Source organism: Rhodococcus sp. X156 (assembly GCF_004006015.1).
Lineage (GTDB): Bacteria > Actinomycetota > Actinomycetes > Mycobacteriales > Mycobacteriaceae > X156.
Map to the genome: position 1 here is coordinate 3270855 of NZ_CP034766.1, position 113199 is coordinate 3384053.

109 protein-coding genes and 2 pseudogenes (2 of these 111 running past the window's edge) are annotated in these 113199 nt (G+C 72.5%); 54 read left to right on the plus strand and 57 right to left on the minus strand.

From position 1 onward, the window contains the following. From ELX43_RS15415 to ELX43_RS15425, 3 genes are all read left to right on the plus strand, one after another. Positions 1–501 carry the 3' portion of a sulfurtransferase gene (locus ELX43_RS15415; RefSeq protein WP_127784179.1) on the plus strand. 336 nt of this gene lie to the left of the window's left edge, so 501 of the gene's 837 nt are visible here — the last part of the coding sequence; its start codon lies beyond the left edge, outside the window; the stop codon is at positions 499–501. Next, the gene (locus tag ELX43_RS15420) at positions 501–800 is read left to right on the plus strand and encodes a DUF1416 domain-containing protein (protein WP_127784180.1); all 300 of its coding nucleotides are present in this window, start codon (positions 501–503) and stop codon (positions 798–800) included. Before ELX43_RS15415 ends, ELX43_RS15420 begins: the two co-directional genes overlap by 1 nt. A gap of 195 nt (positions 801–995) precedes the next feature. Next, entirely contained in the window at positions 996–1661 is a 666-nt protein-coding gene (locus tag ELX43_RS15425) for an FABP family protein (protein WP_241249196.1), read from the plus strand. 377 nt (positions 1662–2038) lie between these two features. Here ELX43_RS15425 and ELX43_RS15430 read toward each other — a convergent pair whose 3' ends face one another. Continuing rightward, positions 2039–2890: an aminodeoxychorismate lyase gene (locus ELX43_RS15430; RefSeq protein WP_127784182.1), complete on the minus strand. Its 852-nt coding sequence runs from the start codon at positions 2888–2890 to the stop codon at positions 2039–2041. A 180-nt stretch (positions 2891–3070) separates the two neighbouring features. On the opposite strand from ELX43_RS15430, the gene ELX43_RS15435 reads away from it, so the two are divergent. The 3 genes from ELX43_RS15435 (at position 3071) to ELX43_RS15445 (ending at position 4935) form a co-directional block, all read left to right on the plus strand. Then, on the plus strand, positions 3071–3511 hold the full coding sequence (locus ELX43_RS15435; protein WP_241249198.1) for a transcriptional repressor: 441 nt from the start codon (positions 3071–3073) through the stop codon (positions 3509–3511). Continuing rightward, the gene (locus ELX43_RS15440) at positions 3508–4584 is read left to right on the plus strand and encodes a folate-binding protein YgfZ (RefSeq protein WP_127784184.1); all 1077 of its coding nucleotides are present in this window, start codon (positions 3508–3510) and stop codon (positions 4582–4584) included. Before ELX43_RS15435 ends, ELX43_RS15440 begins: the two co-directional genes overlap by 4 nt. Before the next feature lie 153 nt (positions 4585–4737). After that, on the plus strand, positions 4738–4935 hold the full coding sequence (locus ELX43_RS15445) for a DUF3073 domain-containing protein (RefSeq protein ID WP_127784185.1): 198 nt from the start codon (positions 4738–4740) through the stop codon (positions 4933–4935). Between the two features lie 202 nt (positions 4936–5137). Here ELX43_RS15445 and purM read toward each other — a convergent pair whose 3' ends face one another. The 3 genes from purM to ELX43_RS15460 form a co-directional block, all read right to left on the minus strand. Then, positions 5138–6229, minus strand: coding sequence for a phosphoribosylformylglycinamidine cyclo-ligase (gene purM / locus ELX43_RS15450; protein WP_127784186.1), 1092 nt, complete (start codon positions 6227–6229; stop codon positions 5138–5140). A gap of 144 nt (positions 6230–6373) precedes the next feature. Then, positions 6374–7549: an acyl-CoA dehydrogenase family protein gene (locus ELX43_RS15455; RefSeq protein ID WP_127784187.1), complete on the minus strand. Its 1176-nt coding sequence runs from the start codon at positions 7547–7549 to the stop codon at positions 6374–6376. A 178-nt stretch (positions 7550–7727) separates the two neighbouring features. Next, positions 7728–8876: an acyl-CoA dehydrogenase family protein gene (locus tag ELX43_RS15460; protein ID WP_127784188.1), complete on the minus strand. Its 1149-nt coding sequence runs from the start codon at positions 8874–8876 to the stop codon at positions 7728–7730. A gap of 84 nt (positions 8877–8960) precedes the next feature. Here ELX43_RS15460 and ELX43_RS15465 point away from each other — a divergent pair, with 84 nt between their 5' ends. Then, complete coding sequence (locus tag ELX43_RS15465) at positions 8961–9575, plus strand: TetR family transcriptional regulator (protein ID WP_241249200.1); 615 nt, start codon at positions 8961–8963, stop codon at positions 9573–9575. On the opposite strand, the gene purF is transcribed toward ELX43_RS15465, so the two are convergent. Beyond that, a complete protein-coding gene (gene purF / locus ELX43_RS15470; RefSeq protein ID WP_127784189.1) occupies positions 9572–11110 on the minus strand; it encodes an amidophosphoribosyltransferase in 1539 nt (512 codons plus the stop codon). The genes ELX43_RS15465 and purF overlap by 4 nt on opposite strands. A gap of 118 nt (positions 11111–11228) precedes the next feature. Next, positions 11229–12014: a hypothetical protein gene (locus ELX43_RS15475; protein WP_127784190.1), complete on the minus strand. Its 786-nt coding sequence runs from the start codon at positions 12012–12014 to the stop codon at positions 11229–11231. A gap of 54 nt (positions 12015–12068) precedes the next feature. Here ELX43_RS15475 and ELX43_RS15480 point away from each other — a divergent pair, with 54 nt between their 5' ends. Beyond that, the gene (locus ELX43_RS15480; protein ID WP_127784191.1) at positions 12069–12380 is read left to right on the plus strand and encodes a hypothetical protein; all 312 of its coding nucleotides are present in this window, start codon (positions 12069–12071) and stop codon (positions 12378–12380) included. Then, the gene (locus ELX43_RS15485) at positions 12377–14263 is read left to right on the plus strand and encodes an alpha/beta hydrolase (RefSeq protein ID WP_127784192.1); all 1887 of its coding nucleotides are present in this window, start codon (positions 12377–12379) and stop codon (positions 14261–14263) included. The genes ELX43_RS15480 and ELX43_RS15485 overlap by 4 nt, the downstream gene beginning before the upstream one ends. Positions 14264–14274: 11 nt before the next feature. Here ELX43_RS15485 and ELX43_RS15490 read toward each other — a convergent pair whose 3' ends face one another. Continuing rightward, on the minus strand, positions 14275–14661 hold the full coding sequence (locus tag ELX43_RS15490; RefSeq protein WP_127784193.1) for a sterol carrier family protein: 387 nt from the start codon (positions 14659–14661) through the stop codon (positions 14275–14277). 64 nt (positions 14662–14725) lie between these two features. Here ELX43_RS15490 and ELX43_RS15495 point away from each other — a divergent pair, with 64 nt between their 5' ends. Beyond that, positions 14726–15334: an SGNH/GDSL hydrolase family protein gene (locus ELX43_RS15495; RefSeq protein ID WP_127784194.1), complete on the plus strand. Its 609-nt coding sequence runs from the start codon at positions 14726–14728 to the stop codon at positions 15332–15334. Here ELX43_RS15495 and purL read toward each other — a convergent pair. Beyond that, on the minus strand, positions 15331–17634 hold the full coding sequence (purL, locus tag ELX43_RS15500) for a phosphoribosylformylglycinamidine synthase subunit PurL (protein ID WP_206518037.1): 2304 nt from the start codon (positions 17632–17634) through the stop codon (positions 15331–15333). The two genes, ELX43_RS15495 and purL, sit on opposite strands and share 4 nt — an antisense overlap. 128 nt (positions 17635–17762) lie before the next feature. On the opposite strand from purL, the gene ELX43_RS15505 reads away from it, so the two are divergent. Beyond that, positions 17763–19148, plus strand: coding sequence for an APC family permease (locus tag ELX43_RS15505; RefSeq protein WP_127784195.1), 1386 nt, complete (start codon positions 17763–17765; stop codon positions 19146–19148). Here the strand turns inward: ELX43_RS15505 and ligD are convergent. From ligD to purS, 5 genes are read right to left on the minus strand one after another with little or no spacing between them, the layout of a single operon-like run. Further along, positions 19145–20197, minus strand: a complete 1053-nt coding sequence (ligD, locus tag ELX43_RS15510) for a non-homologous end-joining DNA ligase (protein ID WP_127784196.1) — start codon at positions 20195–20197, stop codon at positions 19145–19147. The genes ELX43_RS15505 and ligD overlap by 4 nt on opposite strands. Next, the gene (locus ELX43_RS15515) at positions 20197–21243 is read right to left on the minus strand and encodes an ATP-dependent DNA ligase (protein ID WP_127784197.1); all 1047 of its coding nucleotides are present in this window, start codon (positions 21241–21243) and stop codon (positions 20197–20199) included. The genes ligD and ELX43_RS15515 overlap by 1 nt, the downstream gene beginning before the upstream one ends. Before the next feature lie 48 nt (positions 21244–21291). Further along, positions 21292–22650 carry a dipeptidase gene (locus ELX43_RS15520; protein ID WP_127784198.1) on the minus strand — a complete coding sequence of 453 codons (1359 nt, stop codon included), beginning with the start codon at positions 22648–22650 and terminating at the stop codon, positions 21292–21294. A 45-nt stretch (positions 22651–22695) separates the two neighbouring features. Next, entirely contained in the window at positions 22696–23376 is a 681-nt protein-coding gene (purQ, locus tag ELX43_RS15525; RefSeq protein WP_127784199.1) for a phosphoribosylformylglycinamidine synthase subunit PurQ, read from the minus strand. After that, entirely contained in the window at positions 23373–23612 is a 240-nt protein-coding gene (gene purS, locus ELX43_RS15530) for a phosphoribosylformylglycinamidine synthase subunit PurS (RefSeq protein WP_127784200.1), read from the minus strand. The genes purQ and purS overlap by 4 nt, the downstream gene beginning before the upstream one ends. Before the next feature lie 338 nt (positions 23613–23950). Here purS and ELX43_RS15535 point away from each other — a divergent pair, with 338 nt between their 5' ends. Together ELX43_RS15535 and ELX43_RS15540 are read left to right on the plus strand one after the other, a co-directional pair. Continuing rightward, a complete protein-coding gene (locus ELX43_RS15535) occupies positions 23951–25174 on the plus strand; it encodes an alpha/beta fold hydrolase (RefSeq protein WP_241249219.1) in 1224 nt (407 codons plus the stop codon). Further along, positions 25175–25813, plus strand: coding sequence for an MBL fold metallo-hydrolase (locus ELX43_RS15540; RefSeq protein WP_127784202.1), 639 nt, complete (start codon positions 25175–25177; stop codon positions 25811–25813). On the opposite strand, the gene ELX43_RS15545 is transcribed toward ELX43_RS15540, so the two are convergent. The 3 genes from ELX43_RS15545 to ELX43_RS15555 form a co-directional block, all read right to left on the minus strand. Continuing rightward, a complete protein-coding gene (locus ELX43_RS15545) occupies positions 25810–26514 on the minus strand; it encodes a DUF2334 domain-containing protein (RefSeq protein ID WP_241249221.1) in 705 nt (234 codons plus the stop codon). The genes ELX43_RS15540 and ELX43_RS15545 overlap by 4 nt on opposite strands. 66 nt (positions 26515–26580) lie before the next feature. Continuing rightward, positions 26581–27468, minus strand: a complete 888-nt coding sequence (locus ELX43_RS15550; RefSeq protein ID WP_127784203.1) for a phosphoribosylaminoimidazolesuccinocarboxamide synthase — start codon at positions 27466–27468, stop codon at positions 26581–26583. 11 nt (positions 27469–27479) lie between these two features. Continuing rightward, positions 27480–29342 (minus strand): ABC transporter ATP-binding protein, encoded by a 1863-nt coding sequence (locus tag ELX43_RS15555; protein ID WP_127784204.1) that lies wholly within the window; start codon positions 29340–29342, stop codon positions 27480–27482. An 88-nt stretch (positions 29343–29430) separates the two neighbouring features. Here ELX43_RS15555 and ELX43_RS15560 point away from each other — a divergent pair, with 88 nt between their 5' ends. After that, positions 29431–29859, plus strand: coding sequence for a MarR family transcriptional regulator (locus ELX43_RS15560; protein WP_127784205.1), 429 nt, complete (start codon positions 29431–29433; stop codon positions 29857–29859). Positions 29860–29875: 16 nt separating this feature from the next. Here ELX43_RS15560 and purB read toward each other — a convergent pair whose 3' ends face one another. Next, positions 29876–31300: an adenylosuccinate lyase gene (gene purB / locus ELX43_RS15565; RefSeq protein WP_127784206.1), complete on the minus strand. Its 1425-nt coding sequence runs from the start codon at positions 31298–31300 to the stop codon at positions 29876–29878. A 69-nt stretch (positions 31301–31369) separates the two neighbouring features. Here purB and ELX43_RS15570 point away from each other — a divergent pair, with 69 nt between their 5' ends. After that, positions 31370–32398 carry a GntG family PLP-dependent aldolase gene (locus tag ELX43_RS15570; RefSeq protein ID WP_127784207.1) on the plus strand — a complete coding sequence of 343 codons (1029 nt, stop codon included), beginning with the start codon at positions 31370–31372 and terminating at the stop codon, positions 32396–32398. A gap of 10 nt (positions 32399–32408) precedes the next feature. Here the strand turns inward: ELX43_RS15570 and ELX43_RS15575 are convergent, their stop codons facing one another. Then, positions 32409–33191, minus strand: coding sequence for a DUF6226 family protein (locus tag ELX43_RS15575; RefSeq protein ID WP_206518038.1), 783 nt, complete (start codon positions 33189–33191; stop codon positions 32409–32411). Then, positions 33188–34063: an aldo/keto reductase family oxidoreductase gene (locus tag ELX43_RS15580; protein ID WP_127784208.1), complete on the minus strand. Its 876-nt coding sequence runs from the start codon at positions 34061–34063 to the stop codon at positions 33188–33190. Before ELX43_RS15580 ends, ELX43_RS15575 begins: the two co-directional genes overlap by 4 nt. 129 nt (positions 34064–34192) lie before the next feature. Between ELX43_RS15580 and ELX43_RS15585 the strand changes: the two genes are divergently transcribed. Beyond that, positions 34193–34642: a helix-turn-helix domain-containing protein gene (locus tag ELX43_RS15585; protein ID WP_127784209.1), complete on the plus strand. Its 450-nt coding sequence runs from the start codon at positions 34193–34195 to the stop codon at positions 34640–34642. On the opposite strand, the gene ELX43_RS15590 is transcribed toward ELX43_RS15585, so the two are convergent. From ELX43_RS15590 to ELX43_RS15630, 9 genes are all read right to left on the minus strand, one after another. Further along, a complete protein-coding gene (locus tag ELX43_RS15590; protein ID WP_127784210.1) occupies positions 34639–36177 on the minus strand; it encodes an FAD-dependent oxidoreductase in 1539 nt (512 codons plus the stop codon). The genes ELX43_RS15585 and ELX43_RS15590 overlap by 4 nt on opposite strands. A gap of 22 nt (positions 36178–36199) precedes the next feature. Continuing rightward, a complete protein-coding gene (locus ELX43_RS15595) occupies positions 36200–37315 on the minus strand; it encodes a pyridoxal phosphate-dependent aminotransferase (protein WP_127784967.1) in 1116 nt (371 codons plus the stop codon). Between the two features lie 118 nt (positions 37316–37433). After that, positions 37434–37844, minus strand: a complete 411-nt coding sequence (locus ELX43_RS15600) for an EthD domain-containing protein (protein ID WP_127784211.1) — start codon at positions 37842–37844, stop codon at positions 37434–37436. A gap of 91 nt (positions 37845–37935) precedes the next feature. Next, positions 37936–39201, minus strand: a complete 1266-nt coding sequence (gene purD / locus ELX43_RS15605) for a phosphoribosylamine--glycine ligase (protein WP_127784212.1) — start codon at positions 39199–39201, stop codon at positions 37936–37938. Positions 39202–39254: 53 nt separating this feature from the next. Next, positions 39255–39854, minus strand: coding sequence for a class I SAM-dependent methyltransferase (locus ELX43_RS15610; protein WP_127784213.1), 600 nt, complete (start codon positions 39852–39854; stop codon positions 39255–39257). 97 nt (positions 39855–39951) lie between these two features. Continuing rightward, entirely contained in the window at positions 39952–40347 is a 396-nt protein-coding gene (locus ELX43_RS15615) for an ectoine synthase (RefSeq protein WP_127784214.1), read from the minus strand. A gap of 51 nt (positions 40348–40398) precedes the next feature. Continuing rightward, entirely contained in the window at positions 40399–41655 is a 1257-nt protein-coding gene (gene ectB / locus ELX43_RS15620; RefSeq protein WP_241249232.1) for a diaminobutyrate--2-oxoglutarate transaminase, read from the minus strand. A gap of 2 nt (positions 41656–41657) precedes the next feature. Continuing rightward, positions 41658–42098 (minus strand): diaminobutyrate acetyltransferase, encoded by a 441-nt coding sequence (gene ectA / locus ELX43_RS15625; RefSeq protein WP_241249244.1) that lies wholly within the window; start codon positions 42096–42098, stop codon positions 41658–41660. 357 nt (positions 42099–42455) lie between these two features. Further along, a complete protein-coding gene (locus tag ELX43_RS15630; protein ID WP_127784217.1) occupies positions 42456–43748 on the minus strand; it encodes an adenylosuccinate synthase in 1293 nt (430 codons plus the stop codon). A gap of 141 nt (positions 43749–43889) precedes the next feature. Here ELX43_RS15630 and ELX43_RS15635 point away from each other — a divergent pair, with 141 nt between their 5' ends. Next, positions 43890–44474 carry a hypothetical protein gene (locus ELX43_RS15635; RefSeq protein WP_241249246.1) on the plus strand — a complete coding sequence of 195 codons (585 nt, stop codon included), beginning with the start codon at positions 43890–43892 and terminating at the stop codon, positions 44472–44474. 12 nt (positions 44475–44486) lie between these two features. Here the strand turns inward: ELX43_RS15635 and ELX43_RS15640 are convergent, their stop codons facing one another. The 3 genes from ELX43_RS15640 to fbaA form a co-directional block, all read right to left on the minus strand. Continuing rightward, positions 44487–45632 carry an FUSC family protein gene (locus ELX43_RS15640; protein WP_241249248.1) on the minus strand — a complete coding sequence of 382 codons (1146 nt, stop codon included), beginning with the start codon at positions 45630–45632 and terminating at the stop codon, positions 44487–44489. Between the two features lie 14 nt (positions 45633–45646). Continuing rightward, positions 45647–46060, minus strand: coding sequence for a DUF3151 domain-containing protein (locus ELX43_RS15645; RefSeq protein WP_127784219.1), 414 nt, complete (start codon positions 46058–46060; stop codon positions 45647–45649). A gap of 130 nt (positions 46061–46190) precedes the next feature. Beyond that, entirely contained in the window at positions 46191–47225 is a 1035-nt protein-coding gene (gene fbaA, locus ELX43_RS15650) for a class II fructose-bisphosphate aldolase (RefSeq protein ID WP_127784220.1), read from the minus strand. A 136-nt stretch (positions 47226–47361) separates the two neighbouring features. Here fbaA and ELX43_RS15655 point away from each other — a divergent pair, with 136 nt between their 5' ends. Continuing rightward, entirely contained in the window at positions 47362–48144 is a 783-nt protein-coding gene (locus ELX43_RS15655; RefSeq protein ID WP_241249258.1) for a VTT domain-containing protein, read from the plus strand. A 1-nt stretch (position 48145) separates the two neighbouring features. Further along, a complete protein-coding gene (locus ELX43_RS15660) occupies positions 48146–48832 on the plus strand; it encodes a DedA family protein (RefSeq protein WP_241249260.1) in 687 nt (228 codons plus the stop codon). 6 nt (positions 48833–48838) lie between these two features. On the opposite strand, the gene ELX43_RS15665 is transcribed toward ELX43_RS15660, so the two are convergent. From ELX43_RS15665 to clpB, 6 genes are all read right to left on the minus strand, one after another. Beyond that, positions 48839–49888: a glycoside hydrolase family 76 protein gene (locus ELX43_RS15665; RefSeq protein WP_127784223.1), complete on the minus strand. Its 1050-nt coding sequence runs from the start codon at positions 49886–49888 to the stop codon at positions 48839–48841. Continuing rightward, the gene (locus ELX43_RS15670) at positions 49882–50565 is read right to left on the minus strand and encodes a TrmH family RNA methyltransferase (protein WP_241249262.1); all 684 of its coding nucleotides are present in this window, start codon (positions 50563–50565) and stop codon (positions 49882–49884) included. Before ELX43_RS15670 ends, ELX43_RS15665 begins: the two co-directional genes overlap by 7 nt. A 22-nt stretch (positions 50566–50587) precedes the next feature. Beyond that, a complete protein-coding gene (gene pyrE / locus ELX43_RS15675; RefSeq protein WP_127784224.1) occupies positions 50588–51136 on the minus strand; it encodes an orotate phosphoribosyltransferase in 549 nt (182 codons plus the stop codon). Positions 51137–51199: 63 nt separating this feature from the next. Beyond that, positions 51200–51976: an SDR family oxidoreductase gene (locus ELX43_RS15680; RefSeq protein ID WP_127784225.1), complete on the minus strand. Its 777-nt coding sequence runs from the start codon at positions 51974–51976 to the stop codon at positions 51200–51202. Between the two features lie 28 nt (positions 51977–52004). Then, entirely contained in the window at positions 52005–52643 is a 639-nt protein-coding gene (locus ELX43_RS15685; protein WP_127784226.1) for a hypothetical protein, read from the minus strand. A 65-nt stretch (positions 52644–52708) separates the two neighbouring features. Then, entirely contained in the window at positions 52709–55273 is a 2565-nt protein-coding gene (gene clpB, locus ELX43_RS15690; protein ID WP_127784227.1) for an ATP-dependent chaperone ClpB, read from the minus strand. Positions 55274–55445: 172 nt separating this feature from the next. Here clpB and ELX43_RS15695 point away from each other — a divergent pair, with 172 nt between their 5' ends. From ELX43_RS15695 to ELX43_RS15705, 3 genes are all read left to right on the plus strand, one after another. Continuing rightward, the gene (locus ELX43_RS15695; protein ID WP_127784228.1) at positions 55446–56165 is read left to right on the plus strand and encodes an EthD domain-containing protein; all 720 of its coding nucleotides are present in this window, start codon (positions 55446–55448) and stop codon (positions 56163–56165) included. An 11-nt stretch (positions 56166–56176) separates the two neighbouring features. Continuing rightward, a complete protein-coding gene (locus tag ELX43_RS15700; protein ID WP_127784229.1) occupies positions 56177–56959 on the plus strand; it encodes an SDR family oxidoreductase in 783 nt (260 codons plus the stop codon). Positions 56960–57110: 151 nt separating this feature from the next. Beyond that, positions 57111–58493 (plus strand): wax ester/triacylglycerol synthase family O-acyltransferase, encoded by a 1383-nt coding sequence (locus ELX43_RS15705; RefSeq protein ID WP_127784230.1) that lies wholly within the window; start codon positions 57111–57113, stop codon positions 58491–58493. Positions 58494–58526: 33 nt separating this feature from the next. Here ELX43_RS15705 and ELX43_RS15710 read toward each other — a convergent pair whose 3' ends face one another. Genes ELX43_RS15710 through dnaK form a run of 4 tightly spaced genes read right to left on the minus strand, consistent with a single transcriptional unit; the run spans position 58527 to position 62719 of the window. Beyond that, positions 58527–58964, minus strand: coding sequence for a helix-turn-helix transcriptional regulator (locus ELX43_RS15710; RefSeq protein ID WP_127784231.1), 438 nt, complete (start codon positions 58962–58964; stop codon positions 58527–58529). After that, positions 58964–60148: a molecular chaperone DnaJ gene (gene dnaJ / locus ELX43_RS15715; RefSeq protein WP_127784232.1), complete on the minus strand. Its 1185-nt coding sequence runs from the start codon at positions 60146–60148 to the stop codon at positions 58964–58966. Before dnaJ ends, ELX43_RS15710 begins: the two co-directional genes overlap by 1 nt. 16 nt (positions 60149–60164) lie before the next feature. Continuing rightward, entirely contained in the window at positions 60165–60869 is a 705-nt protein-coding gene (gene grpE / locus ELX43_RS15720) for a nucleotide exchange factor GrpE (protein WP_241249287.1), read from the minus strand. Beyond that, entirely contained in the window at positions 60866–62719 is a 1854-nt protein-coding gene (gene dnaK, locus ELX43_RS15725) for a molecular chaperone DnaK (RefSeq protein ID WP_127784233.1), read from the minus strand. Before dnaK ends, grpE begins: the two co-directional genes overlap by 4 nt. Positions 62720–62980: 261 nt before the next feature. Between dnaK and ELX43_RS15730 the strand changes: the two are divergent. The 3 genes and pseudogenes from ELX43_RS15730 to ELX43_RS15740 form a co-directional block, all read left to right on the plus strand. Beyond that, positions 62981–65161 (plus strand): annotated as a pseudogene (locus ELX43_RS15730) ((Fe-S)-binding protein); the annotation flags it as partial. Positions 65162–65841: 680 nt separating this feature from the next. Continuing rightward, positions 65842–67095, plus strand: a complete 1254-nt coding sequence (locus ELX43_RS15735; protein WP_127784971.1) for a pyridoxal phosphate-dependent aminotransferase — start codon at positions 65842–65844, stop codon at positions 67093–67095. A gap of 62 nt (positions 67096–67157) precedes the next feature. Next, the gene (locus tag ELX43_RS15740; protein WP_127784235.1) at positions 67158–67544 is read left to right on the plus strand and encodes a phage holin family protein; all 387 of its coding nucleotides are present in this window, start codon (positions 67158–67160) and stop codon (positions 67542–67544) included. 90 nt (positions 67545–67634) lie between these two features. On the opposite strand, the gene ELX43_RS15745 is transcribed toward ELX43_RS15740, so the two are convergent. Then, entirely contained in the window at positions 67635–68777 is a 1143-nt protein-coding gene (locus ELX43_RS15745) for an acyl-CoA dehydrogenase family protein (protein ID WP_127784236.1), read from the minus strand. Positions 68778–68854: 77 nt separating this feature from the next. Between ELX43_RS15745 and ELX43_RS15750 the strand changes: the two genes are divergently transcribed. From ELX43_RS15750 to ELX43_RS15840, 19 genes and pseudogenes are all read left to right on the plus strand, one after another. Beyond that, positions 68855–69445 carry a TetR/AcrR family transcriptional regulator gene (locus tag ELX43_RS15750; protein ID WP_127784237.1) on the plus strand — a complete coding sequence of 197 codons (591 nt, stop codon included), beginning with the start codon at positions 68855–68857 and terminating at the stop codon, positions 69443–69445. Then, on the plus strand, positions 69442–71007 hold the full coding sequence (locus tag ELX43_RS15755) for an NAD(P)/FAD-dependent oxidoreductase (RefSeq protein ID WP_277601705.1): 1566 nt from the start codon (positions 69442–69444) through the stop codon (positions 71005–71007). The genes ELX43_RS15750 and ELX43_RS15755 overlap by 4 nt, the downstream gene beginning before the upstream one ends. Continuing rightward, positions 71004–71705: a lysoplasmalogenase gene (locus ELX43_RS15760; RefSeq protein WP_127784238.1), complete on the plus strand. Its 702-nt coding sequence runs from the start codon at positions 71004–71006 to the stop codon at positions 71703–71705. Before ELX43_RS15755 ends, ELX43_RS15760 begins: the two co-directional genes overlap by 4 nt. Positions 71706–71774: 69 nt before the next feature. After that, complete coding sequence (locus tag ELX43_RS15765) at positions 71775–72062, plus strand: hypothetical protein (protein WP_127784239.1); 288 nt, start codon at positions 71775–71777, stop codon at positions 72060–72062. Continuing rightward, entirely contained in the window at positions 72059–72880 is an 822-nt protein-coding gene (locus ELX43_RS15770) for a hypothetical protein (RefSeq protein WP_127784240.1), read from the plus strand. The genes ELX43_RS15765 and ELX43_RS15770 overlap by 4 nt, the downstream gene beginning before the upstream one ends. Then, positions 72880–74778, plus strand: a complete 1899-nt coding sequence (locus ELX43_RS15775; protein ID WP_127784241.1) for a fumarate reductase/succinate dehydrogenase flavoprotein subunit — start codon at positions 72880–72882, stop codon at positions 74776–74778. Before ELX43_RS15770 ends, ELX43_RS15775 begins: the two co-directional genes overlap by 1 nt. A gap of 43 nt (positions 74779–74821) precedes the next feature. Beyond that, on the plus strand, positions 74822–75577 hold the full coding sequence (locus tag ELX43_RS15780; RefSeq protein WP_127784242.1) for a succinate dehydrogenase/fumarate reductase iron-sulfur subunit: 756 nt from the start codon (positions 74822–74824) through the stop codon (positions 75575–75577). A 116-nt stretch (positions 75578–75693) separates the two neighbouring features. Further along, positions 75694–76818, plus strand: coding sequence for an NDMA-dependent alcohol dehydrogenase (locus ELX43_RS15785; protein WP_127784243.1), 1125 nt, complete (start codon positions 75694–75696; stop codon positions 76816–76818). A 186-nt stretch (positions 76819–77004) separates the two neighbouring features. After that, complete coding sequence (locus ELX43_RS15790; protein ID WP_127784244.1) at positions 77005–77958, plus strand: siderophore ABC transporter substrate-binding protein; 954 nt, start codon at positions 77005–77007, stop codon at positions 77956–77958. After that, a complete protein-coding gene (locus tag ELX43_RS15795) occupies positions 77955–78983 on the plus strand; it encodes an ABC transporter permease (protein ID WP_241249289.1) in 1029 nt (342 codons plus the stop codon). Before ELX43_RS15790 ends, ELX43_RS15795 begins: the two co-directional genes overlap by 4 nt. Beyond that, the gene (locus tag ELX43_RS15800; protein ID WP_127784245.1) at positions 78970–79983 is read left to right on the plus strand and encodes an iron chelate uptake ABC transporter family permease subunit; all 1014 of its coding nucleotides are present in this window, start codon (positions 78970–78972) and stop codon (positions 79981–79983) included. The genes ELX43_RS15795 and ELX43_RS15800 overlap by 14 nt, the downstream gene beginning before the upstream one ends. Beyond that, a complete protein-coding gene (locus ELX43_RS15805; protein WP_127784246.1) occupies positions 79980–80762 on the plus strand; it encodes an ABC transporter ATP-binding protein in 783 nt (260 codons plus the stop codon). The genes ELX43_RS15800 and ELX43_RS15805 overlap by 4 nt, the downstream gene beginning before the upstream one ends. A 160-nt stretch (positions 80763–80922) precedes the next feature. After that, positions 80923–81614 (plus strand): annotated as a pseudogene (locus ELX43_RS15810) (energy-coupling factor ABC transporter permease). Beyond that, positions 81611–81949 carry a PDGLE domain-containing protein gene (locus tag ELX43_RS15815; protein WP_127784247.1) on the plus strand — a complete coding sequence of 113 codons (339 nt, stop codon included), beginning with the start codon at positions 81611–81613 and terminating at the stop codon, positions 81947–81949. The pseudogene ELX43_RS15810 and the gene ELX43_RS15815 overlap by 4 nt, the downstream one beginning before the upstream one ends. Then, the gene (gene cbiQ / locus ELX43_RS15820; protein WP_127784248.1) at positions 81949–82626 is read left to right on the plus strand and encodes a cobalt ECF transporter T component CbiQ; all 678 of its coding nucleotides are present in this window, start codon (positions 81949–81951) and stop codon (positions 82624–82626) included. Before ELX43_RS15815 ends, cbiQ begins: the two co-directional genes overlap by 1 nt. Then, positions 82623–83441, plus strand: coding sequence for an ABC transporter ATP-binding protein (locus ELX43_RS15825; protein WP_127784249.1), 819 nt, complete (start codon positions 82623–82625; stop codon positions 83439–83441). Before cbiQ ends, ELX43_RS15825 begins: the two co-directional genes overlap by 4 nt. A gap of 174 nt (positions 83442–83615) precedes the next feature. Then, entirely contained in the window at positions 83616–83858 is a 243-nt protein-coding gene (locus ELX43_RS15830) for a DUF6458 family protein (protein WP_127784250.1), read from the plus strand. 20 nt (positions 83859–83878) lie between these two features. Then, complete coding sequence (locus tag ELX43_RS15835) at positions 83879–84220, plus strand: cupin domain-containing protein (protein ID WP_127784251.1); 342 nt, start codon at positions 83879–83881, stop codon at positions 84218–84220. Between the two features lie 63 nt (positions 84221–84283). Next, complete coding sequence (locus ELX43_RS15840) at positions 84284–85132, plus strand: SDR family oxidoreductase (RefSeq protein ID WP_127784252.1); 849 nt, start codon at positions 84284–84286, stop codon at positions 85130–85132. On the opposite strand, the gene ELX43_RS15845 is transcribed toward ELX43_RS15840, so the two are convergent. Beyond that, positions 85129–85842, minus strand: coding sequence for a hypothetical protein (locus tag ELX43_RS15845; RefSeq protein ID WP_127784253.1), 714 nt, complete (start codon positions 85840–85842; stop codon positions 85129–85131). The genes ELX43_RS15840 and ELX43_RS15845 overlap by 4 nt on opposite strands. A 188-nt stretch (positions 85843–86030) precedes the next feature. Between ELX43_RS15845 and ELX43_RS15850 the strand changes: the two genes are divergently transcribed. Next, the gene (locus ELX43_RS15850; RefSeq protein WP_206518039.1) at positions 86031–87041 is read left to right on the plus strand and encodes a sigma-70 family RNA polymerase sigma factor; all 1011 of its coding nucleotides are present in this window, start codon (positions 86031–86033) and stop codon (positions 87039–87041) included. Between the two features lie 54 nt (positions 87042–87095). On the opposite strand, the gene ELX43_RS15855 is transcribed toward ELX43_RS15850, so the two are convergent. Continuing rightward, positions 87096–87314 (minus strand): CDGSH iron-sulfur domain-containing protein, encoded by a 219-nt coding sequence (locus ELX43_RS15855; RefSeq protein WP_241249961.1) that lies wholly within the window; start codon positions 87312–87314, stop codon positions 87096–87098. A 103-nt stretch (positions 87315–87417) separates the two neighbouring features. On the opposite strand from ELX43_RS15855, the gene ELX43_RS15860 reads away from it, so the two are divergent. Continuing rightward, positions 87418–88503, plus strand: coding sequence for an iron-containing redox enzyme family protein (locus ELX43_RS15860; protein ID WP_241249309.1), 1086 nt, complete (start codon positions 87418–87420; stop codon positions 88501–88503). Here the strand turns inward: ELX43_RS15860 and ELX43_RS15865 are convergent. Continuing rightward, positions 88487–89143 (minus strand): HemK2/MTQ2 family protein methyltransferase, encoded by a 657-nt coding sequence (locus tag ELX43_RS15865; protein ID WP_127784976.1) that lies wholly within the window; start codon positions 89141–89143, stop codon positions 88487–88489. The genes ELX43_RS15860 and ELX43_RS15865 overlap by 17 nt on opposite strands. A gap of 342 nt (positions 89144–89485) precedes the next feature. Between ELX43_RS15865 and ELX43_RS15870 the strand changes: the two genes are divergently transcribed. Continuing rightward, positions 89486–90022 (plus strand): ANTAR domain-containing protein, encoded by a 537-nt coding sequence (locus ELX43_RS15870; protein WP_127784255.1) that lies wholly within the window; start codon positions 89486–89488, stop codon positions 90020–90022. Here ELX43_RS15870 and ELX43_RS15875 read toward each other — a convergent pair. Continuing rightward, a complete protein-coding gene (locus ELX43_RS15875; protein ID WP_127784256.1) occupies positions 90019–90324 on the minus strand; it encodes a rhodanese-like domain-containing protein in 306 nt (101 codons plus the stop codon). The two genes, ELX43_RS15870 and ELX43_RS15875, sit on opposite strands and share 4 nt — an antisense overlap. A 271-nt stretch (positions 90325–90595) precedes the next feature. Here ELX43_RS15875 and ELX43_RS15880 point away from each other — a divergent pair, with 271 nt between their 5' ends. The 6 genes from ELX43_RS15880 to ELX43_RS15905 all read left to right on the plus strand — a co-directional run bounded on the left by ELX43_RS15880 (position 90596) and on the right by ELX43_RS15905 (position 98265). Beyond that, on the plus strand, positions 90596–92053 hold the full coding sequence (locus ELX43_RS15880) for a sugar transferase (protein WP_127784257.1): 1458 nt from the start codon (positions 90596–90598) through the stop codon (positions 92051–92053). Further along, complete coding sequence (locus ELX43_RS18100) at positions 92046–93467, plus strand: O-antigen ligase family protein (protein ID WP_127784258.1); 1422 nt, start codon at positions 92046–92048, stop codon at positions 93465–93467. The genes ELX43_RS15880 and ELX43_RS18100 overlap by 8 nt, the downstream gene beginning before the upstream one ends. Before the next feature lie 35 nt (positions 93468–93502). Further along, positions 93503–94435 (plus strand): glycosyltransferase family 1 protein, encoded by a 933-nt coding sequence (locus tag ELX43_RS15890; protein WP_241249965.1) that lies wholly within the window; start codon positions 93503–93505, stop codon positions 94433–94435. Then, a complete protein-coding gene (locus ELX43_RS15895; protein ID WP_127784260.1) occupies positions 94432–95517 on the plus strand; it encodes a glycosyltransferase family 4 protein in 1086 nt (361 codons plus the stop codon). The genes ELX43_RS15890 and ELX43_RS15895 overlap by 4 nt, the downstream gene beginning before the upstream one ends. Positions 95518–95662: 145 nt before the next feature. Next, complete coding sequence (locus tag ELX43_RS15900; protein ID WP_127784261.1) at positions 95663–96829, plus strand: beta-galactosidase; 1167 nt, start codon at positions 95663–95665, stop codon at positions 96827–96829. A 197-nt stretch (positions 96830–97026) separates the two neighbouring features. Beyond that, the gene (locus ELX43_RS15905; protein WP_241249312.1) at positions 97027–98265 is read left to right on the plus strand and encodes a cellulase family glycosylhydrolase; all 1239 of its coding nucleotides are present in this window, start codon (positions 97027–97029) and stop codon (positions 98263–98265) included. A 144-nt stretch (positions 98266–98409) separates the two neighbouring features. Here ELX43_RS15905 and ELX43_RS15915 read toward each other — a convergent pair whose 3' ends face one another. The 11 genes from ELX43_RS15915 to ELX43_RS15965 form a co-directional block, all read right to left on the minus strand. Continuing rightward, the gene (locus tag ELX43_RS15915; RefSeq protein ID WP_127784263.1) at positions 98410–99870 is read right to left on the minus strand and encodes an oligosaccharide flippase family protein; all 1461 of its coding nucleotides are present in this window, start codon (positions 99868–99870) and stop codon (positions 98410–98412) included. Continuing rightward, complete coding sequence (locus ELX43_RS15920; RefSeq protein ID WP_127784264.1) at positions 99867–101006, minus strand: glycosyltransferase family 4 protein; 1140 nt, start codon at positions 101004–101006, stop codon at positions 99867–99869. Before ELX43_RS15920 ends, ELX43_RS15915 begins: the two co-directional genes overlap by 4 nt. After that, positions 101003–102112 carry a glycosyltransferase gene (locus ELX43_RS15925; RefSeq protein WP_127784265.1) on the minus strand — a complete coding sequence of 370 codons (1110 nt, stop codon included), beginning with the start codon at positions 102110–102112 and terminating at the stop codon, positions 101003–101005. Before ELX43_RS15925 ends, ELX43_RS15920 begins: the two co-directional genes overlap by 4 nt. After that, positions 102109–103608 (minus strand): hypothetical protein, encoded by a 1500-nt coding sequence (locus ELX43_RS15930; RefSeq protein WP_127784266.1) that lies wholly within the window; start codon positions 103606–103608, stop codon positions 102109–102111. The genes ELX43_RS15925 and ELX43_RS15930 overlap by 4 nt, the downstream gene beginning before the upstream one ends. Positions 103609–103731: 123 nt before the next feature. Then, on the minus strand, positions 103732–105441 hold the full coding sequence (locus ELX43_RS15935) for an alpha/beta hydrolase (RefSeq protein ID WP_127784267.1): 1710 nt from the start codon (positions 105439–105441) through the stop codon (positions 103732–103734). Next, positions 105438–107915 carry a glycosyl hydrolase gene (locus ELX43_RS15940; protein ID WP_127784268.1) on the minus strand — a complete coding sequence of 826 codons (2478 nt, stop codon included), beginning with the start codon at positions 107913–107915 and terminating at the stop codon, positions 105438–105440. The genes ELX43_RS15935 and ELX43_RS15940 overlap by 4 nt, the downstream gene beginning before the upstream one ends. Beyond that, the gene (locus ELX43_RS15945) at positions 107912–108889 is read right to left on the minus strand and encodes a DUF1839 family protein (protein WP_127784269.1); all 978 of its coding nucleotides are present in this window, start codon (positions 108887–108889) and stop codon (positions 107912–107914) included. The genes ELX43_RS15940 and ELX43_RS15945 overlap by 4 nt, the downstream gene beginning before the upstream one ends. Before the next feature lie 5 nt (positions 108890–108894). Then, the gene (locus tag ELX43_RS15950; protein WP_127784270.1) at positions 108895–109851 is read right to left on the minus strand and encodes an amino acid--[acyl-carrier-protein] ligase; all 957 of its coding nucleotides are present in this window, start codon (positions 109849–109851) and stop codon (positions 108895–108897) included. Beyond that, complete coding sequence (locus tag ELX43_RS15955) at positions 109848–110996, minus strand: acyl-CoA dehydrogenase family protein (protein WP_127784271.1); 1149 nt, start codon at positions 110994–110996, stop codon at positions 109848–109850. Before ELX43_RS15955 ends, ELX43_RS15950 begins: the two co-directional genes overlap by 4 nt. Position 110997: 1 nt before the next feature. Continuing rightward, entirely contained in the window at positions 110998–111264 is a 267-nt protein-coding gene (locus ELX43_RS15960; protein WP_241249314.1) for an acyl carrier protein, read from the minus strand. Further along, positions 111261–111710: a holo-ACP synthase gene (locus tag ELX43_RS15965; RefSeq protein WP_346773857.1), complete on the minus strand. Its 450-nt coding sequence runs from the start codon at positions 111708–111710 to the stop codon at positions 111261–111263. Before ELX43_RS15965 ends, ELX43_RS15960 begins: the two co-directional genes overlap by 4 nt. Before the next feature lie 187 nt (positions 111711–111897). Here ELX43_RS15965 and ELX43_RS15970 point away from each other — a divergent pair, with 187 nt between their 5' ends. Continuing rightward, positions 111898–113199, plus strand: partial view of an EAL domain-containing protein gene (locus ELX43_RS15970; protein WP_127784273.1) — the 5' end (the start) only. Its footprint extends 1824 nt past the window's final position; only the first 1302 of its 3126 coding nucleotides appear in the window; it begins with the start codon at positions 111898–111900; the stop codon falls past the right edge of the window.

The window sequence follows — 113199 nt, forward strand, 5'->3', positions numbered from 1 at the left end:
CGCAAGAAGTGGGAGCTGGACGGCCGCGAGCTCACTGCGGACAAGGTAGAGCGCCCGGCCACCAGCTACAACGCCCAGGAGCCCGACCTCTCGCTGCGCGCCTTCCGGGACGAGGTCATCGCCTCCATCGGCAAGAAGAACCTGGTGGACGTCCGCTCCCCCGACGAGTTCTCCGGCAAGATCGCCGCCCCCGCGCACCTCCCGCAGGAGCAGGCCCAGGGCCGCGGCCACGTCCCCGGCGCCATCAACGTGCCGTGGAGCAAGGCCGCCAACGAGGACGGCACCTTCCGCTCCGACGAGGAGCTCGCCACCCTCTACGGCGAGGCCGGCCTGGACGGGGAGAAGGAGACCATCGCCTACTGCCGCATCGGCGAGCGCTCCAGCCACACCTGGTTCGTGCTCAAGGAGATCCTGGGCCACCAGAACGTCAAGAACTACGACGGCAGCTGGGTCGAGTACGGCTCCCTCGTGGGCGCCCCCATCTCCAAGGAGGTGCGCTGATGTGCGGCGCTCCTGAGCAGACCCCCGACCTGCCCGCCGGCACGGACCTCGACAAGGAGACCGTCATCGTCGGCAAGGTGCTCTCCGGCGGCGAGCCGGTGGGTGGAGCCTTCGTCCGCCTGCTCGACGGCACCGGCGAGTTCACCGCCGAGGTGGTCGCCTCGGCCACCGGCGACTTCCGCTTCTACGCCGCTCCCGGCACCTGGACGCTGCGCGCCCTGAGCCGGGTGGGCACCGGCAGCACCGACATCACCGCCGACTCCACCGGCCTGCACTCCGCCGAGGTCGCTGTCGCCTGACCGAACACCCTGAGCACGACAGACCGCCCTCGCCCGCACCAGAACCGGTGCGCGCGGGGGCGATCTGCGTCGAGGGGCCGCACCTGGCTAGAGTGGTGCCGTGGAAATCTTTTACACGACCCTCCTGGTGCTGGACGCCGTGCTCATCACGTGGTTCGCGGTGTACGTGATCAACCGAGCGGTCACCAACGACTCGTGACCGGCTCCGGCCCTGGTCCCGACGGTCACCCTGCCCCGCGTGCCGGTTCCGGCGACGCGGCGCTGCGTGATGCCGAGGAACGGGCTGCCCGCACGCGTGCGGTGAACGTTCCCCAGCTGCCCGGGTTGCCGGTGCCCGACGACACCGCCAACCTGCGCGAGGGGGCGGACCTCAACGCCGCCCTGCTCGCCGTGCTGCCGCTGGTGGGCGTGTGGCGGGGCGAGGGGCTGGTCAGCTACCCCACGATCGACACTTACCGCTTCGGCCAGCAGCTGGTGATCGCCCACGACGGGCGCCCCTTCCTCACCTGGGAGTCGCGGTCGTGGATCCTCGACGCCGACGGTGCCTACGTCCGGCCAGCCGCCCGCGAGTCCGGCTTCCTGCGGGTGAACGCCCGGGACGACGGCGAGGACACCCTCGAGCTGCTGCTCACCCACAACACCGGCATCGTCGAGCTCTACTACGGGGCTCCGCTCAACCAGTCGTCCTGGGAGCTGGCCACCGACGTGGTCCTGCGCAGCGAGACGGCCAAGCCCGTGACCGCGGCCAAGCGGCTCTACGGGATCATCGACGGCGACCTCGGCTACGTGGACGAGCGCGCCATGATGGGTGAACCGCTGCAGCCGCACCTGTCGGCCCGGCTCGTCCGCCACGCCGGCTGAACACCCCTCACCTCTCCGCACCTTCTGCTGCGCCGGTGTCCCTGCGCGACGCAGCGCCACCGTCCCCCAGACGTGGAGCGACCCCCGAGCCATACCGCGGCTCGCGCGACCTGTGGTCGCTGCGTCGCGGTCCCGGTCGGACTCTCCGGGGGCTCGGGGGTCGGGTAGCTGCCTGGGATTCGCCGGCCGCTGTCGCAGGGGCAAACCCGTGGGCACTAGCGGCTAGCTGACAGCCACCTCACGCGTCCAAGAATTCATCAACTTCGGACCACCTCCTCTCTCGTGTACCCAGAAACTACGCCCGGCCGCGCGGGTCCGGCAACGGGTTTTGCCCACGGCGAACCAGTGGTCTGCGTCACACTTGACGGAGGTGCGCGTCATGCCTGGTCGAGCAGGTCCTGCAGCTGGCCGGTCAGCTCCTGGGCGCGCTCCGCGTGCGGCAGCGGCACTCCGTCGAGCGTGTGCACCCGCGCCAGCAGGCGCACGCTGGAGGCCAGCCAGACTCCGTCCGCGGCCAGCAGCTCCGGCGTGGGCACCGGGCGCACCTCGCAGGTCCACCCAGCCAGCTCCGCCTGCCGGAACAGCGCCGCCTGGGTGGTGCCCGGCAGGATGCCCGCATCCACCGGCGGCGTGCAGAGCGTCCGCCCGGTCGCCAGCACCACCGACGAGGTCGGCCCCTCGAGCACGAAGCCGTCGGTGCTGGTGTAGATCACGTCGTCAGCGCCCTGCTCCTGCGCGTGGCGCTGGGCGGCCATGTTCGTCGCGTAGGACAGCGACTTGGCCCCCAGCAGCAGCCAGGGGGCCTGCTGCGCAGCGTCCCTGGCCACGCCACGGGTGAGGGTGAGGGCAGAGACTCCGGCGACCCGCTGCTCCAGGGCAGTGGCGCTGACCGGTGAGGCCGTGGCGTAGCCCGTGCAGGGTCCGCCGTTCTCCCGGCCCCGGGTGAGGATGAGCCGCAGGGCGAAGTCCTCGTCGCCCCGCCACAGCTCGATCACCGTCCGCACGCAGCGCCGCCACTGGTCCAGGTCCGGCTCGGGTAGGTGCAGCATCGCGGCAGAGCGGGCCAGCCTGGCCAGGTGACGCTCCTGCTCGCGGGCAACCCCGCGGCGCACCAGCAAGGTCTCGAACACCCCGTCGCCACGCACCGCGCCGAGGTCGTCCGCCCGCAGCAGCGGCTCGTCGGGATCAAGCACCTTCTCGTCCAGCGTCACCACTACCTGCACGGCCATCTCTGCACCCTACTGTCGGCAGACCGCCGCGCCACCGGATCGCCAGGGGCGGGTGTCTGGTGCCCCTGGCGTTGCCTAGGCACCCGGACGGGCGACCCGGAGCCTAGGATGAGCAGCGTGGGCAAGGCAGGCACGGAGCTGAGAGGAACAGGTCTCCGAGGGACGCTGCACCAGCGCGGCATGCGCATGACGCCGCAGCGGCAGATGGTCCTCGACGCCGTTCGCACGCTCGGCCACGCCACCCCGGAAGCCATCTGCGCCGAGGTGCAGCAGCAGTCGCCGGCGGTGAACATCAGCACCGTGTACCGCACGCTCGACCTGCTCGAGCAGATCGGGCTGGTCCGCCACACCCACCTCGGCCACGGGGCCCCCACCTACTCCTGCGACCCGCACGAGCACGTCCACCTGGTCTGCCACTCCTGCCAGCAGGTGATCGAGGTGGAGCCGGAGCTGCTCGAGCCGCTGGCTGCCACGCTCGCCGCCACCCGCGGCTTCACCCTCGATCCCGCTCACCTCGCCCTGTCCGGGCAGTGCGCCAACTGCGCCAGCCAACCCGCGCCTGCCGACCAGCCCGTGCCCGGCCAGGGCCACACCACCCGCAACCCTGAGGAGCCGGTGTGACCTCGCCGCTGCTGTCCACGCCCGGAGCCACCCCCGCCGCAGAGGACTCCCCCGACGTGGGGGTCGCCTGGCACTACGGCGACCCGTTCGGTGAGCAGCGGGCCGCCACCACCCGCGCCGTGGTGGTCGACCGCAGCAACCGCGGGGTGATCGCCGTGCCCGGCGGTGAGCGGCGGTCGTGGCTGCACTCGCTGACCAGCCAGCACGTTCTCGGCCTCGCCGACGGGCAGGGCACCGAGGCGCTGATCCTGGACGTCAACGGCCGGGTGGAGCACCACCTGGTGCTCGCCGACCTCGACGGCACCACCTGGATCGACACCGAGCCGACCAGCACGCAGAGCCTGCTCGCCTACCTGCAGAAGATGGTGTTCTGGGCCGACGTCGCCCCCCGTGACGCCAGCGACGAGCTGGCCGTCCTGACCGTCCTCGGACCCACGGCGGACCAGCTGCTGGAGCTGCCCGCCGAGGTGCACGGAGTGCGTGCCCTGCCGGGCGGCGGCTTCGTGCGGCGGATGCCCGCGCCTGCGGGCTCGCACGCCGCCGACGTCGTGGTCCCCCGCGCCGCGCTCGCCACCTGGTGGCAGCGCCTCACCGAGGCCGGTGCGCGACCTGCCGGCTCCTGGGCCCACGAGGCGCTGCGGGTGGAGCAGGGCAGGCCCCGCGCCGGCGTGGACACCGACGAGCGCACCATCCCGCACGAGGCCGGCTGGATCCACCGCGCCGTGCACCTGGACAAGGGGTGCTACCGGGGGCAGGAGACCGTGGCGCGAGTGCACAACCTGGGCAAGCCACCACGGCGGCTGGTCCTGCTGCACCTGGACGGCTCTGCAGATGCCCGCCCGCAGACCGGCGACGACGTGACTGCCGCCGGCCGGGTCGTCGGCCGGGTCGGCACCGTGGCCGAGCACCACGAGCTGGGACCGATCGCGTTGGCGCTGGTCAAGCGGACCGTGCCGGCGGACACCGAGCTCGTGGCCGGGCCCTCGGCGGCGGCGATCGACCCGGACTCGGTGACCGAGGACACCGAGGTGCAGGCCGGGCGGGCCGCGCTCAGCCGGCTGCGGGGACGCTGACGCAGCAGCCCCTGCTCACCCGAGTGAGGTGCCGCGCTTCGTGTCGTCAGCAGCGGCCGGGGCACGGTATGGTGTGTCGTAGGAAGAAACACACAATCGAACGGGGCCGCCGAATCCCCTGGCCGCCCCGTCCTTGCGCGAGGGGGTCGAGCCATGGGCCGCGGCCGGGCTAAGGCGAAGCAGACCAAGGTTGCGCGAGAGCTCAAGTACAGCTCTCCGAACACTGACTTCGAGACACTTCAACGAGAGCTCTCTGGGCACGGACCGGACTCGCTCCGGGTGCACCCCAGGCGCACCGAGGCCGATGATGTCCGGCCCCCCTGGGAGGAAGAGGACGACTGGAAGCCTTGAGCTTCCCGCTGAGCACCGGCCCAGTCTTCGCGCTTTCGATCCTGCAGGACTAAACCTCTGACTCATAGCAACCACACCCGCCATCCCCCATCCGGTGGTATGGCGGGTGTGGTGCTTCTTGGCGTCCGGGTGCAGCAGGCGCCTGGCGATGACGCTACGGGGCGGCACCCCGCCTGGCGGGGACCGCTGAGCACCGAGACCGCTAGAAGCGGGGGTGCTCGCCCACCAGGGAGGCCCGGGCGGAGTCGGTGGCCTTCTGCACCGAGCCCAGCACCCAGGAGGGCACGTGGCGGGCGGTGAGCACGGCCAGCGCCCGGTCAGCGTCCTCGGGACCGACGATGGCAACCATGCCGATGCCCATGTTGAAGGTCTTCTCCATCTCGGCACGCTCCACGCGGCCGCGGTGGGCGATCACGCCGAACACCGGCGCAGGGCTCCAGGTGCCTCGGTCGAGCTCGGCCACCAGACCCTTCGGCACCACGCGCTCGAGGTTGGCGACCAGGCCACCACCGGTGACGTGGCAGAAGGTGCGCACCTGGGTCTCGGCGATGAGCGCCAGGCAGTCCTTGGCGTAGATGCGGGTCGGCTCGAGCATCTCCTCGCCCACCGTGCGGCCGAACTCCTCCACGTGTCCGTGCAGGGGCATCGCGGCGATGTCCAGCAGGACCTTGCGGGCCAGCGAGTAGCCGTTGGAGTGCAGGCCGGAGGAACCCATGGCGATCACCACGTCGCCGGGACGCACGCGGTCGGGACCGAGGATCGAGTCCGCCTCCACGACCCCCACGCCGGTGGCGGAGATGTCGTAGGCGTCGTCGGGCATCAGTCCGGGGTGCTCGGCGGTCTCTCCGCCCAGCAGGGCACAGCCGGCCAGCACGCAGCCCTCGGCGATGCCGGCGACGATCTCGGCCACCCGCTCGGGCACGACCTTGCCCACCGCGATGTAGTCCTGCAGGAACAGCGGCTCGGCACCGGAGACCACGAGGTCGTCCACCACCATGGCCACCAGGTCCAGGCCCACCGTGTCGTGCTTGTCCATGGCCTGCGCCACGGCGATCTTGGTGCCCACCCCGTCGGTGGAGGCAGCCAGGACCGGCTCGCGGTAGTGACCGGGCTTCAGGGCGAACAGCCCGGCGAAGCCACCGAGACCACCCAGCACCTCCGGACGGCTGGCGCGCCGAGCAGACGGGGCGAACAGCTCCACCGCCCGGTCCCCAGCCGCGATGTCCACGCCGGCCGCGGCGTAGGAGGCGCCCGCCGAGGAGGACTCAGCAGGATCGTGCGGGTGGTCGCTCATGGCAGGGAAGCTCCGGATCATTCGTTGCGGGATGCGCCGCAACGGTACCGGAGTACCCGCTGGCGACCCTATTCTCCGTCCCGAAACCGGACCCACGCCAGGTCAGCCCCGCGCCGCTGCGCCACGCGAGCCCGCTCCGCTGCGCTACGCGAGCTGGCCGCCGACCTTGGTGTATCCCCGCAGCAAGTCCCGGCTGATGATCAGCCTCTGCATCTCGTCGGTGCCCTCGAAGATCCGCCACAGCCGCACGTCGCGGTACCACTGCTCGATGGGCATCTCCCGGGTGTAGCCCATGCCGCCGTGGATCTGCATGACTCGGTCCACCACGCGGTTGATCATGTTCGTCCCGTAGAGCTTGGCGATGGCGCTGTCGTGCCGGGAGTCCAGGCCCTGGTCGACGTTCCACGCCGCCTTGAGCACCAGCCAGCGCGCGGCCTCCAGCTCCACGTCGGAGTCGGCGATCATCCACGCGACTGCCTGGTTGGCGCCGATCGGCTTGCCGAAGGTGGTGCGGTCGTTGGCCTGCTGCAGCGCCAGCGACAGCAGCCGCTCGGCGCCGCCCACCGCGCGGGAGGGGATGAGGTAGCGGCCCTTACCGATCCACGCCATCGCCAGCTCCCAGCCCTGACCCACCTCGCCCAGGACGTTGCTGCCCGGCACCCGCACGTTGTCCAGCACGATGGTGGCCGGCCGCGCCGAGCCCATCGTCTCGATGGGCGAGGTGGTGTAGCCCATCTCGCGGTCCACCAGGAACGCCGTGAATCCCCCCTTGGTGCCCTTGTCCGAGTCGGTGACCGCGATGCAGATGATGAAGTCGGAGTCGTTGCCGCCGGTGATGAAGACCTTCTCGCCGTTGATGATCCAGTCGTCGCCGTCCCGCTTGGCGGAGGTCCGGATGTTCGCGGCGTCGGAGCCGGCACCCGGCTCGGTGATGGCGAAGCAGGACTTGCGCTCCCCGGAGATCGCCGGCTTGAGGTAGCTCTCGGCCTGCTCGGGGTTGCAGTAGAAGAGGATGTTGTCGGTCTCGCCGCCCGGGCGGAACCAGATGAAGCTGCGCCCGAACTCCATCTCCACCAGCGATCGGGTGACCGCCGGCAGGGCCAGGCCGCCGTACTCCTCCGGGGTGCTCAGCCCCCACAGGTCGAACGTCTTGGCCTTGGCCTGCAGCTCGGCCATCTCGTCGGAGGTGACGGCGTTGGGGCCGCCCTCCCGGCCGCGACGCATGATCTCGCTCTCCAGCGGGATCAGCTCACGCTCCACGAAGGTGCGCACGGTGGAGCGCATCGCGCGCTCCTCGTCAGAGATCGAGAAGTCGACCATCAGAGTTCCTTTGCGTCAGAGGGAGCGAGCAGACTGGGTGGGCTAGAACGCTGGGTGGGCTAGAAGGCTGGGTGGGCTAGAAGGCTGGGTGGGCTAGAAGGCTGGGTGGGCTAGAAGGCTGGGTGGGCTAGAAGGCTGGGTGGGCTAGAAGGCTGGGTGGGCTAGAAGGCTGGGTGGGCTAGAAGGCGCTGACGCCGGTGAGTGCGCGGCCCAGCAGCAGGGTCTGCACCTGGGTGGTGCCCTCGTAGAGGGTGAGCACGCGCGCGTCGCGCAGGTACTTGGCCAGCGGGTACTCCTCCACGAAGCCGTAGCCACCGAACACCTGCAGGCAGCGGTTGGCCGCCCGCACCGCGGACTCGGCGGCGTAGTACTTGGCGGCGGAGGCCTCCGCCCGGAAGGGCTGACCGCGGTCGCAGAGGTCGGCGGCACGCCACACCAGCAGCCGGGCGGCGTCGCGCTCCACCTGTGTCTCCACCAGCAGCTGCTGCACCAGCTGGTGCCCGGCGATGGTGCGGCCGAACTGCTCACGGCTGGCGGCGTAGTCCAGCGCAGCGTCCAGGCACGCGGTGGACAGACCCACGGCCGAGGCGGCGATGGAGGTGCGACCGCGGTCCAGCGCGGTCATCGCCACGGTGAACCCGCGGCCCTCCTCGCCGAGCATGGCCGAGGCGGGCACCCGCACGGCGTCCAGGTGCAGCGCCGCGGTGTCCTGCCCGCGCAGGCCCAGCTTGTCGGTGATCTTGGTGGTGGAGAAGCCGGCGGAGTCGGTGGGCACGAGGAAGGCGCTCACCCCGCGGCCGCCCTCGCCGCCGGTGCGGGCCATCACCAGCGCGACGTCGGCCCAGTTGCCGTTGGTGATGAACTGCTTGGAGCCGGTGATCAGGTAATCGCCGCCGTCGCGGACCGCCTTGGTGGTGAGGTTGCCGGCGTCGGAGCCCACCCCGGGCTCGGTGAGGCCGAAGCAGCCCACCATCTCCCCCGAGCAGATGCCGGGCAGCCAGCGCTCCTGCTGCTCCGGGGTGCCGAAGCGGGCGATGCTCTTGCCCACCAGGCCCAGGGAGACGCTGACGATGCCGCGGATGGCCTGGTCGCCCCGGCCCAGCTCCTCGATGGCCAGGCAGTAGGCGAACATGTCGCCACCGGACCCGCCCAGCTCCTCGGGCACCCCCAGGCCCAGCAGCCCGGCTCGGCCCAGCTTGCCCACGATGGCGCGGTCGACCTGCTCGGCGCGGTCCCACTCCGCGGCGAAGGGCACCACTTCCTTGTCGACGAACGCTGCCGCCGACTCCTTCAGGGCCTGGTGCTCCTCGGACAACGTGAGGTCCACGCGGGTCTCCCTCCGCCGATCTCCAGCCGTGCCTAACACCGTTAGGTTACGCTGGGGCCCGTGCGTGACGTCAACCCCCAAAGAGTGCGCGAGGCCGCCCTCGAGCTGATCGACACCGAGGGCCTGGCTGCGCTGAGCATGCGTCGGCTGGCCACGGAGCTGGGCGTGCAGGCCCCCTCGCTGTACCACCACGTGGCGGGCAAGACGGAGCTGCTGGACTCCCTGGTGGAGCAGGTGGGGGCCGGCGCGGACGCGTCCTGGTTCGGCGAGCACGCCTGGGACGAGGCGCTGCTGCGGTGGGGCCGCACGTACCACGCCGCACTGGCCGCGCACCCCGCGCTCGCCCCGCTCTTCGTCAGCTCTCCGGGCAGCTCGGACGCGGCGCTGCGCCGCATCGACCGCGTGCACGGCGGGCTGGTGGCTGCGGGATGGACGCCGCGCGAGGCCACCGAGATCGCGGCCGCGGTGAAGTTCCTGGTGATGGGCGCGGCGTCGGGGTCGATCGCGGCGGGGTTTCCGGCCGACCCGGAGCTGTACGCGGGCCGCTACCCCAACCTGGGCAACGCCCACCGCCTGGCCAGCCACCGCAGCCGGGTGGACGCCGACGCGGTGGAGCTGGCGCTGGTGGCCCTGGTGGACGGCCTGCGCCTGCGGCTGGACCAGCGGCGGGCAGCCGGCTCGAGCCAGCAGCCCGGCTAGCGGATGGCGGCGTCGACCGAGCGGACCAGGTCCTCCGCGGCGCTGTCCAGCATGTCGCCCAGCACGTTCTCGTCGATCTTCGTCTCGCGAGCCAGCGGGATCGGGTAGTGCCCGTCGAAGCAGGCCGAGCACAACCGGTCGCGGGGCTGCTCGGTGGCCTCCACCATCCCGTCGATAGACACGTAGCCCAGGGAGTCGGCGCCGATGGCCCGGCGCACACCCTCGAAGATTCCGTCGGCGGTGTCCAGGCCGTTGGCGATGAGCTCGGCCGGGCTGGCGAAGTCGATGCCGTAGAAGCAGGGCCAGCGCACCGGCGGGGAGGCGATGCGCACGTGCACCTCGAGGGCACCGGCCTCGCGCAGCATCCGCACCAGGGCCCGCTGGGTGTTGCCGCGGACGATGGAGTCGTCCACCACCACGAGCTTCTTGCCGCGGATGATCTCCTTGAGCGGGTTGAGCTTGAGCCTGATGCCGAGCTGGCGGATGGTCTGCGAGGGCTGGATGAAGGTGCGCCCGACGTAGGAGTTCTTGACCAGGCCCTGCCCGTAGGGGATGCCCGACTCCTGGGCGTAGCCGATCGCGGCGGGGGTGCCCGACTCCGGCACCGGGATGACCAGGTCGCCCTCGGCGGGGTGCTCGCGCGCCAGCAGCCGGCCGATCTCCACCCGGGTGGAGTGCACGGAGCGCCCGGCGATGGTGGTGTCCGGGCGGGCGAGGTAGACGTACTCGAACACGCACCCCTTGGGCTCGGCCTGGGCGAAGCGGGTGGAGCGCAGGCCGTCGGCGTCGATGGCCAGCAGCTCACCGGGCTCGATCTCGCGGACGAAGGAGGCGCCGACGATGTCGAGGGCCGCGGTCTCGCTGGCCACCACCCAGCCTCGCTCCAGCCGGCCCAGGCACAGCGGATGCACGCCCTGCGGGTCACGGGCGGCGTAGAGGGTGTTCTCGTCCATGAAGGCCAGGCAGAAGGCGCCGCGCAGGGTGGGCAGCAGCGCCATGGCGGCCTGCTCCACGGTGGAGTCGGCCGCGGCGTGCGCCAGCAGTCCCGCGACCACGTCGGAGTCGGTGGTGGAGTTCATGCCGCCGCGCGGAGGCAGCAGGCCCAGCTCACGGGTGCGCTGGGAGAGCTCGGCGGTGTTCACCAGGTTGCCGTTGTGGCCCAGGGCGATTCCGGTTCCGGCGGCGGTGGTGCGGAAGGTGGGCTGGGCGTTGTCCCAGCTGGTGACGCCGGTGGTGGAGTACCGGGTGTGCCCGACGGCGACGTGCCCGCGCAGCGCGCTCAGGGTCTGCTCGTCGAACACCTGGCTGACCAGCCCGAGGTCCTTGAACACCAGCACCTGCGTGCCGTCGGCCACGGCGATGCCGGCGGCCTCCTGGCCGCGGTGCTGCAGGGCGTAGAGCCCGTAGTAGGTGAGCTTGGCGACGTCCTCACCGGGCGCCCAGACACCGAAGACGCCGCACTCCTCCCGAGGGCTGTCGTCCTCCAGCGCAGCGGGGCTGTCCTGCGCGGCTGGCGAGTGTTCAGCTTTGACCACCGGGTGGCGCTCCCTCACAGATAGGACCTGGGGCACAACCGAGTCTACGGCCTGACACGCTGCGCGCCGACCGGGCTCCAGTGATGCCCACCACCAGCGGCGACGGCGCCGCAGGAGGTCACCGCACCCGCAGTCCCGCCAGCAGCTCGGGCGAGCCCGTGCCCCGGGGCAGCACCACCATGCCGGCCAGCCCGAGCCGGAGCGTGGCCGCGTCTGCCGCCAGCACCGCCTCCGACGCCGCGCCACTGGCCGCACCCCGGCGCGAGACCGACTCCGGCGCCACGTGCCCGGCCGGGTCGACGAGGCCGGTGGGCACGCCGAGGGGCAGCGGGACCGCGCCGGGATCGAGCCGGAGGGTCCAGCTCGCCGGCACGTCGGTGCAGCGCACCGCCACCGTGCCCGCCGCCTCGGCGGTGGCGGACCCGGGCTCGGCGGCCGCGGTGGCCAGCAGCACCGTGAGGTGCTCGTCGATGCCGTCCAGCAGCAGCCACGGGGGCAGCGCGGCGGGCACCTCCATCGCCACCTGCACCTGCCACGCGCGAACGCTCAGCGCGTGCGCGCTGCGCCGCAGCCAGAACCCGGCCTGCGGCGCCACGGCCGGCGACGGCGACCAGCACGGCCGGCGGCTCGGGGAGCGCGACAGCGCACCCAGCAGCTTCTCCCCGGCCACGTCCAGCGGCTTGGCCTGCTCGGGGGCGCGCCGAGGCACCAGCGCCGTGGAGGACAGCTGCTCGGTCACCCCGGTGGCAAACACGGCGGCCCAGCTCATCACCTCCGCCACGTCGGTGCCGGGCCCGAGCACCACCGGGCGGGCGGGATCGGCCGCAGTGAGGACCTGCAGCGCGGCCCCGATCGTGGAGAGGTAGGCCTCCCGGGTGGGCGGTCCGGGAGCGGCAGCAGTCATGGCTGCAATGCTGCCAGCCCGGAACCGTCCGTGGGAGCGTTCCGTCCCACGGGCATGACAACCGGGGTGGGCATCGACGTTGCGGGACTACAGGGGCTGGCCCCGCTGGGCGGGTCGGCCAGGTCAGGGGCGGAGGGTCTCGGTCAGCTGCAGCTGACCCCGGGTGACGCCGGCACCCCGGACGGGGAGGCGCTGGTCCTGGCGGTGCAGCGCTTCGCCGACCGGGTCTCGGCCGCGGTGCGCACCACCAGCGTCGACCTGCAGCGCTTCTCCCAGCTGGTGGGCGCGGCCGGCGCGACGTACGCCGGCGTCGACCAGGGGCTGGCGGACCAGCTGGGGCGGATGCGCGGGATGACCCAGCGATGAGCGACCCGCGCACCGTCTACGCCGAGCTGACCAGCGGAAACCTCGGTGCAGGCCCAGCCACCACCGTGGCCGGGGGCCGCAGCGCCCTGGCCGCCGAGCTGCGCACGGTGGCCGACACCCGCGGACAGCTGGTGACCCTGTGGTTCGCCGGGCTGGGCTCCGCGAGTGCGCTGCGCAGCCTGGACCAGCGCAGCACCGACCTCGGCCGCGCCGACGACGACCTCAGCGCGGCCGCCCGGCTGCTGGGCGAGCTGGCCACCGAGCAGCAGCGCGTGCACCAGGTGGCCGGTGTGCTCATGCAGGAGTGGCAGCGGGCCTCCCAGGTGCTGCTGCCGGCAAACCCTCCCCTGTTCGAGCTGGTCACCGAGAACGTCCACAGCCGGCTCAAGGAGGTGCAGTCCATCCACCGCGGCGAGCTGGACCGCATCGCCCGCGCCTTCGACGGGCTGGCGGTGCAGCCCGCGGTGGGCGCCTCGGCCAGCACTCCCGGCGACGCCGCGCTGCCCGCGCCGGGAACGCAGCCCGCTGCCGTCGCCGCGTGGTGGAAGAGCCTGACCACCGAGCAGCAGGCCAGCCTGCGCTCCCAGCACCCCGACGCGCTGAGCGAGCTGGACGGGCTGCCGCCGGCCGTCCTGGACGAGGTGAACCGCGCCCGGCTGCGTCGCGACCACGACTCCGCCCAGCAGCAGCTGGACGACGCCGATCGGCGGCTGCGCGAGCTCGGGCTGTCCGGCACGCCCGACGCGATGCTGCTGGGCAGCTTCCCACCCGAGGTGCGCGCAGCCGCGCTGGACCGGGCCACCGCGGAGCAGCTGCTGCAGCGCACCCAGCAGGTGGACGACGCTGTTCGCAGCGCGCAGGCCATGGCGGCACAGTCTCCGGGGACCGGGCCGGTGCAGCTGCTCAGCTACCGCTCCACCGGCCCCGGCGGGCTGGCCATCTCCTTCGGCGACCCCTCGCTGGCCAAGCACGTCGCCGTTGCCGTCCCGGGGACCTCGTCGGGTCCGGGCAGCCCCGGCCTCGACCAGGCCGCGGCCCTGCGCCGGGCCATGGACGAGCGCGACCCCGGCGGCTCGCACGCGACCGTGCAGTGGGTGGACTACGACGCCCCGGACAGCATTGGTGACGTGCAGGCGGTGGCCCAGACGGGCAACGCCGAGAAGGGCGCGCCCACGCTGGTCGGCGACGTGGCGGGGTGGCGGGCCGCGGCTGGGGCGGCGCAGGTCGGCCCGCCGCAGCACGTCACCGTGGTGGGTCACTCCTACGGCAGCACCGTGGTGGGCTTCGCCGCGCAGCACGGGCTGGCGGCCGACGACGTGGCCCTGGTCGGGTCACCCGGCGTCGGTGCGACCTCGGCGGACCAGCTCTCCCCCGGCCGGGGCCACGTGTGGGCAGGCTCGGCCGAGCACGACCCGGTGGTCCAGCTCACCCGGGGCAGCGGCCTCACCAGCCTGCCCTCGGGCGTCGGCCCCTACGACCCTGGGTTCGGCAGCCGGCAGTTCGAGGCCACCAGCACGGACATCCTCGAGAACGCCCACGGCGGCTACTACCACGAGGGCACGCCGTCGCTGCGCAACCTGGCGGCCATCTCCACCGGCGACTACGACGACGTCACCGCGGCCAAGCCGTGGGACACCGCAGCCCCGAAGGCGCTGGCCTTGGCGGGGCTCGAGGCTGCCGGAGACGTCGCCCACGGCACCGCGCGCACCGTGGGAGAGCTGCTGCAGGGCGATCTCGACGACGCGAGGCGAAGCGTGGCCGCCACCGGCAAGGAGATGGTGGGCGACGCCGCCGACGCCGCGGCATCCATCGTCGGCGACCGTGCGGAGGTGCTCACTGCCCCCGTGAAGGCGGTGAAGGGCGTGCTGGGGCTGCTCGGCTAAGGGCTGCTGGCCTAAGGACGCAGCAGCGGCAGCCAGTGAGCGATCTCCTCGGCCCGGGTCCCGGACGACTGCAGCAGCGCCTGCGCTCGGGCCGCGTCAAAGGTGGTCCGTCCCGTCACCAGCAGCAGCCAGGTGCGCGGATCGAGCTCCACCACGTTGGGCGGGGTGCCGCGGGTGTGCCGCGGCCCGGCGATGCACTGCACCGCCACGAACGGCGGCACCCGCACCTCCACGCTGTTGCCCGGCGCGGCCTGGGCCAGCGTGCGAGCCGACAGCCGCACCGCCGCCGCCAGCGAGCTCCGGTCGGGCTCGGGCACCCGTGGGTCGTCCAGCCAGGGCAGCACCGCCAGCACCGCCGCACGCATCTGGGCCTGGTCGACGGGTCCACGGGTAGCCACGGCCGTGAAGCCTAGGACTGCGCACCCCGCCGGCTCACCGGTGCCCGCGCCGTAGGGTTGGCGCGTGCTGAGCATCGACGACCTGGCGACGTACTGGGGCAGGCGGGCCGAGCAGCCCGGCGACATCCACTACCTGGCGCTGGGCGACTCGCTCACCCAGGGCTACGGCGCGGGGTCACCGGCACAGAGCTTCGTGAGCACCCTCGCCGGCCTGCTCACCGACGCCACCGGCGCCTCGGTGGCCGTCACCAACCTCGCGGTGTGCGGGGCCCGGCTGGAGGACCTGGTGATCGACCAGCTGCCGGCGCTGGCGCGGCTGCGCCCCGACGTCGTGACCGTCTGCATCGGCACCAACGACGCCACCCACACCGACCCCGACCGCTTCCGCGACGTCTTCACCCGGTTGTGCGACACCCTGCCGAACGGCACCTTCGTCGCCGACGTGCCCGACTTCCAGGGCGGCCACGGCGACGACGAGGCCCGCGAGCTGTCCGCGATCATCCGCGAGGTGGTGGCCGCCCGCCCCGCACTGGTGCCGGTGGCGGTGCAGGCCGCGACCGCGGGCATGACCGTCACCGAGTTCGGCACCGGCTTCGCCCACCCCGACGACGTCGGCTACCAGCGCTACACCCGGGCCTTCTGGGAGGCGATGGAGCCGGCGCTGCTCCGCTAGGACGTCACCGCCACGTCCTGGCCGAACAGGGCCGGCAGGGTCGCCTCGAAGGTCTCCCGCAGCTCGGCCAGCGACACGGTGAACTGGCCCTGCACCTCGATGTCGTCGGAGCCCTCGTCCACCACGCCGATGCGCGTCCACGGCAGACCGCGGTTGGTGCACATGCTGGTGAAGCGCGGCTCCTCGCTGCGCGGCACCGCCACCAGGATGCGGCCGGAGGACTCGCTGAACAGCTGCACGAACGGGTCGGAACCCTCGGGCAGCAGGATGCGGCAGCCGGTGTCGCCGTTGAGCGCGGCCTCCACCACGGCCTGGGCCAGCCCGCCCTCGGAGAGGTCGTGGGCGGCGGAGATCAGTCCGTCGCGGGAGCCGGCCAGCAGGATCTCGGCCAGCAGCTGCTCCCGGGCCAGGTCCACCTTGGGCGGGGTGCCGCCGAGGTGGTCGTGCACGACCTGGCTCCAGATCGAGCCACCGAGCTCCTCGTGGGTCTCGCCCAGCAGGATCAGCGTCTCGCCGGGGGTGTTGCCGAAGCCGGTGAGGATGCGGCGGTCCACCTCGTCGATCACGCCGAGCACCCCCACCACCGGCGTCGGCAGGATGGCGGTGGTGCCGGTCTGGTTGTAGAAGCTGACGTTGCCGCCGGTCACCGGGATACCCAGCTGCACGCAGCCGTCGGCCAGGCCGCGCACGGCCTCGCTGAACTGCCACATCACGCCCGGGTCCTCGGGGGAGCCGAAGTTCAGGCAGTTGGTCACCGCGACCGGGGTGGAACCGGTGGTGGCGACGTTGCGGAACGCCTCGGCCAGCGCCAGCTGCGCCCCGGTGTAGGGATCCAGCGCGGTGTAGCGCCCGCTGGCGTCGGTGGCCAGCGCGATGCCCCGGCCGGTGGTCTCGTCGATGCGCAGCACGCCGGCGTCGGCGGCCTCGGCCAGCACGGTGTTGCCGCGGACGTAGCGGTCGTACTGCTGCACCACCCAGCGGCGGCTGCACAGCTGCGGCGAGCCCACCATCTGCAGCAGGGTGGCCTTGAGCTCGTCCGGGGTGGACGGGCGGGCCAGCGTGTCCGGGGTGTTCGCGACCAGCGCGTCCTGGCCGGCCGGACGCTGCACGGGGCGCTCGTACACCGGGCCCTCGTGGGCCACGGTGCGCGGCGGCACGTCCACCACGGTCTCGCCGTGCCAGGTGATCTCCAGGTTGTCGCCGTCGGTGACTTCGCCGATGACGGTGGCCAGCACGTCCCACTTGCGGCAGATGGCCATGAACGCGTCCACGTTCTCCGGCGCCACCACGGCGCACATGCGCTCCTGGGACTCGCTGGAGAGCACCTCGGCCGGGGTCATCCCGGTGGCCCGCAGCGGGACGGCGTCCAGCTCCACGCGCATGCCGCCGCTGCCGGCGCTGGCCAGCTCGGAGGTGGCGCACGACAGCCCGGCTCCGCCCAGGTCCTGGATGCCCACCACGACGCCGGAGGAGTACAGCTCCAGGCAGCACTCGATGAGCACCTTCTCGGTGAACGGGTCGCCCACCTGCACCGCGGGCAGCTTCTTGCGGCCACCGCCGTGCTCGTCGCCGTCGAAGGTGGCCGAGGCCAGCACCGAGACGCCGCCGATGCCGTCCAGGCCGGTGCGGGCGCCGAACAGGATGATCTTGTTGCCCGTGCCGGAGGCGAAGGCCAGGTGCAGGTCCTCGGTGCGCATCACGCCGGCGCACAGCGCGTTCACCAGCGGGTTGCCCGCGTAGGACTCGTCGAAAACCAGCTCGCCGCCCACGTTGGGCAGGCCGAGGGAGTTGCCGTAGCCACCGACGCCGGCGACGATGCCGTGCACCAGCCGCTTGGTGTCCGGGGCATCGGCTCTGCCGAAGCGCAGCTGGTCCATCACCGCGATCGGGCGGGCACCCATGGCCATGATGTCGCGGACGATGCCGCCCACCCCGGTGGCCGCCCCCTGGTAGGGCTCCACGTAGGACGGGTGGTTGTGGCTCTCCACCTTGAAGGTGACCGCCCAGCCGTCGCCGACGTCGACCACGCCGGCGTTCTCCCCGATGCCGGCGAGCATGCCGGAGCGCATCTGCTCGGTGGTGGTCTCGCCGAAGTACTTCAGGTGCACCTTGGAGGACTTGTAGGAGCAGTGCTCGCTCCACATCACCGAGTACATGGCCAGCTCGGCGTCGGTGGGCCGCCGCCCGAGGATCTCCCTGATGCGCGCGTACTCGTCGTCCTTGAGACCGAGCGCGGCGTAGGGCTGCTCCAGGTCGGGAGTCTCGGCGGCGTTGGCAGTGGTATCGACAGGCACAGGCACGCGCAACAGCCTATCGAGGGGTCGCAGCACCCCTCTTACTCGCCTGGTCAGGGCTCCACAGCACACCACCGGCTACCAAGGAGTAACTTCTCCGCCCGACCTCTCTCCCACCTGGCAGGAGCACCCCGATGACCGAAGCATCCCCCGGCGCCAGCGCCGGGACGGGCGGGAGCCGGGCCGAGACCACGCTGCGGCGCGGCATCACCGGGCCGCTGCTCTACGTCTTCATCCTCGGTGACGTCCTCGGCGCCGGGGTCTACGCCCTGGTCGGCGAGGTGGCGGGCGAGGTCGGCGGCGCGGTGTGGGTGCCGCTGCTGGTGGCGCTGGCGATGGCGCTGCTGACGGCCTCCTCCTACGTGGAGCTGGTGACCAAGCACCCGCGCGCCGGCGGTGCCGCGATCTTCGCCCAGCGGGCGTACCAGAAGCCGCTCATCTCCTTCCTGGTCGGCTACTGCATGCTCGCCGCCGGCGTGACCAGCGCCGCCGGGCTGGCCCTGGCCTTCTCCGGCGACTACCTCGGCGTCTTCCTGGACGTCCCGATGGTCCCTGCTGCGCTGGTGTTCCTGCTGGTGGTGGCCCTGCTCAACGCCCGGGGCATCAAGGAGTCGCTGCGGGCGAACCTGGTGATGACGACGGTGGAGGTGGGCGGCCTGGTGCTGGTGGTGGTGCTCGCCGGCATCGTGCTGGGCCGCGGCGACGGCGACCTGGGCCGGGTGGTGGAGTTCAACGCCGACACCACCCCGGCACTGGCGGTGCTCAGCGCGGCGCTGCTGGCGTTCTACTCCTTCGTCGGCTTCGAGACCTCCGCCAACGTGGCCGAGGAGGTTCGCGACGTCCGCCGCGTCTTCCCGCGGGCCATGTTCGGGGCCCTGCTCACCGCCGGTGCCGTCTACGTGCTGGTGGGCATCGCCGTCTCGGTCGTGCTGCCGCCCGACCAGCTCGCACAGTCCACCGGGCCGCTGCTGGAGGTGGTCAGCGCCGCCGACGCCGGGGTGCCGTCCCGGATGTTCAGTGCCATCGCCCTGGTGGCGGTGGCCAACGGTGCGCTGCTCACCATGATCATGGCGAGCCGGCTGGCCTACGGGATGGCCAACCAGGGCCTGCTGCCGGGCGTGCTGAACAGCGTGCTGACCCACCGCAGGACCCCGTGGGTGGCCATCGCGGCGACCACCGTGGTGGCCATGGCGCTGGCCACCACCGGCTCGCTGGCCACCCTGGCCGAGACCGTGGTGCTGCTGCTGCTCGTGGTGTTCATCAGCACCAACCTGGCGGTGCTGGTGCTGCGCAAGGAGCAGGTGGACCACGACTACTTCCGCACGCCCACGGTGCTGCCCGTGCTGGCGCTGGTGAGCTGCGTGGTGCTACTGACCCAGCAGAGCGCGGCCACCTGGGCGCGCGCCGGCGGTCTGGTAGCGATCGGGGTGGTGCTGTACCTGGTGAGCCGGCTGGGCACCCGCCGGTCTCCGGCCGAGGAGGACCCGACCGCCGCCGCGCCCGCCGAGCACGCCGGCTAGCCCTGGCGGTCGCGGTCCTTGCTGGGCTGCACCCGCTTGGGCTCACCCGCCATCTTGGGGTAGTTCGGCGGGTAGGGCAGGTCGCCGAGCCCGCCGGCCTCGTCCCGCTCGGCCAGCTCCAGCAGCGTGTCCAGGGAGAACGCCTTGGCGTCCAGGTCGGCCATCGGGTCGCCGCGGCGGGCCAGCAGGTCGGGCACGGTGGCCATGGTGAAGTCGTCCGGGTCGACGTCCACCAGCTCGGCCCAGGTCACCGGGGTGCTCACCGTGGCCCGCGGGGTCTTGCGCACCGAGTAGGCGCTGGCGATGGTGCGGTCGCGGGCGTTCTGGTTGAAGTCCACGAAGATCTGCTCGCCGCGCTGCTCCTTCCACCACGCCGTGGTCACCCTGCCGCCAGCGCCGCGCTCCACCTCGCGGGCCAGGGCGATGGCGGCGCGGCGCACCTCGGTGAAGGTCCAGCGGGGCTCGATCCGCACGTACACGTGCAGGCCGCGCCCGCCGGAGGTCTTGGGGAACCCCACCAGCCCGAGCTCGTCCAGCAGCGGCTGCACCACCTCCAGCGCCACCGCGCGGGCCTCGGCGAAGGCGGTGCCCGGCTGCGGGTCGAGGTCGATGCGCAGCTCGTCGGGGTGGTCGGTGTCGGTGCAGCGGGCGTGCCACGGGTGGAAGGTGACCGTGCCCATCTGCGCCGCCCACACCACCTCCGCGGCGTGGCGCACCCGCAGCGCGTCGGCGGTGCGCCCGGACGGGAAGGCCACCTGGCAGGTCTGCAGGTAGTCGGGGTGCTTGGCGGGGATCCGCTTCTGGTACACCTCCTCGCCCTCGATGCCGTCGGGGAAGCGCTGCAGGTAGGTGGGCCGGTCGCGCAGCGCGTTCACGATCACCCCGGACTCGGCGACGGCCTGGTAGTAGTGCGCCAGGTGCAGCTTGGTGCCGCCGTCCGCGCCGAGGGCGGGGAACATGATCTTGTCGGGGCTGCTCAGGCGCACCTCCACACCGTGGACGTCCAGCAGCTCCGGCGGTGTCTTTCCTGCGGGCGTCTTGCTGGGCATCACTGGCCTCCATCGGCGAGCACGTCGGCGAGGTCGAACCGGACGGGCACGTCCAGCTGGTCGTAGGTGCACGAGGAGGGGGTGCGGTCGGGGCGCCAGCGCAGGAACTTGGCGGCGTGGCGCAGCCGGTCGCCCTCCATCTGGTCGTAGGCCACCTCCACCACCCGCTCCGGTCGCAGCGGCACCCAGGAGTGGTCCTCGCGGGCGTTCCACCGGTTGGGCTCACCCTCGTGGACCACGTCCGACCCCAGGCGCAGCGGCTGCAGCTCCTCGAGCAGCTCCTTGCGCCGCTGTGCGGTGAACGCCGAGGCGCCGCCGATCATGTGCATCTCGTCGCCGTCGTAGAGGCCGAGCAGCATGGAGCCGATGCCGGGCACGCTCTTGTGCGGCCGGTAGCCGATGACCACGCAGTCGGCGGTGCGGTGGTGCTTGACCTTGATCATCTCCCGGCGGTCCGGTGCGTAGTGCCCGGCGAGCCGCTTGGCCACCACCCCGTCCAGCCCGGCGCCCTCGAACTCGGCGAACCACTGCTGGGCGATCGCGGCGTCGGTGGTGGCCGTGGTGACGTGGCAGGTGGGCCCGGTGACGCCCAGGCCCAGCAGCAGCTCGCGACGGCGGGAGAACGGCTCGGCAGTCAGGTCCTCCGCACCCAGCGCCAGCAGGTCGAAGCCCACCACCTGCGCCGGGGTCTGCTCCGCCAGCAGCGCGATGCGGCTGGCGGCAGGGTGGATGCGCTGGCTCAGGGAGTCCCAGTCCAGCCGGGTGCGGCCGTCGATCTCCCGGGGCACCACGATCTCGCCGTCCAGCACGCACTGCTCCGGCAGCTCGGCGAGCACCCCCGCCACCACCTCGGGGAAGTAGCGGGTCAGCGACTTTCCGCTGCGCGAGCCCAGCTCCACCTCGTCGCCGTCACGAAAGACGATGCAGCGGAAGCCGTCCCACTTGGGCTCGTAGGACCAGATCGGCTCGCCGGCACCCTGCACGGGCACGGCGTCGGCGGCCTTGGCCAGCATGGGCTTGACGGGCGGGCGCACCGGGAGGTCCATCTGCCCATCCTGGCCCAGGCAGCCGGGATCCGGGTAGGGAGAGCCGGCTCAGCCCCGGGCGAGGCGGGCCAGCAGCAGGGTCTCGGCCAGGCAGACGCGCTCGAACTCCGCCAGGTGCAGGCCCTCGTCCACGCCGTGCGCACGGGTGTCGGGGTCCTCCACCCCGGTGACCAGCACGGCCGCGTCCGGGAAGGCGTCGACGAACTCGGCGATGAACGGGATGGAGCCACCCATCCCCATGTCCACCGGTTCGGTGCCGTCCCAGGCGTCGCGGAAGCTGGACCGGGCGGCGTCGTAGGCCGGTCCGCTGGCGTCGATGGCGCAGGGCTGGCCGGTCTCCCCACCGGTGACCGTCACCTGAGCGCCCCAGCCGACGTGGCTGCGCAGGTGCTCGGTGAGCGCGGCCAGCGCCGCGTGGGCGTCGGTGCCCGGCGGGACGCGCAGGCTCACCTTGGCCCGGGCCACCGGCACCAGCGTGTTGGAGGAGGCGGCCACGGTGGGGGCGTCGATGCCGATGACGGCGATGGCCGGGCCGTTCCACAGCCGCGACACCACCGAGCCGGTGCCCAGCTGCTGCACGCCGTCGAGCAGCGACGACTCCGCCCGCACCCGCTCCTCGGGGTAGTCCAGGTCGGCCGCCTCGCCCTGCGGCAGTCCGGCCACCGCCACCGAGCCGTCGGGGTGGTGCAGCGTCGCCAGCAACCGGCACAGGGTGGTGAGCGCGTCCGGCGCCACCCCGCCCCACAGCCCGGAGTGCACGGCGTGGCCGAGGGTGCGGACCTCGACGACGCAGTCGGCCAGCCCGCGCAGCGAGACGGTGAGGGCAGGGACGCCGACGTCCCAGTTGGCGGAGTCGGCGATGACGATGGCATCCGCGGCGAGGCGGTCGCGGTAGGTGTGCAGCAGCCGGGTCAGCGACGGCGAGCCGGACTCCTCCTCGCCCTCCACGAACACGGTGACCCCCACCGGCGGGGCGCCGCCGTGGGCGCGGAACGCAGCCAGGTGCGCCGCGATGCCCGCCTTGTCGTCGGCGGCGCCGCGGGCGTAGAGGCGCTCGCCGCGCTCGGTGGGCTCGAACGGCGGACTGGTCCACGCCGTGACGTCGCCGGTGGGCTGCACGTCGTGGTGGGCGTAGAGCAGCACCGTCGGCGCTCCGGGCGGTGCCGGGTGGTGGGCGATGACGGCGGGTGCGCCGCCCTCGCTGACCACGTCCACCTGGGCGAAGCCGGCCTCGCGCAGCAGCCGGGCCACGGCCTCGGCGCTGCGCTGCACGTCGGCGGCGCGGGCCGGGTCGGCGTACACCGAGGGGATGCGCACGAGGTCCTCGAGGTCGGCCCGGACCGCGGGCAGCACCTGCGCCAGGGTCTCGCGCAGCTCGGACTCGGAGGGGCTCAGCGCAGCAGTCATGCCCCCGAGCCTAGGACGGGGCCCGACGAGCGGGCCCCGCGGTGCTCACGCGCTGGCGAGCACGCCGTCCAGCACGGACAGGAAGATGCCCAGGCCGTCGTCGGTGGGACCGGTGAGCTTCTCGGTGGCGTGCTCGGGGTGCGGCATCAGCCCCACCACCCGGCCGTCGGCCGAGGAGATGCCGGCGATGGCGCGCATCGACCCGTTGGGGTTGTCGCCGACGTAGCGGAAGACCACGCGGCCCTCACCCTCCAGCTCGTCCAGGGTGTCCTCGGCGGCCACGTAGCGGCCCTCGCCGGACTTCAGCGGCACCAGGATCTCTGCGCCGGCCTCGTAGCGCGAGCTCCAGGCGGTGCTGGTGGACTCCACCCGCAGCCACTGGTCGCGGCACAGGAAGTGCAGGCCGTCGTTGCGGGTGAGCGCCCCGGGCAGCAGCCCGGCCTCGCAGAGCACCTGGAAGCCGTTGCAGATGCCCAGCACCGGCAGGCCGGCGCCCGCGGCGCGCACCACCTCGGTCATCACCGGCGCGAAGCGGGCGATGGCTCCGGCACGCAGGTAGTCGCCGTAGGAGAAGCCACCCGGCACGATCACCGCGTCGACTCCGCGCAGGTCAGCGTCGCCGTGCCACAGGCTGACCGGCTCCGCGCCGGACAGGCGCACGGCGCGGGCGGCGTCGACGTCGTCCAGCGTCCCCGGGAAGGTGATGACTCCGATGCGCGCGCTCACTCCTGCACCCTCCGCACGGTCCAGTCCTCGATCACGGTGTTGCACAGCAGGGTCTGCGCGATCTGCGCCAGCGCGGCGTCGTCGACGTCGTCGGCGACCTCCAGCTCGAAGCGCTTGCCCTGGCGGACGTCAGCGACCCCGGTGAAGCCCAGCCGCGGCAGCGCCCCAGCGATGGCCTGACCCTGGGGGTCGAGGATCTCGGCCTTCGGCATGACGTCCACGACTACTCGGGCCACGCGGCGCTCCCTGGTTAGAATCGGTGTTGACGAGGGTGAGCCTACTGGCAGGGCCGGAGGACGCCTCTCGTCGCCAGGGCCAGACCGCCCCGCAGGGACGGCCCACTGGCCACGCACTGCGAAAGGTCGCTGCGCCGGCAGGTTCGCCGGACGTGTTGTCTTCCCCCACTGGTCATCCGGGCACGGGACTGCTTGATCAGCCGAACTCGGCTCGGTCCGATAGTTTTCGGGTTGTTGGTCTGGGCAACAACTTTCCGCGACGCGACAGGAGCACGAGCACGATGTCACCGTTACGGGAGAGCATCGATCCATCCACGGTGTTGCGCAACCACCTCCCCATGGATCTCACCCGATCGGTGCTCGCCCGCCGTCCCCTGGTGACGGTGGTCCTGGACATCGCCGGGCGCGGCCGCTGGACCCTCTACATCAAGCACGGCGAGGTCAGCCTGGTGGTGGGCGCGATCGCACGTCCCACCTGCTGCATCCGCACCGACGCCGCCACCCTCGCCGACCTGCTGATGGGCCGGCGCAGCGGCGTGGAGGCGTTCCTGACCGGGGACCTGGTGGCCCGCGGCAGCCTGAACACGGTGCTGCAGGTGGGCGGCGCCTTCGCCCCGGAGGCCCACCTGCCCACCCGGGCGCACTCCCGGGAGGTCAGCGCCTACGGCGTGCGCACCGCCTACCTGGAGGCCGGACCGGCCGACGGCCGCCCGGTGGTGCTGCTGCACGGCCTGGGCGCCACCAACGCCTCGATGCTGCCGGTGCTCGCCGACCTGGCCAAGGACCACCGGGTGATCTCCCCGGACACCCCCGGCTTCGGCGCGTCCGAGGCGCCGCCGTGGAAGTACACCGCCGAGCAGATGCACCGCTGGCTGCGCTCGTTCCTGGACGCCGTCGACGCCCGCGGCGCCGTGGTGATCGGCAACTCCCTGGGCGGGCGGCTGGCCCTGGAGCTGGCGCTGCGCGACCCCGACGCGGTGGACCGGCTGGTGCTGCTGTGTCCCGCGCCCGCGTTCCGCCGCTTCCGCCAGCTGGCCCCAGTGGCCAAGCGGCTGCCCATGCTGATGGCCCGGATGCCGTTCGGCCCGCCCCGGCCCGCGCTGGTCACCGGGCTCAAGGCCATGTTCGCCGACCCCAGCCGGTTGCCCTCCACCTGGTACGACGCCGCCATCGACGAGTTCCTCATCGCCATGAAGGACCCGTCCCACCGGCGCGCCGCGCTCTCGGCGATGCTCAACATCTACACCGACGAGCCGTTCGGGGAGTCCGGGTTCTGGGATCGGCTGCCGCACCTGGAGCCGCCGGCGCTGTTCATCTGGGGCGCCGCGGACCGGTTGGTGCCGGCCAGCTTCGCTCGCCACGTCACCGAGGCCCTGCCCGATGCGGAGTCGGTGGTGATCCCCGACTGCGGGCACGTGCCGCAGTTCGAGCTGCCGGAGCTGACCATGCGGCTGACGCGCAGCTTCCTCGCCACCGGTCGCCGCCACGTCCCGGCCGACCGCGTGCTGCGCCAGTGGAAGGACGGCCAGGACAAGCCCGGCCGGTGGGAGAAGGAGTCCTAGATGCAGCTCACCCACCTCGGGCACTCCTGCCTGCTCCTGGAGGCTGAGGGCGTCCGCATCCTCATCGACCCAGGCACCTTCGCCACCGGCTTCGCCGAGCTGACCGGACTGGACGCGGTGCTGGTCACCCACCAGCACCCGGACCACGTGGACGTGGACGCCCTGCCGCAGCTGCTGGGCAACAACCCGGGTGCGCGGCTGGTGGCCGACTACATGACCGCCACCAAGCTGGGTGACCCCTGGACGCCGGTGAGCCCGGGCGAGCGGTTCACGGTGGGACCGGTGCGAGTGCGGGTGGAGGGCGGCACGCACGCGGTGATCCACCCGGACGTCCCGGTGATCGAGAACGTGGCCTACCTGTTCGGCACCGCGGCGCAGCCCAACCACCTGCTGCACCCCGGTGACTCCTTCCACGTGCCCGAGGAGCCGGTGGCGGTGCTGGCGCTGCCGGCCGGCGCCCCGTGGCTGAAGATCGCCGAGGCCGTGGACTACCTGCGGGCGGTGTCGCCGGAGGTCGCCGTCCCCATCCACCAGGCCGTGCTGGCCAAGCCCGAGATGCACTACCGACTGCTGGAGCAGCTGCGCCCGGAGCACACCGAGCTGCGGGTGCTCGAGCACGGCGTGGCCAGCGAGGTCTAGGCCGCCCCGCTGCGGGCCGCCCCGGGGGTGCACGTGGCGTAGGTGACGGGGTCCGCGCCGTGGTGCAGGGCCAGGTCCAGCGCGTCCAGCAGAGCCTGCCGCGGCCCCGAGCTGTCGAGCTGAGCCGCCTTGGCCGCCAGCCGCAGCACTCCGCCGCGCCGGGCGGTCCGGTCCGCGGCCAGCACCAGCGCCCGGCAGCGCCACGGCTCGGTGGTGGTGCCGCCACCCACGCCGAGCACCCGGGACCAGGTGGTGGGGCCGGCAGGCAGCGCACGGACCGCGCCGCGGTCGGCGCAGAGCCGGAAGCCCGCCTGCGGCAGCGCGGCCAGGGCACCGGCGGAGATCGTCCACTGCGGCGGGACGAACAGCCGGGTGCGCAGCCCCACCTGCTCGAGCACCCGGTCGGCGGCGGTCAGGCGCAGCAGGGCCTCGTGCTGGGCCAGGACGGCGAACTCGGCGCGACGCTTGCGGACGGCCGCCTGGTCGTAGCCGTGCAGCACGACGGCGTCCCCCTGCTCGCGGCGGTGGCGCAGCCAGTGCTGGGCCACGGCGTCGGCGGTCAGCCGGTAGCCGCTCTTGCGCCGCGGGGCCACCAGCAGCGACAACGGCACGGCCCGGCGGTCGAGCTCAGCGGCGAAGGCCCGCGCCGGCCCGAGGGTCTCGGCGCGGACCCCGGACAGCGACACGATCACGGAAGCCACCTGCCCAGCACACCCGGTGGAGGTGAACTCCAGGCGTGGCCGCGGCGCACGCTGGGTGAACTGTCGCTAGCGGCCCAGCCAGTCGGCGAAGGACAGCCCGGAGATGCGCTCGTAGGCCTCCACGTACCGCTGGCGGGTCGCGGCCGCCACCTCCGCAGGCAGCGGCGGCGGGGCGTCGTCACCGTGGCGGTCCCAGCCGGAGTCCGGGCCGGTCAGCCAGTCGCGGACGTACTGCTTGTCGAAGCTGGGCTGCACCCGCCCCTCGGTGAAGCCCTCGGCCGGCCAGAAGCGGGAGGAGTCCGGGGTGAGCACCTCGTCGCCCAGCACCAGCCTGCCCTCGGCGTCGCGGCCGAACTCCAGCTTGGTGTCGGCCAGGATCACGCCACGCTCGGCGGCGTGCGCGGCGGCCCGGGAGTAGATGTCCAGCGTGGCGGTGCGCAGCTGCTCGGCCAGCTCAACACCCACCTGCGCCGCCACCGTCGCGAAGTCCACGTTCTCGTCGTGCTCCCCCATCACCGCCTTGGTGGCCGGGGTGAAGATCGGCTCCGGCAGCTGGCTGGCCTCGCCCAGGCCCGCCGGCAGCGTCACCCCGCACACCGACCCGCTCGCCCGGTAGTCGGCCAGGCCGGAGCCGGTGAGGTAGCCGCGGACCACGCACTCCACCGGCACCATGTCCAGCCGGCGCACCACCAGCGCCCGGCCCAGCAGCTCGGCGGGGATGCGCTGGTCGTCGGGCTCGCCGGCCAGGTGGTTCGCCCCGCCCAGCAGCCCGAAGAAGAACACGCTCATCGCGGTGAGCACCCGGCCCTTGTCCGGGATCGGCGTGGGCAGCACGTGGTCGTAGGCCGAGATCCGGTCGGAGGCCACCAGCAGCAGGTGATCGTCGTCGATGGCGTAGAGATCACGCACCTTGCCGGCGGCGACGTGGGTGTAGTCAGCGAGGGAGGGGCGCACGATGATCGAGCCTATCGGGCGAGCGTCGGTTGCCCGTCGACCGCGGGGCGGACCTCGCCGCCCCGGGCGAGCAGCGTGGCGTAGCGCCCGCCGAGGGCGCGCAGCTGCTCGTGCGTGCCGCGCTCCACGGCGCGGCCGTGGTCGAGCACCACGATCTGGTCGGCGTCGCGGACCGTGGAGAGGCGGTGCGCGATGGTGATGGTGGTGCGTCCACGGCTGACCACGTCCAGCGCCGCCTGCACGGCGCGCTCGGTCTCGTTGTCCAGGGCACTGGTGGCCTCGTCCAGCACCAGCACCCGCGGGTCGCGCAACAAGGTGCGGGCGATGGCGATGCGCTGCTTCTCCCCGCCGGAGAAGCGGTGCCCGCGGGCCCCGACCACGGTGTCGTAGCCGTCGGGCAGCGAGGAGATCAGCTCGTGCACCTGCGCGGCTCGCGCCGCCGCCTCGATCTCGGCGTCGGTGGCCCCCGGGCGGGCGTGGCGCAGGTTCTCCCGGATCGTCGCGTGCAGCAGGTAGGTCTCCTGCGAGACCACGCCCACCAGCTCGGAGAGCTCGGCGAGCCGGATGTCGCGCAGGTCCACCCCGTCCAGGGTGACCTGGCCGGTGGTGGGGTCGTGCAGCCGTGCCACCAGCGAGGCCAGCGTGGTCTTGCCGGAGCCGGTCTCCCCCACCAGGGCCAGCGCCGACCCGGGGGGCACCTCGATGGTGACGCCGGTGAGGGCGTCGCGGTGGGAGCCCTCGTAGCGGAAGCCCACGTCGACGAAGCGGACGGCGCCGGCCACCTCCTCCTTCGGCATGGGCACCGGGTGCTCGGGATCGGCGATGTCCACCGGCAGGTCCAGGTACTCGAAGATGCGGCTGAACAGGGCCAGCGAGCTGGTCACCGAGACGCCGACGTCGAGCAGGCTCATCAGCGGCCGGAACAGCGTGCTCTGCAGCCCGGTGAAGGCGACCAGCGTGCCGATGGTCATGCCGCCGGAGGTGGCCGGCAGCCCGGCCGCGAGGTACAGCAGTGCCGGGATGGCCGAGAAGATGATGCTCATCGTGGCCATCCGCCAGCGTCCGGACAGCTGCGAGCGGACCTCGAGGTCGACCAGCAGGTGCGAGGTGGCGGCGAAGCGGTCGGACATGACCGGGCCGGCGCCCAGGGTCTTGCCCAGCTGCACCCCGCTGATGGACAGGCTCTCGTCGATCTGGGTCTGCATGTCCGCCAGCGCGCGCTGGCGCTGGGCGGTGATGGCCCGGCGCATCAGGGCCACCCGACGGGTGAGCCAGATCGCCGGCGGCAGCACCACCAGGGACAGCAGCGACAGCCGCCAGCTCAGCACGGCCATCGCCACCACGGTGCCCACCACCGTGGTCACGTTCGAGGCGATCGACGTCGCGGTGGAGGTGACCACCGTCTGCATGCCACCGATGTCGTTGGTGAGCCGGGACTGCACCTCACCGCCGCGGGTGCGGGTGAAGAAGCTCAGCGACTGGCGCTGCAGGTGGGAGAACACGCTGGTGCGCAGGTTGTGCATCACGCGCTGGCCGACGGTGGTGGAGATCCACGTCTGCACCACGCCCAGCACCGCGCTCACCACCGTGACCACGAGCATGCCGACCACCGCCCACACCAGCAGCGGCACGTCCTGCTCGGGAATCGCGCGGTCGATCACCTCGCGCACCAGGAACGGGGTGGCCAGGGCGACCGTGGACGCCACCACGATCAACGCCATCACCGCCGCGACCTGCCAGCGGTAGGGCGCGAACAGCGAGCCGATCCGGCGCAGGCTCACCGGGGAGTCCTGCAGCTGGGCACGGTCGGCGGGATCAAGCTTGCGGGGGCCGCCACGACCCCCGCCGCGCCCACCGAAGGGTGGAGCCGTCATGTGTCACCACCCCTCTCCAGTGTCGGGGCAACTATGCTGAGGTTCCCTCAACATGAGGTACTTGTCAAATGAGGTAGGCTCGCTGACCATGACGGAGGCATCGGGCGAGCAGCTCCGCGACCTGGTGATGGCCGCCTCCCGTGCGCTGCGCCGCGGCTGGTCCACCGCGCTCGAGCCTTGGGAGCTCTCGCCGCACGAGTTCCGCGCGCTGCGGGCCATCGACGGCGCGGACGCGGGACAGCCGCGGCTCGGCGACGTCGCCAAGGCGCTGCGCATCGCTCCGCGCTCGGCGACGGAGGTGGTGGACCGCCTGCAGGAGCGCGACCTCGTGGAGCGGGTCGCCGACGGGGCGGACCGGCGCGCGGTGTGCGTCCGCCTCACCGACAAGGGCCGACGCCTGGTCGGCGAGATGGCCGCGGCCCGCGATGCTCAGGCCGCGGAGTTCTTCGCCTCGCTCGGCGCGCGCGACCGCGCCGAGCTGCACCGCATCCTCAGCGCCCTGACCGACGACCGGTGACCCCCGCCCCCGGCGGCTACAGGATCGCGCCGGGCGCGTAGCCGGCCGCCTCGGGGTGGGCGTCGACAAGCTGCTGCACCGCGGCGACGACCGCGCTGACCTGGGCGTCGGCGGCACCGATGAAGGCGCTCTTGTCGGCCAGCGCCGCCTCCAGCGCGGAACGGTCCAGCGGCAGGCGGTCGTCGGCGGCCAACCGGTCCAGCAGGTCCGGCTCCTTGCCCTGCTCCCGCATGGCCAGCGCCACGGCCACCGCGTGCTCCTTGATGGCCTCGTGCGCGGTCTCGCGCCCCACCCCGGCGCGCACCGCGGCCATCAGCACCCGGGTGGTGGCCAGGAACGGCAGGTAGCGGGTGAGCTCCTTCTCGATCACGGCCGGGTAGGCGCCGAACTCGGCCAGCACCGTCAGGAAGGTCTCCATCTGGCCGTCGATGGCAAAGAAGGCGTCCGGCAGCGCGACCCGGCGCACCACGGAGCAGAACACGTCGCCCTCGTTCCACTGCGCGCCGGCCAGCTCGGCGGCCATCGAGGCGTAGCCGCGCAGCACCACCTGCAGGCCGTTGACCCGCTCGCAGGAGCGGGTGTTCATCTTGTGCGGCATGGCCGAGGAGCCCACCTGGCCGGGCTGGAAGCCCTCGGTGACCAGCTCGTGGCCTGCCATCAGCCGGATGGTGTGGGCCAGCGACGACGGGGCGGCACCCACCTGCACCAGGGCGGAGAGCACGTCGTGGTCCAGCGAGCGGGGGTACACCTGGCCGACGCTGTGCAGCACGTGGGCGAACCCCAGGTGCTCGGCGACCTTGGCCTCCAGCTGGGCGAGCTTGCCGGCGTCACCGTCGAGCAGGTCGAGCATGTCCTGGGCGGTGCCCATGGGGCCCTTGATGCCGCGCAGCGGGTACCGCGCGATCAGCTCCGCCAGCCGGGTGAGCGCCAGCAGCAGCTCGTCGGCGGCGGAGGCGAAGCGCTTGCCCAGCGTGGTGGCCTGGGCGGCGACGTTGTGGCTGCGCCCGGCCATCACCACCTGCGAGTACTCGGTGGCCCGCTCGGCCAGCCGGGCGGCGACGGCCACGCCGTGGCCGTGCACGTGCTGCATCGAGCGCAGCACCTGCAGCTGCTCGACGTTCTCGGTGAGGTCCCGGCTGGTCATGCCCTTGTGCACGTGCTCGTGGCCGGCGAGGTCGTTGAACTCCTCGATGCGGGCCTTGACGTCGTGCCGGGTGACCCGCTCGCGCTCGGCGATGGAGGCCAGGTCCACGTCGTCGACCACGCGCTCGTAGTCGGCGATCGCCTCGGCCGGCACGTCCACGCCCAGCTCGGCCTGCGCCTTGAGCACCGCGATCCACAGCTGGCGCTCCAGCACCACCTTGTGGGCGGGCGACCACAGCGCGGCCAGCGCGGGGCTTGCGTAGCGGGAGGCCAGGACGTTCGGGATGGGTGTGCTCACGGGGGGTGAGCCTAGTCGGCGGGCACCTGGCGACTTGCGTGCTCGTGCCGGGAGCGGTTGTGTGGACCGGTGACGAATCCCCACCCGATCGACCTGCGCTCCGACACCGTGACCGTGCCGGACGAGAAGATGCGCACCGCCATGGCCACCGCCGAGGTGGGCGACGACGTCCTCGACCGCGACCCCACCATGCGGGCCCTGGAGGAGCGGGTGGCCGACCTGCTCAGCTGCGAGGACGCGCTGTGGACGCCCAGCGGCACGATGGGCAACCTCATCGCGCTGATGCTGCACCTGCGCCGCGGTGACCGCTTCCTGGCCCCTGCCGCTGCGCACGTGCTCGGCTCCGAGCTGGGCACTGCTGCGTGGCTGGCCGGCGGCATGCCCGACCCGCTGCCCCACGACGCCGGCCCGGGACGCCCGTCGGCGGACGCGGTGCGCCAGGCCATCGGCGGCGAGGGCCCGTACTACACGCTGAACACCACTCTGCTGTGCCTGGAGAACACCCACAACTTCGCCGGCGGCGCGGTCACCCCGCCCGCCGAGCACCGCGCCCTGGTGGCCGCGGCGGCCGAGCGCGGCCTGGCCGTGCACCTCGACGGTGCCCGGCTGTGGCACGCCGCGGTGGCGCTGGACGTGCCGCTGACCGCGCTCACCGCGGGCACCGACACCGTGCAGGTGTGCCTGAGCAAGGGCCTGGGCGCCCCGGTGGGCTCGGTGCTGGCCTCCACGTCGGCGCGCATCGCCGAGGCCCGGCGGGTGCGCAAGATGCTCGGGGGCGGGGTGCGCCAGGGCGGGGTGCTGGCCGCGGCCGGGATGCTGGCGCTGGACCGGGTGGAGGAGCTGGCCATCGACCACGCCAACGCCGTGGCCCTGGCCGACGGGCTGCGCGAGCTGGGCTGGACGGTGGACGTGCCGCAGACCAACATCGTGCTCGCCGACTCCCCCGACCCCGCGGCCACGGTGGCCCAGCTGGAGCAGGTGGGGGTGCGCTCGCTCCCGCTGGCCGGCCGGGTCCGGTTCATCACCCACCGCGACGTGTCCGCCGCCGACGTCACCGAGGCGGTGCGGCGCGTGGCCGGGCTTTCCGCGGCGCGCTAGACCGTGTTGATCAAGGACCTGAAGCTGCGTGGGGCCAGGCTGCCCACCCGTTCGCGAGGTGGCGAAGGACTGGCTTCGCCGCTTTGACGCGCTCCGTGGGGAGATCTTGCGCGCGAGATCTCCCCGAGCTCGTGCCGTCGGGGTAGGTGAACGCGTACTCGACCCAGGGGCGAAGTCCTCGTTCGATGCCCTCCCGGTAGTGCCCGGTGACGACCGCGAGCACTTGCCGCTCGAGCTGGTCGGCTTCCCCCTCCCAGCTCGCGTCGCAGGCGTCGCAGCCACAAGCCGGGTAGTGGAAGTCGTGCAGCAAGCCGGCATTCATGATGATGCCGGGGTACGCGGTGAACACGATCGTCGCCGCGGCGCACGCCGGGTCATTCGGTCGAATCCGTACTGCACGTGCAGCTTCAGGGGCCGGGCGAAGCAGCTCCGCCGCCGTCACCTCGCCCTCAGTGACTTCAACGTCGTAGGCGTCACGCAGATGTGCGATGAGGGCGTCAGCGACTACGTGCAGCGGTGCGAACCGCTCCGGATGCGAGTCAATCGAGTAGGTCTGCTCCGGTGGCGACCCGTGCCACCGGTTCCCGTAGTCGATGATCTGACCGTCGGCGTCGCGGAACACCGGTGTGTCGATCGACGGGCGCACATAGGAGGTCACCTCGTCATCCTTTCCTCGCCGGCGCGACTCCGGGGTGAGATCGCCGATCAGTTTGGCTGGGCGAAGCCGGTCATTGTCCAGAGGTGATCCACAGCGCGAGCGGTTGCTGAGCGCGGCGGAGCCAAGCGGGGTCACTCGCCGGCGATCTCGTCCAGCTCAGCGAGGTCCACGTCGGACAGCACCAGTCCGGCGCCGGCGACGTTCTCGCGCAGGTGCGCGACCGACGAGGTGCCCGGGATCAGCAAGATGCTCGGCGACCTGTGCAGCAGCCACGCCAGGGCCACCGACATCGAAGTGGCGTCCAGCCGGGTGGCGACCGCGGAGAGCGCGGACGACTGGAGCGGGCTGAACCCGCCGAGCGGGAAGAACGGCACGTAGGCGATGCCCTCGGCGGCGAGCCGGTCGATCAGCTCGTCGTCCTCGCGGTGCGCGAGGTTGTACCGGTTCTGCACGCACACGATCGGCGCGATGCCCTGAGCCTCACGCACCTGCTCGGCGGTCGCGTTGCTCACCCCGAGGTGGCGGATGACGCCCTGCCGCTGGAGCTCGACGAGCGCCTGGAACGCGTCGGCGATCGAGCCCGGCTGAGGTCCCGTGGCGTCGCCGAGCCGGAGGTTCACCAGGTCCAGTGCCTCGATTCCGAGCGACTCCAGGTTCTCCTCGACCTGACGACGCAGCTGGTCTGGCTGCCGCGCCGTCGGCCATCCGCCCTGCTCGTCGCGCTGCGCGCCGACCTTGGTCACGAGGTGCAGCGACTCCGGATAGGGGTGCAGTGCTTCGCGGATCAGGTGGTTGGTGGTGCGCGGTCCGTAGGCGTCGCTGGTGTCGATGTGGGTGATTCCGAGGTCGACGGCCTCGCGCAGGACCGCGATCGCGCCGACCCGGTCGGCGGGCGGCCCCATGACCCAGGGGCCCGCCAGCTGCATCGCGCCGTAGCCGAAGCGGGAGACGGTCAGGTCGCCCAGGTCCCAGGTGCTGCCGGGCAGTGACGTGGAGAGTGCGCTCATTCGTGCTTCCTTCGTGTCGTCGCATGGTGGGTTCTCTTGGTGCCCAAGTGCATGCTGGTTGCGCAGCTTCCCGGTGGGAAGTAGGCACCTCAGAGTGCGTTGGTATCCACCAGGTGACAGGAGCAGACGATGAGCACGAGCACGGCGGCCGAGCAGAGAGCCCAGGCGAAGCTCGAGTACGACTCGTTCCTGGCCTCCTGCCCGAGCCGGAAGCTGCTCGACCGGATCTCCGACAAGTGGGTCGCCCTGATCCTCTGCGCGCTCGGCGGCGGGGGCGACGCCGACCGGCTGGGTGAACCGCGGGCGATGCGCTTCTCGGAGCTGTCCCGGCAGCTCGCCGGCGTCAGCCAGAAGATGCTCACCCAGACGCTGCGCTCGCTGGAGCGAGACGGCCTCGTCACCCGCACCGTGACTCCCACCGTTCCGGTCACGGTCACCTACGAGCTCACCGAGCTCGGCCTGTCGCTGCACCACCTCATCCGCGGACTCAAGGGCTGGGCGGAGACACACATGGACGACGTCCTCGCCCACCGGGCGGCACACGACGCCCGCACCGCCGGGCGACCGAACACCCTCTAGCCGAGGCTGGGCTCCGCCTCGGCACGCGGGTGCGCTGCCGTGCTCGTGCCCGCGGCCGTCCTCGTGCCCGCTGCGCTGCGCCCGGCCCGCCGACCGAAGAAGCTGCCGTCGCCGAGCGAGGCGCCCGAGGCGTAACCCCCGGCCGAGATGCCGGCGGTGCAGCGCCCGGCCGCGAACAGCCCGGGGATCGGCTCGCCCGAGACGTGCAGCACCTCGGAGTCCACCGTGGTGCGCAGCCCGCCCAGGGTGAACCCACTGGTCGCGCCGCGCAGGTCGATCGCGGCGAAGGGCCCGGTGAGGGGCTTCACCCACTCCGCCTTCTTGCCCAGCAACGGGTCCTCGCCGGTGACCGCGTACCGGTTGTACAGCTCCACGGTGGACTCCAGCGCTCCGGCCACCAGGCCCATCTCCGCCTCCAGCTCGGCGACGGTCTCGCAGACCCAGGTGGGCTTGCGCCGCAGGTGCCGAGTTGCGGTCGGGGAGGCGGCGGCTGCGGCGTAGCCGGCCTCGTCGACCACCAGGAACACCTGGTTGTCCTGCTGGAACAGGGCCAGCTGACCGATGCGGCCGGGGTAGGTGTCCTCTGGGACGAAGCGCTGCCCGCGGCCGTTGACCAGGATGCCGCGCACCATCAGCTGCGGGTCGCAGTGGATGGCGACCTCGGCGGCGTCCATGTGGGCGAGGTCGGCCCCCACGGCCTGTCCCATCCGGATGGAGATCCCGTCGTGCTCCTCGATGGCGGAGCCGGGGCGACCGGCCATCAGCGGCGCGAAGCTCTGCACCATCTGGTCGTTGTAGGCGAAGCTCCCGGTGGCCAGCACCACGCCGCGGCGGGCCCGCACGGCGATCTCCTGGCCGTACTGCTTGGCGATCACCCCGACCACCCGCCCGTCGGGATCGGTGACCAAGGTCTGCACCCGCACGTCGTGCTCGGCCCGCACCCCCAGCGCGGCCACGGTCTCCGCCAACGGCTTCATCAGCATGTAGCCGCCGCTCTTCTCCCCGGCGCGCTTGTTGGCCATCTGCGGGACGTGCCCGCGCGGTGCCGGGGTGGCGACGGCGGTGAACGGGGCGGCGTTCTCCCCACCGGAGTACATCAGCCCCTCGTCGCCGACGGACTCCCAGCCCGGCTCGCCGAAGAACTCCGGCTTGAACACCACGCCGCAGTCCACCAGCCAGTCGTAGTGCTCCACCGACCCCTGGCAGTAGGCCTCGATCTTGGCACCGTCCACCCCGGGTCCGAGCGCCGCGGTGAGGAAGGCCTGCATGGTGGCCGGGGAGTCCTCGAAGCCGCAGGCACGCTGCAGCGCGGTGCCGCCGCCCAGGTAGATGAACCCGCCCGCCAGCGCCGCGGCGCCGCCCCACCCGCTGGTGCGCTCGAGCACCAGCACGTCGGCCCCGGCCCGAGCGGCCTCGATGGCGGCCGAGGCGCCGGCCACGCCGTACCCCGCGACCACGACGTCGGCCTCGTGGTCCCAGCTGGCGACGTCCGCAGCAGGGCGCGGGTGCACGGAGCTGGTGGTGGAGGTGGTCATGGTGGTCCTTCCGGTGGGTGGGTCAGCGCTGCAGCGCGCGGGCCCCGCGCAGCCGGGTGAGGGCCTCGGTGATGTCCGACGTGGCCCCGGCGAAGGACAGCCGCACGGTGCTGCCGCCGTGCACGGTGTCGAAGTCGACGCCGGGGGCCAGCGCCACCCCGGTCTCGGCCAGCAGCTCGGCGCACCAGGCGGTGGAGTCGTCGGTGAGGTGGCCGATGTCGGCGTAGGCGTAGAACGCGCCGTCGGCCGGGGCCAGGTCGCCCAGCCCCACCTGGGGCAGGCCCTCCAGCAGCAGGTCGCGGTTGGTGCGGTAGCGCAGCACGTGGGAGTCCAGCTCGGCGTAGGACTCCTCGGTGAAGGCCGCGACGGCCGCGTGCTGGGACAGGGCGGGCGGGCAGATGGTGAGGTTGCCGGCGAGGCGGTCGACCGCGCGGCGCAGCCGGGCCGGCACCAGCATCCAGCCCAGCCGCCAGCCGGTCATGCAGAAGTACTTCGACGCCGAGCCCATCACCACCGCCTCGCGGGAGGTCTGCCAGGCGCTGGCGGTCTCCGGCCCGTAGCTGATGCCGTGGTAGATCTCGTCGGAGATCAGCAGCGTGCCGTGCTCCTCGCACCAGCGGGCCAGGGCGGCCAGCTCGTCGGCGGCCAGGATGGTGCCGGTGGGGTTGGCGGGGCTGGCCACCACCAGCCCGGCCGGCGGGGTCTCCAGCGCCTCCAACATCGCCACCGTGGGCTGGAAGCGGGTGTCGGGGCCGCAGTCGAGCTCGACCACGGTGCAGCCGAGCGCCTGCAGGGAGTTGCGGTAGGCCGGGTAGCCCGGCCGCGACATCACCACGGTGTCGCCGGCGTCGAAGGCGGCGAGGAAGATCAGCGGGAACCCACCGGAGGATCCGGTGGTGACCACGACGTCCTCCGCGCTCACCTCGATGTCGTAGCGCCGGCTGTGGTGACCGGCGATGGCCAGGCGCAGCTCGTCGATGCCCAGGGTGACGGTGTAGCCCAGCAGCTGCTCGTCCAGCGCCTTGCGGGCGGCGCGCAGCACCGCGGCGGGCGCGGGGGTGGAGGGCTGGCCGGCGGCGAGGTTGACCACGTCACCGTGGGTGCGCTGGCGGATGGCGGCAGCCGCCCACACGTCCATCACGTGGAACGGCTCGATGAGGGAGCGCCGTGACTCGTGCACCCGTGTCCCCTTTCTGCCGCAGCCGCTGACCGGCCGCGCCGCGCTCCGACCCTAGTTGGCGGGCCGGTCTCCCCGGTCAGGCGTCGGTGTCTGCTGGAACATCGGTGCCTCCGCGGCCATCGGTGTCTCCGTGGCCATCGGTGTCCTCCTGGACGTCGACCACGTACATCCGGGTGCGCGAGCGGTCGGCGAACCGGTCCTCGTCCGCGGCGATGGCTCGACCCACCTCGGTGCCGGCGGAGTCGGCGATCATCTGGTCGAAGCCGGCGCGGTCGTCGAAGTAGATCTCGGTGACCACGTCGAAGTCGGGCACCGGCGCGGTCGGCGAGCCCAGCACGCTCTCGTGCTGGAGGAAGTTGCGGCGGTAGGCCCGGATCTGCGGGTGCAGCTCACGGATCAGCCGCGCATGGGTGCTGCCGTAGTAGGCCATGAACTCCGCGCGGGAGGTGCCGGGCTTGCGGGTCAGCAGGGCGACAGCCTTGAACACGACGCGGCTCCTCCACTAGGGGTGTGGCGCCAAGGTAGGCCGCGGCCGAGCCCGGAACCGGCCGCGTCCCGGCCAGCGGGCGCCGCCTCGCTCAGCGCGGGCCGGGAACGGTGATCTCCCCGGCGACGGCGCGGGCGGCGATGTCGCTGCGGTAGTGCCCGCCGGGCAGGTGCACCTGCGCCATCCGCCGGTAGGCGTCCTCACGCGCGGCGGCCAGGTCGGCGCCGGTGCCCACCACGCTGAGCACCCGCCCGCCGGCGGAGACCACGGTGCCCTCCGGGCGGGCCACGGTGCCGGCGTGCAGCACGCCCTCGTCGTCGGCGCCGCTGATGACGTCACCCGTGCGTGGCTTGCCGGGGTAGTTCTCCGCCGCCAGCACCACGGTGACCGCGGCGCCGGGGGCCCACTCCAGGTCGGTGTGCTCGGCCAGGCTGCCGGTGGCGGTGGCGTGCAGCAGCTCGCCCAGCGGCGTGCGCAGCAGGGCCAGCACCGACTGGGTCTCCGGGTCACCGAAGCGGCAGTTGAACTCCACCACCGCCGGCCCGGCCGCACCCAGCGCGAAGCCGGCGTAGAGCAGCCCGGAGAACCCACAGCCCCGGCGCACCAGCTCCGCCGCGACCGGCTTGACGGTGTTCTCCACCAGGTCCTCGACCATGCCCTCGGGCGCCCAGGGCAGCGGCGCGTAGGCACCCATGCCGCCGGTGTTGGGGCCGGTGTCGCCGTCGCCCACCCGCTTGGCGTCCTGGGCGGGCAGCAGCGGCACCACCGTCTCGCCGTCGACCAGGCAGAACAGCGAGACCTCGGGGCCGTCCAGGTAGCTCTCCAGCAGCACCGGGTGGCCGTCCTCCAGCAGCGATGCGGCGTGCCGGCGGGCGGCGTCGCGATCCTCGGTGACCACCACGCCCTTGCCCGCCGCCAGCCCGTCGTCCTTGACCACCCAGTGCGGGCCGAAGCGGTCCAGCGCGGCATCGAGGTTGGCCGGGCTGTCCACGATCTCGCTGTGCGCGGTGCGCACCCCGGCCGCGGCCATGACGTCCTTGGCGAACGCCTTGGAGCCCTCGATGCGCGCGGCCTGGCGGGAGGGTCCGAAGCAGGCGATGCCCGCGGCGCGCACGGCGTCGGCCACCCCCAGCACCAGCGGCACCTCGGGACCGATGACCACGAGGTCGGCAGCCAGGCGACGAGCCATGGCGGTGACCGCCTCGGGATCGGCCACGTCCACCGGGTGCTGCTCGGCCACGCGGGCCGTGCCCGCGTTGCCCGGGGCGCAGAAGAGCTCGGTCACCCCGGGATCACGGCGCAGGGCCAGCAGCAGAGCGTGTTCACGGGCACCGGAGCCGATCACGAGTACGCGCACAGCGGTACAGGTTACGGGGCGGCGTCGGCGCCACGGCGCCGGCATCTGCCTGGTCAGGGCTTGCGCAGCACCGTCACGGAGAAGTCGGCGTCGGCGTGCCAGGGCCGCAGGTCCCAGGTGGCGAACCGCTGCTCCACCACGAAGCCGGCGGCGACGGCGTGGGTGTCCAGCTCCGCCACGGTGTAGCCGCGGCCAGCACCGAAGCCGATCACCGCGACGCCGTCGGAGCGCAGGTGCGCCGCCATCCGCACCAGCACCTCCGGCGCGGTGCCCGGGCGCAGGTAGGGCATCACGTTGCCGGCGCAGACCAGGGCGTCGAAGGGCTCGGGCTCCCCCAGCTCGGCCAGGTCCAGCTCGGACAGGTCGGCCACCAGCCAGCGTGGCCCGGGGTGGTCGGCCTCCGCGGCCTCGATCAGCTGCGGGTCGGCGTCCACGCCCACCACCTGGTGCCCGCGGGCGGCGAGCTCGGCGCCCACCCGCCCGGGGCCGCAGCCGGCGTCGAGCACCCGGGCACCGCGGGGCAGCATCGCGTCCAGCGTGCGCGCCTCGCCGACCAGGTCGGCCCCCTCGGCGGCGAGCGTGCGGAACCGGTCGATGTACCACTGGGAGTGCCCGGCGTCGTGCGCCGTCACCCACCGCGTCGGCTTGCTCATGCGGTCACGGTATCCCCCACGCAGACGGCCGGGCCGGTCGCCGTCCCGCGAGGGAGCGACGTCCGGCCCGGCCGTGGGTCAGCGCGGCAGCGCGTCGCTAGTCAGCCGCGACGAGGGGGTACACGCCGTTCTCGTCGTGCACCTCCTTGCCGGTGACCGGCGGGTTGAACACGCAGAACATGCGCATCCGCGTGGTCGGCTCCACGGTGTGGCGCTCGTGCCCGTTGAGCAGGTACATGGTTCCCGGAGCCAGCGGGTAGACCTCGCCCGTCTCGCGGTCGGTCAGCGTGCCCTCGCCCTCGACGAGCCACACCGCCTCGATGTGGTTGGCGTAGTGGAAGTCGTTCACCGTGCCCGGCTCGATGACGGTCTCGTGGAAGGAGAACCCCACGCCGTCACCGCCGAGCACGATGCGCTTGCTCGCCCACTGGCCGTTCGGCGCCGTGACGTCGCGGTCGGTGCCGGTGATCTCGTCGATGGTGCGGACAATCATGCTGCCTCCGATGTGTTGACGGTAGGGAAAGCTGGTGCGGGCCTTGCCCGGTCAGGAGCTGACGGTGGCGGTGGCCTCGGCCAGGATCTTCAGGCCGTGGTCGAGCTCGTCGGCGGTGATGGTCAGCGCGGGCAGCAGCTTGACCACCTCGTCGGACGGCCCCGCCGTCTCGGCCAGCAGGCCGTTGTCGAAGGCCAGCGAGCAGACCTTGCCGGCCAGGTCGGCGTCGGCGAAGACCAGGCCCTGGGCCAGACCACGACCACGGGTGCTCACGCCCGGGTGCTCGGCGGCCAGCGCGGCGAACGCGTCGTGCACCTGCTTGCCCTTGACCAGCGTCTCCCGCTGCAGGGTGTCGTCGGACCAGAACTGCTCCAGCGCCACGGTGGCCGTGACGAAGGCGGGGTTGTTGCCACGGAAGGTGCCGTTGTGCTCGCCGGGCTCCCAGACGTCCAGCTCGGGCTTGAACAGGGTCAGCGCCATCGGCATCCCATAGCCGCTGATGGACTTGGACAGGCAGACGATGTCGGGGGTGATGCCCGCCTCCTCGAAGGAGAAGAACGGACCGGTGCGCCCGCAACCCATCTGCACGTCGTCGACGATGAGCAGGATGTCGCGCTTGGCGCACAGCTCCGCCAGCGAGCGCAGCCACGACGCGCGGGCCACGTTCACGCCGCCCTCACCCTGCACGGTCTCCACGATGACTGCGGCGGGGCGGTTGAAGCCGCTGCCGGAGTCGTCGAGCACCCGCTCCATCCAGTCGAAGTCGGAGTTCTCCCCGTCGCTCTCGGACAGGTAGTGGTCGTAGGGCATCGGGGTGGAGTGCACCAGCGGGATGCCGGCACCGCCGCGCTTCATCGAGTTGCCGGTGACCGACAGCGCGCCCAGCGTCATGCCGTGGAAGGCGTTGGTGAAGTTGATGATGGCCTCGCGGCCGGTCACCTTGCGCGCCAGCTTGAGCGCGGACTCCACGGTGTTGGTGCCCGTCGGGCCGGGGAACTGCACCTTGTAGTCCAGCCCCCGCGGGCTCAGCACCCGGTCGGAGAAGGTCTGCAGGAAGTTGCGCTTGGCCACGGTGGACATGTCCAGCCCGTGGGTGACGCCGTCGCGGCCGAGGTACTCCAGCAGGGCCTGCTTGAGGACCGGGTGGTTGTGGCCGTAGTTCAGCGCGCCGGCCCCGGCGAAGAAGTCGAGGTACTCCGTGCCGTCCTCGCTCCGCATCCAGGATCCCTGGGCGGTGTCGAACACGGCGGGCCACCCACGGCTGTAGCTGCGCACATCTGATTCGAGCGTCTCGAAGATTGAAGTCACGATCATCCTCCGTGTCGGTGGCCGACGGTGTAGAGATCCTCGGCCTCGTGGCTGTCCGGAAAGTGCTCCGGTCGAAACAGTTCCTCGGTGCTGATGGGCACGCCGCGCCGGCGTGCCAGAGCGGTGAACAGGGCCTGCGACGCCTCGTTGTCGGGGCTGATCGTGGTCTCCAGGCGGACGACTCCCGCGGTGGCCAGCCGGTCGAGCACGCCGTCGAGCATGCGGCCGGCCACTCCCTTGCCGCGCTGGTCGGCGTCCACCGCCACCTGCCAGACGAACAGCGTGTCCTGGCGGTCCGGGCGTCGGTAGCCGGTGACGAAGCCGACGACCCGATCGTGGTCCAGCGCGACGATTGAGGTGCCGGAGAAGTCGCGACCCCACAGCACGTAGGCGTAGGAGGAGTTCACGTCCAGCACCTGCGAGTCGCGGGCGATCTCCCACATCCGGGTGCCGTCACCGGGGCCGGGAGCACGAAACGAGAGGCCGTCGAACGGCCCTGGGGAGCTTGGGTCGGCAGCAGCGGGCGGGGTCGTACCTGTGTCAGGGGGAGTCATACGGTGTTCGAACGTAACAAAGGTGCCGTGTGCGAGTCACGTAACATGTTGGAAACAGTGAGATGCACTACACCCGGGCATTTCCGACATTCTCCCCACGACCGAGGTCAGCGCTGGAGTCCTGCAGGTCACCAGGTTAGTGACCGACGGCCCGTTCGAACACCTGCGCAGCCGCCCTCGCGCGCCGAACCGGGCGGCGCGGCGGGGTCCCGACCCTGTTGGCCCGGGACCCCGCGGGCGCCGCTCTCAGCCAGCGAGCACGTCGTGCCGGACGATGGTCTCGTCCCGGCCGGGACCGACCCCGATGCACGACACCCGGGCGCCGCACAGCTCCTCGATGCGCAGCACGTAGGCCTGGGCGTTGGCGGGCAGCTCCTCGAAGGTGCGGGCACCGCTGATGTCCTCGAACCAGCCCGGCATCTCCTCGTAGACCGGCACGGCGTGGTGCACGTCCGACTGGGTCATCGGCATGTCCTCCACCCGCACCCCGTCCACCTCGTAGGCCACGCAGATCGGCACCGTCTCCAGGCCCGACAGCACGTCGAGCTTGGTGAGGAAGTAGTCGGTGATGCCGTTGACGCGGGTGGCGTAGCGGCCGATGACGGCGTCGAACCAGCCGCAGCGGCGGGCGCGGCCGGTGGTGACCCCCACCTCGCCGCCCTTCTTGCTGAGGAACTCGCCCATCTCGTCGTGCAGCTCGGTGGGGAACGGACCGGAGCCGACGCGGGTGGTGTACGCCTTGAGGATGCCCAGCACCGTGGTGATGCGGGTGGGGCCGATGCCCGAGCCGACCGACGCGCCGCCGGCGGTGGGGTTGGAGGAGGTGACGTAGGGGTAGGTGCCGTGGTCGACGTCGAGGAGGGTGCCCTGGCTGCCCTCCAGCAGCACCGTCTCGCCGCGCTCCAGCGCCTCGTTGAGCTGCAGGCGGGTGTCGGCGATGCGGTGCTTGAAGCCCTCCGCCTGCTCCAGCACCTCCGCGACCACCTGGTCGGGGTCGAGCGCGCGCCGGTTGTAGATCTTGGACAGCACCTGGTTCTTGAACTCCAGGGCCGCCTCGACCTTCTGGCGCAGGATCTTCTCGTCCAGCACGTCGGCCACGCGCACACCCACGCGGGCGATCTTGTCCTGGTAGGCCGGTCCGATGCCGCGGCCGGTGGTGCCGATCTTGGCGTTGCCCAGGAAGCGCTCGGTGACCTTGTCGATGGCCACGTGGTAGGGCATCAGCAGGTGCGCGTCGGCGGAGAGCAGCAGCCGGGAGGTGTCCACCCCGCGCTCCTCCAGCCCGGCCAGCTCGGCCAGCAGCACGCCGGGGTCCACCACCACGCCGTTGCCGATGACGTTGGTGACGTCAGGGGTGAGGATCCCGGAGGGGATGAGGTGCAGGGCGAAGTTCTCCCCGGTGGGCAGGACCACCGTGTGTCCCGCGTTGTTGCCACCCTGGTAGCGGACCACCCACTGGACCCGCTCGCCCAGTAGATCGGTGGCCTTGCCCTTGCCCTCGTCGCCCCACTGGGCGCCGATGAGGACGACTGCCGGCATGTTCTGCTCCCTGCATGTGCATGATCGTGTTGACGCGGCGCACGTCAGTGGGCGCCGGAAGAACCCTAGACCAGGAGCTCGCGGGTGCGGACTGTAGTGCTGACCTGCGGCGGAACGACGCCGCCGCAGGAGCTTGCCCAGATGACGGCTGTGCCGGTGCTCGCGCGGCCGGGCAAGGACGAGGTGGACCCGCTGCTGGGCGAGGCCGAGCGGCTGGTGGTGGTGGGCGATGACGCCGACCTGGCGGCGGTGCTCACCCGGCTGCTGCGCACCGAGCGGCTCGACGTCGAGCTGGCCCACGTGAGCCCGCAACCGAGCGCGGCGACCCGGTGCTGGGGGCTGCCCGCCGGGGCCGCCGCTGCCGCGCTGGCGCTCACCGGCACCGCCCGCCCACGCCCGCTGGCCCGCGACGACGCCGGCATCGCGCTGGTCGGACGGGCCAGCATCACCGGGCCCGACGGCGAACGGCTCACCGGCGAGACCTACGCCGACAACACCCGGGTGTTCACCGGCACCAGCGCCGGGCTGTGGATCGAGCCGAGCGGGGACGAGCCGGGGCTGCGGGTGGCCGAGCAGCGGCGCTGGCGCCCGCGGTGGGTCACCGGCCGGGCCGTGCAGACCGGTTCCACGGGGCTGGTGCTCACCCGCGACGGCGTGCAGCACGAGCGGGTGCTCAAGCGCTCCACGTTCTACCGGCACACCACCGACTGGCTGCTCGTGGGCTGAGGGGCTCGCCGCTCAGCGGTCCAGGTTCTCCACGTCCGGCGGAACGGCGGGGTGCTCGACCGTGGGCGGCAGGCTGGCCAGCGCCGAGACGCGGCTGGCCCCGGCCACCCGCAGCAGGTCCACCACGGCGGAGCGCAGCTGACCGACCACCACCCGCACCGACAGACCACCGCTGGCTCCGAGGTCGCTGGTCAGCCCGGCCGCCACCTGCCGCAGCTGCAGTGCCGCGGGGCCCAGCTCGGGCACCTCCTCGCGCGCGGAGCACACCGCGGCCCGCAGCGTGGCCATCGCCGCAGCGGTGCCCTCCACCTGCGCCACCAGCCGCGGCTCGACCTGCTCGTGGTCGCGCACCGCCGCCAGCGACCGCCGGGCCAGCACCCGCAGGTTGCGGGCGGTGTTGTCCAGCGGGGTGGCGGTGGCGTCCAGCTGGGCCAGGCGCTGCCGCGAGCGCCAGCGCAGCGGGGCGATGCGGGCCAGCTCTCGCCCGGCGGCGAGGTTGGCGCGCAGGCTGTCGAGGCTGCCCTGGGTGGACCGCGCCCGGCGCAGCGCCTCGAGCACGGGCGCCTCCTCGGCGTCGGTGAGTCCGCGGGCCACCAGGTGCAGCGAGGCGATCAGCTCGTCGAGCACCTTGGCCACGTCGCTGCGGGCCGAGCGCACCGGGTCGGCCGGTATCAGCGACATCACCACGATGCCCACGACACCACCGACGAGGGCGTCCACGAAGCGGTTGACGCCGGCTGAGCCCCCCGGCGGCAGCAGGGTGGCGACCAGCACGGCCGAGGTGCCGGCCTGCAGGGTGAACACCCCGCCGCCGTCGAGCAGCAGCGCGGTGGTCATGGCTAGCAGCACCACCACGCTGATCTGCCAGGCGCCGCTGCCGATCACCGAGATCAGCAGGTCGCCCACCAGGATGCCCACGCTGACCCCGGCCACCAGCTCGACGGCGCGGCGCAGCCGGGCACCCAGGGAGACCCCCAGGCACACCACGGCGGCGATGGGCGCGAAGAACGGCTCCGCGTGACCGACGACGTCGCGGGCCAGGAACCAGGCCAGCCCAGCGGCCAGGGCGCACTGCAGCACCGCCAGCTCGGTGGCGCGCAGCCGCCGCACCCGGGTCTGCAGAGCCGGGTGCAGCCGGTCGAACAGACGCCGCAGCACCGCCGGGAGGTGGATCAGGCGAGGCCGAGCTGCACGGCGGCCTCGGGATCGCAGTCGTTGAGCAGCGTCAGGCAGCGAGCCTGCTCGTCGGTCTCGCCGATGGCGGTGGCGGCCTTGGTCAGCGCGGCCACGGCGCGCAGGAAGCCACGGTTGGGCTCGTGCGAGTACGGCACCGGGCCGAAGCCCTTCCAGCCGTTGCGGCGCAGCTGGTCCAGACCACGGTGGTAGCCGGTCCGGGCGAAGGCGTAGGCGGTGACGGGCTCGCCGGCCTCGAGGGCGCCCTCGGCGAGGGTGGCCCAGGCGATGCTGGCGGCGGGGTGCTCGGCGGCCACGGCCACGGGGTCGGTGCCCTCGCGCAGAGCGGCTTCCGCCTCGGGGTCGCCGGGCAGCAGGGTGGGCTGGGGGCCAAGCAGATCGGGGTAGGTCATGGGCCCATCATGCCCCGCAGCCGGACGGGCAGGCACCCGGTGCCCCACCCCCAGCACTCAGGGCCCGCAACGCCCCGCGCGAGCGCGGAGAACGGCGTTGCGGGCCCTGAATGCCGAACGAGGGGGCGGGTCAGCCCTTCGACTGACCAGCCGAGCGGAGGTTCTCGCAGGCCTCGACGACGCGGGCGGCCATGCCACCCTCGGCCTTCTTGAGGTAGCTGCGCGGGTCGTAGACCTTCTTGTTGCCCACCTCGCCGTCGATCTTGAGCACGCCGTCGTAGTTGCCGAGCATGTGCCCGGCGATGGGGCGGGTGAAGGCGTACTGGGTGTCGGTGTCCACGTTCATCTTGATGACGCCGTAGCCCAGCGCCTCGTGGATCTCCGACAGCAGCGAGCCCGAGCCGCCGTGGAAGACCAGGTCGAAGGGCTTGGCGTCGGCGGGCAGGCCGAGCTTCTCCGCGGCCACCCGCTGACCCTCGGCGAGCACCTCCGGGCGCAGCTTGACGTTGCCCGGCTTGTAGACGCCGTGCACGTTGCCGAAGGTGGCGGCCAGCAGGTAGCGCGAGCCGGTGTCGCCGCCGCCGAGCGCCTCGACGGTCTTCAGGTAGTCGTCCGCGGTGGTGTACAGCTTGTCGTTGATCTCGTTGTCGACGCCGTCCTCCTCGCCACCGACCACGCCGATCTCCACCTCCAGGATGATCCGCGCGGCCGCGGTGGCGGCCAGCAGGTCCTTGGCGATCTCCAGGTTCTCCTCCAGCGGCACCGCGGAGCCGTCCCACATGTGCGACTGGAACAGCGGGTTGCGCCCGGCGTCCACGCGCTCCTTGCTGATGGCGATGAGCGGGCGGACGTAGCTGTCCAGCTTGTCCTTGGGGCAGTGGTCGGTGTGCAGCGCCACGTTGATGGAGTACTTCTCGGCCACGACGTGCGCGAACTCCGCCAGCGCCACGGCCCCGGTGACCATGTCCTTCACCCCGGTGCCCGAGCCGAACTCCGCGCCACCGGTGGAGAACTGGATGATGCCGTCGCTGCCGGCGTCGGCGAAGCCCTTCAGCGCGGCGTTGATCGTCTCCGAGGACGTGCAGTTGATGGCCGGGTAGGCGAACGAGCCGGCCTTGGCCCGGTCGAGCATGTCGGCGTAGACCTCTGGGGTGGCGATCGGCATCGTTGACGGTCCTCCTTGAGCGACGGCACCCGCGCACGCCGTGGTGGTGGCGCACGGGCAGTAATTGACAGTCAGTATGACAACTTGCCCCCACGGAAGGGCAAGGGACCAACGGCTCGCCGGTATCGTGGGCGCGGTGACCCCAGCCAGCACCGCCGTCCTGTCCGTGGGCCCGGAGTTCATCCAGCCGAACTACCTCCTCGAGAACTTCGGCTTCGCCGGACTGCTGACCGTGGTCTTCGTGGAGTGCGCCCTGCTCTTCGGCTTCTTCCTCCCGGGCGACTCGCTGCTGTTCACCGCCGGGCTCATCTCCACCGGGGACGCGGTGCTCGCCGGGCACCCGGTGCCCTCGATCGCCCCGGTGTGGCTGCTGATGCTCACGGTGCCGATCGCGGCCATCGCCGGTGACCAGGTCGGCTACTTCATCGGCCGCAAGGCCGGGCCGGCCATCTTCAACCGGGAGGACTCCCGGTTCTTCAAGCGCAAGTACGTGGCTGACGCGCACGAGTTCTTCGACAAGCACGGCCCCAAGGCCATCATCCTGGCCCGCTTCGTGCCGATCGTGCGCACCTTCATGCCGGTGACCGCCGGGGTGGCCAAGATGCGCTACCGCACCTTCGTCACCTACAACATCGTCGGTGGCGTGCTCTGGGGTGCCGGGGTCATCCTGCTGGGACGACTGCTGGGCAACGTGGACTTCGTGAGCAAGAACATCGAGGCCATCCTGCTGCTCATCGTGGCGCTGTCGGTGGTGCCGATCCTCGTCGAGGTGCTCCGCAACCGCCGGGCGTCCACGCGGGCCAGGACCCAGGCCGATGCAGCTGTGCGCGCCGACGCCGCCAGCGCTGCCGTCCCGACCGACGACGCGTCGGCGCAGGACGAGAGCGGCGGTACCGCCCGCGGGACCGCCGCCGTCTGACGTGCCGCCGGGCGCCCAGCTCGTCGCGGCGACCTACGGTCCGCTGGAGACCGCGGGCCCGGTGCTGGTGTGGGTGATCGTGCTGGGCTTCGTGCTGCTGGAGTGCGCCTTCATCGTCGGGCTGTTCCTCCCCGGCGACTCGCTGCTGCTCACCGCCGGCGTGGTGCTGGCCGCGCACCACAGCGAGCACCAGGCGTGGTGGCTGGCGGGCACGGCGACGGTGGTGGCCATCGTCGGCAACCAGGTGGGCTACCAGGTGGGCACGCACGCCGGCACCAAGGTCCTCGCCCGCAAGGGCGGCCGGGTCCTCAACCGCAAGAACCTGCTGCGCGCCACCGACCTGATGCACCGCTACGGCTTCTGGGCCGTGGTGATCGCCCGCTGGATCCCCTGGGTGCGCACCCTGGCGCCGATGCTCGCCGGGGCCGCGCACATGAACCCGCGGCGCTACCTGCTGGCCAGCAGCCTGGGTGCGCTGATCTGGGTGCCCACCCTGCTGCTGCTCGGCTACTACGGCGCCGGGTTGCTCGACACCGTCCCGTGGCTGCTGCACACCGCCGTCGCCGTGCTGGTGGTGCTGCTGGTGGTGGGCACCGCCTGGGGGTTGTTCCGCTACCGCCAGGAGGTGGAGCGCCCGGAGGACCCCGACGTGGTGCCCGCCCCCGACCTGCCGGCGCTGGACCACTAGCCCCGCTCAGCCGGGCAGGGTGGCGGCAGCCTCCAGCAGCATCCACGCCGACAGCTGCACCGAGAGGTCCCGCCGGCCGGCCAGCGGTGGCTGCTCCCAGCTGGGGCCGAACACCGGTCGTCCCGCCACCTCGTCGCGGTGGCGCCACGCCGCGTCGGCGGAGCTGAGCACCAACCGGCGGGCCGTGGCCCGGGCCTGCGCGTCGGCGTCGTCGTCGCCGGGCAGCTGGCGGGCGACCACGGCCAGGTAGCGCGCCAGGATGCCGGCGAACAGCCCGCCGTCCCCGCCGCCGGCACCCACCGGCACGCCGCTGGGCGCCAGGTGGGTCTGCACCGCGCGCACCAGTCGGTGCACCCGACGCGCGTGCACGGCGGCGCCGGTGCGCACCGCCAGCTCGGTCTCCGCCCCCAGCACCACGCCCTGGCAGTAGGTGTACTTGGTGGCCTCCACCACCGCGCCCGCCTCACCAGGACGCAGCCCGTCGCAGACCAGGCCGGTGGCGGGGTCCAGCAACCGGGTGTGCAGCCAGTCGGCGGTGTCCGCGGCCGCCGACACGCGGCCGCTGCGCGCGAAGAGGATGGCCGCCGGCCCGTTGGCGGGGGTGTTGCGGAAGTCGTCCCCGCGCCGCCACGGGATGCCCTGCCCGCCAGCGTGCTGGTAGGCCTGCTGCAGCTCGACCAGCAGGGCCTGCGACCCGCGCGGGTGCGCCACCGCCAGCTCGGTGTCGGCGCGCTGCAGGGCCAGCGCCAGCCAGGCCATGTCGTCGTAGTAGCTGTTGGTCCAGCTGCCGAGGTTGCGCACCTGGATGCCCCGGGCCACCTCCCGCACCCGGCGGGTCCGCTGCGGGTCGGGCTCGCGGGTGGCCGCGTCCACCAGGCAGTCCAGCAGGTGCGCCTGCCACCAGTAGCACCACTTGGCGAACGTGCGGTGCTCCGGCGCCGGGGGCACCACCATCAGCCCCAGCGCGGTGCCGGGCAGCCCCCACAGCGGCCGCAGGTGGTGGTGCAGCACCGCGTCCTCGGCGGCGGCGGCCCGCTGCGCCCAGGTGCTCACCAGGCTTGGCGCAGGTCAGCGTGCTGGCGCACCCAGGTGTGCATGGCGATGCCCGCAGCCACCCCGGCGTTGATGCTGCGGGTGGAGCCGAACTGGGCGATGGACACGGTGAGCGTGGCGTGCTCGACGGCCTCCGCGCTCACCCCGGGACCCTCCTGGCCGAACAGCAGCAGGCAGTGCCGGGGCAGCTCGGTGGTCTCCAGCGGCTGCGCGCCCGGGGTGTTGTCCACCGCCACCACGGTCAGCCCTTGCGCGCGGGCGTAGCCGGCCAGGGTGGGGACGTCCGGGTGGTGGTGCACGTGTTGGTAGCGGTCGGTGACCATGGCGCCACGGCGGTTCCACCGCTTGCGGCCCACGATGTGCACGGCCGCTGCCGCGAAGGCGTTGGCGGTGCGCACCACGGTGCCGATGTTGCCGTCGTGACCGAAGTTCTCGATGGCCACGTGCAGCGGGTGCCGGCGGGTGTCCAGGTCGGCGACGATGGCCTCGCGCCGCCAGTACCGGTAGGCGTCCACGACGTTGCGCCGATCGCCCTCGGCCAGCAGCTCAGGGTCGTAGCGCGGGTCCTCCGGCAGCGGCCCCACCCAGGGACCCACGCCGACCGGCGCCTGCGCCCACTCGGTGGGCCCGGCCTCGGAGACCGCTGAAGCCTCCGCGGCGTCCACCACGTGCTCGGTCACTGCTCTCCCGCGTGGATGGCGCTCAGGCCAGCCCGAGGTCAGCCAGGGTGAGCAGCGACCGGTACTCCAGCCCCTGCTCGGCGATCACCGCGTCGGCGCCGGTGGCCCGGTCCACCACGGTGGCCACGCCGACCACCTCCGCACCCACCTCGCGCAGCGCGGCGACGGCGGTGAGCGGGGAGTTTCCCGTGGTGGTGGTGTCCTCCACCACCAGCACCCGGCGACCCACCACGTCCGGGCCCTCGATGAGGCGCTGCATGCCGTGCGTCTTGGTGGACTTGCGCACCACGAAGGCGTCCAGGCCGGTGCCCGCGTGCAGCATGGCGGTAGCCACCGGGTCAGCACCCAGGGTCAGCCCGCCCACCGCGGTGAAGTCCCAGTCGGCGGTCAGCTCGCGCAGCAGCCGGCCGATCAGCGGGCTGGCCTCGTGGTGCAGCGTGGCCCGGCGCAGGTCCACGTAGTAGTCCGCCTCCGCGCCGGAGGACAGCGTGACCTTGCCGTGCACCACTGCGAGGTCGCGGACCAGCTCGGCGAGGCGGGCACGGGCGGCAGGATCCACGGCGGCAGGCATGGCGCTCACGCTACCGAGGCGGCGGCCTGAGCAGCCAGGCGGTGCTCAGCCGTGTCCGCGAGATCAGCTGCGGCCGCGGGCGTTGCCCACGCGGGTGGCCGCCCAGCGCAGGGCGCCGCGCGGCAGCAGGTGGGAGGCCCCGACCAGCGCCTTGTACTGCCGGCCGGGCACGGAGACCACCCTGCCGCGACGCAGGTCGGCCAGGCTTGCGTGGACGACGTCGTCGGGCTGCAGCCACAGCCGGTCGGAGGTGGAGCTCATGTCGATGCCGGCGCGGGCGTGGAACTCGGTGCGCACGAAGCCTGGGCACAGCGCCTGCACCTGCACGCCGGTGCCGGCCAGCCCACCGGCGAGACCCTCGGAGAAGGAGATCACCCACGCCTTGCTGGCCGAGTAGGTGGAGCCCCGCCCAGGAACCAGGCCCGCCACGCTGGCCACGTTGACCACCGCGCCGCTGCCCGCGGCGATCATCGCCGGCAGCGCAGCCCTGCTCAGCTGCATGACGGCGGTGACGTTGACGTCCAGCTGGGCCTGCAGCTGCTCGGGGTCGGTGGTCCAGAACTCCCCCGAGGTGGCGAAGCCGGCGTTGTTCACCAACAGGTCCAGGCCCTGGCGGGCGCGGTCGGCCACGACGGCGCGGTCCTCGGCGCGGGTGAGGTCGGCGGTGAGCACGGTGGCGGTGCTGCGGTGGCGGCTGCTCAGCTCCGCGGCCAGCGTCTCCAGCTTGGCGGTGTCCCGGGCCACCAGCACCAGGTCGTAGCCGTCGGCGGCCAGGCGGCGGGCGAACGCGGCGCCGATGCCGGAGGTGGGACCGGTGACGAGGGCGGTGCGGGAGGTCATGGCCGAGAGGCTAGCTGCGCACCGGTGGTCAGACCGGCTGGGTGGCGGGCAGGCCGTGCGCCAGCTCGCCCAGGCGCCCCAGCAGCACCAGCACGTCATCCCACCGCTCGGGTCCCGCGGTGGGGTCCAGCGCGGCCAGCGCCCAGCCACCCTCCACCCAGAGCACGGTGAGGTCGTAGCCGGCGGCGTCGACCAGCTCCACCAGCTGGTCGTCCACCACGGCGCGGGCCGCCTCGAGGTCGTTGGTGAAGGCGTAGCGCTCTCCCACCGGGCCCAGCAGGTCCAGCCCGGACGCCAGGCCGGCGCTGCCGGTGGACACCGAGCCCTGGCGCAGCTCCAGCACCACCTCGGACTCACTCGGCCGGCGCACCGCCAGCACCGTGCAGGCGGTGGCGCCGGCGCGCTGCAGGTCGAACAGGTGCACTGGCCGGCCGTCGTCGACCAGGCTCACCACCTGCACCGCGCGGCCTGCGTCGCTGTCGGCGAAGACCCCGTGGCGCCACCACCCGGCGAGGGCAGGGTCGGCCTCCTGGTGGCGGCCGCCGTGCTCCTGCGCCCACTGGCGGCGCGCACGGCCACCGGCGCTGCTGCGGCGGGCGTCCAGCGCCAGCACGGCCAGACCCACCGCCAGCAGCACGATGCCGGCGACGACCAGGGCTGTGCTCATCGGGCGCTCACGCCCGACACCCTAACCGTCGCCGGCGTCGGCGAGGGACCGCTGCGGAGGGCGACTCAGGCGACCGGCTCGGGTGCGCCCACCACCAGCGCCGCCCCGTCCGGCGCCACGTCCACCGCGACGGTGTCACCGTCGTGCACCTTGCCGCCCAACAGCTCTCGGGCCAGCTGGTCACCGATGGCGTGCTGCACCAGGCGCCGCAGCGGCCGGGCGCCGTACTGCGGGTCGAACCCGCGCTCGGCCAGCCAGGTGCGGGCCGCCGCGGAGACCTGCAGGGTGAGCCGGCGGGCCTCCAGCCGCTTGGCCAGCGCGGCCAGCTGGATGTCCACGATGTGCTCGAGCTGGGCCTCGGTGAGCGCGTCGAAGACCAGCACGTCGTCCAGGCGGTTGACGAACTCCGGCTTGAACGCCCGGCGCACCGCCTCCATCACCTGCTCCTTGGTGCCGCCGGCCCCCAGGTTGGAGGTGAGCACCAGGATGGTGCTGCGGAAGTCCACCGTGCGGCCCTGGCCGTCGGTGAGGCGGCCGTCGTCGAGCACCTGCAGCAGGATGTCGAAGACGTCCGGGTGCGCCTTCTCCACCTCGTCGAAGAGCACCACCGTGTACGGCCGGCGGCGCACCGCCTCGGTCAGCTGGCCACCGGCGTCGTAGCCGACGTAGCCCGGGGGCGCCCCCACCAGCCGGGCGACGGAGTGCTTCTCGCCGTACTCGCTCATGTCGATGCGCACCATGGCGCGCTCGTCGTCGAAGAGGAACTCCGCCAGCGCCTTGGCCAGCTCGGTCTTGCCGACGCCGGTGGGGCCGAGGAACAGGAACGATCCCGTCGGCCGGTCCGGGTCGGCCACCCCGGCGCGGGCGCGGCGGACGGCGTCGCTGACCGCGGCGACGGCCGCCTCCTGGCCCACCACGCGGGAGCCGATGACCTCCTCCATGCGCAGCAGCTTGGCGGTCTCGCCCTCCAGCAGCCGCCCGGCCGGGATGCCCGTCCAGGCGGAGACCACGTCGGCCACGTCGTCCGGCCCGACCTCCTCCTTGAGCAGCACGTCGCCGTCGGTGGCCACGCTGGTGGCCTCGGCGAGCTTGCGCTCCAGCTCGGGGATGCGGCCGTAGCGCAGCTCCGCGGCCCGGCCGAGGTCGCCGTCGCGCTCAGCCCGCTCGGACTCCCCGCGCAGCGTCTCCAGCTGCTCCTTGAGCTCGCGCACCCCCTCGATGGCGTTCTTCTCGTTCTGCCAGCGGGCGCTGAGGGCGTTGAGCCGCTCCCGGGCGTCGGCGAGCTCACCGCGCAGCGTCTCCAGCCGGTCCTGCGAGGCGGCGTCGCTCTCCGAGGACAGCGCCACCTCCTCGATCTCCAGGCGGCGCACCTCGCGCTCCACCTCGTCCACCTCCACCGGCCGGGAGTCGATCTCCATGCGCAGCCGCGAGGCCGCCTCGTCCACCAGGTCGATGGCCTTGTCCGGCAGGAATCGGGCGGTGATGTAGCGGTCGGACAGGGTGGCCGCGGCCACCAGCGCGCTGTCGGTGATGCGCACGCCGTGGTGCACCTCGTAGCGCTCCTTGAGCCCGCGCAGGATGCCCACGGTGTCGGGCACGCTGGGCTCGCCCACGAAGACCTGCTGGAAGCGGCGCTCCAGGGCAGCGTCCTTCTCGATGTGCTTGCGGTACTCCTCCAGCGTGGTGGCCCCCACCAGGCGCAGCTCCCCGCGGGCGAGCATCGGCTTGATCATGTTGCCCGCGTCCATGGCGCCCTCCCCGGTGGCGCCGGCGCCGACGATGGTGTGCAGCTCGTCGATGAAGGTGATGACCTCGCCGGCACTGGCCTGGATGTCGGCGAGCACCGCCTTGAGGCGCTCCTCGAACTCGCCGCGGTACTTGGCACCGGCGACCATGGAGCCCAGGTCGAGGGAGATCACCCGGCGGCCGCGCAGGCTGTCGGGCACGTCGCCGGCGATGATGCGCTGGGCGAGGCCCTCCACGATGGCGGTCTTGCCCACGCCCGGCTCACCGATGAGCACCGGGTTGTTCTTGGTGCGGCGGCTGAGCACCTGCACCACCCGGCGAATCTCCGCGTCGCGGCCGATCACCGGGTCCAGCTCACCGTCGCGGGCGCGGGCGGTGAGGTCGGAGCCGTACTTCTCCAGTGCCTGGTAGCTGCCCTCCGGGTCGGGGCTGGTGACCCGGGCGGAGCCGCGCACGGTGGTGAAGGCCTCGCGCAGGGCCTGCGCGGTGGCGCCGTGGCCCACCAGCAGCTTGGCCACGTCGGAGTCACCCTCGGCCAGGCCGACCAGCAGGTGCTCGGTGGAGACGTACTCGTCGCCCATCGACTCGGCCAGCTGCTGGGCGGCGTTGAGGGCCCGCAGCGCCGGGCGGTCGAGCTGCGGCGCGGCGACGGTGGCCCCGGACGCGGCGGGGATGCGCCGCAGCAGGGTCTCGGCCTCGGCGCGCACGGCGGCCGGGTCGGCGCCGACGGCGGTCAGCAGCGGTCCGGTGATGCCGTCGCTGACTCCGAGCAGGCTGACCAGCAGGTGCGCGGGCCGCACGTCGGGGTGTCCGGCGCTGGTCGCTGACTGCACAGCGGTCGACAGCGCCTGCTGCGTCTTGGTCGTCGGCGTGAAGGAGTCCACTGATCCACCTCATGGTCTGCTCGTGCTGCGCCCGAAGGCCCTGCAAGGTCCAACGTCAACAAACCTTAGCCTGTTCCGCTCAAGTCTAGGCGTTGCCCTGGGGCCGTTGCGATTCCGGTGGTCGGAACTTCCCGGTTCCGCCCCGCCCGCCGGCTCCGTAGCATCCGCGCCCATGGAGAAGCTGGTGTACGCGCTGTGGCCCCGCCCGGACGAGCCCTCAGCAGGCTGGGCGGAGCGGCTGCGCGGCGAGGTGGCCGAGCAGCTCACCGCCGCCGGCGCCCGGGGCGTGCAGGTGAACGTCTCCGACGACGCGGTGGCCACGGCGATGCTGCGGATCACCACCTTCGATGTTCCCATCAGCGCCGTGGTCAGCGTGTGGGTGGACACCGTGGCCGGCCCGGTCCGGCCCGCCCTGGAGCAGCTGCTGGCCGAGGTCAGCGGACGCATCGCCGGCTACCTGGTCACCGAGTCGGTGCCGATGGCTCCGCAGTGGGAGCCGGGTGCGCGCGGCTACGGCTTCACCAACGTCGCCTTCCTGCGCCGCCCGGCCGAGCTGGACCCGGCGACCTGGCTGGACCGCTGGCAGAACCACCACACCACGGTGGCCATCGAGACCCAGGAGACCCACGGCTACGTGCAGAACGTGGTGGTGCGCGCGCTCACTCCCGACGCCCCGGTGGTGGACGGCATCGTGGAGGAGGTCTTCCGCCCCGAGGCGCTGCAGGACGTGCACGCCTTCTACGGCTCGGGCGGCGACGACGCCGAGCTCGCTCGCCGGCTGCAGGCCATGGCGGCCAGCGTCGACACCTTCGGCGCCGCCCAGGGCATCGACGTGGTGCCCACCAGCCGCTACGTGCTGACCTCCCCCACCCCGTGCCCCACCCTCAGCTAGGAGCAGCAACCGTGGCCCCACGCACCGTCCTCGTCACCGGCGCCCAGTCGGGCATCGGCCGCGCCACCGCGCTGCTGCTGGCCCAGCAGGGCTGGCGGGTGGGCGCGTTCGACCTCACGGTCCCCGACCTCGCCGAGGCTCCGGAGGCCGCCGGCGCGGCGGTGCCCATCCACTGCGGGCGCCTGGACGTCACCAGCACCGCCGACTGGGAGCAGGCGCTGACCGAGCTGACCGCTGGCACCGGGGGCGTGCTCGACGCCCTGGTGAACAACGCCGGGGTCATCTCCGCAGGCACGTTCGTGGAGCAGGACGTGGACACCCACCTGCGCCTGGTGCAGGTCAACGTGGGCGGGGTGATCCGCGGCGCCCGGCTGGCCCACCCGTACCTGCTGCGCTCCCCCCAGGCGCACCTGCTCAACCTGGCCTCGGCGTCGGCGATGTACGGCCAGCCCGGCCTCGCGGTGTACGGCGCCACGAAGTCGGCGGTCAAGAGCCTCACCGAGGCCCTGGACATCGAGTGGCGCGGCACCGGGATCACCGTCACCTCGCTGTGGCCGCTGTTCGTCCGGACCGCCATGGTGGACGAGATCAAGGACCTGGGCACCACCCGCAGGCTCGGCGTCCGGCTGGGCCCGGAGGACGTGGCCCGCCAGGTGCACCGCGTGCTGTCCGGCCGCCGCCGGGTGCGCTCGCCGCACGTGATGGTGGGTGCGCAGACCAGGCTGGCGGCCCCGCTCACCCGGATGACCCCGTACTGGCTCAACCGCCAGGTGATCGGCTGGCTCAACCGCTGAGCACCAACGGGTGGCCGCAGCAGCAGACGCGCCCTACTGTGCAGGAAGCGTTTCGCTGACAGCGCTGTCCCCGTCTTGGCCGTCGCCGCCGAGCCGGCGTCACCGCTGTTCGGACGAACTCCACGAAGATGATGCGGTAGGGGGCTCTGGCATGGCGTTCATGTCGCCGGTCGACTCGATGTTCCTGCTCATGGAGAGCAGGGAACACCCGATGCACGTGGGTGGGCTCTCGCTGTTCACCCCGCCGGAGGGCAGCGACGGAGCCGGGCTGGCCCGCTCGATGTACGAGGACCTCTCCGACACCGACAACATGCGCCAGCTCTTCCTGCGCAAGCCGCAGCACCTGCTCACCAGCTTCGCCCCGCTGCGGTGGACGCACGACGCCACGGTCGACGCGGACTACCACCTCCGGCTGTCCGCGCTGCCCAGCCCGGGCCGGGTCCGCGAGCTGCTGGAGCTGGTCTCGCGGCTGCACGGCACCCTGCTGGACCGGCACCGCCCGCTGTGGGAGCTGCACGTGATCGAGGGCCTCAACGACGGCCGCGTGGCGGTGTACTTCAAGACCCACCACGCGCTGATCGACGGGGTCGCGGCCACCCGGGCGTGGTACCGCGCGCTGAGCGAGGACGCCACCACGCCGTTCGTCTCGCCGTGGGTGGAGCCGGAGGACCGCAAGCAGGCAGAGCGTGCGGACAAGCCCAGCAGCGGCGGGTCGAGCCCGCTGTCCGCCGCGCTCGGCGGCGTCGCCCGCGCGGCGCTGGACGTGGCCGGGATCGCCCCCGCCACCATCGGCAGCGCGCTGCAGGCGTTCAACGACAACACCGCGGCCCTGCCCTTCCAGGCGCCGCGCACGATCTTCAACGTCCCCATCACCGGCGCCCGGCGCTTCGCCGCGCAGGCCTGGCCGATGGAGCGGCTGCGCGCGGTCAGCGACGCAGCGGGAGTGACGGTCAACGACACGGTGCTGGCCATGTCCGCCGGGGCGCTGCGTCGCTACCTGCTGGAGCTGGGCGCCCTGCCCGACGAGCCGCTGGTCGCGATGGTGCCGGTGTCGTTGCGCAAGGAGGGCGACGGCGAGGGCAACGCGGTGGGGGCGGTGCTGTGCAACCTGGGCACCGAGCTGACCGATGCCGGGCAGCGCCTGCACCGCGTGCACCAGTCGATGCGGTACTCCAAGAACGTGCTGGCCGGGCTGAGCCCGCTGCAGAGCCTGGCGGTGAGCGCGCTGAACATCGGCGGCCTGGCGCTGGGCCCGCTCGGGGGCGCCGACCGCCTCACCGGGCCGCCGTTCAACATCATCATCTCCAACGTGCCGGGGCCGGACACGGAGCGCTTCTGGAACGGGGCGCGGCTGGAGAACTTCTTCCCCGCCTCCATCCCCGTGGACGGCCAGGCGCTGAACATCACGGTGGCCAGCTACGCCGACACCATGCAGTTCGGGCTCACCGGCTGCCGGCGCAACGTGCCGCGGCTGCAACGCCTCCTGGTGCACCTGGAGGACTCGCTGGCCGAGCTGGAGAAGGCCACGGCCTGACCGTCGTCCGTACCGGCACGGGAGCCGGCGCAGCTACCGGCGCGGCTTCCAGACCACCACGGCGGTGGAGCGGCGCACCGGCACCAGGTCGCGCCGGTAGCTGGCGTGCACGCCGGCGGTGGCCTGCTCGGCGGAGGCGCGGGTGCGCTCGAGCTCGTCAGTGAGCTCCTCCACCTGGTCCTGCAGCGCCGTCACCTGCTCGGTCAGCTCGATGATGCGCTTGATGCCGGCGAGGTTCACCCCGTCGTCCTGGGACAGCCGCTGCACCTCGCGCAGCAGCGCCACGTCTCGTGGGGAGTAGCGACGCCCGCCGCCGGGGCTGCGGTGCGGGGTGACCAGGCCGAGCCGGTCGTAGGTGCGCAGGGTCTGGGCGTGCATGCCCGCCAGCTCGGCAGCCACGCTGATCACGAAGACCCGGGCGTCGGGGTCCATGGACGGCGAGGGCCCCGGGGTGGGTCCGGGCCCGGCCATCAGCGATCGCCCGCCATCGCGCCCGCCCAGCGTGCTCGCGGGTCGAACCCGCTGGCGCGCTCGGCCTCGACGTAGGCCTGCAGCGCCTGCTGGGCCTCGGGGCTCAGCGTCGGGGGCACCGCCGCCTCCAGGGTGACCAGCAGGTCACCGGCCTGGCCGTCGCGCTTGCTCACCCCGCGGCCGCGCAGGCGCAGCACCCGGCCGTTGGCCGAGCCGGCGGGGACCTTCATCTTCACCCGGCCGTCCAGCGTGGGCACCGACAGCGTGGTGCCCAGCGCCAGCTCGCCGAAGCTCACTGGCACGGTGATGGTGAGGTTGTTGCCGTCCCGGCGGAACACCGGGTCGGGGGTGACGTGCACGGTGACGAACAGGTCGCCGGCCGGGGCGCCGCGCAGGCCGGCCTCGCCCTGCCCGGCCAGCCGGATGCGCTGCCCGTCGTCCACCCCGGCGGGGATTCGCACGGTGATGGTGCGGGTGCGCGTGGTGGTGCCGGTTCCCCGGCACTCCGGGCACGGGTCGTCCACCAGCGAGCCGGTGCCGCGGCAGTCCCGGCAGGGCTCGCTGAAGCCGAACGCCCCCTGGTTGCGGCTGACCACGCCGGCTCCGCCGCAGGTGGGACAGCTGCGCGGGTGGGTGCCCGGCTTGGCGCCGCTGCCGTGGCAGGTGGTGCACGCCGCCGGGCTGGTGAGCCGCAGCGGGACCACCGCACCCTTGGTGGCGTCGGCGAAGTCCAGGCGCACCTCGGTCTCCACGTCGCCCCCGCGCTGGGGACGGCTCGCCTGCTGCCCGCCGGACTTGCCGAACAGCCCGCCGAACAGGTCGTTGAAGCTGCCCGGGTCGGCCTGGAACCCGCCGTTGCGGGCCTGGCCGAACAGGTCGTTCAGGTCGAAGTCGTTGGGCATCCCCGCACCGGGGCGCCCACCACCGAACCCGCGACCCCCGCCGGCGGCGAAGAGGCTGCGGGCCTCGTCGTACTCCTTGCGCTTGGCGGGGTCGGAGAGCACACCGTGCGCCTCCGACACCGCCTTGAAGCGCGCCTCCGCCTTGGCGTCCCCGGGGTTGGCGTCCGGGTGCAGCTCGCGAGCGAGCTTGCGGTAGGCCTTCTTGATCTCCTCGGAGGAGGCGTCGGAGGAGACGCCCAGCTCGCCGTAGAAGTCCTTGTCCATCCAGTCCCGCGCACTCACTGGGCGTCTCCTCCCCTCATTCTGCTGGTTTGTCCTGGACCGCCGAGGTCGCCGCAGCGTCCTCGGCCGGGGCGGAGCCGGCGTCCGGCACGGGGTCCTCGGACACCGCCACCATCGCCGGGCGCAGCACCCGGTCGCCGAACCGGTAGCCCTGGCGCATCACGGCGCTGAGCACCGGTTCGCCACCGGAGCCCTCGTGCGAGACCGCCTCGTGCAGCGCGGGGTCGAACGGGTCGCCCTCCGCGCCGAAGGCCGCCAGGCCCTGGCCGACCAGCGCGTCGGTGAGCTTGTCCGACACGGCCTTGAGCGGGCCCTGCAGGTCACCGTGGCTGCGGGCGCGGGCCAGGTCGTCGAGCACGCCGAGCAGCGAGGAGACCACCGACGCCTTGGCGGTGCCGATGACCTGCTGCCGGTCGCGCTCCACCCGGCGGCGGTAGTTGGCGTACTCCGCCGAGACGCGCTGCAGGTCGGCCGTGCGCTCGAGCAGCTCGGTCTGGAGCGGGTCCATGCCCTCGTCGGCAGCCCCCTCCTCGACACCGCTGTCGACCGCGTCCTCGGCCCCGACCGGCTCCGCGTCGTGGTACTCCACGGCCACCTCGTCGAGGTCGGCCTCGTCCACCGGGCCGCCCGGCGGGCGGACCTGACCCGTCTCCGGGTCGATCCGCCGCCGGTCGGTCACCCGCACGGGCTCCTCGCGGTGCTCCTCCTCGCGGGGGCTCACTTCGAGTCACCCTCCTTGGCGTCGTCGGGCTCGTCCACGACCTCGGCGTCGACCACGTCGTCGGCGCCGTCGGCACCGCCGGTGGGCTGGCCGTCGGCGGCCTCGGCGTTGGCGGAGGCGTAGATGGCCTCACCCAGCGCCTGCGACTCCGTGCCCAGCTTCTCCACCGCGGACTTGATGGCCTCGGTGTCGGTGCCACCGAGGGCGTCCTTGACCTCGGCGATGGCGGACTCGACCTTGGTCTTGACCTCGGCCGGGACCTTCTCCTCGTTGTCCTTGACGAACTTCTCCGTCTGGTGCACGAGGGACTCGGCCTGGTTGCGGACCTCGGCCTCGTCTCGGCGCTTCTTGTCCTCCTCGGCGTGCGCCTCGGCGTCCTTCATCATCTGGTCGATCTCGTCCTTGCTCAGGGCCGAGCCACCGGTGATGACCATCGACTGCTCCTTGCCGGTGCCCAGGTCCTTGGCACTGACGTGGACGATGCCGTTGGCGTCGATGTCGAAGGTGACCTCGATCTGCGGGACGCCGCGGGGCGCCGGCGGGAGGCCGGTGAGCTCGAACATGCCGAGCTTCTTGTTGTACGCCGCGATCTCGCGCTCACCCTGGTACACCTGGATCTGCACGCTCGGCTGGTTGTCGTCGGCCGTGGTGAAGGTCTCCGACCGCTTGGTCGGGATGGTGGTGTTGCGCTCGATGAGCTTGGTCATCACGCCGCCCTTGGTCTCGATGCCCAGCGACAGCGGGGTCACGTCGAGCAGCAGGACGTCCTTGACCTCACCGCGCAGCACACCGGCCTGCAGGGCGGCGCCCACGGCGACGACCTCGTCGGGGTTCACGCCCTTGTTGGGCTCGCGGCCACCGGTGAGCTCCTTGACCAGGTCGGTCACGGCGGGCATGCGGGTGGATCCACCGACCATCACGACGTGGTCGATGGCGCCCACGGAGATGCCGGCGTCCTTGACCACGGCCTTGAACGGCGCGCGGCAGCGCTCGAGCAGGTCGGAGGTGATCTTCTGGAACTCGGCCCGGGAGAGCTGCTCGTCGAGGAACAGCGGGTTCTTGTCCGCGTCCACGGTGATGTAGGGCAGGTTGATCGAGGTGCTCTGCCCGGAGGACAGCTCGATCTTGGCCTTCTCCGCGGCCTCGCGCAGGCGCTGCATGGCCATCTTGTCCTTGGTCAGGTCGATGCCCTGCGAGGACTTGAACTTGTCGGCCAGCCAGTCGACGATCCGCTGGTCCCAGTCGTCACCACCGAGGTGGTTGTCACCGGAGGTCGCCCGCACCTCGACGACGCCGTCACCGATCTCCAGCAGGGACACGTCGAAGGTGCCGCCACCGAGGTCGAAGACCAGGATGGTCTGCTCCTTCTCGCCCTTGTCCAGGCCGTAGGCGAGGGCAGCCGCGGTGGGCTCGTTGACGATGCGCAGGACGTTGAGGCCCGCGATCTGGCCGGCCTCCTTGGTGGCCTGGCGCTGGGAGTCCTCGAAGTAGGCCGGGACGGTGATCACCGCGTCGGTGACCTCCTCGCCCAGGTAGGCCTCGGCGTCGCGCTTGAGCTTCATCAGCGTGCGGGCGCTGATCTCCTGCGAGGTGTAGTCCTTGCCGTCGATGCCCACCTTCCAGTCGGTGCCGACGTGGCGCTTGACGGATCGGATGGTGCGGTCCACGTTGGTGACAGCCTGGTTCTTGGCCGGCTGTCCCACGAGCACCTCGCCGTTGCGCGCGAACGCGACGACCGACGGCGTGGTGCGCGAGCCCTCAGAGTTGGCGATGACGGTGGGCTCGCCACCCTCCAGCACCGATACGACTGAGTTGGTGGTACCGAGGTCGATCCCGACCGCACGAGCCATGGTGGTTCCTCCTACTAGTTCTGTCCTGGGTTACCGATTGCGTCCCCGCTCGCGCGGCGAACGGCAACCTTAAGCGTGATCGGCTCAAGTTTGCCTGAGCACTGACACTTCGGTCAAATCCAACCTGAGTCGGGTCCGCTCAAGGCGCTGCGGATCCTTCAACGCACCACCTGTGACGACTGTTCCCGCTCCGTATGCAAGGAGGCGGCTACCGCAAAGTAGGGTCACCCGAGCACTGTCGCGACGGAAGGTTGCAGGTCAATGAACGCGTTGACGATCACCATGGGCACCGTTGGTGTCCTCATCAGCCTTGTGTGCTGGTACATCTTCATCCAGGGCGTGGTCAAGATGATCAAGATCATCCGACTGGGCCAGCCCGACGCCACCCGCAACGGTCCGCTCGCGGCCCGCCTCACGCAGATGGCGAAGGAGGTCGTCGCCCACACCAAGATGAACAAGAAGCGCAACGTGGGACCTGCGCACTGGTTCGTCATGTGGGGATTCCTCATCGGCAGCCTCGCGTGGTTCGAGGCGTACGGCGAGACCTTCGACCCGCACTTCCACTGGCCGCTGATCGGCAACTGGGCCCCGTACCTGCTGCTCACCGAGATCCTCGGTGTGGGCACGGTGCTGGGTGGCCTGGCGCTGGTGATCATCCGGCAGATCAACCACCCGCGACGCGCTGACCGGCTGTCCCGCTTCGGCGGCTCCAACTTCAAGCAGGCCTACTTCGTCGAGGCCGTGGTCATCATCGAGGGCCTGGGGATCCTGGCCGTCAAGGCGTTCAAGGTCGCCAGCGACATCGAGCACGCGCCGAACTGGGCCAACTTCCTCACCAACCCGATCGGGCACGCGCTGCCGGACAGCGCCACCGCGGTCTCCGTCGTGGCCCTGGTCAAGCTGCTCTCCGGCATGATCTGGCTGCTCGTCGTCGGCCGCTCGCTCACCATGGGTGTGGCGTGGCACCGCTTCAGCGCCTTCTTCAACATCTACTTCAAGCGCCAGGACGACGGTGGTCCCGCGCTCGGCGCGCTGCTGCCGATGATGTCGCAGGGCAAGGCCCTGGACTTCGAGGAGGCCGACCCGGACAAGGACGTCTTCGGTGCCGGCAAGATCGAGGACTTCAAGTGGAAGGGGTGGCTGGACTTCACCACCTGCACCGAGTGCGGCCGCTGCCAGGAGCAGTGCCCGGCCTGGAACACCGGCAAGCCCCTCTCCCCGAAGCTGGTCATCACCTCCCTGCGCAACCACGCCTACGCCAAGGCGCCCTACCTGCTGGCCGGTGGCTCCACCGACATGGCCGGCGACGAGGTGGGCCTGGTGGACGGCGAGGGCAACGTCGACCAGGCGAAGCTCGACGCGGTCCCGCAGGCCGCCCGGGACGAGGCGGCCCGCTCGCTGATCGCCGAGGCGGTCGACGGCGGCGTCATCGACCCCGAGGTGCTGTGGAGCTGCACCACCTGTGGCGCCTGCGTGGAGCAGTGCCCGGTGGACATCGAGCACGTCGACCACATCGTCGACATGCGTCGCTACCAGGTGCTGATCGAGTCGGAGTTCCCCACCGAGCTCGGTGGGCTGTTCAAGAACCTGGAGAACAAGGGCAACCCGTGGGGCCAGAACGCCAAGGACCGCCTCGCGTGGGCCGAGGGCCTCAGCTTCGACGTGCCCGTCTTCGAGGGTGAGCTCGGCGACGCCGAGTACCTGTTCTGGGTCGGCTGCGCCGGCGCCTTCGAGGACCGCGCCAAGAAGACCACCCGCGCGGTGGCCGAGCTGCTGCACATCGCCGGCGTGAAGTACACGGTGCTGGGCACGGAGGAGACCTGCAGCGGCGACCCCGCGCGCCGCTCCGGCAACGAGTTCCTCTTCCAGATGCTCGCCCAGCAGAACGTCGAGGTGCTCAACTCCGTCTTCGAGGGTGTGGAGAAGGGCAAGCGCAAGATCGTCGTCACCTGTGCGCACTGCTTCAACGCCCTGGGCAACGAGTACCCGCAGGTGGGTGGTGACTACGACGTGGTGCACCACACCCAGCTGCTGAACCGCCTGGTGCGGGAGAAGAAGCTGGTGCCGGTGGCCAGCGTCGGCGAGGACGTCACCTACCACGACCCGTGCTACCTGGGTCGGCACAACAAGGTCTACGACGCTCCCCGCGAGCTGGTCGGGGCCTCCGGTGCCACCCTGCGGGAGATGCCGCGCCACGCCGAGCGCTCGCTCTGCTGTGGTGCCGGTGGCGCCCGGATGTGGATGGAGGAGCGCATCGGCAAGCGCATCAACCTCGAGCGCGTGGACGAGGCGCTGTCCACCGCTCCGACGAAGATCGCGACCGGCTGCCCGTTCTGCCGCGTCATGCTGACCGACGGCCTGACCGCGCGCCAGGACACCAAGGTGGCGCCGGAGTCGGTGCAGGTGGTCGACGTGGCCCAGCTGCTGCTGGAGTCCGTCACCGCCGACCGCAAGCCGGGCGCTGGCGACCTGGCCACCGAGGAGCCTGCTGACGTGCCGACCGACGAGGTGCCCACCGGCACCCCGCTGCCGGACGAGGACAACGCCCCTGGCGCCGCGCAGTCCGCCACCCAGCCCGCCGACGGCTCGGACGACCCGAGCACCAAGGGCACCGAGGGCACCGAGGCGTCGCCCAACGGAAGCGGCGCCAGTGCGGAGCAGGAGAGTGGCTCGGCCAACGGGACCGGCACCACGCCGGAGCCCGACGACGCCGCAACCGCCCGCAAGGACGGCGACGCGAGCTGAGCCGGCGGCGCCGCGAGGCGCCTGACACACGAGTACGGGTGTGGCTACGACCTGACGGTCGAAGCCACACCCGTACTGCTTCCGGCCACGCTGCTGGACCGGTGGCTCTGTCCTGCTCTCGTGGAGATGCTCGCGCCCCAGTGTGCGACGACGGCGAGCGGTTCGCATCCCGAAAATCACGTGCACACAAGCAATTTCGATCTGAGACGCCGATCACTTCGGCGTGCCGCACCGGGGGGCAGCAGCCGCTTGACCTGCAGTGTCGACACGGGCACGGTCAGTGGCCGGCACCCCGGAGAGGGTCGGGAGCGGCCCCAGGAAATGTCCGAAAAATATTGCCTGGACCCGAGTGCAACTATGTAGGGGTGAGCAACCACGTGGACCAGTCCCCCAGCACTCTGCTGACGCACAGCCACCGCGCGCTGAACCAGTCCCGCAAGCTGGGGAACGTGCTGTACGACATCCGGGGACCGGTTCAGGCGCACGCGGCGCGGCTGGAGTCCGAGGGACACCGGATCCTCAAGCTCAACATCGGCAACCCGGCGCCGTTCGGCTTCGACGCGCCGGACGAGATCCTGCAGGACGTCATCGCCGGCCTGCCCACCGCGCAGGGCTACTCCGACTCCAAGGGTGTGCTCTCCGCCCGCCGCGCGGTGGTGCAGCACTACCAGCAGCAGGCGGGCTTCCCCGAGCTCGACGTGGACAACGTCTACCTGGGCAACGGCGTGTCCGAGCTGATCACCATGTCGCTGATGGCCATGCTCGACGACGGCGACGAGGTGCTGGTGCCCGCGCCGGACTACCCGCTGTGGACGGCCTCGGTGAACCTCGCCGGCGGCACCCCGGTGCACTACCTCTGCGACGAGGCCGACGGCTGGAACCCCAACCTCGCCGACCTCGAGGCGAAGATCACCCCGCAGACCAAGGCGTTGGTGGTGATCAACCCGAACAACCCGACCGGGGCGGTCTACACCCGGCAGGTGCTGACCGGCCTGGTGGAGCTGGCCCGCAAGCACCGGCTGGTGCTGATGGCCGACGAGATCTACGACAAGATCCTCTACGACGACGCCGTGCACGTCCCGCTGGCCTCGCTGGCGCCGGACGTGTTCTGCCTGACCTTCAACGGCCTGTCCAAGGCCTACCGGGTGGCCGGCTACCGCGCCGGCTGGATGGCGGTGACCGGGCCCAAGGCGCACGCGGCCAGCTACCTCGAGGGCCTCACGCTGATGGCCTCGATGCGGCTGTGCCCCAACGTGCCGTCGCAGAACGCCATCCAGGCCGCGCTCGGCGGGTACCAGAGCATCAACGACCTGATCCTGCCCGGCGGCCGGCTGCTGGAGCAGCGGGACACCGCGTGGGAGGAGCTCAACAAGATCCCCGGCGTCTCCTGCGTCAAGCCGCGCGGTGCGCTGTACGCCTTCCCCCGGCTGGACCCGCAGGTGCACGAGATCTACGACGACCAGAAGCTGGTGCTCGACCTGCTGCTGGCCGAGAAGATCCTGGTGGTGCAGGGCACCGGCTTCAACTGGCCGGCGCCGGACCACCTGCGCGTGGTCACCCTGCCGTGGGCCCGAGACCTGTCCAAGGCGATCCAGCGGCTGGGCAACTTCCTGGCGTCGTACACGCAGTAGGTCCGGGTGGCGTCTCCCGGCAGCAGGCCCGCGCTGCCGTCGGTGTGTGCCAACATGCCCGGATGAGATTCCTGGTTCGTCTCGTCATCAACGCCGTCGCCATCTGGCTGGCCGCCGAGTGGGTGTCCGGCATCGAGATCGCCTCCTCCGGCCGCGGCCAGGGCTGGGACGTCGTGGTGGTGCTGTTCATCGCGCTGGTCTTCACCGTGGTCAACGCGGCGATCCGCCCGGTGGTCAAGCTGCTGTCGCTGCCGCTGCTGATCGTCACCCTGGGCCTGTTCACCCTGGTGATCAACGCCCTGATGCTGTGGCTGACGGCGTGGATCTCCCAGGCCACCGACTACGGCCTGACCATCTCCGGCTTCGGTGCCGCGTTCTGGGGCGCCCTCATCGTCTCGCTGGTCAACTGGCTGCTGGGCGCGCTGGTGCCCGAGCACTCCCGCCGCTAGCGCTCCCACCCGAGGCCCCGCCACACGACGACGGCGCCGCGGCCGGCACGGAGATCCGTGCGGCTGCGGCGCCGTCGTGGTGCGGGAGGGTCAGACGCCCATGCTGCGCCCGATGATCTCCTTCATGATCTCCGTGGTGCCGCCGTAGATCGTCTGCACGCGGGAGTCCATGTACGCCTTGGCCACCGGGTACTCCCGCATGTAGCCGTAGCCGCCGTGCAGCTGCAGGCAGCGGTCGATCAGGCCGACCTGCTTCTCGGTGCTCCACCACTTGGCCATCGCGGCGTCGGCCACGGTCAGCTTGCCCGCGTTGAGCTCCATGATGCAGCGGTCCACGAAGTTGCGGGTGACCGCGGTCTCGGTGGCCAGCTCCGCCAGGGTGAAGCGGCTGTTCTGGAACGAGCCGATCGGCTTGCCGAACGCCTTGCGGTCCTTGCAGTACTGCAGCGTCGTCTCCAGCACGCCCTCCATGGCCGCCGCCGCCACCACGGCGATGGACAGCCGCTCCTGGGGCAGGTTGGTCATCAGGTGGACGAAGCCCAGGCCCTCGGTGCCCAGCAGGTTCTCCGCCGGCACCCGCACGTTGTCGAAGTGCAGCTCGGCGGTGTCCTGCGCCTTCATGCCGATCTTGTCGAGGTTGCGGCCGCGGCTGAACCCGGGCATGTCCCGCTCCACCACCAGCAGGCTGAAGCCCTGGGCGCCGGCCTCGGGGTTGGTGCGCGCCACCACGATCACCAGGTCGGCGTTGATGCCGTTGGTGATGAACGTCTTGGACCCGTTCAGGATCCAGTCGGTGCCCTCGCGCTTGGCGCTGGTGCGGATGCCCTGCAGGTCGCTGCCGGTGCCCGGCTCGGTCATCGCGATGGCGGTGATCAGCTCGCCGCTGCAGAACCCGGGCAGCCAGCGCTGCTTCTGCTCCTCGGTGGCCAGCTCGGTGAGGTAGGGCTGCACCACGTCGTTGTGCAGCGGAAAGCCCAGGCCGCTGAACCCGCTGCGGGCCTGCTCCTCGGCCACCACCGCGTTGTAGCGGAAGTCCTTGACGCCGCCACCGCCGAAGGACTCCTCCACCGCCATGCCGAGGAAGCCCTGCTTGCCGGCCTCCTTCCACAGCTCGCGGTCGACGATCGCGTCGTCCTCCCACTGGTCGTGGAACGGCGCGACGTGCTGGGCGAGGAAGGACTGGTACGACTCGCGGAAGAGGTCGTGCTCCGGCTCGAAGATGGTGCGATCCACAGGATGCCTCCAGGGGCGGGGTGCTCAGACTTAAATGCAGGTTGGACTGTTTGTTGAGTTCACCTTAGGGTAGAGACGTGCCTGTTGAACAGCAACCGAAGTCGTCGCGCACGCAGAGCGAGCGCACGGCGACCACCCGCGCCAAGCTCCTCGACGCCACCCTGGAGTCGCTGGTGGAGCTGGGCTACGCCCGCACCACCACCCCGGGCATCGCCGCGCGCGCCGGGCTGTCCCGGGGCGCGCAGCTGCACCACTTCCCCACCAAGGAGTCCCTGGTGGTCGCCGCGGTCGAGCACCTCGCCCGCAAGCGGGAGGCCGAGATCCGCGCGGAGCTGGGCGGGCACCACGACCGCGGCCGGGCGCTGGAGCTGCTGGCCGACGCCTTCGACGGCCCGTTGTTCCTCGCCGCGCTCGAGCTCTGGGTTGCCGCGCGCACCGACCCGGCGCTGCGCGCGGCGCTGCTGCCCCTGGAGCGGGAGGTGGCCGAGGCGCTGACCGCCCTGGGCGCCGAGCTGCTCGAGGTCCCCGCCGACGCCGCCACGATCGAGCTCACCATCGAGCTGGTCCGCGGCCTGGGCATGTCCGTCCTGTTCAACTCCCCCGCCACCGCGCAACGACGTCGCCAGCGGCTGCTCGCCGCCTGGCGAGAGATGCTGGAGCAGCAGTGACCACCACCGAGAACGCCCCCACCCGCCCGCGCACGCTGCCCGGCCACGTCCACACCCTCGTGGTGGGTGCGGGCTTCGCCGGCATCGGCATGGCCGCCAAGCTGCTGCGTGCCGACCGCAACGCCGACGTGCTGGTGATCGAGCGCGCCGACGAGGTAGGTGGCACCTGGCGGGACAACACCTACCCCGGCGCGGCCTGCGACGTGCCCAGCGTCCTGTACTCCTTCTCCTTCGCGCCCAACCCGGACTGGAAGCACTCGTACTCGCGCCAGCCGGAGATCTTCGACTACCTGCGCAACGTCGCCACCAGTGCCGGCGTGCGCCGCAACCTGGTCACCGGCTGCGAGCTGCTGGGCGCCACCTGGGACGACGACGCCCAGCTGTGGCGAGTCCGCACCAGTTTGGGCGAGCTGACGGCGACGGTGCTGATCGCCGCCACCGGCACGCTCTCCCAGCCCAAGCTGCCCGCGCTGCCCGGCCTGGCCGACTTCACCGGCACCACCTTCCACTCCGCCACCTGGAACCACGACCACGACCTGCGCGGCGAGCGAGTCGCCGTGGTGGGCACCGGTGCCTCCGCGGTGCAGTTCGTGCCGGAGATCATCGACGACACCGAGCACCTCACCGTCTTCCAGCGCACCGCCGCCTGGGCCTGCCCACGGCCCGACGGGTCGCCATCGGCCCGTACCCGCGCGCTCTACCGTCGCGTCCCGCTGGTGCAGAAGCTGGTGCGCGGCGGGGTGTACGCCATCCTGGAATTGCTGGTGCTGGTGCTGGCCCACCTGACCCGGCTGCTGCCGATCATCAGCGTGTGGCCGCGGCGCTACCTGCGCAAGCACGTCACCGACGAGGGCAAGCGCAAGGCCCTGACTCCGAGCTTCACCCTGGGCTGCAAGCGGGTGCTGCTCACCAACACCTGGGTCCCCACCCTGGCCCGACCAGACCTCACCCTGGTGGCCAGCGGCATCCACCACGTCACCGAGCGTGGCGTGGTGGACAACGACGGCGTGGAGCACGCCGTCGACACCATCATCTTCGGCACCGGGTTCACCCCCACCGAGCCGCCGGTGGCGCACCTGCTGCGCGGGGCCGACGGCCAGACGCTGGCCGAGCACTGGGCCGGCAGCCCGCACGCCTACCTGGGCACCACGGTGGCGGGCTTTCCCAACCTGTTCCTGATGTACGGGCCCAACACCAACCTGGGCCACAGCTCCATCGTCTACATGCTGGAGAGCCAGGCGGCATACATCAGCGACGCCCTGGCCCTGATGCGCCGCCGCGAGCTGTCCTCCCTGCAGGTGCTGCCCACCGAGCAGCAGGCCTACAACGCCCGGATCGACGACCAGCTGCAGGGCACGGTGTGGAACGCCGGCGGCTGCTCCAGCTGGTACCTCGACGCCAGCGGGCGCAACTCCGCCATGTGGCCGACGTTCACCTGGCGCTACCGGCAGCTGACCAAGCGGTTCGACCCCAGCCGCTACCAGCTGGTCGCCGCGAACACCCAGCAAGCCACCAACCAGCGAGCCACCACCCGCCCCGCCGACGTCACCCCCGCCTCGTGAGGCGCCCCGAGCACCTGGTGCTGGCCGCTGCGGCGGCCGTGACCGTCGCGGGGGCGCTCACCGACCGCCCCGCGCTGCAGCGGGCGGCCAAGCCGCTGATCGGGCCGTCGCTGGCCGTCCGGGTGCTGCGGGCACGCGCCGACCTCAGCGGCACCGACACCGCGCTGCTGCTCGCCGGCCTCGCTGCCGCGACGGTGGGCGACGTCTACATGCTCGAGCCCGACGACGACGCTCGCATCGTGCAGGGCGCCTCGGCGTTCGCGGCCATGCACGGTGCCTACTCGCGGGTGCTGCGCCGCCACGGCGCGCGCTCGCACCTGGCGACGGCCCTGCCCCGACTGGCCGCGAGCGGTGGCCTGGGTGCGCTGCTGGCCCGTCGCGCCCCGGAGGTGGCAGCACCCCTGGGCGCCTACGGCCTCACCCTCAGCGCCACGTCCACCCTGGCCGCCGACCCGGCGCTGGCCCCCGCAGCGCCTCGACTGCTGGGGCTGCCGCTGCCCAGCCGCAGCGACCCCCGCACCTGGCTGGCCGCAGGTGGACTGACGTTCGCCGCCTCGGACGCGCTGGTCGCGGTGCGCCGCACGGTGATTGCCAACGGCGCTGGTCGCAGCGCCGCGGAGGGCGTCGTCCTCGCCTCGTACGTGCTCGCCCAGCTGCTGCTGGTGGAGGGAATGCTGGAGCTCGCGCGCAGAAAGTGAGATGTTGCTCACAACTGCTCGGTGGGCCACACTCGGCTGGCGAACACGACGCTGCTGAGGAGTCGACTGATGACCGAGACCGCAGAGCTGCACACCCTCCACCGCGCCGTCGAGCAGCTGCGCAGCTGCGTGGGCGACCTGCGCGGGCGCTACGGAGACATCCCACACGTGCGCCGGCTGATGGGCGACGTTGACCGCATCGACCTCGACCTGTCGGAGATGGACACGCTGCCCGCCCCCGTGGTGGCCACTCGGCCCCCGCTGGAGCGCATCGACGACACCCCGGTGGACCCCGCGATGTGGCTGGGCGTCGACGACGAGGGCATTGGCGGCTACCACGGCGGCAGGGGGCTGTGACCCGCTCGGCGGTCCGCGCCGGGGTGGGGGACGCCGAGGCCGGCCGGGCCACCATCCGCGCCCGCACGCTGCGCCGGGACCGGTGGTGGCTGCAGCCCGCGGTCACCTTCACCCTGCTCACCGCCTGGTTGCTCTACGCACTGGTGCGCACCGCGTCGCAGCGGGCGTACTTCGTGGAGGAGTACCACTACCTCTCCCCGTTCTCCTCCCCCTGCGTGTCCGCCTCCTGCGCCCCCGCCGCGCGCGACCTGGGCACCTGGTTCGGGGAGTTCCCGCCGTTCCTGCCCTACGCGCTGCTGGTGCTGCCGTTCCTGCTGGGCTTCCGGTTGACCTGCTACTACTACCGCAAGGCCTACTACCGCTCGTTCTGGCTGTCCCCGCCGGCGTGCGCGGTGGCCGAGCCGCACTCCCGCTACACCGGAGAGTCCCGCCTCCCGCTGGTGCTGCAGAACGTGCACCGCTACTTCTTCTACGCCGCCGTGCTGGTCTCGGCGCTGAACACCTACGACGCGGCGCGCGCCTTCCGCGGCGCTGACGGTGGCTTCGGCATCGGGCTGGGCACGCTGATCCTGGTGCTCAACGTGGCCCTGCTGTGGACGTACACGGCGTCGTGCCACTCCTGCCGCCACCTCATCGGCGGCCGGCTCAAGCACTTCTCCGCCCACCCCCTGCGGTACAAGGCGTGGACGGGGGTCTCCAAGCTCAACACCCGGCACATGGAGCTGGCCTGGATCACCCTGGCCACCCTGGTGATCGCCGACGGCTACGTCGCGCTGGTGGCCTCGGGCACGCTCACCGACCTGCGGCTGGTGAACTGATGGCTGCCGACGTGGAGCAGCACGACTTCGACGTGGTGATCATCGGCGCCGGCGGAGCGGGCCTGCGGGCGGCGATCGCCGCCCGCGAGTCCGGGATGCGCACCGCGGTGGTGTGCAAGTCGCTGCTCGGCAAGGCGCACACGGTGATGGCGGAGGGCGGCATCGCCGCCAGCATGGGCAACGCCAACAGCAAGGACAGCTGGCAGGTGCACTTCCGCGACACCATGCGCGGGGGCAAGTTCCTCAACTCCTGGCGGATGGCCGAGCTGCACGCGCGGGAGGCGCCGGAACGGGTGTGGGAGCTGGAGACCTACGGGGCCCTGTTCGACCGCACCCCGGACGGCCGGATCAGCCAGCGCAACTTCGGGGGGCACGAGTACCCGCGGCTGGCCCACGTCGGCGACCGCACGGGCCTGGAGCTCATCCGCACCATGCAGCAGAAGATCGTGTCGCTGCAGCAGGAGGACCTGGCCGCCTCCGGCGACGCCGAGAGCCGCATCCGGGTGTTCCAGGAGTGCACCGTCACCGAGCTGCTGCGCGACCCCTCCGGTGCCATCGCCGGTGCGTTCGGCTACTGGCGGGAGACCGGCCGGTTCCTCCGCCTCGACGCCCCCGCCGTGGTGCTGGCCACCGGCGGCATCGGCAAGTCGTTCAAGGTGACGTCCAACTCCTGGGAGTACACCGGCGACGGCCACGCGCTGGCCCTGCGCGCGGGCGCCACGCTGGTGAACATGGAGTTCGTCCAGTTCCACCCCACCGGCATGGTGTGGCCGCCGTCGGTCAAGGGAATCCTGGTCACCGAGTCGGTCCGTGGCGACGGTGGGGTGCTGCGCAACTCCGAGGGCAGCCGCTTCATGTTCGACTACGTGCCCGCCGTCTTCCGCGGCCAGTACGCGGAGTCGGAGGAGGAGGCCGACCGCTGGTACGACGACGCGGACAACAACAAGCGCCCACCGGAGCTGCTGCCGCGGGACGAGGTGGCCCGGGCGATCAACACCGAGGTCAAGGAGGGGCGGGGCTCCCCGCACGGCGGGGTGTTCCTGGACATCGCCACCCGGCGTGACGCCGCGGAGATCATGCGCCGCCTGCCGTCGATGCACCACCAGTTCAAGGAGCTCGCCGACGTCGACATCACCAGCGAGCCGATGGAGGTCGGACCGACCTGCCACTACGTGATGGGCGGGGTGCAGGTGGACCCGGACACCGGTGCCGCGGTGGGGGCGCCGGGGCTCTTCGCCGCGGGAGAGGTCTCCGGCGGCATGCACGGCTCCAACCGCCTCGGCGGCAACTCGTTGTCGGACCTGCTGGTGTTCGGCTGCCGGGCCGGGATCGGTGCCGCCGAGCACGTGAAGCGGCTGGACGGGCAGCGGCCGCAGGTGGAGCAGGAGGCGGTGGACGCGGCGGCGGCGACCGCGCTGGCCCCGTTCGAGGAGGACGGCGGGGAGAACCCGTACACGCTGTACCAGGACCTGCAGCAGACCATGAACGACCTGGTCGGCATCATCCGCAAGGCCGACGAGATGCAGGAGGCGCTGTCCCGGCTGGAGCAGGTCAAGGGCCGTGCCGAGCACCTGACCGTGGAGGGGCACCGGCAGTTCAACCCGGGCTGGCACCTGGCGCTGGACCTGCGGAACATGCTGCTGGTCAGCGAGTGCGTGGCCCGGGCGGCCCTGCTGCGCGAGGAGAGCAGGGGCGGGCACACCCGGGACGACTTCCCGACGATGGATCCCCAGTGGCGGCGCAAGAACCTGCTCTGCTCGGCCGTGGACGGCAAGGTCGACATCGTCGAGCAGGTGATGGAGCCGATGCGCCCGGACCTGCAGGAGCTGTTCACCCGCGAGGAGCTCGCGAAGTACCTGACCGACGAGGAGCTCGAGACCGTCCGGGAGGACCAATGAGCGCTGTCCGGGAAGGCCCCATGAGCGCTGTCCGGGAGGACCAATGAGCTACGACGCGCACTTTCAGGTCTGGCGCGGTGACGCCGAGGGCGGCGAGCTGGTCGACTACACCGTGGAGGCCATCGACGGTGAGGTGGTGCTCGACGTCCTCCACCGGCTGCAGGCCACCCAGTGCGGCGACCTGGCCGTGCGGTGGAACTGCAAGGCGGGCAAGTGCGGCTCGTGCAGCGCCGAGGTCAACGGCCGCCCCAAGCTGCTGTGCATGACGCGGATGTCCACCTTCACCGAGGAGGAGACGATCAGCGTCACGCCTCTGCGCACCTTCCCGGTGATCCGCGACCTGGTCACCGACGTCTCCTACAACTACGCCAAGGCGCGGGAGATCCCCGCCTTCGCCCCTCCTGACCTGGAGCCCGGCGAGTACCGCATGCAGCAGGTGGACGTGGAGCGCTCGCAGGAGTTCCGCCGCTGCATCGAGTGCTTCCTCTGCCAGGACGTCTGCCACGTCATCCGCGACCACGAGGACAACAAGGAGGCCTTCGCCGGCCCGCGCTTCCTGATCCGCGCCGCCGAGCTGGCCATGCACCCGCTGGACGTCCGCACCGACCGGGCCGAGGTGGCTCGTGACCAGCAGGGCATCGGCCTGTGCAACATCACCAAGTGCTGCTCCGAGGTGTGCCCCGAGCACATCAAGATCACCGACAACGGGATCATCCCGATGAAGGAGCGGGTGGCCGATCGTCGCTACGACCCGCTGGTGTGGCTGGGCAGCAAGATCGGCCTGCGCAAGAAGGACTAGAACGTGTTCTTGACGCCGCTGGGCGGGTGATGCAGAGTCGAGCACGTGTCGTGGGCCACAATGACTCACGTCACAAGGAGCAAGTCTCTCATCACAACGAAGGGCGTTAAGGCGACGTGAAGACTAAGGGCGCAATCCTCTGGGGACTCAACGAGCCGTGGTCGGTCGAGGAGATCGAGATCGGTGACCCGCACGCGGGAGAGGTGACCGTCGAGCTCGTCGCCTCCGGGATGTGCCACTCCGACCATCACGTCGTCACCGGGGCCACGCCGAGCACGTTCCCCTTCCTGGGCGGGCACGAGGGCGCGGGCGTGGTCACCAAGGTCGGTCCGGGCGTCACCGGGCTGCAGGAGGGCGACCACGTGGTCAGCTCCTTCATCCCCTCCTGTGGCCACTGTCCGGCCTGCTCCTCGGGCCACCAGAACCTCTGCGACCTCGGTGGCTCGCTCCTCGGCGGCGCGTCGATCAGCGACGGCTCGTTCCGCATCCAGGCGCGCGGTCAGAACGTCTCCGCCATGGTCCTGCTCGGCACGTTCTCGCCGTACATGACCGTCAACCAGGCGTCGGTGGTCAAGATCGAGAAGGACATCCCGCTGGAGGTGGCGGCACTGGTCGGCTGCGGCGTCACCACCGGCTTCGGCTCGGCCACCAACGTGGCCAACGTCCAGGTGGGCGACACCGTGGTGGTCATCGGCTGCGGTGGCGTGGGCATCAACGCCGTCCAGGGTGCGGCCGCCTCCGGGGCCAAGCGCGTTGTCGTCGTCGACCCGGTGGAGTTCAAGCGCGAGCAGGCCATGGAGTTCGGTGCCACGCACGCCTACGCCACCGCCCAGGAGGCGATGGAGAAGGTCTACGAGATGACGTGGGGCCGCGGCGCCGACAAGTCGATCGTCTGCATCGGCCACATCCACGGCGAGGACGTCGACACCGCCGTGTCCATCATCGGCAAGGGCGGCACGGCCGTCATCACCGGCATGGGCGACATCGCCGACATGGACGTCAAGCTCAACCTCTTCACCTTCACCATGTTGCAGAAGGACCTCAAGGGCAACATCTTCGGTGGTGCCAACCCCCGGGTGGAGATCCCCAAGCTGCTCTCGCTCTACCAGGAGGGCCAGCTCAAGCTGGACGAGCTGGTCACCAACACCTACAAGCTCGAGGACATCAACCAGGGCTACCAGGACATGTTCGACGGCAAGAACCTGCGCGGCGTCATCCGCTACACCGACGCCGACCGCTAGCCGAGCCCGACGCGCACCGAGGGCCACAGCCGAGCACACGGCTGTGGCCCTCGGTGCGTGGCTCTCCGCCGACGGACCGTCCGCTGGCTGGGACGACGCGGCACACGCACCGCAGTTCTTAGGTTAGGGTCACCTCAGAATCGGTTGCTCGCAACCACTGAGCCTGCGCAAGAACCCGGAGCCCTCATGACAAGTCGTACCCGCCGCTTCCGCGGCGCCGTCGCCGCCACCGGCGTCGCCCTGGTCGCCGCGCTCACCCTCACGGCCTGTGGCGACGACGCCTCCGCCAACGAGTCGGGCAGCAGCACCCTCACCATCAAGCACGCCCAGGGCGAGACCCAGGTGCCGACCGACCCGCAGAAGGTCGCCGTGCTCGACTTCGCCGTGTTGGACACCCTGGACACCCTGGGCGTCCCGGTGGCCGGCGTTCCGAAGCAGGCCCTGCCCCCGATGCTGAGCAAGTACGCCGACGGCAAGTACGCCGACTACGGCACCAACAAGACCGCGGACGCCGAGGCCGTGGCCGCCTCCGCCCCCGACCTCATCATCGTCGCCGGCCGCAGCGCGGCCAGCTACGCCGAGATGAGCAAGATCGCCCCGACCGTGGACCTGACCAGCGACGGTGACGCGCTGGAGGCGCTGAAGAGCACCACCACCACCGTGGGCCAGATCTTCGGCAAGCAGGACCAGGCGAGCGCAGCGCTGAAGAAGATCGACGACCAGGTCGCAGCGGCCAAGAAGGCCACCGCAGGCAAGGGTGACGGCCTCATCGTGCTGGTCACCGGCGGCAAGATGAGCGCCTTCGGCGCGGGCTCGCGCTTCGGCCTGCTGCACGACGCCCTCGGCGTCACCCCCGCAGCACCCGAGCTCAAGGTCGACATCCACGGTCAGTCGGTCTCCTTCGAGTACATCGCCGAGACCAACCCCGACTGGCTGTTCGTCATCGACCGCGACGCCGCCATCGGCCAGCAGAGCAAGGCCGCCATGGAGGTGCTGGACAACCCGCTGGTCGCCAAGACCACCGCGTGGCAGAAGAAGCAGGTCGTCACCCTCGACGGCTACCGCTGGTACTCCCTCGGCAGCGGTCTGAGCAACGTCTCCGAGATGATCAAGTCCGTCCAGGACACCTTCGCCAAGTGACGCTCCCGTCTCCCGTCGCAGTGGCCACCGGCAGCACGCCGGTGGCCACTCGGCCGTCTCGCGACCGTCTCTGGCTCGTGCTGGGGACGGTCGCGGTGGTGGTCCTGGCGGGGGTCAGCCTGTTCATCGGGGTGAGCGACGTCCGGCCGTCCACGCTGTGGGAGGGCGGCAGCGAGGCCTGGGAGGTGCTGGTGATCAGCCGCGTCCCGCGCACCCTGGCGCTGGTGCTGGCCGGCGCCTCCATGGCGATCGCCGGGCTGATCATGCAGATGCTCGCCCGCAACAAGTTCGTCGAGCCCTCCACCGCGGGCACCGTGGAGTCGGCCACCCTGGGCATCCTCGTCATGACCATGCTCGCCCCCGGCCTGCCGGTGCTGGCCAAGATGCTCGGCGGTGCGGTCTTCGCCCTGATCGGCACCGCGCTCTTCCTGCGCATCCTGCGCAGGCTGCCCACCGCCAACACCCTGCTCGTCCCGCTGGTGGGTCTGATGCTCGGCGGCGTGATCGGGGCGGTCTGCGACTTCTTCGCCTACCGCGCCGACCTCCTGCAGTCGCTGTCGGCCTGGACCACCGGCGACTTCTCCGCCGTCATCCAGGGTCGCTACGAGATGCTCTGGCTCGCCGGGCTGCTCGCCGTCATCGCCTACGCGGTGGCCAACCGGTTCACCGTGGCCGGCCTGGGCGAGACCTTCACCACCAACCTCGGGCTGAACTACCGCCGAGTCCTCACCCTGGGGCTGTCCATCGTCGCCCTGGTCACCGCGGTCGTGGTGGTGACCGTGGGCGCCATCCCCTTCCTCGGCCTGATCGTGCCCAACGTGGTCAGCATGATCGTGGGCGACAACGCCCGCCGCGGCATCCCCTGGGTGGCCGTGGGCGGTGCCGGCTTCGTGCTGGCCTGCGACATCGTGGCCCGCACCGTGCGCTACCCCTTCGAGATGCCCATCGGCACCGTGGTCGGCGTGATCGGTGCCGCCGTGTTCCTGTTCCTGCTGCTGAGAGGCACTCGCCGTGGCCCCGCCTGAGGCACTGACGGCACCGCAGCGCACGCGCTCCCGGACGGTTGCCGGCCTGCTCGGCTCCGACGGCGTCCGGCTGGCCCTGCTCGGGCTGCTGGCGCTGGTGTCGGTGGTCGCGTTCCTCACCCTGGGTGTGCGAGGCAACTGGTCGTACGTGCTGGAGCGGCGTGCCGTGGTGGTGGTGACCATGGTGGTGGTCGGCTACGCCATCGCGCTGTCCACCGTGCTGTTCCAGACCGTCACCAACAACCAGATCCTCACTCCGTCCATCATGGGCTTCGACTCCCTCTACCTGCTGATGCAGACGGTGGCGGCGTTCTTCATCGGCGCCACGGCCACCGCCACGGCCGACCCCATCAGCCGCTTCGGCGTCGAGGTGGCGTTCATGGTGGTGTTCTCGCTGCTGCTCTACCGCTGGCTGCTGGTGGGCATGCAGCGCAGCATGCACCTGCTGGTGCTGGTGGGCATCATCTGCGGCGTCTTCTTCCGCAGCATCTCCAGCTTCCTGCAGCGACTGATGGACCCAGCGGCGTTCATCGTGCTGCAGGACAGCTTCTTCGCCGACTTCTCCCGCGTGGACCGGCGCCTGCTCGTGGTCAGCGCACTCGTGGTCGTGGTGATCAGCGTGCTGGCCTGGCGCATGCTCGCCAAGCTGGACGTGATGGCGCTGGGCCGGGAGACCGCGGTCAACCTCGGCGTCGACCACCGCCGCACGCTGCTCACGGTGCTGGTGATGGTCACCCTGCTGGTGTCGGTGGCCACCGCCCTGGTCGGGCCCACCACGTTCTTCGGCCTGCTGGTGGCGCACCTGGCCTACCGGTTGATGCGCTCGCACAAGCACCGGGTGACGGTGCCCGCCGCCGCCCTCGTCTCGGTGATCACCCTGGTCGGTGGCCAGACCGTGCTCGAGCGGGTCTTCCGCTCCGACACCAGCCTGTCCATCATCGTCGACTTCCTCGGCGGCCTGGTCTTCATCTTCCTGCTCCTGCGGAGGTCCACCCCGTGATCACCATCGACAACGTCACCAAGCGCTACGGCCACACCACCGTGGTCGACGGGGTCTCGCTGCAGATCGCCCGCGGCGGGATCACCTCGATCATCGGCGCCAACGGTGCCGGCAAGTCCACCCTGCTGGCCATGATGAGTCGGCTGCTGCCGATGGACTCCGGGGTGATCACCGTGGACGACCTGGACGTCTCCCAGGCCAAGAGCCGCGTGCTGGCCACCCGGATGGCCATCCTCCGCCAGGACAACCACGTCACCGTGCGGCTGACCGTGCGCGACCTGGTGGCCTTCGGCCGGTTCCCGCACAGCGGCGGCCGGCTCACCGTGGAGGACAAGCGCCACATCGACGAGTCCGTGGCGTACCTGGGCCTGCAGGACCTGGCCGACCGCTACCTCGACGAGCTCTCCGGCGGCCAGCGGCAGCGGGCGTTCGTCGCCATGGTGCTGTGCCAGGACACCGACTACGTGTTGCTGGACGAGCCGCTGAACAACCTGGACATGAAGCACTCCGCGGCCATGATGCAGCTGCTGCGCCGGGCGGCCCGGGAGCTGGGCAAGACCATCGTGATCGTCATCCACGACATCAACTTCGCGTCCTGCTACTCCGACCACATCGTCGCCATGCGCAACGGCGCGGTGTGCTGCCAGGGCTCGCCCGCGGAGATCATGACCACCGACTGCCTGCGTGGTGTCTTCGACATGGAGATCGCCATCGAGCAGGTGGGTGGGCACCTGCTGGGGCTGTACTACACCAGCGGCGCCGAGACCCCGGCCGGCTGAGGCACCCTCCCCCGCTGGCCTGGTCAGCGCCCGCCTGGGGCCCAGGAGCCGTCTTCTTGCAATCGGTGCGCAACAACCTACAGTGGATTGCAGCACGCATCGCCCCTGGTCGCGCCGGACCACCTGTGACGCCGGGCCGAGCAGCCCCTGAGGAGCCACCATGCACGTGCCCGACGGATTCCTGAACGCGCCGACGTCGGTGGCCACCGGTGTCGTCGCCGTGGCTGCGGTGGGCGTGGCTCTGCGCAAGGCGCGCTCCGAGCTCGACGACCGCACCGCCCCGATGGCGGGACTGGTGGCGGCCTTCGTGTTCGCCGCGCAGATGATCAACTTCCCCGTCGGTGCAGGCACGAGCGGGCACCTGATGGGAGGTGCGCTCGCGGCCGTCCTCGTGGGGCCGTGGACCGCCATCCTCTGCCTGGCGGTGGTGCTGATCGTCCAGGCGCTGTTCATGGCCGACGGGGGATCACCGCCCTGGGCACCAACATCACCCTGATCGGGGTGGTCACCGTCGTCGTGGGCTGGTTGGTGTTCCGCGGTCTGCGCGCCGTGCTGCCGCGCCGCCCGGGCGTGATCGCCCCTGCGGCGGCGCTGGGTGCGCTGGTCTCCGTGCCTGCGGCCGCGGCGGTGTTCACCCTGTTGTTCGCCGTCGGCGGCACCGCCCCGGTGGAGACCGGCTCGGTGCTGGCCGCGATGCTCGGCTGGCACGTCCTGATCGGAGTGGGCGAAGCGATCATCACCGGCCTGGTGGTGGGCGCGGTGATGACGGCCCGCCCGGACCTGGTGCACGGGGCGCAGGACCTGGTTCGCAGCCGTCCGATGGAGATCCGCACGACCGGGAGCGCCGCATGAAGACTCGCACCTTCTACGTCTGCGCCCTGGTGGCGGCGCTGCTCCTGGCCGGCGTGGCCAGCTACTACGCCAGCGCCCACCCGGACGGGCTGGAGCACGTCGCCGAGCGGACCGGGTTCGCCGACACCGCCGAGGACTCCGCGGCGGCCGACAGCCCGCTCGCCGACTACCAGGTCAGCGGGGTCGACGACGAGCGGGTCAGCGTCGGGCTGGCCGGGGTCACCGGGGTGTTCGTCGTCCTGCTGCTGGCCGGCGGGATCGCCTGGGGAGTGCGCCGCCGCGGCCCCGCCGCCGAGCAGGACGACGAGGGCGTCCCCGCCTCGTCGCAGCGCTAGTGGGCGCCGGGCACGGGCACCGTCTGCACTACCACGGGCACAGCCCCGTCCACCGGACCCCCGCGCACCTGAAGCTCGCTGTCCTGCTGGGGTTCATGGTGCTCGTGGTGGCTACGCCGAGGCAGTGGTACGCCGTCCACCTGGTCTGGTTCCTGGTGCTCCTCGGGGTGATCGGTGCCTCCCAGGTGCCGGCGCTCTACCTCGGCAAGCGGATGGTGGTGGAGCTGCCCTTCGTGGTCTTCGCCGCGCTGATGCCGTTCGTAGCCACCGGCCCACGGACCGAGGTCCTGGGGCTCAGCGTCTCCCAGGCCGGGCTGGTGGGTGCGTGGGCCCTGCTCGCCAAGGGCACCCTGGGCGTGCTGGCCTCGCTGACGCTGGCGGCCACCACCGAGCCCACCGCAGTCCTCGCCGGGTTGCGGCGGCTGCGGGCACCCGCCCTGATCGTGGAGATCATGGGCTTCATGATTCGCTACCTCGACGTCGTCACCGCGGAGATGGGCCGGATGCTGGTGGCGATGCGCTCCCGCGGGTGCGACCCACGGTGGCCGCGCCACTGGCCGAGCCTCGCCCGGTCGCTGGGCGCGCTGTTCATCCGCTCCTACGAGCGCGGCGAACGGGTCCATCTCGCGATGCTCTCGCGCGGCTACACCGGGACCATGCCTGGGGCGGACCGATGAGCACGCCCGTGCTGGACCTCCAGGGGCTCGCCTACGCCTACCCCGACGGTCACCAGGCGCTCTTCGGGGTCACCCTGCAGGTCCAGCGCCACGAGCGGGTGGCGCTGCTGGGTCCCAACGGGGCCGGCAAGACCACCCTGGTGCTCCACCTCAACGGAATCCTCACCGCCGGCGCGGGCACGGTGACCGTCGGCGGGCTGCCGGTGGAGAAGAAGCACCTCGCGGAGATCCGGCGCCGCGTCGGCATCGTGTTCCAGGATCCCGACGACCAGCTCTTCATGGGCACCGTCCGCCAGGACGTCGGTTTCGGCCCAGTCAACCTCGGGATCCGCGGCGCTGAGCTCGACCGCCGCGTGCTGGCCGCGCTGGAGCAGGTCGGGATGGCCGAGCACGTCGACCGCCCGCCGCACCACCTGTCCTTCGGCCAGCGCCGCCGGGTCGCGCTGGCCACGGTGCTGGTGATGGAGCCACAGGTGCTCGTCCTCGACGAGCCGTCCTCCAACCTCGACCCGGCCTCGCGCCGCGAGCTCGCCGACATCCTTCGGTCGCTGGACGTGACCGTGCTGATGGTGACCCACGACCTGCCGTACGCGCTCGAGCTCTGCCCGCGCTCGGTCGTGCTCTCCGGAGGGTCGATCGTGGCCGACGGGCCGACGTACGAGGTGCTCACCGACGACGAGCTCATGCGCGCGCACCGGCTGGAGCTGCCGTTCGGCTTCGACCCACGTTCGGTGGGGTCGGCACCGCACCGGGCCGGGGCCCAGGACCCGCTGGCGCCGCCCGACTCCGGCAGTGCCCGGGAGAACCTGCGGTGACCAGGCTGCATGCGGTCGGCGGCCGGTGGACACCGCCGCGCCGCCTGCGCAACCAGCTCAGAAGTGCTTCGGACACACCGAATGCTCTACCTTGACGGTGCAGGGACGTGAAGCACGCTGCCTGCGCGCGACCCGACGATCACCGCGACCACACCGCACGACGAGGAGCTGTTCATGGGCATCGGAGCCGGAATCTTCCTGCTTGCGGTAGGTGCGATCCTGAAGTTCGCGCTGGACGTGCAGGTACAGGGAGTCGACCTGCAGGTCGTCGGCATCATCCTCATGATCGTCGGTGTCCTCGGCATCATCCTGGACCTGGCGATCCTGATGCCCCGGCGTCGCCGTCGCGACGACTACGTGGCCCCCGCCGACGTCGACGAGTACGGCCGCCCGCTGCGTCGTCCGCGCGACTACTGACCACACCGGAGGAGCACACCATGGACAAGCTCTCCCTCAGCGCCCTCGCCCGCGAGCAGCTGGAGCTGGCGAAGAACGGATCGGCCGGGCGCAGTGCCGCGACCGTCTTCGGTGGGCACACGCACACGCTGCGGCAGACGCTGATCGCGCTGGTGGCGGAGCAGGACCTGGACGAGCACGACAGCCCGGGCGAGGCCACCGTGCACGTGCTGCAGGGCCGGGTGCGGCTGGTGGCCGGGCAGAGCTCCTGGGAGGGCTCCCCGGGCGACCTCATCATCGTTCCGCCTGCGCGCCACTCCCTGCACGCCGACACCGACGCCGTCGTGCTGCTCACCGTGGCCAAGCCGCTCACGGAGCGCTGACACCCCCAGGGCTCGCCCGCTGAGAGCACTGCCCCTGCGCCCCTCGCGTGCTGTACTCCGGGAATGACACACACCAGCACCAGGACAGTGGCCGTCACCGGCTCCGCGTCGGGGATCGGCGCCGCCTGCGTGGCGCGGCTGCGGGCCGCCGGGCACCGCACGATCGGGGTGGACGTCCAGCCCGGCGCGGACGTCGTCGCCGACCTCGCCACTGCCCAGGGCCGCGCGGCGGCCGTCGAGGCCGTGACCACGCAGTGCGGCGGCGTGCTGGACGGCCTGGTGGCCTGCGCCGGGGTCGGCCCGCTCTCCGACCGCCCCGGCAGCGTGCTGGCCTCGGTGAACTACTTCGGCGTGGTCGAGGTGGTGCAGGGCCTGCGCCCCACGCTGCTGGCGGCGCAGCACCCTGCGGTGGTGGCGGTGTCCTCCAGCAGCAGCAGCACCCAGCCGGGCATCCCCCTCGAGCTGGTGCAGGCGTGCCTGGCCGGGTCAGAGGGCGACGCCTGTGCGCGCGCCGAGGAGCTGGGCGCGCTGGGCACCTACCCGGCCACCAAGCTGGCCCTGGCGTGGTGGATCCGCACGCAGGCCCCGACTGCGGAGTGGATCGGCGCGGGCATCCGGCTGAACGCGGTGGCCCCCGGCACCATCGACACCCCGATGACCGGTGGGCCCGACCTCGACCCCGAGCTGGTGAAGCTGCTGGACGTCTACCCGGTGCCGCTCGGACGCCGGGGACGGCCGGAGGAGGTGGCCTCGGTGATCGAGTTCCTCCTCGACGAGCGCTCCTCCCTGCTCTGCGGCACGGTGGTCTTCACCGACGGCGGCACCGACGCGCTGATCCGCGGACGGGACTGGCCGGCGCCGTGGCAGCCGAGCAGGGAGGAGCTGGTGGCGAAGCTGCAGCTGCCGTCCTAGCGGCGCGTCTCCGGCGGCCCGTCCTGGCTGCCCATCACCCGGGCACCGCTGGTGCGACCCTGCCCGGACGGGTCGTTGATGCGCTGGGTCTCCGCCGAGCTGTCGGACACGCCGGGCTCGGTGCGCTGGTGGGCGGTGCCGGAGTGCTCCGTGCCGCCGCGGTGCTGGGTCTCGTGCGTGGTGACCGGCGCGGTCTCCGCGCTGCGCTCAGCGGCGCGGACGTCCCGCACGGACTTGACGCTCAGCCGGCCGGCTGCCTGTGCCCCCAGGAACAGGATCAGCGCCCCGAGGCCGTAGAAGAAGCCGAGGTCCACGAGGGCCTGTCGAGTGGTGTCACCGACCGGGGCACCGGTCTCGCCCAGGAAGTCCGGCCAGATCCGGCTGAGCACCGGCCCGACGATGAACCACGCGCCGGCCAGGCTGGCCAGCCACCCGCCGAGGACGGCGGCAGGCCGGTTGGCGGCGAGAAGCAGCAGCAGGCCTGCGATCACGGCGACCCCGCCGGGCAGCACCTCCAGCCAGAACCGGCCGGTGGTCCACTCCCAGGTGGAGTCGGGTGTGGTGGCGTAGTCGAAGTACGGCCCCACGAACGGGATCAGCGCACCCCACAGACCTAGCAGCACCAGCAGCAGCCCGGTGATGGCGCCGCGGGTGCGAGGGATGCCCTTCGCGCGTCGGGGCTGTTTCGTCGTGGTGCCGTACTCAGTCATCACTGCTCCTCATGGTGTCCTCCTCCGCGCACGCCTGGGCGACACGGACGGCTGGACTACTGAACGTAGCCCCCCGCGGCACCCTCCGCAGAACGTCGCGGAGCGCCTCCCGCCTGCGGCCCGCTGACCTGCACGATTGGCCGAGAAACCGCTTCCCGGCGAGGGGGCTGCACCCCTAGACTCGGCCCATGTCGATCTCTACGACGGGCAGCGACAGCACCTCCCTGGTGGGTAGTGACCTGTCCGGCGGCGACCTGGAGCGCGCGCTGGAGTCGCACCGCCGCGAGCTGACCGGCTTCTGCTACCGAATGCTCGGTGCGGCCTCGGAGGCCGAGGACGCCGTGCAGGAAACCTTGGTGAACGCCTGGCGCAGCATCGACACCTTCCAGGGCCGCTCCTCGCTCCGGTCGTGGTTGTACCGCATCGCCCACAACGTGTGCCTGGACATGATCCGCAGCCCGCAGCGACGGGCCCGGCCGATGGACCTGGCCGCCCCCACCCCCGCCGCCGAGGTGGTCGTCGGCGAGCAGCTGCCCGAGTCGGTGTTCGTCCAGCCCGTGCGGGACGACTCGGTGATCGACACCCAGGGCGACCCGGCGAACGTCGCGGTGGCCCGGGAGTCCATCCGGCTGGCCTTCATCGGGGCGCTGCAGCACCTGCCCGCCCGCCAGCGCGCGGTGCTGATCCTGCGCGAGGTGCTGCGCTGGCAGGCCGCGGAGGTTGCCGTGCTGCTGGACACCTCGGTGGCCTCGGTGAACAGCGCGCTGCAGCGGGCCAGGGCCACCATGGCCACCACCAGGTCCGCCCCGCTGGACTCCACGCTCGACGCTCGCCAGACGGACCTGCTGACCCGCTACGTCGATGCCTTCGAGCGCTACGACATCGACGCGCTGGTGCGGCTGCTCAAGGAGGACGTGGTGCTGTCGATGCCGCCCTTTCCGTTCTGGATGCGCGGCGCCGACGACCTGGCGGCGTGGTTCCTGGGGCCTGGCATCGTCTGCCAGGGCGGCCGGCTGTTACCGGTGCAGGTGAACGGCACCGCCGGCTTCGGCAACTACCACCGGGTGGGACCTGGTCGCTGGGAGCCGTGGGCCATCCAGGTCATTGAGGTCAGCGACGGCCGCATCAGCGGTCACCACAACTTCCTCGGTGCTGAGCAGTTCGCCGCCTTCGGCCTGCCCCCGGTGCTGTTGGCCTGAACACCCCGTTCGGCACACCCGCCAGGGCCTGCCTAGGCTCGGCCCATGCCCTCCTCAGCTCGCCGAGCCTCCCGCGGAACCCGTGGTGGCCCTTCGCTTCTTGTGGGTGCTGTCGCAGAACGGCGCAATGCCCGACCGTCCGCAGCGGCACAGCGCCACCGTCTCCCGGTTGCGGGTCAGCGCGTTGCCGTCGCCGTCCAGCAGCTCGGCCGGGCCGCGCACCAGCAGCGGACCGTCCGGACACACCGTGATGGTGACCTCCGGTCCCAGCAGCGCGGCGCGCTCGGCTGCAGCGGCGTCCTCAGCAGTGAAGTCCTCGACGGTGGCGTCCTCAACAGTGGAGTCCTCGTCGGTGGAGTCGTCAGGAAGGGCTGCCATGTCTGAAGTAGTACTCGCCGAGGCCTGCGCAGCGCCAGTCGGTGCCGGCACCGCCATGCCGCTGCCGGCCGCCCGCGGACCCGTCAGCACCGCCCTGCTGGCCGTGCTGCGCGAGGAGCGCCCCTCCGCCGAGCTGCACGGCGCCGCGCAGGAGTGGGCCGCCACGACCGATTCAGGCGGCGCCGGGATCGTCACCGACGAGGACGCCCAGCTGACCCTGACGCTGCTCTACGAGCTGCACCTGCAGGGCTTGGCCGGCGTGGACGACTCCTGGGAGTGGAACCCCGACCTGCTGGCTACCCGTGCCCTGCTGGAGGGCCCCTTCGAGGCAGCGCTGCGGGCGCTGGTGGAGCTGCCCGAGGCCACGCCGGACACCTTGCAGCAGACGCTGGAGACCATGACCACCGCCGAGGGCGGCCCGGGCCTGTCCCGCCACCTGGCCCGCACCGGCACCCTCGAGCAGTGGCAGGAGTTCTGCGCGCACCGCTCGATCTACCAGCTGCGCGAGGCCGACCCCCACACCCTGGGCATCCCCCGGCTGGCCGGTGGCCCCAAGGCTGCGCTGGTGGAGGTGCAGGCCGACGAGTACGGCGGGGGCCGGGCCGAGCGCATGCACTCCACCCTCTTCGGCCACACCATGCGCGAGCTGGGCATCGACGCCAGCTACGCCGCACACCTGGACCGCGTGCCCGCCGTCACCCTGGCCTCGGTCAACGCCCTGTCGCTGTTCGCGCTGCACCGCCGCCTGCTCGGCGCTCTCGTCGGGCACCTGTGCGCGGTGGAGATGACGTCGTCGCTGCCCTGCAAGGTCTACGCCCGCGGTCTGCGCCGGCTGGGCTTCGGCACCGCCGCCACCCTGTTCTTCGACGAGCACGTCGAGGCGGATGCGGTGCACGAGCAGATCGTCAGCCGCGACCTGGCCGGCGGCCTGGCCCGCCAGCAGCCGGAGCGGACCGCCGACGTCGTCCTCGGCGCGGCGGTGTGCCTGGCCATGGACGAGCTCGGGGCCCAGCACATGATGGACCGCTGGCAGGCCGGGCAGAGCTCGCTGCGTGGCGAGGGGCCGCTCAAACCAGCGGCTTGACCGCGCGGATCACCACGAGCTCCTCGGTGCGCTCGCCCTGCGGAATGAGCCCGCGCGACTCCATCAGCGCCGCCCGGGCACGCATGACAGGACCGAACTGCACCGTGGCGCGGTCGGCCACCGAGGCGGAGAGCCCGTCGGCGGAGAGCAGCTTCAACGTGGTCTCCACCCCGCACACCGCGGAGTGCACCACCAGCATCGTCCCGCCCGGGGCGAGGACCTTGGGGGCCTCGGCGCACACGCGGTCGAGCACCGCCCGGCCGTCCACCCCGCCGTCCCAGGCCCGAGCCTGACCACGGGTGGGCAGGCGGTCGTCCTGGGCGGGCACGTAGGGCGGGTTCGACAGGATCACGTCGAAGCGTTGGTCCGAGACCGGCTCCACCAGGTCACCGCGCCTGGGCGTCAGCTTGTGGCCGCGCAGCCGGGCGTTGACCCAGGCCGCCGTCAGCGCGCGACGACTCACGTCCACCACCGTGACGCTGGCCGCGCCCTCGATGGCGGCGACCACCCCCAGCGCACCGGTTCCGGTGCAGATGTCCAGCACGTGCTGGCCAGGAGCCCGGACCTCGCGGCGGTACACCTCCGCCAGCAGCCACGTGTCGTCTTGCGGTGGGTACACGCCCGGTGGGCGCAGCAGCAGCATGTCGTTTACCAAACCATTAGTCCCGCAGTTGCGCTCATCGGCCCCTCCGCTCGCCGGCGGCGTGGACGCCGGACAGGTTGGCCGGCACGGTCCACGGTAGCGAGGGTCGCGGTCGAGTACCGGACGTGGCCGGGCCACCCCCGCCCCCACCTGGCCCCGAGGCGGCAGAAAAACCAGTGTGAGAATCCCCACTGAGGCGTAACCGCCCAGGTCAGCGTCCTGCAGCGGGGTCACCTCCTGGCGTGTCACCGGGCGGTTCGGTGGCCCGCCGACCACGCAACGTCATCCTGGAGATGTGTCCTGCGAGGCCGTTGCGGTCGAGCAGCAAGGAGGTCCTGAGTGAGCCCCGAACCCTGGATCCGGACCGGCGCCGACCTCGCCCTCGAGGCCGAGCACCTGCGCCACAGCATGCGCGACCGTCCCAGCTCCGACGTCGCCACCGGGGCCCTCATGGTGCTCGACGGCCGGGACGAGCTGGCGGCGTTCGCCGAGCTGCAGCGAGTGGCCGAGCAGGAGAACCTGCTGCTCCCCGACCTTGCCGCGGCCCTGGTTCGCCTGGTCGGCCGCACCGTGACCGTGGACGGCCCCAGCGTCCCTGGCGCCGAGCTCAGCGAGCCCAGCGAGACGGTCAGCCGGGACGACCCGCGGGCGCACGAGGTGGCCCTGCAAACCTGGGGGTCGCGGCTGTCCGGCGTCCCTGCGACGGCCCCAGCCCCGACCGCGGTGCGGCTGGGCACCCGCCCGCTGCGGGCACTGCCCGTGGGTGCGTCTCGGCTGGTCGGTGCCGCCGAGCACACGGTGGGGCTGCTGTCGCCGCGCGCGCTGGTCACCCTCAGCGGGACCCTGCTGCCGCCGTGGGGGCGGCCCGGCTCCTAGCGGTCGAGCTGGTGGCCGGCCTCGGTCCAGGCCCTGGTGCCGCCCTGCACGGGGCGGGCGTCGAAACCGCCGAGGTCGAGCGCCCCCGCCGCCTCCATGCTGCGCGTGCCCCCACCGCAGACCAGGTACACCGGCTTGGCGGTGTCCAGGTCTGCGCAGTGGCGGACCAGCGTCTCCAGCGGCATGTTCACCGCCCCGGGGATGTGGCCCTGAGCGAACTCCTCGGCACTGCGCACGTCCACCACCAGCTGCTGGTCTCGCACCGCGTCCGAGAGCTCGGCGACTGTCGTCTGGCGAATCATCTGGCACTCCTGTCCACGTCCCGAGGGCCCCGCCCGCGCCTCGAGCGTAGTTCGCAGCCGGGTACCGGCCCGGGATTCCGCGTCCCATGGGCACCCGCGGAGACCGAGAAGCACTGGCGCTGAGCATGTCTGGCGGGACGGGAACTGGCACAGCAACCCAGGTTCGCACTAGGTTGTGACACAGGACCTACCGCACGCCGAACTCCCACCAATGTGGACCGACGGCCAGTAACATCCGTCGCCTGGCCAGCGCGTCTGCGAGGAGGGGTGCATGCAGCCTCTGTACGACCCCGCCGACCCCACTGTGGACGTGCGCGACCGCGAGGATCTGGCCCCCGAGCCCAGCCTCCTCCCGGCACCAGCGGTACCGCCACTCGAGCCCGGCGACACACAGACCAACCGGCACCTGCGGGCTCGCTGGTCCGGGGCGATCCTCCTGCTCGGCGACGTGCTGCTCAGCGCGCTGGCGCTGGTGGCGCTCGGTCGCGCCACGGCAGACACGGCTACGACCGTGGCGGTCATCGTGGTCACCCTGGCGCTGCAGCGGTCCTACCGCCGACGGCTCACCCTCTCCACCCTGGACGAGCTGCCCCGCCTGGCGCTGGCCGCCGCCATCGGCGTCTTCGCGGCGGGTGTCCTCCTGCACCCGGACGACCAGCCGCTGCCCGCTGCCCGGCTCGCCCTCGCCGTGCTCCTCGCGCTGGTGGTGGGACGGGTGCTCAGCCAGGCACTGGTGCGGTGGCTGCGTCGGCGCGGCACCCTCACCTCCCGGACCCTGGTGATCGGCGGCGGCACCATCGGCGCCCAGCTCACCCGCAACGCGCTGCAGCACGGCGGCCTGGGGCTGCACCCGGTGGGCATCGTGGACGCCAACCCCGTGCCGGAGACGCAGACCCTGGACGTGCAGCTCATCGCACCCGGGTACCCGCTGGCCGAGGTGATCACCTCGTTGCGGGTGGAGACCGTGGTGGTGGCGTTCTCCGAGACCAACGACCTGGAGCTGCTGGACACCCTGCGCACCTGCGACCGGCTCGACTGCGAGCTGCTGGTGGTGCCCCGGCTCTTCGAGCTCGCCAGCGTCACCGGCGACATGGAGCTGGTCCGCGACATCCCGCTCACCCGGGTGCGCCGGGCCCCGCACCGCACCGTGGAGTGGCGCTTCAAGCGGTGGTTCGACGTGCTGTTCAGCGCCGTCGCGCTGGTGCTGCTCGCACCGCTGCTGGCCGTGATCGCCGTGGTGGTGTGGCTGTCCGACCGCTCCGCAGGGGTGCTGTTCCGGCAGACCCGGATCGGTCTGGACGGCGAGGAGTTCGCGGTGCTGAAGTTCCGCACCCTGCGGCCGGTGGACGAGACCGAGTCGGCCACGCTGTGGAACGTCGCCAACGACGCGCGGCTGACCTGGGTGGGCCGGTTCCTGCGCCGCACCTCCCTGGACGAGCTGCCGCAGTTCTGGAACGTGCTCCGCGGCGACATGAGCGTGGTCGGTCCCCGCCCCGAGCGTCCGCACTTCGCCGCCGAGTTCGCCGAGGCGCTGCGCCACTACGGTGCCCGCCACCGCGTGCCGGTGGGCCTGACCGGCTGGGCCGCCGTGCACGGGCTGCGCGGGGACACCTCGGTGCGCGAGCGGGCCTCCTACGACAACTACTACATCGAGAACTGGAGCCTCTGGCTCGACTTCAAGATCATCTGCCGCACCATCCTCGCGGTGGTGCGCCGCACCGGTGGCTGATCCGGTGCTGGTGCTGGCCGGCCTGGCGGCGCTGGCGACGCTGCTGCTGGCCCTGCGGGCGCTGCTCGACCGCCCGCAGCGTGGCCTGCTCGCGCTCGCCGCGCTCGCCCCCTTCCACGGGTTGCTGGTGATCGCCCCGGTGGGCGACGTCGCCTCCTACTGGAAGGAGGCGCTGGTGCTGACCACCCTGGGCGCCACCTTCCTGGCCCCGCGCACCGCCCTTCGCGGTCCCGGTGCCCGCAGCGCCGGTCCCGCACCGTCGCTGCCCTGGTGGCCCGCCGCGGCCGCTCTCGTGGTGCTGGGCTCGGTGTCGGCGCTGGCCACCGCCGGGTTGGTGGGGCTGATCGCCATCAAGATCACCTTCTTCTACCTGCTGGTGGTGGTGGCGCTCTTCCGCGCCCCCTTCAGCGCCCGCGACCGCGACACCCTCGTCAGCATCCTCATGGCGGTGGGGCTGGTGGTCGCCGTGGTGGGGCTGTGGCAGCAGCTGGTGGGGGCGCAGCACCTGGTGGACCTGGGCTACTCCTACAACGTGCAGGTGCGCACCGCGGGTGGTCTGCTGCGCTCGTTCAGCACCTTCGACGCCCCGTTCGCGTTCGGCCTGTACGTGATGCTCAGCCTGGTGGTCGGTGGCGCGGCGGCACTGGCCGAGCCCGGCCGGCTGCGCAACCGGCTGTTCCTGCTGGCCACGACGGTGATGGTGGCCGGCATGGGGGTGTCCATCGTGCGGGCCAGCTACGTGGCGCTGGCGGTGGGCCTGCTGTGGCTGGGCCTGCACCGCCACCCCCGGCTGCTCGCGCTGCTCGGTGGGGCGGTGGTGGCCACCGCGGTGGTCGCCGGCTTCGTCTCCCCGCGCGTGGTGAGCACGCTGTTCTCCTCCTCCAGCCTGGGCGAGCGTGGCTCGGGCTGGAGCGCCATCATCTCCGACGTGCTCAGCCACCCGCTGGGGCTGGGGCTGGGGGCCAGCGGCTCGGCGGCGGACAAGATGGCCGAGGCCAGCGGACGCTCGGCGGCGCTGACCTACCAGCCGGACAACTACTACGTGAAGATGATCCTCGAGCTGGGACCGCTGGGGCTGTGGCTGTTCGTGCTGGTGCTGGTGTGCGCGCTGGTCTCCTGCCTGCGCGCGGCCCGCTTCCTCCGGGGCCGCGACGCCGCGCTCGCCGTGGGCGTGAGCGCGTCCGTCCTGGGAGCCGCGGCAGCCTCGCTGTTCGCCACCTACCTGGAGATCTTTCCGCTCGACATCTACTTCTGGCTACTACTAGGGAGCGTGGGATGCGCCGTCTCGCAGCGCGCGGCCGGGTTGACGAGCGCGCGGCAGGCGCCGAGGAGCGAGGAGGTGGCCGCATCCGCTTCGGCGCCCTCGCCCTGCGTCCCGGTGGCAGCGGGGTCCAGACCTACGCCCGCGAGCTGATCCACGGCGTGGCCGAGCAGCTGCCGGCCGCGGCGCTGTCGGCCGTGGTGCAGCGCGACGCGGTGGGCGAGCTCCCCGCCGGGGTGCACCCGGTGCGCCGGCCGGTGGCCGCGGGGGCGCGGCGCGCCGCGATGGCCATGGCCCCGCTGCGCGGGGTGGACCTGGTGCACGCCCTGGACGTGGACCTGCCCGTGCTGACCCCGGCGCTGCGGGTGGCCACCGTGCACGACATGTCGGTGTTCGACGTGCCCGAGGCCTACAGCCGGGTGCGGGCCACCGGCGAGCGGGCCCTGCTGCGCACGTCGCTGGGCCGGGCGGACCTGCTGCTGGCGGTCTCGGCGTTCACCGCCGAGCGGGTGCAGGCCCTGCTGGGCCGCACCTGCGTGGTCACCCCGCTGGCGCCGGCCCGCTGGGCACGGGTGCCCGACCCCGAGCAGGTCCGCGAGGTGCGCGCGCGGCACGGTCTGCCGGAACGCTTCCTGCTGCAGGTGGGCACCGTGGAACCCCGCAAGGACGTCGCGCTGGTGGCTGCAGCCGCTCGGGAGCTGGACGTGCCGCTGGTGCTGGCCGGGGCCGGGTCCACCGGGCCGGACGCTCCCGCGGGCAGCACCGGGCTGGGCTACGTGGACGTGGCCGACCTGCCCGCCCTGTACCGGGCCGCCACCGTGGTCACCTACGCCTCCCGCTACGAGGGCTTTGGGCTGCCGCCGGTGGAGGCGATGGCCTGCGGTGGCGCCGTGGTGGCCAGCGCAGTGGGCGCGCTGCCGGAAGTGGTGCACGACGGGGCTGTGCTGGTGCGCCGGCACACCGTGGACGCCTGGGTGGCCGCGCTGCGCCCGCTGCTGGCCGACGAGCCCGCCCGCCAGCAGCTGCGCGAGCGGGCGGTGGCCGACGCAGGTCTGCTCAGCTGGCGCAGCACCGCCGCCCAGACCGTCGCCGCCTACCGCAACCTCGGCGCGCGGCTGTGAGTGCCGCGGCGCCCGCACCGCTGGTGCTGGTCAACGCCACCGCCAACGTCTCCGGCGCCGAGGGCGTGCTGCTGGACCTGCTGGAGCTGGCCGTGCAGCGCGGACACCCCGTGACGCTGGCCTGCCCGCCGGGCCCGCTGGCAGCCCGGCGGCCCGCGGGCGTCACCCACCTGCCGCTGCCCGCGCTGGGCCTGGGTGGGGGCCGGGCGCTCGGGGCGGCCCGGCTGGCTGCGCGCTGGGCGCAGGCTGCGCGGGTGCTGCGGCCGGCGGTGCGCCGGCCGGGCGCTCGCACCGTGGTCAACTCCCTGCTGGCCCTGCCCGCGGTGCGCCTGGCCGCCCCGACCGGGGGCGCGTCGTGGCTGGTGCACGACACGGTGCACCAGGCCCAGCAGCGGCTGGTGGTCCGGGCCGGCCGAGCCGGGCTGCGCCGGGTGGTGGCGGTCTCGACAGCGACCGCAACGCCGCTGCGCGCCCTGGGCCTGCCGGTGCAGGTGGTCGGCAACGGGGTGAGCTGGCCGGTGGACGCGGTGCCCACCACGACGCTGCACCACCCCCCGGTGGTCGGCTGCCTGGCCCTGCTCACCCCCTGGAAGGGGCACGCCGTGCTGCTGGAGGCGGTGGCCCAGCTGCCCGAGGTGCACCTGGAGCTGGCCGGCGGGGCGTTTCCCGGCGACGCCGTCCACGCCGAGGGCCTGCGCCGGCGCGCGGCCCAGCCCGACCTGGCGGGGCGAGTGCGCTTCCTCGGCCACGTCGCCGCGCTCGACGCCATGCGGGGCTGGGACGTCTGCGTCTCGGCCAGCACCTCCCCGGAGGCGTGCCCGCTGTCGGTGCTGGAGGCGCTGAGCCTGGGGGTGCCGGTGGTGGGCACCGACCACGGCGGCACCTCCGAGCTGCTGCGCGAGGGGGCCGGGCTGCTGGTGCCGCCCGGCGACGTGGCGGCCCTGGCTGCCGCCCTCACCCGCGTCCTGGACGACGCCGGGCTGCGCGCCGAGACCGCCCGCTGCGGGCGGGCCCGGGTCGCCGCCGAGCACGACCGCAGCCACACCCTGCCGCGGATGCTGGACGAATTGCTGCCGAGCTGATCAGGGGCGCGACTTCGCTGCCGAAATAGCATGGGAGACAGGTGGACCAGTCCAGGCTTGCACGCCGGGGCCGGTGCGGACGGGGGAGACAGTGACAGCGCACCGCAGACGACCGGGGGACGAGCATGATGTCGAGGGCGCTGCCGTGACGGCACCGGCAGGCAGGCGGGTGCGACGGCCGGGGCTGGCTGTCTGCGCCCTGGCCGTGGTCCTCACCGTGCTGGGTTGCTCCGCACCGGAAGGCCCCGGGCCGCTGTCCGCCCCGGTCTCCGCCACCACCCCGGACGGGCGCACGCTCGTGGACCCGGCGCCGACGGCGAGGGAGAGGCCTCCGGTCGGCATGTCCTCCGGGGCGCCGTTCTCCTACCTGTCCAACACCGAGCTCAACCGCGAGCTGGACATCGCCCGTGACCTCGGCGCCACCTGGATGCGCATCGACGTGGACTGGGCCGAGATCGAGCCGACCCAGGGCCGCTTCGACTGGACCAACATCGACCGGGTGGTCCGCGCCGTGCGCGGGCACGGCCTGCAGGTGCTCGGCATCCTCACCTACACCCCCTACTGGGCCCAGGACCCCGCCAGCAGCCACGACAGCACCCACGTCCGGCCGGCAAACCCCGAGCTGTTCGGCGCCTTCGCCGGGGAGGCGGCTCGCCACTTCGGCGGCGACGTCGCCGCGTGGGAGATCTGGAACGAGCCGAACCTGGAGGAGTTCTTCCTGCCGCGCCCGGACGTGCAGGCCTACACCCAGCTGCTGCGGGCGAGCCACCGAGCCATTCACGCGGCCACTCCCGGGGCCACCGTGCTGGGGGGGAGCCTGGCACCGGCGGAGAACCTGCCGGATGGTTCCGCCGTGGCGCCCACCACCTTCCTGGAGCAGATGTACGCCGCCGGGGCCAAGAACTTCATGGACGCCGTCTCGGTGCACCCGTACAGCTTTCCCGCCCAGCCGTCGGACCCGGCCACGGCCGACTGGAACACCTTCTACCGGCTGCGGTACATGCGGGCCACCATGCTCCGCTTCGACGACGCCGCCAAGCAGGTCTGGCTCACCGAGTACGGCGCCCCCACCGGGACGGTCCGGGCCGGGGAGAACCTGGTCCGCATCGACGAGCGCCAGCAGGCGGCGATCATCGCCGAGGGGCTGCGCTACGCCGGGGAGCTGGGCTACGTGGGCCCGGTCTTCCTGTACAGCATCCGGGACGAGGACACCGGCCACCGGGAGAGCGTGCGCAACTTCGGCCTGGTCCGCACCGACTTCACCCGCAAGGCGGCCTACACCGTGGTGCAGGAGTACACCCGGCCGCGATAGCCGTCCAACTCCCCCGGACCGCTCAACAAAGCAGCGCAGCGGCCGATAGTCACTAAGAGTTATTCACTCTGACCGGGTGTTGCCAATCACACGGGCCGAGGGCTAACTTTACGGCCAGTTCACTCCCGTCACTCCCTGACATTTCCACGGGCGCAGGCGTACCCGTCGAGGTCACTCTACGTAGTGGAGAACCAACTATGCGTAGGTTCCGCGTCCTCGCCGCCGCCGCCCTCACCGCCGCCACCCTGGTGCTGCCCCTGGCGTCGGGAGCCGCGTCCGCCGCCCCCGCCCTGTCGGCCGGTGCAGCGACCGTGCCCGCCGCCGGCAGCATCGGCATGAACGGCGGGGGCGACCTGATGTGGGAGCCCGCCGACCAGCTGGCCGCCGACCTGGACGCCATGCGCGCCGCCGGCGCGGGCTGGGTGCGGCTGGACATCGACTGGTCCTCCATCGAGGGCACCAAGGGACGCCAGAGCTGGTCCAACGCCGACCGGGTGGTCGACGCCGCCCGCAGCCGCGGCCTGCAGGTCCTCGGCATCGCCACCTACGCCCCCCGCTGGGCCCAGGACGCCTCGGTGCCCGCGGGCACCACGCACGGACGTCCGGCCAGCGCCGAGGCCTTCGGCACCTTCGCCGGCCAGGCCGCCGCCCACTTCGCCGGGCGCATCTCCGCGTGGGAGATCTGGAACGAGCCGAACCTGGCCACGTTCTTCTCCCCGCGCGTGGACGCCGGCTTCTACACCTCGCTGGTCAAGGCCAGCGCCACTGCCATCCGCGCCAACGCCCCGGGCGCCACCGTGCTCGCCGGGTCGATGGCCCCCGCGGTGGACAGCCGGGACGGCAGCTCGACCTCGCCGGTGACCTTCCTGCAGCAGATGTACAACGCGGGTGTCCAGCCCTACATGGACGCGGTGTCGGTGCACCCGTACAGCTTCCCGGCCCTGCCCAGCGACCCGACCACGGCGAACTGGAACACCTTCTACCGGCTGCGCAACGTGCACGACCTGATGGTCAGCAAGGGTGACGCCGGCAAGAAGATCTGGCTCACCGAGTTCGGCGCTCCCACCGGCCCCGGCAACAACGCGGTGACCGAGCAGCAGCAGGCCTCGATCATCGCCGACGGCCTGGCCACCGCCCGCGGCCTGTCCTACACCGGCCCGACCTTCCTTTACGAGATCCGCGACTCCCGCACCGGGACCGCAGACCTGGAGGAGAACTTCGGGCTGCTGCGCACCGACCGCTCGGCCAAGCCCGCCTACACCGCGGTGTCGCAGGCCGCCCGGGACACCGGCGCCGTGGCCCCGAGCACCCCTGCCCCCGCCCCGGCGCCGGCGCCTGCGCCTGCGCCTGCGCCCCCGGCCGCCGTCCCGGCGCCCGACTTCTTCTCCTCGGTGTGGAGCTGGCTGCTGGCCCTGCTGACCACCTGGTTCCGCTGACCCCTGGTTCCGCTGACACCTGGTTCCGCTGACACCTGGCGCCACCCACACCGCCCTGCCCGGCCCAACCACCGACCGCCTGGCCAGGCTGGAGCGCACGACCTCGGGGGTCGTGCGCTCCAGCGACGTCCGAGCAGGCCGAGCTCAGGAGCGGCGCGCGGTCCAGCGCTCGCGCACGAAGGCCGGCGCGCCCCGCACCACCGGCACCCGCAGCAGCCAGGCCGCCGCGAGGACCACCAGCCCGCTGCCCGCCGACACCAGCGGCCACGGGAGCACGTCCACCAGCAGCTCGCTCAGGCCGATCACCGCCGCCGTGACCGCGACCAGGCCCAGCCCCGTGCCCAGCGGCACCAGGCCGCGCACCGCCCGGGCGGCCACGGTCCAGATGAGCACCAGCACCAGCGCCTCGGTGGCCACGGTGGCGATGGCCGCGCCGTCGTAGGACATCCGGGGGATCAGCACCAGGTTGAGCCCGACGTTGACCACCAGGCCGACCACCGCCACCAACGGGTACGCACGGCGGCGCTCCGCCGAGACCGCCACCATGAAGCCCAGGTAGGTGAGCATCCCGAAGCAGGAGCCGAGCACCAGCATCCGGCTGGCGAACGCGGCCTCGCCGAACCGCTCGCCGTAGAGCAGCCGCAGGATGGGCTCCGCGGCGGCCCAGAACACGGCCAGGCTCACCGCGCCGAGCACCGCCAGCGCCAGCGCCGACTCCTGCACCCGCCGGCGGAACTCCGCCAGGTCACCGGGCCAGGCCCGCACCAGCAGCGTCAGCACCGGGGTGATCACCGCGTAGGAGACAACGTCGAGCACGTCGGCGAACTTGTAGCCCACCGAGTACAGGCCGACGGAGTCGAAGGTGTCCAGCCGGCTGAGCAGCAGCAGGTCGATCTTGGACAGCAGCATGCCCAGGCCCGCACCCACCGTCATCGGCAGCGCGTCCACCAGCAGTGCTCGCCAGCGGTGGGCACCGACGTGCCGGGCGGGCAGCGGGCCGGCCTCGCCGCGGCGCACTGCCCGCAGCTTCCAGGTGATCTTGACCAGCTCGTTGACGATCACCGGCAGCACGAAGATCAGCAGCGTCGGGGCGAGCACCGCGGCGAGCACGGTGAGCAGCAGCTGCACCGCCTGCCCGACCGACTCGGCGATGGCCACCACCGTCAGCCGCAGCCGGCTCTGGAACAGCACGGTCAGCGCGTGGCTGGGCGTGGCCACCACCACCACGATGCCCGCCACCGCGGTCGCCCGGACCACCTCCCCCGGGTACCCCAGCGCCAGCACGAAGCCCAGCCCCACCAGGTAGCCCAGCAGGCCGAGCACCAGGCGGAGCGCGATGTAGGAGCCGGCGACCAGGGACACCTCGCGCTCGTCGTCGGCGACCAGCCGGGCCAGCACCACCCGCCCGACCCCGAGGTCGGTGATGATCGACAACAGCCCGAGCAGGCCGAAGACGAAGGAGTACTGGCCCCAGGCCTCCGGCGACAGCGCCCGGGCCACCAGCACGCTGCCCAGCCACCCCATCGCGGCGATGACCACCCGGCTCAGCACCAGTGCGACGGAGTTGCTCACCGCGGCGCGGTTGTGGTCGGTGGTCGAGCTCATGCCGGGTGGCCCCGCCCGGCACGGGGTGCGGCGGCAAGGTCTCGGCAGATCGCGAGCAGCCGGTCCACCGCCACCCGCATGTCGTAGTGCTGCTCCACGTGCCGGCGGCCCTGGCGGCCCATCTCCCGGCGCCGAGCGGGGTCGTCCAGCAGGCTGGTGATGGCCGCCAGCAGCGCGGTGTCGTCCTCGGGCGGCACCAGCAGCCCGGTCACCCCGTCGCGGACCATCTCTCCGACCGCGGCCACCGGGTGCGCGATCACCGGCAACCCGGCCGCGGCCGCCTCGAGCACCGCGTTGGGTGCCTGGTCGATGGTGCTGGGGAAGACCATGACGTCGGCCCCGGCGAGCACCTCCCACAGCCGGTCGTCACCGCCGGCGAGGTCGGCGACCACCCGCACCCCGGGCGCGGGCTGCACCGGCTGCGTGGTCACCAGCACCAGGTCGCAGCGGTCCCGCAGGTGCTGCTGGTGCAGGCGCAGCAGCCGGTTGCCGCCCTTGCGCTCCAGGTTGTGCCCGACGAAGACGAGGGTGGGGCGTCGCTCCGGCCGCTCAGCCGGCTCGGGGGGCAGCCAGACCCCGAAGGGCAGCACCTCCAGCCGCGGCTCCCGCACGCCGTAGACCTGCCGCAGCGAGTCGGCGGCCTCGGCGCTGTTGGCGATGACGTGGTCGGCGGCGTCCAGGACGCGCCGCTCGGCCGGGACGCTGGCCCGCACCGTGAGCCGCGTGAACCGGGTGGGGGTGCGGTACGGAATGCGGTAGGCGTTGAGCGCGGTGGTGCTGTCGGTGGTGACCACGCACGGGAGCTGGCGCAGCAGGCGAGCCGAGGTGAGCGCGCAGTTCTGGGTGTAGACGTGCACCACGTCGACGTCCCCGCGGGCCAGGCGGGCGGCGAGGGCGCGACGCACCCCGCGGGAGCGCACCAGCTGGGCACGCAGCGGCTGCAGGTCCAGGTCCAGGCGGGCCAGGCCCGGCAGCGGGGCGCGCAGCAGCTTGCCCGCCAGGTGCGGGTCCTGGGCGTCCAGGAACTCCGCGACGACGTCCGTGCGCTCCTGCACGCAACGCCGGATGGCGTTGTGCACGGTGACGTGGCCACCGATGTTCTCGTTGACGAACAGCACCCGCACCGGATCGCTCACCGGGTCACCCGGGTGACCACGTCGCGCATCGACGTGCGGAAGACGTCCTCGGAGAAGCGCTCCGCGTGCTTGCGCACGACCTGCGGGTCATAGTCGCCGGCGCGGAACCCCGTCATCGCCTCGGCCAGGGCCGCCACCACCTGGTCGTCGCCGCCCGCCGCCACCAGCTGACCGCTCACCTGCGGCAGGACCGTGTCCAGCGCGCCCCCGCTGCCGAGGGCGAGCACCGGGCTGCCACAGGCCATGGCCTCCACCGGGACGATGCCGAAGTCCTCCACGCCAGGCATCACCAGCGCGCGGCTGCGCCGGTGCAGGTCGCGCAGCGCAGCGTCGGAGACCCGGCCGGCGAAGGTGGTGCGCGGGCCGGCGAGCTCCTGGCAGCGCTGCAGGAACCGGCCGTCGCCGGCCACGACCAGCCGCACCCCGGCCACCTCGGCGGCCCGCACCGCCAGGTCGGGCCGCTTGTAGGGCACCAGCCGCCCGGCCAGCAGGAAGAAGTCCTCGCGCTCCACGGCCGGGTCCGGGTGGTAGTAGCTGGTGTTCACCGGCGGGTACACCACCTCGGCCGTGCGGTTCCAGCACTGCTGCACGCGCTCGGCCACCGCGGTGGAGTTGGCCACCACGTGGGCCAGGCGGGGGGCGGCGGCGAGCTCCTGGCGGCGGGTGCGCGCGGCCAGCGCGGTCAGCGCCAGCTCACCCAGGCGACCACCGGCCTCGCCGGCGCGCAGCTCGGCGTGCCAGGCCCAGCGGGCGGGGCTGTGCACGTAGGCGATCACCGGGGCGTCGGTGGCGTGCACCACCTGGGTGGCGAAGGCGTGGTGGCTGGTGATCACCACGTCGGCCTCGCGCAGCGGCATCCGGCGGAAGGAGCCGGGCAGCAGCGGCAGCAGCGGCGCGTAGGAGCCCTGCCCGCTGCGGCGGTACAGCCGGTCCAGCCAGGTGGTCACCGGTGCGTGGGTCAGCCCGGCGGGGATGCCCTCGGGTCGGGCGATGGGCACGTGCACGCGCGCCTCCGGCCACTGCCGGTTCAGCTGCTCGACCACGTTCTCCGAACCGGCGACCTCGGTGAGGCGCTCGTGCACCAGGGCCAGCCGTGGGGTGCTCACCAACGCAGCGAACCCCGGTCCGGGGACAGCCCAGGACGGGCGGCAGCGCGTCGTGCCCGCGCGGCGGGGTCGGTGTCCGCGCGCACGCGCTCCTGCGGCTGGGTGGGCGCCTCGGAGTGGTCTCGGGGGTCCACCCGGGCCGGCTCCAGTTCCGGTTCCTGCCAGTCCGGTTCCTGACCCTCCGGGTCCTGCCAGTCCGGGTCCTGCCGGTCCGGGGCCTGCCGGGCCGCCGCCAGCTGGGTGGCCAGCAGCACCTCGGCGACGGCCCGACCGGGGCGCACCACGCTGAGGACGGTGCGCACCTGCGACTGGGCCAGCACCTGCAGGGTGCGCTGCACCACTGCGCGGGTGCGGGCGCCTCGCTCCACCACCACCACGGCCAGCGTCACCTGCTCCAGCGGAGTGCTGCGCCACCACGGCTCGTCGGCGGAGAGCTGGACCAGCGCACCACGCCCGTCGCTGGGTTGCTCAGCGGCGGCGCCAGCGGCATCGGCGTCAGCCTCTGCGGCGTCGGCGGCCTGGTTGCCCTCCGTGCCCGGGACCAGCGGCGGGCAGTACAGCACCAGGACGTCGTCGCCGGCGCGCAGCTCGCGGCGCACCATCATCTCGATCCGCACCGCCGCGCCGCTGTGCTTTCCCGCGGTGCAGTCGATCAGCTCCGCCCCGGTGGACTGCGCAGCATGGGTGGCCCACGGGCGGGACACCGTCCGGCCGAACCGGCCGCGCAGCAGCACCAGGGCCTCGGCGGCCAGGATGAGCACCGCGATCAGGGCGAGGGCGGCGTCGCGGGCCGGGGTCGGCGCCACCGGGCCGTCGGAGGTGGTCGGGGCGGACAGCGCGACCAGCCGACCGGTCGCCACCGCCCCGAGCTGGCCGATCTGGGCCAGCTGGGCCTGGTACTGCGCCTCCACGGCAGGGCGGGCCGGGTCGTTGGGCCCCAGCGCCTGCAGACGGTCGAACAGCGGGGAGGTGCGCTCCTGCAGCTGGCGCACCTGGACCGCGGCGGCCCCGGCGGCGGTGTTGCGCGCCTCGGCGTCGAAGACCTGCACCACCTGCTTGGCGACGGCAGCGGCCTGCCCGGCGGTGTCGCCCCGCACGGTGACGGTGAGCAGGCCGGGGGTGTCCCCCTCGGTCACCGTCACCCGGGAGGTGAGCTCGCTGGCGGGCCAGGTGGCGCCCGTGGCCTGGGCGGCCTGCTGCAGCACGGCGGGATCGGTGGCCAGGGCCAGGTAGGAGGCCGTGGTCAGCGCAGTGGTGTCGGTGCTGCTCGTGCTGGCGGTGGGGGCGTCCACCCGCGCGGTGACGGTGGCCTCCCAGCGCTCGGCCGCCATGCCGCGGCCGAGGAACACCAGCAGGGCGCAGACCACGGCGACCACCAGCGCCGGCAGCAGCACGCTGCGCAGGTCACGGAAGTGCTGCGCCAGGTCCAGGGTGGGTGGCACCCCGGGGGCAGCAGCTGACGACCCGCGCTCGTCCGTCGTGGCTGTCACCCTCACGCCCTCTCCTCGCGACCCCCCGTGGGCACGGTGGCAGCCTACTGCGAACTGCAGGTGAGCGGCACTGTCGCGCAACCACTCACCTGCGCCAGCCTGCCTGACCCGCGTGGCAGGGGCGCACCGTCACACCGGTGCAGCGTCCTCATCGGCGTCCCGCCGGCGAAGGTGAGCGAGCACGGCGCGGCGGACCTCGGTCACGGACTGCTCCCGCATGCCGCGGTGCAACAGGCTGTGGTCGCCCTCCTCACCGATGACCACCCGGGGCCGCAGACCCCGACGGTGCAGCCGGCGCAGCCCCTCGGGACCGCGCTGCTCCACGAACCAGGTGTGGTCGGCCGGGGTGAGCACCACCGTGACGTCCACTCCAGCCCGGAGCAGCCGCGCCAGGGCCACCTCCGGCACCTGGGTCACCCCGGCCCGGCCGAGCAGCAGCCACAGCGGGTAGGGCAGGCGGCGGCGCAGCAGCTGCTTGACCTGGTGCCGCCGAGTGGCCGACACCGGTGCGGGGCCCTGCTCGTCCGGCCCGCTCTGCTGCGCGGCAGCCAGCTCCGCCTCCCGGTAGCGCTCCTGGCTGCGCAGCCCCCAGATGGTGGGGCTGAGCACCACCACGGTGCCGGCGTCACCGGCCGCCGCGGCGTGCATGGCCATCCATCCACCGGCGCACACCCCGGCCACCACCGTGTCCCGGGCGGCGCTGCGCACCGTGCCTGCCGCCATCCGGGCGTCCTGCACACATACCTGGGCGTACATCGGGGCCAGCTCGTCGGCGCGCACCTCGGTGGTGTCCCCGGTCAGCCTGCGGTCGAAGCGGATCACCTCCACGCCCTCAGCGGCCAGCGACCGGGCGAGGTCCACGTGCATCCGACCCGCCCCGATGCGGTGGTGCGAGCCCAGGCTGTTGAGCACCAGCGAGCGCCGCGGCGGGTGGTCGGTGCTGGTGACGATGGTGAACAGCTGGTGGGGTCCACGTCGGTGCAGGCTCTCCCGCACCGCGGTGCCGTCCGGCGTCACTGCCACCACCGCCGACGTCTGTGCCTGGGCCACCACCGGCTGTCGCTGCGCGGGCAGCACGCCGAGCAGCCACCGGGCCACGGCAGCGACGCTGTCGGCGGGGATGCGCACGATGGAGGTGGTGGGCTCCAGGAAGCCCTCGTGCTCGTGCACCGTGATCCGGGTGGTCTCGGGGCGAGCGGCCAGGGCGGCCAGGGCCTGGTCGTCGGCGGCGCTGGGCCTGCCCGCCACCAGCACCGGCAGCGGTCGTCCGCCCGCGGGCTCCGGGACGGTGAGCCGCAGCCCGCCCAGCTCGGCCACGGCGCCCGGGGCGAGCAGCGTGAAGGGCAGCGAGACCATGCCGTCCTCGGCGACGTCGGCCCCGATGGTCAGCCGGTACAGGGTGCGCTGGTGGCGCAGGAAGCTGCGGCCGTTGGTCACCGGGTCCCACAGCGCCAGCCCGGCCAGCTCCCCGCAGCGCGCCACGGCGGCAGCGGCGAGCAGCGCCCCCACCCGCAGCCCGGCCAGCGCGACGTGGTCCACGCCGGTGGAGCGCACGTGTGCCACCGCGGTGGCGATGCTGTCCAGCCAGCGCTGCACCGAGTCGTCCGCCGGCTCGCCCGCAGAGTCACCGGTGCCCTGGTAGTCGAAGCGCAGCACCACCACGCCGGCGGCGCACAGCTGCTGCGCCAGCAGGGCCAGACCGCGGTAGGAGTCAGTGTGCTCCTTGCCCAGGGGCGGGCACAGCACCACGGCGCCGCGGGCGGTCGCGTCGTCCGGAACGTGCAGCACGCCCAGCAACGGGGCGGCCTCGGGCCCGAACCAGGTGGGGTGGGCGCTCATCGCGGCAGCACCACGGGGGCAGCGGTGAGCGAGCTGAGTGCTCCCACGGTGCCGGCGGGCAGGGCCGGGGCGTCCGGGCCCGTCGGCCGCAGCGCCACCACCCGCCGGTCCCCGGCGCCCAGGTGGAACCAGGAGTCCTCGGGCAGGAAGCCGGCCACGTCGACGTGCACGTGCTGGGCGGTGCCCCGGGTGCTGATCTCCAGCGCCCACCCGCCGTCGCCGTCGCGGGTGGCGGTGGCGGCCAGGCCCACGTCGGTCTGCAGGGGACGGTCGGCGCCACCGAGCAGGCGCACCGCACGGGTGCTGCCGGTCGCGGTGCGCAGCTGCACCGTGAGCGCGTCGTAGGTCTGCGGGCCGAAGCCGTGGGCGTGGTTGAGGTCCAGGAACGTCCCCACCAGCGCGTCCACCCACCAGGTGCCACTGCCGTGGGCGGGCAGCACCACGTCGGTCTCGGCCAGCACCTGGCGCGCCCCGAGCCGCTGGTGCGCGGTCACCACCAGCACGCCCGGCAGGTCGTGCGGGCGGTCGTTCCAGGCGTCCACCCGCAGCCCGTCCAGGCCCTCGTCGGTGATGCTCACCGCCACCGGGGCGCTGAGCCGCCGCAGCACGTACCAGGGCGCCTTGGGGGCGCCGGTGGAGTCCAGCAGGCCCCACCCGGCGCCGGGCTCGAGGTCACGCAGGGTGAGCACCAGCGCGCCGGCACAGCCGGATTCAGCCCGTCGCCAGTGCTCGAAGCAGGCCTGCACCGCCTCGCACACCGCGGCCCGGCCCAGGTCCAGGTAGCGCGCGGGGTCGTGGCGGCGCACCTCGGCGGGCTGCACCCCGAACAGGGTGCGCACGTAGTGGTCGCGGACGTCCTCGAAGTCCCAGGAGGCGCCGTGGTCGCGGGGCACTGCCGCCTTCCAGCGCGGGTGGTGCCCCGCCACCGCGGCCGAGCCGAACTCGCGCTCCACGGCGGCGGCCTCGGGCGGGGTGGCGAAGGCCAGGCACTCGGCGGCGAAGCGCACCCCGGCGGTGCGGACGTCGGTGAGCGGGCGCAGGTAGCCGCCCACGCCGAAGTAGTGCGCCACGCCGGTGCCCACGTGGATGGGCAGCGCACCGCCGGAGGGGCTGGAGCTGACGCACGGCACGCCGGGCAGCAGCCGCCGCGCCACCGCCGGGACCAGCTCGTGCACCGCGGGCACGCAGCGACGGGTGGCGTCCAGGCCGAGCATGGTGGGCTGCTGCTCGGTCTCGCTGCCGCCGGAGAGCACGGCCAGCGCCGGGTTGCCCTGCAGCGCGGTGCACAGCTGCTCCACCTCGGTGCGCAGCAGCGCCTCGAAGTGCTCCTCGGCGGGCGGGTCGAGGGTGGCGAGCATGGCGTCCTGCCAGACCAGCAGGCCCAGCTCGGCGCACAGCCGCCAGAGCTCCGGCTCCTCGTAGGTCATCGTCCCGGTGACGCGCAGCATGTTCAGCCCGGCCTCGCGCACCGCGGTGAGGGCGGCACGCAGCGCGTCGGGGTCGCTGCTCAGGCCCACCGGGTCCAGCGGCGTCCAGCAGGCGCCGCGGCAGAACACCGCCACGCCGTTGACCGACAGCGCGAAGCCGCCGTCGTCGGTGCCAACCTGCACGTCGCGGAAGCCCACGGTGCCCCAGTCGAGCTCCCGCTCGCCCAGGTGCAGGTGCACCGGGTAGAGCGGTTGGTCGCCGTGGGTGTGCGGCCACCACCGCGCCACCGCCGGCACCTCCACCACCGCGTGCAGCACCGCCTCGTCGCCGACGTGCTCCAGGTCCACCGTGGACTGGTGCGCCCCCACCCGCACGGTGGCCCTGCGCAGCTGCTCCGCGCCGCGCAGCCGGGCGCGCACCTCGAGCACCCCGGTGTCGCCGCGCACGCCGGTGTGCAGGTCGCGGCTGAGCACCTCGAGGTCCGGGCGCCGGTGCAGCGTCAGCGGGCGGTGCGGGCCCACCACCGCAGCGGTGCCGGTGAGCAGCGGGGCGCGGCCGAGCAGGCTGGTGCGCCACCACCGCAGGTTCTGCTCGTCCACCAGCAGGCTGCGCCAGCGGGCGCGGGGTCGCCGGGAGACGCCCAGCAGCGGGCGCAGCGCGGCGAAGCGCAGGGCCAGCACGCTTCCCGGCGCCAGCGTGTCCAGCGTGGCGGTGGTGGTGGTGTACATCGACTCCGAGCGCGCCACGCAGCACTCGTCCACCCACACCTCGGCCACGGTGGCCAGGCCCAGGGCGTGCAGCGTCCACGGGCCCGCACCCACCGCCTCGCCCAGGGTGGTGACGAACCACCAGTCCTGCGCGTCGTAGTCGCGGGCCAGGGCGGCGTCGCGTCCCTCGGCGGCGCGCACGGCAGCGGCGGCGGTGCCCGGCACGGTGGCGGGGTACCACTGCAGGTCCAGCCCGGCCAGCTCCGCCGGGCTCAGCACCGCGCCCGGTGCGGTGGCGGCGCAGCGCCAGGGTCGGTCGGCCAGCAGGTCGGTGCTCACACCTGCTCCGCCAGGGTGGTGGTGGCCGCGGCCCAGTGCGCGGCCATCGCGTCCAGCTCCGCGTCCACGCTCACCGTCCGTCCCCGCGCGGCGCGGGCCAGCCGGAACTGCACGCTCTTGGCTCCGGTGGCCACCGCGTGGAAGCTCTCCACGGCCGCCTCCAGGCCCGCGACACCCACCTCGGCGCCGAGGTAGGTGGTGAGGTCGGCGGCCAGCTCGGCCCCCGCCCCGCACTGGCGCAGGCCGCCGAAGGCCCAGCGGTGGAACAGCTCCAGCCCACCGCCGGTGAGCCACTGCAGGTCGCGACGCACCGAGGTCCCCAGCGCGGCCACCGGGTTGCGCTCGGGGCGCCGGGCCAGGTGCTCGCGCACCACCGCCCGCACCTGAACGGGCTCCGGCGGGTGCACCCGGTCCAGGCGCAACTGCTCCACGTAGGGCACCAGCACCCGCGGGTCGGTGCCGTCCAGGTGGAACAGGCCGCGGAAGTCCTCGCCGGCCAGCCGGTGGTAGCCGGCGTTGTGGAAGTACTCCAGCACCTGCCCGGCGGTGTCCACCCGGTTGGCCACCACGGTGGTCTTGCCGTGCTCGGTTCGGTAGGTGGTGCCGACGGTGTCGGGCAGCCACCAGGAGTCCACCTCCACCGTCAGCAGCCGGCCCTGTCCGAGGGCCTGGACGACGTGCTCGAGCACGCTGCGCCACACGTTGAGCTCGTCGACGTCGATGCCGTAGAGCCGGCGCAGGTCCTCGGGGGCCGGCTTGAGGAAGGTCCACTGTGCACCGTCGTGGTCGGCGCTGAGCACCGACGCCAGCGCGGGCACCGGGTCGTGGCCCAGGGCGTGCAGCAGCTCCACCCACAGGTCCACGTAGCAGCTGGTCTCCGACCAGGCGCGCTCCCCGGCGTGCAGCCGGTGGCAGCGGTAGGTGTCGGCGTCCAGCGGCAGCAGCCGCAGGTCGGGCGCGGTGGCGGGAGACATGACGCCTACAGCTGCATCCGGGCCCGCACCGGCGCCGGCCAGCCGCGGGGGTCCAGGCCATGGGTGCGGAACAGGCCCAGGGCGATGCGCTCCATGCCGAAGCCCACGCAGGCGCTGTGCGCGACGTCCCCGGCGGCGGTGCTGATGCCGAAGGTGGCGCCGAAGTGCTCCCGGTGGCAGTTGCACGACACCACCGCGGTGCCCGCGTCCAGGTCGCCGTACAGGCGCACCACCAGCTCGGTCTTGAGGTTCTCCTCGCGCTGGTTGGCCGAGAGCATGCGCCCGGCCCGGCCGAAGAACGGGTCGTTGGCCACCACTGCCTCGGCGGCCAGGCCCAGGTCGGCCAGCACCTGCAGGCCGCGGCCGATCCACTGCTCGCGGTGGGCCGCCGCCTGCTCGGCGGTGCCGACGGTGACGAACTCGTGCATCCGGAAGGCCTGCATGCGGGCGGGGTCCACGGCGGGCTCGTGCCGGAAGCAGTAGCCGTGCACGTCCAGCAGCCGGCCCTCCGGCGGCAGCGTGCCGGCGAGCATGGCGTAGGCGGGGTGGCAGGCGGCGGAGACCAGCATGGTGTCGGCCGGGGTGAGCCAGCCGTCCCAGGACTGCCCGTCCGCGCGCGCAGCCAGCAGCGCCGCGTGCGCGCGGTTGTCCCCGGCAAAGGTGTTGACCGCGCCGGTCAGGTGCGGGAAGGAGGCGATGTAGTCGGTGCGCTCGAAGCTGTCGCGGGGGAACACCGGCGGGAAGCGGTAGCGGTCCGCGGCGGCACCGGGACCGGCGGCGCGGACCACCACGTCGATGCCCTCCACCACGTCCTCGAACACGCCGGAGCGCCCGTAGAGGCCGGGGACGGAGGTGGGCACCAGCAGCCCGGCACCCACCAGCTCGGTGCGGAAGTCGCCGTGCGCCGCCGCCAGCGCGGAGACGTCGACGACGGTGGTGCTCGGGTCAGGATCCAGGGTCATGACGTACCTCGGTGCACCAGCACCAGCTGGGCGTTGTTGGCGATGATGCGGTCGTTGTTCACCATCAGCGCGGCGCCGTGCGCGTCGCGCAGGTGCCGGCCCAGGCGGAACTCGTTGTCCTCCCGGTAGGCGGAGATGCCGCAGATCAGCATGGCCTGGCCCACCGCGTCGACCACCAGCCCGGAGGCGGTGACCTTGAGGTTGTTCATGGCCACGGCGAAGCCGATGCTGGTGAGCACGTCCGAGCCCAGCGGCGCGTCGTCGAAGCGCTGCGCGGCGCCGGTCACCAGGTCGCGCAGCTGCTGCACCAGCGCGGTGAGCTCCACCAGGCGGACGGCGCCAGGGGGCACGGTGCCCGGCGTGCGCCGCGCGGCCTGCTGGACGTAGCGGCGGGCCCGGGCGGTGGCGGCCACCGCGATGCCCAGCCACACGTGGCCCCACAGCACGTGCGAGACCGGCAGCATGGTCTGCGCCGACACCTCGGCGTAGGGCTCGGGCAGCACCAGCTCGGCCGGCACGTCGGCGTGCAGCAGGAAGCCGGGGCTGCAGGTGCCGCGGAAGCCCAGCGTGTCCCAGGTGCCGGTGGGCTCCAGGCGCAGGTCGGCCCGGGGGCACACCACCAGCACCTGGTCGCTGGGCGGGCTGTCGCTGCTGCGCCGGGCGGTGGCCAGCACCACGTCGGCGTGCTCGCCGTAGGAGATCACCGGCGCGTTCTTGGTCAGCACCACCCGGCCGGCACGGCCGTCGGCGACGTGGCAGCTGCTGGAGCGGACGTCGCCGCCGATGCCGATCTCGGTGGTGGCCGAGGCCAGCAGCAGCTGCTCGCGCACCACCTGCTGCAGCAGCTGGCGGGCCGCCTCGGTGCCGCCGTGGCGCACCAGGCACAGCACCTGGATCTGGTGCATCGCGAAGATCATCGCGGTGGAGGCGCAGTGCTCCCCCAGGGCCTGCACCACGGCACCGACCTCGCCCAGCGAGCAGCCGTCCCCACCCAGCTCCACCGGCACCGCGCAGGACATCAGCCGAGCCTCGCGCAGCGCCGTGACCGCCTCCTGGGGGAAGCGGGCGTCGCGGTCCACCTCCTCCGCGTGCTCGCGCACCACGGTGGCGGCGATGGACCTGGCGGCGTCGGTGGGAGTGCCCATCTCAGGCAGCCCCGCGGACTTCCTGCACGGCGCTGCGGATGGCCCCGACGCTGGCGAAGGTGGACTTGCGCAGCAACCGGTCCGGCAGCTCGATGTCGAAGGCGTCCTCGAGCGCGAGCATCACGTTGACGCTGGCGTGCGAGGTGAGCCCCAGCGCGTAGAGGTCGGCGTCGGGATCCACGCCCGCGCTGGAGATCGGCACCTTGCCGTGCTCGCGCAGCACGTCCACGATGATCTGCTCGTCCGCGATCTGCTCGTCCGCCGTCACAGCTGGTCCTCCGCCTTGCGCTCGTGCTGGTCGTCCTGCTGGACCACCAGTGCCGTCCCTGCTTCCTTCGGCACGGGTGCGTCCCGTCCTGAGCGAACCGGCACGTGCACCACGGCCATCGCGTGCTCGCTGGTGTGCGACAGCGACACCTCGAACTCGCCCAGGCCCTGGGCGCGCGCCAGTGCCGCCGCCGGTCCGCTCAGGCGCACCCCGCACCAGCCGCCGGGATCGCTGACGATCTCGATGCTGGGCCAGGGCAGCGCGGCGTCGGCCGTGCGCAACGTCTTGGCCACCGCCTCCTTGGCTGCGAAGCGGGCGGCCAGGCGCTCGGGGCGCTCGCCCGAGGCCGCCAGCTCACCGGCGGTGTAGACCCGGTCCAGGTAGCGCCTGCCGAAGGTGGCGACGCTGTCGGCGACCTCGCCGACCGACTGCAGGTCGCACCCCACTCGACACTGCACCTCAGCCCGCCCCCGATGTCCGAAACCACCCCTGCCCCGCCCTGACTATAGGGTTGAGATCGGTGAATTGTCGCGGGGCGCACCGCGCTTCACTTTCGCGACACCCGGCCGATTACTGAGGGTAAAGCCGCGACGACGCTGGACCCAGCAGCTGTCCCAAGCACAGGAGACTCCGATGGGCCCCTCGTCCGCAGCGCCGTCCTCCGCGGGCACGGTGCCGCGCGCGCTGCGCCTGGAGGCGGTCGCCGAGACCGCCGCGCTGGACCGGCTCGCCGGCGTGCTCGGGGCGCAGGACCTGCTCGTCCTGCGCCGCGGGACCTCGCAGCACGGCGCTGGGTCCGCAGAGCCGCGCTTCCGCCTGGTCGGTGGGGTCGGCGCCGGCGAGCGCTGGGCCGGCGGGCTGTGGCTGGACCCGCGGAGCGACCCGCTGGAGCGCCACCTGGCGGTCGGCGCGGTGCGGGTGTTCCACCACTCCCGGCCGCAGCGGGTGTTTGGTCCCTACTTCGCCCGGGCCGCCGTGGTGGTGCGGCTCAGCGACGACCTGGTCGTGGTGTTCGGCACCGACGACCCGCACGCCGCGCTGCTGGAGCGCACCGACGTGGAGCTGGTGGAGATCGCCGGCGCCGCCGCCGGACAGGTGCGCGAGGTGCCCGCCGCCAAGCCGCTGGCCGACGAGCTGGAGATCCTCACCGCTCGGCGCGTGCTCAGCGACCGGAGCGGGCCCACCAGCAGCGTGGAGGACGCGCTCGCCGCCGTGGCGGACGTGTCCCGGGAGGCCCTGGGATGCGCCCGAGCGGTGATCTGGCTGCCCGACGGCAGGCTGCGCGTGTCCGGGCCGCCCGGGCTCACCCTGGACACCGCGCTGCTCGACGACGTGATGCGGCGGCAGTGGGACCACCGGCACCAGCTGCCGACCTGCGTGCAGGACGCCACGGAGAACCCGCTGGGCTACCCGCTCGACCCCAGCGCGGGGATCTGCTCGTACCTGACGGTCGCCGTGGGCGAGCCCGCCGCCGCGCTGCTCACCGTCGCCCACAGCGACGCCGCACCCCGCGGCTTCACCAACCACGAGCGGGCGCTCACCGAGCAGCTCGCCCTCAGCGCGGACACCGGGCTGGCCACCGCCCTGCTGCGCGAGCAGCTGCTGCGTGCCGTCGTCGAGGAGTCCAGCGCCGCCCGTGAGCTGGCCCGGGTCAACGCCGAGCTGGCCGAGGCTGCGCTGCGCGACGCGCTGACCGGCCTGGCCAACCGCAGCCTGCTGGAGCAGCGCACCGCCCACCTCACCCGGTCTCCCGCCGCCCCCGACCGCTCCGCCGACTCCGCACAGGCGGTGCACCCGGTGCTGCTCTACATCGACCTGGACTCCTTCAAGTCGGTCAACGACGACTACGGGCACACCGTGGGCGACGCGGTGCTGGTGGAGTTCGCGCGTCGGCTGCGCGAGTCCTGCCGTCCCGACGACGTGCCCGCCCGGCTG

Coding starts and splice junctions, on each gene's coding strand:
- ELX43_RS15645 (WP_127784219.1), bottom strand. CDS start 46,060: ATGACCTACCCCGATCTGCTTGGCCCCCAGCCCACCCTGCTGCCCGGC.
- ELX43_RS15950 (WP_127784270.1), bottom strand. CDS start 109,851: ATGACCCTGGATCCTGACCCGAGCACCACCGTCGTCGACGTCTCCGCG.
- ELX43_RS15635 (WP_241249246.1), top strand. CDS start 43,890: ATGACGGCTGTGCCGGTGCTCGCGCGGCCGGGCAAGGACGAGGTGGAC.
- ELX43_RS15560 (WP_127784205.1), top strand. CDS start 29,431: ATGACGGAGGCATCGGGCGAGCAGCTCCGCGACCTGGTGATGGCCGCC.
- ELX43_RS15540 (WP_127784202.1), top strand. CDS start 25,175: ATGCAGCTCACCCACCTCGGGCACTCCTGCCTGCTCCTGGAGGCTGAG.
- ELX43_RS15875 (WP_127784256.1), bottom strand. CDS start 90,324: ATGATTCGCCAGACGACAGTCGCCGAGCTCTCGGACGCGGTGCGAGAC.
- ELX43_RS15905 (WP_241249312.1), top strand. CDS start 97,027: ATGCGTAGGTTCCGCGTCCTCGCCGCCGCCGCCCTCACCGCCGCCACC.
- ELX43_RS15420 (WP_127784180.1), top strand. CDS start 501: ATGTGCGGCGCTCCTGAGCAGACCCCCGACCTGCCCGCCGGCACGGAC.
- ELX43_RS15945 (WP_127784269.1), bottom strand. CDS start 108,889: ATGTCTCCCGCCACCGCGCCCGACCTGCGGCTGCTGCCGCTGGACGCC.
- ELX43_RS15780 (WP_127784242.1), top strand. CDS start 74,822: ATGAGCTACGACGCGCACTTTCAGGTCTGGCGCGGTGACGCCGAGGGC.
- ELX43_RS15555 (WP_127784204.1), bottom strand. CDS start 29,342: ATGACGGCTCCACCCTTCGGTGGGCGCGGCGGGGGTCGTGGCGGCCCC.
- ELX43_RS15630 (WP_127784217.1), bottom strand. CDS start 43,748: ATGCCGGCAGTCGTCCTCATCGGCGCCCAGTGGGGCGACGAGGGCAAG.
- ELX43_RS15955 (WP_127784271.1), bottom strand. CDS start 110,996: ATGGGCACTCCCACCGACGCCGCCAGGTCCATCGCCGCCACCGTGGTG.
- ELX43_RS15710 (WP_127784231.1), bottom strand. CDS start 58,964: ATGGCCGGGCCCGGACCCACCCCGGGGCCCTCGCCGTCCATGGACCCC.
- ELX43_RS15695 (WP_127784228.1), top strand. CDS start 55,446: ATGGAGAAGCTGGTGTACGCGCTGTGGCCCCGCCCGGACGAGCCCTCA.
- ELX43_RS15585 (WP_127784209.1), top strand. CDS start 34,193: ATGAGCACGAGCACGGCGGCCGAGCAGAGAGCCCAGGCGAAGCTCGAG.
- ELX43_RS15935 (WP_127784267.1), bottom strand. CDS start 105,441: ATGAGCGCCCACCCCACCTGGTTCGGGCCCGAGGCCGCCCCGTTGCTG.
- purM (WP_127784186.1), bottom strand. CDS start 6,229: ATGAGCGACCACCCGCACGATCCTGCTGAGTCCTCCTCGGCGGGCGCC.
- ELX43_RS15705 (WP_127784230.1), top strand. CDS start 57,111: ATGGCGTTCATGTCGCCGGTCGACTCGATGTTCCTGCTCATGGAGAGC.
- ELX43_RS15815 (WP_127784247.1), top strand. CDS start 81,611: ATGAAGACTCGCACCTTCTACGTCTGCGCCCTGGTGGCGGCGCTGCTC.
- ELX43_RS15475 (WP_127784190.1), bottom strand. CDS start 12,014: ATGACTGCTGCCGCTCCCGGACCGCCCACCCGGGAGGCCTACCTCTCC.
- fbaA (WP_127784220.1), bottom strand. CDS start 47,225: ATGCCGATCGCCACCCCAGAGGTCTACGCCGACATGCTCGACCGGGCC.
- pyrE (WP_127784224.1), bottom strand. CDS start 51,136: ATGCCTGCCGCCGTGGATCCTGCCGCCCGTGCCCGCCTCGCCGAGCTG.
- ELX43_RS15435 (WP_241249198.1), top strand. CDS start 3,071: ATGCGCATGACGCCGCAGCGGCAGATGGTCCTCGACGCCGTTCGCACG.
- ELX43_RS15790 (WP_127784244.1), top strand. CDS start 77,005: ATGACAAGTCGTACCCGCCGCTTCCGCGGCGCCGTCGCCGCCACCGGC.
- ELX43_RS15520 (WP_127784198.1), bottom strand. CDS start 22,650: ATGACTGCTGCGCTGAGCCCCTCCGAGTCCGAGCTGCGCGAGACCCTG.
- ELX43_RS15860 (WP_241249309.1), top strand. CDS start 87,418: ATGTCTGAAGTAGTACTCGCCGAGGCCTGCGCAGCGCCAGTCGGTGCC.
- ELX43_RS15915 (WP_127784263.1), bottom strand. CDS start 99,870: ATGAGCTCGACCACCGACCACAACCGCGCCGCGGTGAGCAACTCCGTC.
- ELX43_RS15595 (WP_127784967.1), bottom strand. CDS start 37,315: ATGGACGTGTGGGCGGCTGCCGCCATCCGCCAGCGCACCCACGGTGAC.
- ELX43_RS15445 (WP_127784185.1), top strand. CDS start 4,738: ATGGGCCGCGGCCGGGCTAAGGCGAAGCAGACCAAGGTTGCGCGAGAG.
- dnaK (WP_127784233.1), bottom strand. CDS start 62,719: ATGGCTCGTGCGGTCGGGATCGACCTCGGTACCACCAACTCAGTCGTA.
- ligD (WP_127784196.1), bottom strand. CDS start 20,197: ATGCCCAGCAAGACGCCCGCAGGAAAGACACCGCCGGAGCTGCTGGAC.
- ELX43_RS15840 (WP_127784252.1), top strand. CDS start 84,284: ATGACACACACCAGCACCAGGACAGTGGCCGTCACCGGCTCCGCGTCG.
- ELX43_RS15765 (WP_127784239.1), top strand. CDS start 71,775: ATGACCGAGACCGCAGAGCTGCACACCCTCCACCGCGCCGTCGAGCAG.
- ELX43_RS15480 (WP_127784191.1), top strand. CDS start 12,069: ATGACAACCGGGGTGGGCATCGACGTTGCGGGACTACAGGGGCTGGCC.
- ELX43_RS15835 (WP_127784251.1), top strand. CDS start 83,879: ATGGACAAGCTCTCCCTCAGCGCCCTCGCCCGCGAGCAGCTGGAGCTG.
- ELX43_RS15590 (WP_127784210.1), bottom strand. CDS start 36,177: ATGACCACCTCCACCACCAGCTCCGTGCACCCGCGCCCTGCTGCGGAC.
- ELX43_RS15680 (WP_127784225.1), bottom strand. CDS start 51,976: ATGACCTCCCGCACCGCCCTCGTCACCGGTCCCACCTCCGGCATCGGC.
- ELX43_RS15485 (WP_127784192.1), top strand. CDS start 12,377: ATGAGCGACCCGCGCACCGTCTACGCCGAGCTGACCAGCGGAAACCTC.
- ELX43_RS15455 (WP_127784187.1), bottom strand. CDS start 7,549: ATGGTCGACTTCTCGATCTCTGACGAGGAGCGCGCGATGCGCTCCACC.
- ELX43_RS15580 (WP_127784208.1), bottom strand. CDS start 34,063: ATGAGCGCACTCTCCACGTCACTGCCCGGCAGCACCTGGGACCTGGGC.
- ELX43_RS15615 (WP_127784214.1), bottom strand. CDS start 40,347: ATGATTGTCCGCACCATCGACGAGATCACCGGCACCGACCGCGACGTC.
- ELX43_RS15610 (WP_127784213.1), bottom strand. CDS start 39,854: ATGAGCAAGCCGACGCGGTGGGTGACGGCGCACGACGCCGGGCACTCC.
- ELX43_RS15515 (WP_127784197.1), bottom strand. CDS start 21,243: ATGGACCTCCCGGTGCGCCCGCCCGTCAAGCCCATGCTGGCCAAGGCC.
- ectA (WP_241249244.1), bottom strand. CDS start 42,098: ATGTGGGAGATCGCCCGCGACTCGCAGGTGCTGGACGTGAACTCCTCC.
- ELX43_RS15430 (WP_127784182.1), bottom strand. CDS start 2,890: ATGGCCGTGCAGGTAGTGGTGACGCTGGACGAGAAGGTGCTTGATCCC.
- ELX43_RS15535 (WP_241249219.1), top strand. CDS start 23,951: ATGGATCTCACCCGATCGGTGCTCGCCCGCCGTCCCCTGGTGACGGTG.
- ELX43_RS15880 (WP_127784257.1), top strand. CDS start 90,596: ATGCAGCCTCTGTACGACCCCGCCGACCCCACTGTGGACGTGCGCGAC.
- ELX43_RS15685 (WP_127784226.1), bottom strand. CDS start 52,643: ATGAGCACAGCCCTGGTCGTCGCCGGCATCGTGCTGCTGGCGGTGGGT.
- ELX43_RS15505 (WP_127784195.1), top strand. CDS start 17,763: ATGACCGAAGCATCCCCCGGCGCCAGCGCCGGGACGGGCGGGAGCCGG.
- ELX43_RS15830 (WP_127784250.1), top strand. CDS start 83,616: ATGGGCATCGGAGCCGGAATCTTCCTGCTTGCGGTAGGTGCGATCCTG.
- ELX43_RS15850 (WP_206518039.1), top strand. CDS start 86,031: ATGTCGATCTCTACGACGGGCAGCGACAGCACCTCCCTGGTGGGTAGT.
- ELX43_RS15845 (WP_127784253.1), bottom strand. CDS start 85,842: ATGACTGAGTACGGCACCACGACGAAACAGCCCCGACGCGCGAAGGGC.
- ELX43_RS15775 (WP_127784241.1), top strand. CDS start 72,880: ATGGCTGCCGACGTGGAGCAGCACGACTTCGACGTGGTGATCATCGGC.
- ELX43_RS15825 (WP_127784249.1), top strand. CDS start 82,623: ATGAGCACGCCCGTGCTGGACCTCCAGGGGCTCGCCTACGCCTACCCC.
- ELX43_RS15740 (WP_127784235.1), top strand. CDS start 67,158: ATGAGATTCCTGGTTCGTCTCGTCATCAACGCCGTCGCCATCTGGCTG.